The organism is Bradyrhizobium sp. USDA 372 (assembly GCF_053629095.1).
In genome coordinates this window covers 1-111,898 of the sequence record NZ_JBRJHR010000001.1, presented here as the reverse complement: position 1 = coordinate 111,898, position 111,898 = coordinate 1, and the positions used below count along the sequence as shown (strand labels likewise).

The window sequence follows — 111,898 nt, the reverse complement described above, 5'->3', positions numbered from 1 at the left end:
GATGTTGACGGTCGCGGTGCGCCCGGTCACACGCGCCTTCAGATCCGCATCGCGCACCACCGGCATGCCATCCACGGGCCGGACCGCAACGCCGCTCGCCACGATATTGACCGACAGGCCGTCGTCCGGAATGGGTGGGCCCTTGCGCGGCAGGTTCCTGGTCGGCGAGTTGACGCCGATCTCGATGCGCTGAAGCGTTCCGCGCTCGATCCTCTCGATCACCCATTCACGCAATTCGGGGACGATCAGCGTCGGCCACATCCGCTTCAGGGCGGAGGCCGACATCGGCGTGCCCGCAAAACCGAGGGTCAGCCGCGGCTCGCCCGAATAATCGAGCGCGCCGGTGCCGGCGACGCCGATCTCGCCGTTGGAGACGTCGGCCTGCGTCAGCAGGATGCGCTTGTGGTCGGTGTCGAAGCGGAAGCCGATCGCAATGCGGTTGAAGACGAGTGGCGGCTCGTTGTCGATGCCGCCGAGCAGGATCGAACCGCCGCTGAAGCCGAGCTGCCAGTCATTGGTGGTGCCGTTGGGCGGCTCCAGGTGCGCCAGCAGCGTCAGGCGGTTCGCGCCGGAGAGAATCTTGAACGGCGCGACCAGCACCCGCCGGTTCGCATCCCACTCGACATTGATCTCGGCCGAGTCGATCGCCATCGGGTAGTCGGGCGTGTCGGTGTCGATGATGTTGCCGGCGCCGACCGCGATCTTGCCGCGGAAGAAGGTCGGCACGCCGTCGCGGCCGAGCTCGCCCTTGAGCTCGCCCGTCAGCGGCAGGTCGGCGGTATAGGTGAGATCCTTCACCCGCAGCGCCAGCAGGATGTTGGAGGTCGAGACCTTGTCGGCCTTGATGTCGACCGAGCGCACGCCGTTCTCGGCCGGGCCGATCGTGGCGCGCAGCATCCACGGGCGCGCGCCCTCCTCGCCGAGGCTGAGCGCGACGCCGCCGCGGCTCGGCCGGCGCAGGCTGAGCGTGATGTTCTCGAACGACCATTTGCTGCCGCGCTGCTGATCGTCGACGATCAGATTGCCGTTCTTCAGGCCGATCTCGTTGAGGTTCTGGCCGTCGAGGCCCGTCATGCTCAGGCTGTCGAGCCAGTCGAGGCCCTGAAGGATGCCGCTCTGCGCGGTCGCCTGCGGTGCGGCCTGCGAGGCGTCCGGGTTCGCAGGCGCGGTCGCGAATGGCGGCGGGGGGACGCCGCTGCGCGGGAATGTCGGCGGCAGGCCCGCGTCCTTCTTGGACGCGACACCGGTCGCCAGCGGCTTTGCGGTGTCGCCGGCGGACACGGTGACGGTGCCGTCTGGCGCAATGCGGATGGCGAGCTCGGCATCGACCAGGTTGAGGCTCTCGGCCCGCAGGTGCCCCATCAGGAGAGCCGCACCCGACAGCTTCACCTCGGCCTTCGGCGCGCTGGCGACGACGGCATGATCGCGGTCGCGAACGATGATGTCTCGGATGCGCACGGCGATGCGGACCCGCCCGGCACGCTCGATCTGCGTGCCGCCGACCTCGACCGTGTTGCCGTGGCCGATATTGTCCTCGATCGCGGCTGCGAGCCAGGGCGTTGCGATGTCCAGGTTGATGGGACCGGCGCCGAGCCGCCACCACAGCGCACCGAAACAGCCGACGAAAATGACGATGATGGTGGCGATGACCACGGCCGTGCGCTTCAGCCAGCGCCCCCCACCCGCCCGGCGGCGCAACGCGCCAAATCCGTCACCGATGCGGAGGAAGCTCGAACCGGAACGCGCCAGCAGCCGGCGTGCGCGATGGCGCGCCGCCGCTTCCTGATCCGGATCCCAGTCGGCGTCGTCCCATTCCTGCGGCTCAACTTGGCCGCCGCGCCGATCAAGATCCCGGTTGTAGTCCTGGGGCGACGTATTCCTTGCCATTGCTTCTCGATACAGGCGCCCGTCATAGGATTGAGCGCCGCCGGGACCGCAGCCGTTCGCGGGAAGTGACGCTCCCTGCGCCGGCACTGCCGCCATACCTCGAATATTCCTGCTGTTCGTCATTTCGCCCCGGGAGCGCGTTCAACGAGCAGTGGGGTGGTGCGTGGAATTCCTTGTAACCATACTCCGGCGTCGTCAGACTTGCCCAGCCAAGGGCGCGATTCCGGCTCGCCAGACAAGAGCTGCAATACCGCTTCGGTTGACCTGCCGAAAGCGTCGAAAGGAAGGCGTATGTCCAAGAAATCCCGAAAGAAATCGTCCAAAACGCCCTCCGGCAGTCCCACCGCCAAAAAGAAGACCGCAAAAACGCGGGCATCTCTTCAAACAAGGTCCGCGAATACGCAGCGGACACCGGCACGCAAATCAGCCGCGACCATAGCAAAAGCAGGATCACATAAGGCCGCATCGAAACAGTTAAAATCCTCCAAATCGGCCTCCTCTCCGGCTGCGGCCAAGTCTGGCTTGAAGTCCGGCTTGAAGTCCGGCTTGGCCGAGGGCCAAAAGGCCCCCGCCTTCCGCCTGCCGCGCGATGGCGGCGACGTGGTCACGCTGGCGGATTATGCCGGCCAGAAGCTGGTCCTGTTCTTCTACCCGCGGGCCGACACGCCCGGCTGCACCAGAGAGGCGATCGACTTCACCCGCCTGGCCGACGCCTTCGCCGCCGCCGGCACCGCGGTGCTCGGCATCTCCGCCGATCCGTTAAAGGCCCAGGAGAAGTTCCGCGACAAGCACAAGCTCGGCGTGCCCCTCATCTCGGACGAGACGCACGAGATGCTGGAGGCCTATGGCGCCTGGGGCGAAAAGTCCATGTATGGCAAGAGCTTCCTTGGGATTCTTCGCACCACGATCCTGCTCGGGACCGACGGCAAGGTCGCGCGGATCTGGCGCAACGTCCGGGTCGACGGCCATGCCGACCAGGTGCTGGAGGCGGCAAGGAGCCTTTAACCAATCCTTTAAATTCGCGCGTTCCCATTTGCGGAAAATTAACCATGACCGGCCCAGATTGCTGCGGCAATTGAGCCGCAAGGAACCCATCCGACCGGCGCGGGAGTGCCGATGTCGAAAAGTTCTGCCCAATACTCGCAGTACCCCCAACATCATCCCCACGACCACGGACGGGCCTTCCAGCGTCGCCTGGGTGTCCCGGCGCCGGCAACCGCGATTCCCCTGCCCGCTCCCGACGATGCCTACACCATCGTTCATGCCGGCAAGCAGGTCCGCTTCGGGCCTGTGGTGTTCTGGATCGTGGTCGGCACCGTGGTGCTGCTCGGGCTGTGGTCGGCTGCCACCGCCACCTATTTCGCGTTCCGTGACGACGTCCTGACCCGGCTGATCGCCCGCCAGGCCGAGATGCAATACGCCTATGAGGACCGCATCGCCGAGCTGCGCGCCAAGGTCGACCGCACCACCAGCCGCCAGTTGCTCGACCAGGAACAGTTCGACCAGAAGCTCGACCAGATCATGAAGCGCCAGACGGCGCTGGAGTCCCGGGCCACGGCGCTCGGCGCCATGCCCGACGTGACCGGCTCTATACCCCGCGCCGCCCCGCAGCGGAGCGATGCAAGCCCGACCACGCCAAAACCGTCGCCGATCAGCGACACCGTCATCTTCGTGGCGCCGCCGGATCGCGAAGCCCGCCTCGAATCGCGCGCGCCGAGCGTCGTGGCAGCGCCAACCAGCCAATTCGCCAAGAACCAGGGTTTCGACAACGTGCTGGTCCGGCTCACGACCTCGCTTGATCAGGTCGAGCGTCGCCAGATGGCGGCGCTCAGTGCCGTCGAGGAAAGCATGGATTCGCGCATGCGCCGGATGCGCAGCGTGGTCAGCGATCTCGGCCTGAACCTTTCCCATCTCGAAGCCGCCGTGCCGCGCAGTGCGATGGGCGGGCCGTTCGTCCCCGTCAAATTGACGGCGAATGCCGGACCGTTCGAGAAGCAGCTCTATCGCATCCACACCACGCGCGCCGAGATGGACCGTCTCAACCGCACGCTGGCGCTGGTGCCCTACCGCAAGCCCGTCATCGGCGAGGTCGAGTTCACGTCCGGCTTCGGCGTGCGCAGCGATCCCTTCCTGGGTCGGCCCGCGATGCACACCGGCCTCGATTTCCGCGCCGCCAGCGGCGACCCCGTCCGCGTCACCGCCTACGGCAAGGTGGTTTCCGCCGGCTGGTCCGGCGGCTATGGCCGCATGGTGGAGGTCGATCACGGCAACGGGCTTTCGACCCGCTACGGCCATCTCTCCGAGATCAACGTCAAGGTCGGCGAGGTCGTGAAGATCGGCCAGGTCATCGGCCTAGTCGGCTCGACCGGCCGCTCCACCGGCCCGCACCTGCACTACGAGACCCGCATCGAAGGTGAAGCGGTGGATCCGCAGAAATTCTTGCGCGCCGGCGTGCGGCTCAGCGCGGGTTAGGCCGGCGCCGCCGGTTATTTACTGGCTGCGCTCGTGGCCGACCTCGCCGGTGATGACGTTTGAGATCCCTGATAGCCGACATATCCTCGGCTGCGGCACGTGGGAGCGATGGGCCAATAGGCGACATTGCGGCCTGTCGTGATAACCTTCGACGAAATTTCGATAGTTCGGAGGACCAGTGATTCAGGATTTGATGTCGATAGCTGATGCCGTTTCTGACGAGCAGGGTTTCATTCGACTTCTGCGAAAAATGGCATTCGATCGGGGGGATGAGCAGCAGAAGGAATTGGCGGGCCCAAGCTCGCCATACGGACCCGGAGCTAACGGCTGGGAAAATGGTTCGATAGAAGCTTTTTTGGAAGCTGCGGCGGCCTGGGCCGAAGCGACGCAGGACACGTCCGGTCTTGAGGCAAAGGCGCCTGATATCTGGCGTCGTGCAGCGAAGATCATTGTCGCGGGAGCATTCTATGAATGATCTCACCGAAAGCGCAATGTCCTGATATGAAGGTTAGGCTGCTGACGAGGCGAACCTACCGGAGATAAGAGTGGCTGAACTTCATCCTGTAATGAACGATACAAAGTGGAGAGAATTGCGGGATGCCATGTACGCTATTGGATCGGCAACAATCTATCGAATTATGAGGGTCAACGGATATTACTCAAATCCGGACGCCGAATGGTTCTATACTTCCAAGAAGGCGGATACGACGACATTCGGTATGTCGATATTTTCGCAACCGACCAGCCTCACCGCCAACAGGTTGGAAGCGCCCTCAAAAAGATCCATCTGCCCGCAGTGGAAACCGGTGATGGCTTCCGCGTGTACGGGTACGTCTTGCCGGGACAAGCCGTCGATTATCTAGATTGAGGGCCGCCTCGGGTCAGAAGCCGAAATGCTCTGGCCCTTAGAACATGTCCACTCGGCCCCCAGCAGCCGACATCGGCTGTCTAAAGCCCGCGGTATCCCGCGGGCTTGAGCTTCAAGAGTTCGATACGCGGGTCAATCGCCGAATATTGCGCTGATCCTCGGCCTCCGGTGAGACCGGCTTGGTTGGCGAGGCGTCCACCAGCGCCGCACTCTCAGGCTTGTAAGCAAGTGCGTCGGCGATCCATCGCGGCCATTCGGGTTTCGGCCCTGGCTCAACCCGCGTTTGAAGCAACTGTTGAAGTATATCGCTCATGCCTGCTCCTGCGACTCCAGCCAAAGCTCTTCATAATCGGCATCCTCATCGCGCACCCCGCCGAGGCTGCCAAGCACACTGATCGGTGCTCGCACGCTCTCCTCGATATGTGCCTCCATCGTCACGTCGTCGCCGGGATGCACGATCACCCGTTCAATGCGGTGCACGAACCTGATGGGGTTCTCGTCTTCGCTCGCGATCGGCTGCAACGGCTTGCCCCATCCCCGATCGAGAATGGCGTTGGCGGCCATCACACGGGCATGGGCGGGAGCGTCCTTGTTGCGCACGATCTGCACGAGGGTCTTGATGGCGACATTCGTGTGAGTTCGCGCCAGGGATTTGATCTCGGTTAGCGTGCGCTGCTTTAGAGCGCGGCGGGCCGCCGCCCTCGCGAGAGCATTCTGGGAAAGAAGGTTGTAGTTCACCACTTCAGTCATTTGGAAAATCCGTCTGAAATTGACTCCGATCATCTTGGATCGAGACGCAAAAAACCCGCGGCGGGAGAACCGGCGCGGGTGCAAACAAACTCGTCTCGATGATGCTATTCTGCCAGTGTTTTGCCCGACGGGTCAATGCCAATCGGCTCCTGCAAGCGACTTCTTGCTCTACCATCGAGTGGATTGGACGGGCTTAGGCTAGCCGGCAACCGAATGTCCATAAAGGCACCGTCCGACAGTTGGTGAGCATCTGACAGCCTTGTTGTCCACAGCCACGAGAAGCAGTAGCTCGCCGGCACCCTCGCCTACCAGGAATCGATAATTTGCCAAGCCTTGTCGGCTCATGCCTTTGATGACCGGATGTCCACGAAGTCGCGCCAATATCTCTTCGGCACTCAGATCAAGATGGCAGCCGAGCGCGCCAAGGAGGCGCGCAAGGAAGCTGACAAGCTCGCCTGCGTAGCGTGGAACAGCCGGATGCTCGGTTACAAGGGACCCGCGCAGCCCTCGCCCACCATCGGCGATGCGATCAACGGAGGATATCCATACCTCGAGGTCCGCTGTCATGGCTGCGACACCAACCAGACCATCGCGCTCGAGATTATTCGGCGGCCAAAAACGACTCCGATCCACGAGCTCGAACGCTACATGCGCTGCAAGGATTGTTCGCAGGTGCGAGGCCGTCCCTACAAGCGCAGCGAGCTTGTGGCACTGCGGCCAACAAAGATTTCAGCCAGCCAACCGCCTACGACCTGGTGGCCGGGCGAGCGATAAGAGACAAAATCACTCATGTGCAATCTATATTCGATCACCACCAATCAGGCGGCCATCGCCGACCTCTTCCGCATCGTCCGTCGCTACGAAGGCAACTTGCCGCCGATGCCCGGCGTCTTTCCGGATTACCCCGCCCCTGTCATTCGCGATGCCGGCGGCGAGCGCGAGCTGGTGATGATGCGCTGGGGCATGCCGCCGCCGCCCAGCAAGGGCGGGCCGCCGGTCACGAACATCCGCAATACCTCGTCGCCGCATTGGCGCGCCTGGCTCAAGCCCGAGCACCGCTGCCTCGTACCGGCCAATAGCTTTGCCGAGTATGCGCCCGAGCCGAACCCGGAGACGAAAAAGAAGGATGTTGTTTGGTTCGCGCTCGCGGAGGCGCGGCCGCTGTACGCATTCGCCGGCATCTGGACCACGTTCAACGGCGACCGCGGCACGAAGTCCAAACCCGTTCCGGGGCCGCATCAGGTCTATGGGTTTCTCACGACGAGCCCGAACGCGGTCGTTGAACCGATCCATCCCAAGGCCATGCCCGTGATCCTGACGAGCGCGGAGGAATGGGACGTGTGGCTGCGGGCCCCTTGGGATGAAGCCAAGGCGTTGCAGCGGCCGCTTGGAGACAACATATTGAAAATCGTGGCGCGAGGGGCTGAAAAGGAAGACGTGATCGCCTAGCGCCAGATGATACCATTCTGCCGGTGTTTTGCCCGACGTGTCAAACGAGGGTTAGCGAATCTACTTACAAGATCCGCTACGTCCGCTTACCTCCCGATAGCGGCGCGAAAGCAGACAATGCGTGAGGTCCGAGAAGGGCCATGAACTGACATGGATGGCGACGCTAAACCGTAGTAGGCTTCGTGCTCGCAAATTCCGCACGGGACGGAATTTGTTCGAGAGATCGGAATGTCGCATGAAGCGCCGCGTCGTCATCGCCATGATCGGGGGAGTTATGTCTGCGCTCTGCCTGCCGCGGGCGAGAGCCGCCGGCAAGGTCTATCGGATCGTCTTCGTCGTTCCGACCGGCCAATATCTCGACGCTAAAGAGGGGGATGCCTGGAAAGGTCTTGTCACTGCCTTTCTGCAAGGCCTGCGCGAGCTTGGCTACCTGGACGGCAAGAACATGACGTTCGCCTTTTACTCGGCCGAGGGGAAATTTGGACAAATCGATGAAATCGCGGCCCGGGTCCTCGAGACGTCGCCCGACGTTATCTTGGCTGGCGGTGGCGGCGCCAACGAGGTCGCGCACGCGTTCCAGCGGTTGACGCGAACTGTGCCCATCGTCATGGCCAACAGCTCCGATCCGGCGGCGCAGGGGCTCGTGGCCAGTCTCGCTCATCCCGGCGCCAACATCACAGGCTTCTCAGGCAACACGGGACCGGAGTTTGAAGCAAAGAGATTGCAGTTGCTGCGCGAGGTCGCACCAAATGCGATCCGCGTGGCCTATCTGGGGCTGAAGCTCGATTGGGAAAGTCCGGCCGCAATTGGCGTGCGCGGTGCAGCAGAGAGACTCGGTATCACGTTGCTTCATGCCGAGCATACGCCGTCGAACTACGAAGATGCATTCGGGCTGATAACCCGCGAACAGTTGCAGGGAATGTTCGTGGCGCGCAATCCCTGGAATTTCTCCAACCGGCGCGGCATCACAGGATTTGCAAGGGATCGACGAATGCCGGCGGTGTACCCAACGCGGGAGTTTGCCGAGGTCGCCGGTTTGATCTGCTACGGGCCGAGCCTCTCCGACCTTTACCGACGCGCCGCAAGCCACGTTGACAGGATATTGAAAGGCGCCAAACCCGCAGAGCTGCCGGTCGAACAGCCTACCAAGTTCGAATTGGTAATCAATTCCAGGACAGCAGGCGAGCTGGGTCTGAACATTCCGGCTGCATTGCTCGCACTGGCCGACGAGGTGATCGACTGAGCGAAAGCTGTCGGTGATCCGACTTCGGCTTTGGGTCTTGGCTGTGTGCAAACGGATGGTCGGCACGCGGCCGTGGGTCGCCAATCACTGCAGGCGGCTGAGGTTCTCGCGTCGGATCGCCCAATGACGGCCAAAGCGGGTATCGCGAGGCGGTATTGCGCTTTTGGACGTACTTTCCGGGCTTCAGGCGGCGCGGATGGCTGCAATCAGGCGCGGTTTGCCGACGATGTTCATCACCCGTGTGAGGTTATAGGCGAGAACGTGCAGCGCCATTTCGGCGGCGACGTTCCGTAGGCGCTTCATCAGGAAGTGGGTCGCCCCCATACGGGCCTTGATCGTGCCGAAGGGATGCTCGACCGTCTCGCGCCGCCTCCGCATGGCGTCGGGGTCGGAATCGAGCCGTCTCTGGACCTCCTCGACCACATGCTCATGCTCCCAGCGTGTGATGCGGCGCTCCTTGGACGGCGTACATTGGCTCTTGATTGCGCAGCCTTGGCACGCTGCTGTCGACCAGTAACGGCGCAGCGTCATTCCATGCTCGATGTTGGTATAGCGATAGGGCAGCACCTGGCCGGACGGGCAACGGTAGACGTCCTCGTCAGGTAGATAGGCGAAGTCCTGTTTGCCGAACCGACCCTCCGCCTTGGCGTTCGACGTCATGGGCTTGGGCAGCGTGACTGCAACGCCAGCCTCTTTGCAGGCCAATATCTCCTCTCCGTCGAAGTAGCCACGGTCGGCGACCGCCTCCAGTTTGTCCACTTCGAGCACTTCTTTGGCTTGCTTCGACATCCGAGCAAGCTGCCCACGGTCGTTGCCGACGTTGATGACCTCATGCGTAACAATCAGGTGGTGTTCGGTGTCCACCGCGACCTGGACATTGTAGCCGACGACACCTGATCCGCGTCCACTGGTGGCCATCGAACGGGCATCCGGATCGGTGAGCGATATCTGTTGATCCGGCGTGTTGCGCATCTGCGCATCGAGCACTTCCAGGCGGCCCATCTCCTGCTTCAGCCGAGCGATCTTTTCCTTAATCCTCGTCGTCTTGATGCTGATCGCTTCCGATGGCTCCTGCCGATCGGCGCTATCGAGTTGACGCAGATATCGACCGACGCTTTCCTCGATCTGCGCCATCCGCCTCGCCATCTTGGCATGCGTGAAGTTGCGGTCGCGGTTGTTCACCGCCTTGAACTTGCTGCCGTCGATTGCGACGCTTGAGGTCTGCAACAGGCCCATTTGCCGGCATAGTGCAATGAACTTCGCACAAACCTTCCGAAGCGCCGCACCATTGTCCTTCCGGAAATCGGCGATCGTCTTGTGATCGGGAGCCAGGCGGCCGATCAGCCACATCACCTCGATATTGCGGCACGCCTCACGTTCCAGGCGGCGACTGGATTGCACCCGATTGAGATAACCGTAGATGTAAAGCTTCAGAAGCACTGCCGGATGATAGGAAGGCCGGCCCGTCTCCTTGGCGATCACACGCTCAAACCCCAGTCCATGCAGGTCGAGCGCTTCGACGAACGCATCGATCACATGGACCGTGTTGTCCTCACTTACCCAATCCTCCAGGCATTCCGGCAAGAGCGTCAGCTGGGATCTGTCCGCGCCTTCAACGAAGCGTCCCATCCGTATCCTCCATCAGAAAACGGAGGAATCGTAACCGACTCGTGGCTTTTCACACAGCCAGGGTCAGAAGCCAAACAGCTTTCATGGTCGGAGACTTCCGCTTTGCATCGCTAAGCAGAAGTTTGTGAGTACACGTCCTACCGCTGCTTCGGCCGCGACACCAGCTCGATCATCCTGCCTTCGTCGTCATCAGGCATCACCGCCTTCGCCTGCGCGTAGGCCTCGACCGCCGCGCGCGCGACCAGCGGCTTGGCCGCGAGCAGGCTTTCGGCGAGCTTCACGGCGTAGGCGGCGTCCTTGTGCCGCAGCGCTGCGGTGAAGGTCGCGCCGCTGAAATCGCGGGCGACCATGCGCTTGGAGTGACGCTGTACCTGCGGGCTTGCGGCGACGCCTGCCTGGATCGATTCCAGCACCAGGTTCATGTCGAGCCCGGCCTGCTCGGCGATGGCAAGGCCCTCGGCGAGGCCGGCGATCTGGATCGCGCCCATGAGATTGTTGATGAGCTTGTAGACCGTGCCGGAGCCGACCGCGCCGAAATGGCGGATGGTCGAGCCGATCGGTTCGAGATAGGGCCGCGCGCGCTCGAGATCGGCGCTATCTGCGCCGACCAGAAGCGTCAGCTTCCCGGCCGCCGCCGCGTCCGGCAATCCGGTCACGGGGCAATCGATGTAAATCAGCCCGCGCGCGTTGAGCTCGCGGCCCATCTCACGGGAATGGTCATAGGAGACGGTGGAGCATTCGATCGCGATGGTGCCGGCCTTGGCCGTCTTGGCCGCTCCTTGCGGCCCGAGCCAGACCGCGCGCGAAGCCTCGTCGTCGGCGACCATGGTCACGACCGCGTCGGTATCGATCGCGGCATCTTCCGGCGAGGTCGCCCAAGTCGCGCCGCGCGCGATCAGGTCCTCGGCCTTTGCCTTGCTGCGATTCCAGACCGTCACCGTGAAGCCGGCATCGAGATAGCGGCCGGCCATGCCGTGGCCCATCCGCCCAAGCCCGATGAAGGCGACGCGGGGCATGGCTAGTCCACGTCCTCGATGTCGCCGCTCGTGGTGCCGAAGGCGCGCTGCGCCAGCGTCGCGGCCATGAACTCGTCGAGCTCGCCGTTGAGCACGCCCGAAGTGTCGGAGGTCTGCACACCCGTGCGCAAATCCTTCACCATCTGATAGGGCTGCAGCACGTAGGAGCGGATCTGGTGGCCCCAGCCGATATCGGTCTTGGCGGCCTGGTCGGCGGCAGCCTTCTCCTCGCGCTTCTTCAGCTCGATCTCGTAGAGACGCGCGCGCAGCATGTCCCAGGCCTGCGCCCGGTTCTTGTGCTGGGAGCGGCCGGCCTGGCAGACCACGGCGACGCCGGTCGGGATATGCGTCAGGCGCACCGCGGATTCGGTCTTGTTGACGTGCTGGCCGCCGGCACCGCCCGAGCGCATGGTGTCGACGCGGACGTCGGATTCCTTGATGTCGATCTTGATGCTGTCGTCGATGACGGGGAACACCTGCACACTCGAGAACGAGGTGTGCCGCCGTGCGTTGGAATCGAACGGCGAGATGCGCACGAGGCGATGCACGCCGGCTTCGGTCTTCAGCCAGCCATAGGCGTTGTGTCCGGAAACCTGGATGGTCGCCGACTTGATGCCGGCCTCTTCGCCCTCGGACTCTTCGAGGTACTCGACCTTGAAGCCATGCGTTTCGGCCCAGCGCGTGTACATGCGCAGGAGCATCTGCGCCCAGTCCTGGCTCTCGGTGCCGCCGGCGCCGGCATGGACTTCGAGATAGGAATCGAAGCGGTCGGCTTCGCCCGACAGCAGCGCCTCGAGCTCGCGCCGCGCCACTTCCTTCTTGAGGTTCTTCAGCGCAGCTTCAGCTTCGGCAACGACACCGTCATCGCCCTCGGCCTCGCCGAGCTCGATCATGCCGATGTCGTCTTCGAGCTCCTGCTCGACCTTGCCGATGCCCGACAGAGCATCCTCCAGCGAGGTGCGCTCCTGCATCAGCTTCTGGGCTTTCTGCGGGTCGTTCCAGAGATTGGGATCTTCTGCGAGCTTGTTCAGCTCGGCGAGGCGCGCCGTCGATTTCTCGACGTCAAAGATGCCTCCTCAGCAGCCCGACTGACTGCTTGATCTCTTCTACCAACCGTTCGATTTCGGCGCGCATGTTGTTCTCTGGTCTAGCGCATGATCCGGGAAAGTGTGCAGCGCTTTCCCGAAAGCATCATGCGCAAACAAAAAATCTGACGCGATGCAGTTCATCTCACCGCGCTGGGGATGTAACGGCGGCGGCGCGAAAGCGCAACCGCCCCCCTCGTCCGTATCAGACGTTATCCGCTACCACAGCCCGCCGGTGCCCGGCCGCATGAGGAAACCGGAATCCGGCTGCTGTTGCGAGGCCGGCATGCCGCCGCGCCCGTCGGCATCGGCAACGCCGATGACGGAGTAATTATCCGGCGGCGCCGTGCCCGGCTTGAAGGCTTCGAGAATGATTCCGCCGGTCTCGCCGGGGCCGGCACGCATGCCGGTCTTGGCGACGACGCGGACGAGCTTGATGCCGGCCGGCACCTTGAACGGAACGGCGGGCTTGTCGGCGAGCGCGAGCTTGAGGAAATCGCGCGCGATCGGAGCGGCCAGATGGCCACCGGTTGCGGCGTTGCCTTTGCCGAGCGGACGCGGCTTGTCGTAGCCCATGTAGATGGCGACCGCGACGTCGGGCGAGAACCCGACGAACCAGGCGTCCTTGGCCTCGTTGGTGGTACCGGTCTTGCCGGCGACCGGCTTGCCGACTTCCTTGATCACGGTCGCGGTGCCGGCCTGGACCACGCCTTCCATCAGCTCGGTGATCTGATAGGCGGTCATGGAATCCAGCACCTGCTCGCGGCGGTCGATCAGCTGCGGCTCGGACTGGTTCTTCCAGCCGCCGGGCGCGTCGCAGCCGCGGCATTCGCGCTGGTCGTGCTTGAAGATGGTGCGGCCGTAGCGGTCCTGGATACGGTCGATCAGCGTCGGCTTCACGCGACGGCCGCCATTGGCGAGCATCGAGTACGCCGTGACCATGCGCATCGCCGTCGTCTCGCCGGCGCCGAGCGCGTAGGAGAGATAGTTCGGCAACTCGTCATAGACGCCGAAGCGGCGGGCATATTCGCCGATCAGCGGCATGCCGATGTCCTGCGCGAGGCGCACCGTCACCGTGTTGAGCGACTGCCGCAGCGCATTGCGCAGCGTCACCGGTCCCTGGAATTTGCCGGAGGAGAAGTTTTCAGGCCGCCACACGCCGGCACCCTGGCCCTGGTCGATTTCGATGGGCGCGTCGAGCACGACGGTCGAGGGCGTATAGCCGTTGTCGAGCGCGGCCGAATAGACGATCGGCTTGAACGACGAACCCGGCTGCCGATAGGCCTGCGTGGCGCGATTGAACTGGCTCTGGTCGAACGAGAAACCGCCGACCATCGCGAGCACGCGGCCGGTCCAGGGATCCATCACCACCATCGCGCCCGAGACTTCCGGGATCTGGCGAAGACGGTACTGGCCCTCGACCGGCTGCCCCTCCTTGGAATAGAGCGGATCGGCATAGATCACGTCGCCGGGCGCGAGCACCTGGGCCACCGAGGTCGGCGTCTTGCCCTTGGCGTTGCCTTGCGCGGCCCTCGCCCAACGCACGCCGTCGAGCGTGACGATGCCGGTCTCGCGCTGCTTGCTGACGGCGCCGCCAAGCTCCCGGCTCGGCTGGAAGCCGATGCGCGCCGACTGGTCGCTGGTCTCCAGCACCACCGCCATGCGCCACGGTGAGATGTCGGACAGCGACTTGATCTCGGCGAGCTTCACGCCCCAGTCGCCCGAAATATCGAGCTTGCTGATGGCGCCGCGATAGCCCTGCTGCTCGTCATAGTTGACGAGACCGGTGACCATGGCCTTGCGCGCCATGACCTGGATCTTCGGATTGAGCGTGGTGCGAACCGACAGGCCGCCCTCGTAGAGCTTCTTCTCGCCGTAGCGCTCGAAAATGTCGCGGCGGACTTCCTCGGCGAAATATTCGCCGGCGAAGGTGTGGGCGCCGTTGGAGCGGCTGGTGACGGCGAGCGGCTCCTTGCGCGCCTTGTCGGCGTCGGCCTGCTTGATCCAGCCGTTCTCCACCAGACGGTCGATCACGTAATTTCGGCGCTCGATGGCGCGGTCGCGGTTGCGGACCGGATGCAGCGTCGCCGGCATCTTCGGCAGCGCCGCCAGATAAGACGCTTCCGCCACCGTCAGCTCGTTCACCGACTTGTCGAAATAGACCAGCGAGGCCGCCGCGATGCCGTAGGCGCCGAGGCCGAGATAAATCTCGTTGAGATACAATTCGAGGATCTTGTCCTTCGAATAGGTCTTCTCGATGCGCATCGCCAGCAAGGCTTCCTTGATCTTGCGGGCGAAGGAGACCTCGTTGGTGAGCAGGAAGTTCTTGGCGACCTGCTGGGTGATCGTGGACGCACCCTGCGGACGCCGGTTGGAGCCGTAATTCTGGAGATAGAGCAGGCCTGCGCGCGCCATGCCGGTGTAGTCGATGCCGCCATGCTCGTAGAAATTCTTGTCCTCGGCCGCGAGGAACGCGTTGATGACGAGCTTTGGCACTGCCTGGATCGGTAGATACAGCCGTCGCTCCTTGGCGTATTCGCCGACCAGCGAACCGTCGACCGCGTGCACGCGCGTCATCACCGGCGGCTCGTAATCCTGAAGCTGAGAGTAGTCCGGCAAGTCCTTGGAGAAATGCCAGATCAGGCCTGCCACGGCCCCGACACCGACAAGGAACACCACTGTTCCCGCGGCGAACAGGAAGCCCATGAACCGCACCAGCAAGCGCATTATCTGTTTATCCGTTCAAACTCTGGATCAGCCCAGTATTCAGCCCATGGGACCTAAAAACTGGCACCCCAAAACTGGCGCCAACCTCACATCGCGAATTCACCGGCTTACGCAATCACATCAAGGCCGGACTTAAGACGCTTGCCGAACAGGATTCTCGCCGATTCCGGAACCCTCTACGGGTTTTCTATAAAGCGTCCGCTGTGGCCAAACTAGGGCCTTTGGCTCAGGAGGAACAAGCCGGCTCAGTTCGACGTCCCCCCGGTCGTCAATTTGACGATCCGGCCGTGGCCATCCGCTTGGTCAAAAATCCGTCGATCGCCTGGGCCATCGAGCCCACGGCACGAGACCGCCAGCCCTCGGAGACAAGGTGCCCGAGATCCGCCTTGTTGGAGACGTAGCCGATCTCGACCAGCACCGAGGGCACGTCGGGCGCCTTCAGGACCCGGAAGCCGGCAGACTTCAGGGGATGCTTGTGCATCCGCACCGTCTGCTTCATTTCGCTCATCAAAAGGCGGGCAAAACGGTTTGAAAAGGTGCGGGTTTCGCGCTGCGTGAGGTCGATCAGGATGTCGGCGACATCGGTCGGCTCCTCCGCGAGGTTGAAGCCGGCGATCGCATCGGCGCGGTTCTCCGCATCGGCCAGCCGTTGGGCCTCGGCATCGGACGCCTTGTCGGAGAGCGTATAGATGGTCGCGCCCTGCGCATCGCCCTCGGCCCTCGGCAGCGCATCGGCGTGGATCGAAACGAACAAGGCCGCCTTGAGATTGCGGGCGATCTTGGTGCGGTCACTGAGCGGAATGAAGGTGTCGTCGTCCCGCGTCATCACCACGCGGTACTTGCCGGCCTTCTCCAGCTTGTCGCGGAGCGCTAGGCCGAACGCCAGCACGAGGTTCTTTTCGCTCTCGCCGCTCGATTGCGTCCCGTTGTCGATGCCGCCATGGCCGGGATCGATCACCACCACCGGGCGACCGTCGGGCTTCTGCTGCGTGCCATCCGGGGCCGGCGCGCTCGGAACCGTCACAGGCGGCGCTTCGGCGATCGCGGGCCGCAACTCGGGACGGTTTTCGACCGGCAGCGACGACACGAAGGCGGTGCGGTCGACCTCCTCCAGCTCGAGCACGAGCCGAGCCGGTTGGCCGTTGGCCGCCTCCAGCACGTAGGAATTGGCGATCTTCGCCGGCCCGGTCAGGTCGAATACGATTCGCGAGCCGCCGGGCATGACGAGCCCGTAGCGGAAGGCCTTCACCAGCCCCCGCCCCCCGCTTCCGATCCCGGCGGGCAGCTGAAAATTCATCTGCGGCACGTCCACCACCACGCGATAGGGGTCGGCCAGCGTGACGGCGCGGAAGGTGACGGTCTGGTCGAGGTCGAGGATGAAGCGGGTCTGCTTGCCGTCGCCGGCCAGCCGGGCGGCCGAGGCGACCGGAAAATTCGCTGCGACGGCAGCGGGTTGCGGCCGGCTTTCGGCGGCGATCAGGCGCGAGGAATCGGCACACGGCAATGCCGCGATGCACAGCAACACGCCCCCCAGCAGAATCCGTCGATTTGTGCGGCTCGCCACCAATTCCGTGCCTCCGAGCAGCTCTCTTAACGCAATAAAACCACAGGGTTAATCGATCCTTAATGACGGAAACGCGAAACTCTCCGACTGTGACCGCCGTGCGACGCTCCCTTGCACCGATGGCTCATTCCTCGTATGTACGGAATGCTGACGGCCGATATTTCCGGTTGTGTCGCATTCAGCCTCCCGGTGCAGCGCCGGAACTCTCAAGGTTTGGGAATTCCAGCGTTTTCCGTTTCCCTCTAAGACCAGCGCGGTGCGCGGCAGCGAGGTGGAGCGGGTCAAGCCCCGGCGGCGGACGGTCTCGGGTTACCACTCATGTTACCGGGACGGTTCTGACAGCGGCGTAACCCATTACCCGGTCCCTTGATCCCAAGGGGGCGGTTCGTGATCCCCAAGGCGAGCGCGCTCGCGCCGTGCCTGGCCAGCAGCAACTGATTGAAGGGCGGCCTCGCCGCCCAGTGTTTCATACGGGCCGACGCTTGATGCGCCAGACTGTGCCGACGAAATCTGAAGGAGCATTCGCGACGCTGCGGAGTGACAATCCCGCGCGTCGCAATGGTCCTGAAGCTTCCGGTTCGGCAAGGCGCGAGAGACGGCGTTTCGGCCTTCCCCTCACCCCCGAATCAGGTGGACCGTCGCGTCACCCGGCGGCGCGATACGCGCCCACGGCTTATCGCGCCCGCCGCCGCCAAGAGTTAAGACATGCCCAACAAGATGTTGATCGATGCCACCCACCCGGAAGAGACCCGGGTCGTCGTGGTCCGCGGCAATCGCGTCGAAGAGTTTGATTTCGAGACCGCGCAACGCAAGCAACTGCGCGGGAATATCTACCTCGCCAAGGTCACAAGGGTCGAACCCTCGCTCCAGGCCGCCTTCGTCGAATATGGCGGCAATCGCCACGGCTTCCTCGCCTTCAGCGAAATCCATCCCGATTACTACCAGATCCCGGTCGCCGACCGGCAGGCGCTGATCGAGGCCGAGGAACAGGCCCATCGCGAGGCCGAGGAAGAGAGCGAGAATCGCTCGCACGGGCGCCGCCGCTCGCGCCACCGCAACGCCCGCCGACGCGGTCATGGCGAGCGCGTGCGCAGCGACATCGTCGAGGGTCTCGAGGCCGGCGCCGATCCCGCCGCCCAGCCGGTCGAAGGTGCCGCACTGCCGGAGCATGCCGAGGGCGAGCATCTGCACGCCGCTACGGAGCATCACGGCGAGCACGAGGGCCACGATCACAGCGACCATGACCATGATCATGACGATCATCATCATGATCACGAGCACCATCACGCTCACGATGACGCCCACGGCCATGAGGACGAGCGCGATCATCATGACCATGATCGCGCCGGCGAGACGCCCGCGCCTGTCGCGGCGGTCGGCGCCGAGCCCGCGGTCGAGACCGCTGCCGAGCCGCAGCCGGCCCCAACCTTCGACGTTCCCGCTTCCGAAGCTCATGGCGCCGAAGCGCAGGCAGAGCCTCTGGCCGAAGCCGTGACGTCGGCCGCCGAGCCGGCCGATGCCGTTTACGCCGCCGGCGAAAGCACTGAAGCGCCGCATGCCGAGGCCGCCCAAGCCGGTGAAGAACAAGCCGGTGAGGACGACGACGAGGATGAGGAAGATGGCGAGGATGCCGAAGAGGAAGTCGTCGAATCCGTCGGCGGCGACGACGTGCTGGAGGAAGTGCCGGAGCGCACCTTCCGTCCGCGCCGCCAGTACAAGATCCAGGAAGTCATCAAGCGCCGCCAGGTGATGCTGGTGCAGGTGGTCAAGGAAGAGCGCGGCAACAAGGGCGCGGCGCTGACGACCTACCTCTCGCTCGCCGGCCGCTATGCCGTGCTGATGCCGAACACCGCACGCGGCGGCGGCATCAGCCGCAAGATCACCAGCGCGCAGGACCGTTCCCGTTTGAAGGAAGTGGTGCAGGATCTCGACGTGCCCGAGGGCATGGGCATCATCCTGCGCACCGCAGGCGCCTCCCGCACCAAACCCGAGATCAAGCGCGACTTCGAATATCTGATCCGGATGTGGGAGACGGTGCGTGACCTGACGCTGAAGTCGCAGGCCCCGACCCTCGTCTACGAGGAAGGCTCGCTGATCAAGCGCTCGCTGCGCGACCTCTACAACAAGGAGATCGACGAGATCCAGGTCGCCGGCGAAGCCGGCTACCGCGAAGCCCGCGACTTCATGAAGATGCTGATGCCCGCCAATGTCAGCGCGGTGAAGCAGTATCGCGACGGCCAGCCGCTGTTCTCGCGCATGGGCGTCGAGAGCCAGCTGGATGCGATGTTCTCGCCGACCGTGCAGCTGCGCTCCGGCGGCTACATCGTCATCAATCAGACCGAGGCGCTGGTCTCGATCGACGTCAACTCCGGCCGCTCGACCCGAGAGCACCATATCGAGGACACTGCGCTCAAGACCAATCTGGAGGCGGCCGAAGAGGTCGCCCGCCAGCTTCGCCTGCGCGACCTCGCCGGCCTGATCGTCATCGATTTCATCGACATGGACGAGAAGCGCAACAACCGCGCGGTCGAGCGTAAGCTGTCCGACTGCCTCAGGCAGGATCGCGCGCGCATCCAGGTCGGCCGCATCTCGCATTTCGGCCTGCTCGAGATGTCGCGCCAGCGCATCCGCGCCAGCGTGCTCGAGAGCTCGACCGATCCGTGCCCGCATTGCGGCGGTACCGGCCATGTCCGCTCGGTGTCCTCGGTGGCGCTGCAGCTCTTGCGCGGCCTCGAAGAGATCCTGATGAAGGGCGCGACCCACAATCTCGTGGTCCGCACCCGCACCGACGTCGCGCTCTATGTGCTGAACCACAAGCGCGGCCATCTGCGCGACCTCGAGAACGGCTTCAAGGTCACGCTGTCGGTGATCGCCGACGCTAGCGTCAGCGGCCCGCAGGCCTATGTGATCGACCGCGGCGAGCAGGTGCATACGCTCGAAGCCGCCAAGGCGCTGCTTGCAGCCCAAGCCGCGGCGAGTCCGCCGCCGCTGGCCGAAGAAGTCTACGACGACGAGGACGGCTTCGACCTGGAGACTGAATCCGAGGTCGAGACCGACGAGACCGAAGGTCTTGCTGACGAGCAAGCCGGCGGCGAGGCAGCCTCCGAGCAGGACGGCCAGCGCCGCAAGCGCCGTCGCCGTCGGCGTGGTCGCGGTGGCCCGCGCGAAGGTGAGTTGCGCGAGGATACGGCGCCGACCCTGCCCGAGCCCGCGATGGTCGCCGCCGAAGGCGAGGACGAGACCGAGTCCGAGCAGGACGGTGAGGAAGGCGAGGAACAGGCGGCCCGCGGCGAACAGCAGGGCAGCAGTGATCGCCGGCGCCGGCGTGGTCGCCGCGGCGGACGCCGCCGTCGCGGTGGCGGCGAGGAAGGTCTTGCCGGCTCCATCAGCGACGAGCTCGGCACCAGCCAGCCGCCGGAAGCTGTCGACGCCGTCGCCGATTTCGACGGTTTCGGCGGCCAGGCTTCGCCCTCGATCGCGCAAGCCGAGCCCAGCACCGAGCCGCAAGTTGCGCAGCCCGAGCCGCGCGCGGAGATGCAGACCGAGGCGCCGGCCCAGCAGCCGGAGCCGGCTCCCGCCACGACGGCCGCAACGCCGGACGAAGAGCCTGCCGGCGACAGGGCCGCGCGGCGCCGCTCCACCGTGCGCGAAAAGGTCAGCTTCCTGCTGAACAGCCAGCCGGAGCCCGCAACGCCGGCAGCGGAGGCGACCGAGCCGGTCGCCGCACCCGCGCCGGCAGCTGAGCCCGCACCGGAGGCGGTAAGCGAAAGCCCGACCGCCCCGCGCCGGGCTGGCTGGTGGTCACGCCGTTTCGGCGGCGGCGAGTAAAGGGACAAAAGAGTTGAAACCGCCCGGCCAAACCGGGCGGTTTTGATTTTGATGAGGTCAGCAGCAATGCAAAGCGCGATCATTCTCGGCGGCGGCATGGTGGGCGTGGGCGCCGCGCTGCATCTGCAGCAGCGCGGCTGGTCGGTGACGCTGGTCGATCGCCGGGAGCCGGGCCGCGAGACCAGCTACGGCAATGCCGGGATGATCCAGGCCGAAGCGGTGCGCCCCTATCCGATGCCGCGCGACCTCGCCTCGCTCCTGAAGATCGCGACCGGCCGCACCAACGACGTGCGCTACAGCCTCTCCTCGCTTCATCTGCACATCGAGCCCCTGCTCCGCTATTGGTGGCATTCGGCGCCGAAGCGGCATCGCGAGGCGATCGAGGCGTGGGCACGGCTGATCGCCTACGCAACTTCCGAGCACGACATCCTGATCCGCGAGGCGCATGCCGACAATCTCATCCGCCGCGCCGGCTACCGGGCGCTGTTTCGCGATCGCGCTTCGTTGGATCTATCGATCAAGGCCGCCGAGGAAGATCAGCGCGAATTCGGCGTGAACTATCGCGTGCTGTCGGGCAGCGAGCTTGCCAGGGCCGAGCCGATCCTGCGCGACGATCTTCCGGGCGCGATCCACTGGCTCGACACCTGGACCGTGTCCGACCCCGGCGCGCTGGTCACGGCCTATGCCGAGATGTTCGCGCGCCTCGGCGGCAGGATCGTGCTCGGTGATGCGCAGAGCTTGCGGCAGACCGCGACCGGCTGGTCGGTCGACACCGACGAGGGGCGCATCGACGCGGCCCACGCCGTCGTGACGCTCGGGCCGTGGTCGCCCGATTTGTTGTACAAGTTCGGCTATCGCATCCCGCTGGTGCGCAAGCGCGGCTACCACATGCATTACAGCGGCGGCGCTTCGCTCGACCTGCCCCTCATCGACAAAAGCGGCGGCTACGCCATGGGGCCGATGGCCAAGGGCATCCGCATCACCACCGGCGCGGAATTGACGGGCGCGGACGCATTGGCAACGCCGGTGCAGCTGGCCAGCGCCGAAGCCTCCGCGCGCGAGCTGATCGACCTCGGCAAGCGGGCCGAGCCGGATCCGTGGTTCGGCACGCGGCCTTGCACGCCCGACATGCTGCCGGTGCTCGGCCCCGCCCCGCGCCACCCCGGCCTCTGGATGAATTTCGGCCACGGCCATCAGGGCTTCACGCTGGGACCGGCGACCGGACGCCTGCTCGCGGAGATGATGAGCGGCGAAACTCCGGCGGTCGATCCTACGCCGTATCGGCCGGAGCGGTTCTAGCCTCAAGGAAAAAGGGCTGATCGAGGATCTCGACCAGCCTATTACTTCGACTCTGACAGCGCAGCTCGCGCTGCAAGGATCAGTCCGTCGTGATCGCCGTCTCCATGTCGGTCGGATCGATCTCCTTGGCGAGGTTTGCTTTGAGCTTGTCGCGGTCGAGCTCGCCTTCCCACCAGGCGACGATCACGCAGGCGACGCCGTTGCCGCACAGATTGGTCAGCGCGCGGCACTCGCTCATGAACTTGTCGATGCCGAGCACGATTGCCATGCCCGGCACGAGCCGCGGATCGACCACGGCGAGCGTCGCCGCCAGCGTGATGAAACCCGCTCCGGTGATGCCGGAGGCGCCCTTCGAGGTCAGCATCGCCACGACGAGGATGGTGATCTGCTGGCCGAAGGAGAGCTCGACGCCGAGCGCCTGCGCGATGAACAGCGTCGCCAGCGTCATATAGATGTTGGTGCCGTCGAGGTTGAACGAGTAACCCGTGGGCACGACGAGGCCGACCACCGACTTGGAGCAGCCGAGCCGCTCCAGCTTCTCCATCAAGGACGGCAGCGCGCTTTCCGAGGACGAGGTGCCGAGCACGATCAGCAGCTCGTCCTTGATGTAGCCGAGGAACCTGAAGATCGAGAACCCCGCCATGCGCGCGATGAGGCCGAGCACGACGAACACGAACAGCGCAGCCGTGACGTAGAACGTCGCGATCAAGCCGACCAGATTCAGGATCGCGCCGGTGCCGAACTTGCCGATCGTATAGGCCATCGCACCGAACGCGCCGATCGGCGCCGCGCGCATCACGATCGAGATGACGCCGAACACCGCGTGCGCGGCATCGTCGATGAAGCTGCGGATGGTGTGGCCGCGCTCGCCGAGGCTCATCAAGGCGAAGCCGAACAACACTGCGAACAGCAGCACCTGGAGAATCTCGCCTTGCGCGAAGGCGCCGACCACGGTGTCCGGAATGATGTGCAGCACGAAGTCGACGGACTTCTGGCCGGCCGCCTGCTTGGCGTAGTTGGCAACGGCTGCCTCGTTTGCCGCCGCATTGCCGAAGCCGGAGCCCGGCTTGACGAGATTGCCGACAACGAGACCGATCACCAGCGCGAAGGTCGAGACGACCTCGAAATAGACCAGCGCCTTGACGCCGATACGACCGACCTTCTTGGCGTCCTGGATGTGGGCGATGCCGGAGACCACGGTGCAGAAGATGATCGGGGCGATCACCATCTTGATCAGCTTGATGAAGCCGTCGCCGAGCGCCTTGATCCATTCGTTGGTGGCGACGGTCGGCCACAGCCATCCGACGATGGCGCCGAGCACGATGGCGATCAGCACCTGGACGTAGAGGACTTTGTACCACGGCTTGGCAACGGGCGGCGCGACCGGCGCCCCCGCCATCGTTGTCGTCGTCATCAGTTTCACTCCCCTCACAACATTGGGCCAGCCAAGATCAACTTGGCCGGCCCTGTCAATTGGAACTGCTCGTGTTGGCGCGTTTTACCCGCGGCGCTCGACGAGCCGGCGCGCCGCCGGCATCAGGGTCGCGCCGAGCGCATTCTTGACCAGTGAGGCCGCGATGAACGGCACGATGCCGACCTGCCAGGCCTTGGCGGCGCCGAGACCAAGGCCGAATGCCAGCCAGCCGAACCCGGTCGCGAGAATGACGATGTGGCCCGCAGCCATCGCCGCAAACAGCAGCGTCACGCTGCGATCCCAGCCGCGCTCGGCGAGCCAGCCGGTCACGAACGCAGCCAATACGAAGCCGAACAGATAGCCCGCGGTCGGGCCGACGAGCGGTGCGATGCCACCCACGGGACCGGCGAACACCGGCAGCCCGATCGCGCCCTCGGCGAGGTAAGCGATCATGGTTGCGCTGCCAAGGCGCCAGCCATAGGCGGCGCCGATCATCAGCACCACCAGCGTCTGCAGCGTCATCGGCACGTAGGGCAACGGCAGATTCACCTTGGCTGACAGCGCCATCAACGCGGTGCCGAGCGCAATCAGCACGACGGCACGCAGCGTGCCGACGGCTTCGCCCGGTCGGGTCGGCCACATCAATGCGGCGAGAGAAGAATGTGGCGTAGCGGCGGAACGGTCAGGCACGTCGAACTCCGGAAGGCTGTCTAAAACTGGCGCTATTTAAGCCAGTGAGCGATCCGGTCAACTGCCTCCCGCATCTCATCGAGCGAGCGGGCATAGGAAAAGCGGATGAATGAACGGCCATGGATGGGATCGAAATCGAGGCCCGGCGTTGCCGCCACGCCCGCCTGCTCCAGCATCTGCTTGGCGAACTCGAAACTGTCCGAGGTGAAGTCCGAGACATCGGCATAGAGATAGAAGGCGCCGTCAGCCGGCAGGAATCTCGTCAATCCGGCCTTGGGCAAACCATCGATCAGGACACGCCGGTTTTCCTGATAGCCGTGCTTGATCGCCTCCATCTCGGCCGCGCCGTCGAATGCAGCCTCCGCCGCGATCTGCGACAGCGAGGGCACCGAGATCGAGAGGTTCTGCTGCAGCCGCTCGATCGGCCGCACCAGGATCTCGGGCACCACCATCCAGCCGACGCGCCAGCCCGTCATGCAAAAATACTTCGAGAACGAGTTGATCACGAGCGCATGCTCGGACAGCGCCGCCGCCGTCACGGCTGGAAACGCGTAATCGAGACCGTGATAGATCTCATCCGAGATGAAGCGGATGCCGGCGTCTTCCGCCGCCGCGATCAGGCCGGTGAGCGCGTCGCGGGACATCATCGTGCCCGTGGGATTGGCGGGGCTGCCGACCAGGACGCCCTTCAGCGGCGCCTTGCGATGGGCCGCGAGCAGCGCCTCGCCGGTCAGCGCGTGCCGCGTCTCGTTCGTGGTCTCGATCAGCACAGGCTCGCAGCCGAGTGCGGTCAGGATGTGTCGATACGGCGGATAGCCCGGCACCGTCACGGCGACGCGATCACCGGGCTCGAACATCGACAGGAACGCCAGGATGAAGCCGCCCGACGAGCCCGTCGTCACGACGATCCGATCGGGGCTCACGTCGCTGCCATAGGTGTCGCGATAATGGCGCGCAATGCGCGCGCGCAAGGAGGGGATGCCGAGCGCCGAGGTATAGTCGATCCGTCCAGCCTCGAGCGCCGCATGGGCGGCCGCGATCGCGGTCCTGGGCGCGCCGGCCGCGGGCTGGCCGACCTCCATGTGGATGACATGACCACCGGCGGCCTCGATTCGGGCCGCCGCGGCCATGACGTCCATCACCATGAACGGGGGAACATCGCTGCGGCGGGAGGGCTCGAGCCACTGCCCCAACCGGTTCCTCAATGTCGCATCGTACATCGATTTCTGCTATTGGCTGGCGAACCGGTCCGTCCGGTCCGAAAACGAGGCGCTTGCGCCCCAGACTGGCCGCATTGTGCGGCTCAATAAGGGCAACGCTCACAAGGGCATATCGCGTATCCGGTCCGCCGCCAATCACCAAAACCAATCACGAAACTGCTTGACCAAGAACACTTGACCGAGCCCGTTTGACCAAGACCGCTTGATGTCGCTCCAGATCGCATTGCGCAAGAAGGCCTCCGCCCTCACCGCCCTCGTCACGGCCACGGCGATCGCGCTGACGCCGTTCTCGGCCGCGCACGCGCAGGCCAAGGGGCCGCCGGTCCTGCGCGACACCGAGACCGAGCAACTGCTGCGCGAATACACGCGCCCGATCCTGCGCGTTGCCGGTCTGGAGAAGCAGAACATCCAGATGGTGATCATCAACGACGGCTCGTTCAACGCCTTCGTCGCGGACGGCCGCCGCATCTTCGTCAATTGGGGCGCGATCCTGCAATCGGAGACGCCGAACCAGATCATCGGCGTGCTCGCGCACGAGACCGGACATCTGGCGGGCGGCCATCTGTCCAAGCTGCGCGAGCAGCTCGCCGCCGCCCAGACCCAGATGATCATCGCGATGCTGCTCGGCGCCGGCGCGATTGCGGCCGGCAGCACCCAGCGCAGCAGCGCAGGCAACAACGGGCTCGCCAATGCCGGCGCGGCCGCGATCGCCGCTCCGCAGGAGGTGATCCGCCGGTCGCTGCTGTCCTATCAGCGCCAGCAGGAGGAGAACGCCGACCGTGCCGGCGTGAAATTCCTGGCGGCGACCCAGCAATCGCCCAAGGGCATGTACGAGACGTTCAAGCGCTTCACCAGCGAGAGCCTGTTCGCCGCGCGCGGTGCCGATCCCTACCTGCAGTCGCATCCGATGCCGGCCGAGCGCGTCGCCGCGCTGCAGGAGTTCGCAGGCTCCAGCCCGTACTGGAACAAGAAAGACGATCCCGCGCTCCAGCTCCGGCACGACATGGTCCGTGCCAAGATTTCCGCCTTCATGGAGCGGCCGGAGACGGTGTACCGCCGCTATCCCCAGACCAACGACAGCCTGCCGGCGCGCTATGCCCGCGCCATCAGCACCTACCTGCACGGCGATCTGCGCAGCGCGCTCGCCCAGATCGACGCGCTGATCCAGGTGCAGCCGAACAACCCGTATTTCTACGAGGTGCGCGGCCAGGCGCTCCTGGAAAGCGGCAAGGCGGCCGAAGCGATCGCTCCCTTGCGCAAGGCCGTCGCCCTCTCGAACAACGCCCCCCTCATCGAGATGTTACTTGGGCAGGCTCTGGTCGGAACCGATAATAAGGCCTACACCGACGAGGCCGTTCGGATTCTCCGCGCCGCGGTGGCCCGGGAGCCCGAGGCGGCGCTCGGCTACACCCAGCTCGCGATGGCCTATGGCCGGAAGGGAGATTATGCGGAGGCAGATCTCGCCTCGGCCCAGGCCGCCTATTTGCGCGGCGACAACAAGACCGCCCGCGAGCTTGCGACGCGCGCGAAAACCCGTTTCGCTGTCGGCACGCCCGGATGGGTCAAGGCCGACGACATCGTTGCGGCGAAGCCGCCGCGCAATTGACGCAACTCGAACGACGGCCGACCACGACGTCACGACACCGGGCTTGAATCCGCCGGGACGTTTCTCGAAACCTGCTTTGGATAAGAGGATTTGACTATGCCTTCGCTGCGCCTGCTCGCTCCCGCATTGTTCGCGCTCGCCATGTTCGGCGCGGCCGTGCCCGCCTCCGCCGACAGTTTCTCCGACAGCCAGCGCACCGACATCGAGAAGATCATCAAGAACTATCTCGTCAGCCATCCCGAGGTGCTCGAGGAGGCCATGGCCGAGCTCAGCAAGCGGCAGGCCGCGGCCGAAACGCAGAAGCACGAAGCCAGCATCGCGCAGAACGCCGAGGCGATCTTCAACTCGCCGCGCCAGGTCGTGCTCGGCAACCGGGACGGCGACGTCACCTTCGTCGAGTTCTTCGACTACAATTGCGGCTATTGCAAACGCGCGATGGACGACATGCTGACCATCATGAAGGGCGATCCGAAGCTGAAGGTCGTGCTGAAGGAGTTTCCGGTGCTGAGCCAGGGCTCGGTCGAAGCGGCGCAGGTCGCGGTCGCCGTGCGCATGCAGGATCCCTCCGGCAAGAAATATCTCGACTTCCACCAGAAGCTGCTCGGCGGTCGCGGCGCCGCCGACAAGGCCCGCGCGATGCAGGCCGCCAAGGAAGCGGGTCTCGACACGGCTCGCATCGAGAAGGACATCGCCAGCCCCGAGGTGCGCGCCACCATCGAGGAGAATTTCAAGCTCGCCGAAGCGATGGGCATGAACGGCACGCCGAGCTATGTGATCGGCAAGCAGATCGTGATCGGCGCCGTCGGCGTCGAAAGCCTGAAGGAAAAGATCGGCATTGCCCGTTGCGGCAAGGCGACTTGCTGATCACACGTTGACGCTAGCGAGAACAGCAAAGGCCGGCGGATCTGCCGGCCTTTTTTGTTGCGCGGAACGTTGGCGCCTTCGTGCCAAGTCATTCATCTGGCATTCAACAAACAAATGCCGTGGAACAGTCGAAGTTCCGGAACAACTCAAATCTCCTTTCGTTGTCGGCGCGGGCAATGACGCGAATGAACACGTGAGGAGAATTTCGATGTTGAACCGCTTTATGATTTCGGTTGCCGCAGTCGCACTCGTCGCGGGCACCGGTCTGGCGAACGCACAAGACAAGGGCCGCGACACTGGCGCTGGCTCGCAGCAGATGCAGCATTCCCAGCCCTCCGGCGGCGGCGCCGAGCGCGGCGGCGCGATGGGTCGCGATTCCATGAGCCACGATAAGGGCACTGTCGGCCAGGCCGGCGGCTCCAGCGCGACCAAGTCCGAAGACAAGTCCGGCGCGATGAAGGACGACCGCTCGGGCGGCGCGATGCACAAGAACGCGGCCGAAGACAAGGCCGGCGCTACCAAGGGCCAGCGCACCGACGAGCGCGCGCAGGGTCAGATGGACAAGTCCCAGCAGGACAAGTCCAAGAGCATGAGCCAGGACACCAGCAAGTCCGGCAGCAAGGACCAGAAGGACATGAAGGCTGAGGGCAGCAAGAGCGGCACCTCGACCAACAACGCCGAGACCCAGAAGGGCACCGGCACCAGCACCAACCAGAATGCTCAGGGCCAGACTGGCACCACGAACCAGAACGCGCAGGGTCAGACCGGCACCACTTCGACCCAGAACGTGCAGGGCCAGAGCTCGACCACGGTTGGCCAGGCCGGCGCCGCTGCCAAGCTTTCGACCGAGCAGCGGACGCAGATCACGTCCGTGATCCGCGAGGAGCGCGTCGCCCCCGTGACGAACGTGAACTTCTCGATCTCGGTCGGCACCCGCATCCCGCGCGAGGGCATTACCCTGCACGCTCTGCCGTCCCGGGTCGTGACCATCTATCCGGAGTGGCGGACCTACAAGTACGTCCTGGTCCGCGATGAGATCGTCATCATCAATCCGGACACCTACGAGATCGTGGCCGTCCTGAACGTCTGACGCAGAACACGGCAATCGGGGGCGGGCAGCGATGCCCGCCCCTTTGCATGCGCCCGGCAGCCATGCTTCGGCCTGGTTAACAAGCAATTTCCGTAGTTTCCGCACAGGTTTTTGCGCACTGGATGAGGTGCTTGAAGCTGCCCTCGAGGCCCTTCAAGGCTTCCCCTCCAGCGCTTTGTTACCTATAACCCCCGCCACGCCGAAACACCTCTCCCGGGATTGGAATGGCCGAACCTGCAACCGACACGATCCTCGTCCTGAACGGGCCGAACCTCAACATGCTGGGGACCCGCGAGCCCGACAAATATGGCCATGCGACGCTGGCCGACGTCGAGGCGCTGTGCCGGGAGACGGCCGCGACGTTCGGCCTGAAGGCGGACTGCCGGCAGTCCAACCGCGAAGGCGAGCTGATCGACTTCATCCACGAGGCGCATCGGCGCAAGATGAAGGGCATCATCATCAATGCCGGCGGCTATTCCCACACCTCGATCGCACTGCACGATGCGCTGCTCGCCGTGCAGATTCCGACGGTCGAGGTGCATGTGACCAACATCCACGCCCGCGAGAGTTTTCGTCACCATTCCTACACCGCACGCGCGGCTTTCGCCTCGCTCTGCGGTTTCGGCATCGAGGGCTACCGCCTCGCCATCCAGGGCCTTGCCGCCAAGCTCGGCATCAAGCCCAACGCCTGACGCTCCCTTCCATCAGAACATTCGGATCAAACAACATGGCGCGCCAGCCAGACGACAAAGCAGCCGCAAAGTTTTCCAGCGAGGATTCCGCGCTCGTTCGCGAGCTGGCACTTCTGCTCGATGAGACCAGCCTCACCGAGATCGAGATCGAGCGGGCGGGCCTGCGCCTGCGCGTCGCCCGCAACATCAGCGTTGCCGCGACCATGCCGATGCAGGTGACGGCTCCTCCCGCCGCCCTGCCGGTGGCGGCAAGCCCCGCAACCCCTGCCGCGCCCGATCTGTCGAAGCATCCCGGCGCCGTGACCTCGCCGATGGTCGGCACGGCCTATTGGGCGCCGGAGCCGGGCGCAAAGCCGTTCATCGACGTCGGCACCAAGGTCTCGGTCGGCCAGACGCTGCTGATCATCGAAGCCATGAAGACGATGAACCAGATCCCCTCGCCGCGCGCCGGCACGGTGACGCAGATCCTGGTCGAGGACGGCCAGCCGGTCGAGTACGGCGAGCCGCTGGTAATCATTGAGTGACGCGAATGGGGAAATAGCGATTAGCGAATGGCGTCAGCCTTCCCTACTCGCCATTCGCCACTTCGCCATTCGCTGCAGGACAACATGTTCGACAAGATCCTCATAGCCAATCGCGGCGAGATCGCTCTTCGCATCCTCAGGGCCTGCAAGGAGCTCGGGATCGCGACCGTCGCCGTGCACTCCACCGCGGACGCCGATGCCATGCATGTGCGGCTGTCGGACGAGAGCGTCTGCATCGGGCCGCCGGCGTCCAAGGACAGCTATCTCAACGTGCCCGCCCTGCTCGCGGCCTGCGAGATCACCGGCGCTGATGCCGTGCATCCCGGTTACGGCTTCCTCTCCGAGAACGCGCGCTTTGCGGAAATCCTCGCCGAGCACAATCTGCACTTCATCGGTCCGAAGGCCGAGCACATCCGCCTGATGGGCGACAAGATCGAGGCCAAGAAGACCGCCAAGCGGCTCGGCATCCCCGTGGTGCCCGGCTCGGACGGCGCCGTCGGTCCTGACGACGATGCATTGGCGATCGCCAGGAAGATCGGCTTCCCGGTGCTGGTCAAGGCGGCGGCCGGCGGCGGCGGCCGCGGCATGAAGGTCGCGCACAGCGAGGCGGACCTGCAGGTGGCGCTGTCGACGGCGGCGAACGAGGCCAAATCCGCCTTTGGCGATGCCTCCGTCTATCTGGAAAAATACCTGCAGAAGCCGCGCCACATCGAGATCCAGATCCTCGGCGACGGCCGCGGCGGCGCGATCCATCTCGGCGAGCGCGACTGCTCGCTGCAGCGCCGCCACCAGAAGGTCTGGGAGGAAGGCCCCTCGCCCGTCCTCGCCGCCGCCGCACGGGCCAAGATCGGCGAGACCTGCGCCAAAGCGATGCGCGAGATGAAATATCTCGGCGTCGGCACCATCGAATTCCTGTTCGAGGACGGCGAGTTCTACTTCATCGAGATGAACACCCGCATCCAGGTGGAGCATCCCGTCACCGAAAGCATCACCGACATCGACCTCGTGCTGGAGCAGATCCGCATCGCCGCCGGCGGCGACCTGCCGGCCAGGCAGGACGAGGTCCAGGTCATCGGCCACGCGATCGAGTGCCGCATCAACGCCGAGAATCCGCAGACCTTCCGCCCCTCGCCGGGCCGGATCCTGCAATATCATCCGCCCGGCGGCCTTGGGGTGCGGATCGATTCCGCCGTCTACCAAGGCTATACGATCCCGCCCTATTACGACTCCCTCGTCGGCAAGCTGATCGTGCACGGCAAGACCCGGGCCGAATGCCTGATGCGGCTGCGGCGGGCGCTGGACGAGATGGTGGTCGAAGGCATCGAGACCACGCTGCCGCTGTTCCGTGCGCTGGTGCGCGAGGCCGACATCATCAATGGCGACTACCACATCCACTGGCTGGAGCAGTACCTGGCCGGCAAGGCGGAACCCGCCCCGCGATAACCTCGTCCCCTTGTGGAACCCTCTGGCCCCGATCGCGTTCTGGAGGGTTGGGGCCAATTCCAAGGGGGCGTTTTGAACTCCATCGCACGCAAACAGGTGAACCGTCGTGACGGCTGAAGGCCAGCGACGGCGGGCATTCTGGCAGGTCCTGCTGTTCGCGGCGGGCATTTTGGTGCTGACCGTGATCAGCGCCGGCTCCGTCTACCTCGTCAACAAGGCGCGCGAGGACAGCAAATGGGTGCTTCACACCATCGAGGTGGAGAACCAGATCAATGCCCTGCTGCTGGAGATCCGGCGCGCCGAGAGCGGCGCCCGAGGCTTTCTGCTGACCCAGGGGGACAACTTCAGGGTCGACCATGAAAAGGCCGTTTCGGCGATCATTCCGGCCCTCGACAAGCTCACGCGCTTCAGCGCCGACAATCCGCAGCAACGCGCGAATGTCGAGAAGCTGAGCGCGGCGATCGAAATCCGTCTCGGTCAGTTTGCGCAGGAAATGATCTTTATGCAGCAGGGCCAGCCGGACAGGGCCACCGCGTTGGTTCGCGAGGCCGCGGCGCAGGACACCACGACCAGGATCACCAGCGTCGCGAACGCGATGATCCAGGAGGAGGAGCGCCTGTTCCGCCTCCGCACGACCAACTCCGACCACAGCCAGACCCTGGCCGCCTCGATGACTGGTATCGGCTCCGGCCTCGTGGTGGTGCTGGCGCTGATCTCGATCTGGCTGGTGCGGCGCTCGGCGCGCGTGCGCGACGAGGCCGAAGCGCGCCTGCGCGATGCCAACCTCAATCTGGAGGCCGTCGTCGACGAGCGCACGGCGGATCTGCGCGAAGCCAACGACGAGATCCAGCGCTTTGCCTATATCGTCAGCCACGATCTGCGCTCGCCGCTCGTCAACATCATGGGCTTCACGAGCGAGCTCGAAGAGCTCGGCGGCGACATCTTCCGCCGCATCGGCAGCCTCGCGCATGTCCCCGCGGGGGCAGCTCCGCTCGCGCCTGCCGCGCCGGGCGAGATCGCGCTCGAAGGCGCCGACAAGCAGCTCTCGGAGGATTTCTCCGAAGCACTCGGCTTCATCAAATCGTCGATCGCCAAGATGGACCGGCTGATCTCGGCCATCCTCAACCTCACCCGCGAGGGCCGGCGTGAATTCCAGCCGGTGAAGGTTGACACGCGCGAGCTGATCGAGGCCATCGCGACGACGCTGGCGCACCAGGCGGCCGAGGCGCAGGCCGAGATCCATCTCGAGCCCCTGCCGGACCTCGTGAGCGACCGCCTCGCCCTCGAGCAGATCTTCTCCAACCTGATCGACAACGCGATCAAATATCTCAAGCCCGGCGTGCCCGGCGAGATCAGAATCCGCGGGCGGACCAAGCTCGGCTACGCTATCTTCGAGGTCAGCGACAACGGCCGCGGCATCGATCCGAAGGACCACCAGCGGATATTCGACCTGTTCCGCCGCGCGGGAACCCAGGATAAGCCTGGCCAGGGTATCGGCCTTGCGCATGTGCGTGCACTTGTGCGTCGCCTCGGCGGCACCATGTCGGTATCATCGGAACTTAATGCGGGCAGCACCTTCACGATCACGCTGCCGATCGCCTGGAACGTGAGCAACCGGAACCGAGATCGATGACCCAGCCTGTCACCATCATCATGATCGAGGACGACGAGGGCCATGCCCGCCTGATCGAGCGCAACATCCGCCGCTCGGGCGTCAACAACGAGATCGTCTCCTTCGCCACCGGCACCGAGGCCATGCGGCACCTGTTCGGCGCCGACGGCTCCGGGCTCGTGCAGAAGGGCAACGCGCTCCTGATCCTGCTCGACCTCAACCTGCCCGACATGACCGGGATCGACATCCTGAGGCAGATCAAGGAGAACAAGTATCTTAAGGCCTCGCCCGTGGTGGTGCTGACCACCACCGACGATTCCCAGGAGATCAAGCGCTGCTACGAGCTCGGCTGCAACGTCTACATCACCAAGCCCGTCAACTACGAGAATTTCGCCAACGCCATCCGGCAGCTCGGACTGTTCTTCTCGGTCATCCAGGTCCCGCCCGCCGCCACATGAACCAGCGCACGCCGACACTGCTCTACATCGACGACGACGAGGCGCTGGCGCGCCTGGTCGATCGCGGCCTGACGCGGCGCGGCTTCCGGGTCGTCCATGCCGCAAGCGGCGAGGAAGGCCTCGAGCGCATCCGCCGCGCCGCCCAGAACAGCACCGAAGGCGGCATCGATGTCGTCGCGCTCGATCAGTACATGCCGGGCCTCGATGGGCTCGAGACGCTCGAGCAGATCATGGCGATCCCGGACGCGCCGCCGGTCGTGTTCGTCACCGCCTCGCAGGATTCCAGCATCGCGGTGACCGCGCTCAAGGCGGGAGCGGCCGACTATCTGGTCAAGGACGTCCAGGGCGACTTCATCCCGCTCCTCCACGTCGCCGCCGAGGGCGCGCTGCGCCAGGCCGAGCTGCAGCGGGCGCGCGAGGAAGCCGAGGCCGAGATCCACGCTTCGCGCGACCGCTACGCGGCGCTCGCCGCCGAACGCGAGCTCCTGCTGCGCGAGGTCAACCACCGCGTCGGCAACTCGCTCCAGATCATCGCCTCGCTGCTGCACCTGCAGGCGAGCTCCGCAGCGCAGGACGAGGTCAAGGCGGCGCTGACCAATGCGATGGGCCGCGTCGCCGCGGTGGCGCAGGTGCACCGCCGCCTCTACACCTCGCAGGACCTCAAGAGCGTGGTCCTCAATCAGTATCTGGACTCGCTGCTCGAGGATCTCAGGCGGTCGGCCGAAGGCAACCGGATGTCGCGCCTGACGCTGAAGGCCGAGCCGATCGAGATCGATCCGGACCGTGCGGTCGCCGTCGGCATCATCGTCAACGAGCTGGTGATGAACGCGGTGAAATACGCCTATCCGGACGGCGCCGGTCCGATCCATGTCGAGCTGATCTCGCAAGGCGACGATCTCCTGCTCTCGATCACCGACGACGGCGTCGGCGACAACGTCAAGGCCGATCCGCGCTCCACCGGCATGGGCCAGCGCATCGTCGCGGCCATGGCCACCAAGCTCGACGCCACGGTGGAGCGTGATCCCACCCATTCCGGAACCCGGGTCGTGCTGAAGTTCGGCCGCGTGCCCCCAAGCGTCGGCAAGACCAGCACCGCTGCGGCGAGCTGAGCGGTCCGGCGGCCACCCATCGCAACTGCATTGCGATCCTGCTATGATGCCAAGCCATGACTTCGCGCGACTCCGCCCCGTCTGAAATCACGCCGGCCGTGTTGCTGCGCGCCTATGCCTGCGGCATCTTTCCGATGGCGGAAAGCGCCGACGATCCGACCTTGTTCTGGGTCGAGCCGGAGCTGCGCGGCGTCATCCCGCTCGACGGCTTCCGCGTCGCCTCGCGCCTCGCGCGCACGGTGCGCTCGGATCAGTTTCGCGTCACCGTCAACACCGCGTTCAAGGCGACGATCGCCGGCTGCGCTGCGCCGCAAGCGGGACGCGAGGACACCTGGATCAACAAGCGCATCCGCGACCTCTATGGCGGGCTCTTCGAGCTCGGCCATTGCCACAGCGTCGAAGCCTGGCAGGGCGACGAGCTCGTCGGCGGTCTCTACGGCGTCAGCCTGGGGCGGGCCTTCTTCGGCGAGAGCATGTTCCACAATGTGCGCGATGCCTCGAAGGTCGCGCTGGTGCATCTGGTCGCGCGGCTCATTCACGGCGGCTTCGAGCTGCTCGACACCCAATATGTCACCGAGCACCTGAAGAGCTTCGGCGCAGTCGAGATCTCGCGGCGACGCTACACCGCGCTGCTCGACAAGGCGCTGGCGGGCGATGCCGGCGATTTCCTGAGGCTCTCCGCCGGCGAAGCGATCCCGGGCGCACGCGCCCTGGAGATCATCGCTTCGCGGCAATAACGAACAGCTCGTTAGCGGCCGAATCCGGGAATGCCGAACAGGCCTGGGCGCTGCTCCGGTGGGGGCGGCGGTGGCGGTGCCGGCTGCTGCTGCTGGATCGGCGGCAGCGGCTGCGGCGGGCGCTGCTGCACCTGCTTGGGGGCGGCCTTTTTCTGTGCAGGCGGCGGTGGCGGCGGCTTTGCCGCGGCCGGATCCGGTGCCGCCGTGGCGACGGTCTGCTGCGGCTCTTTGCAGTCGGTCAGCCAGATATCGTAGATCGGATGCTCGACGCCGTGCAGGCCAGGGCTTGCCGCGTACATCCAGCCCGAGAAGATCCGCTTCACCTCACCCTGCAAGGTGATCTCGTCGACCTCGACGAAGGCGTCGGTGTTGGCCGCTTCAGTCGCCGGACGCGTGTAGCAGGCGTTGGTTTTGACGCGGAGCGCACCGAACTGGACGGTCTCGCCGATCTCCTCGTCGAAATTGATGATGCGCCCGGTGATCTTGTCGAGGCCGGAGAAGGTCGCCTTCTTGTTCACGATCTTCTGGGCCGGCGGCTCGGTCACGACCTCGTCGCCCGGCTGCAGGCTGGCCGGGGTCTGTGGCACGGCGCCGCCCGGCCCGCCCTTCTGCTGGGGCTGGCGCTGACCGGGCGCACCCGGCGCGCCTTGCGGCCCCGGCGGAGCGATCGCGGCGGAGGGCGGCTGGTTTGGCGGCGCGAGGGTCGAGCCCGGCGGCGGCGCCAGAGGCTGGGTCTCGACCGGCCCCGGCATCACGTTGCCCTGCCGGCCCGGCGGCGGCATCGGGCGCGACGGCAGCACACGGCCCTGCGGCGGCAGCTCCGGCACCTCTTCGTCGTCCTCGGGCATCGGCTGCGGCTGGGGCTGGCCGCGCGGAATGTTGCCGGGCGGCCGCAGCGGCGGCGGATCGGAGAAGATCGTGCCGATCTGCGCACTTGCCGGCGTCGCAGCCGTCAGTGCGGTGGCGGCCAAAAGCGCCGCAAGACCGGTCAGGGAAAAGATTTTGAACATTTCGCGCGGCTTCAACAGCGAATCGGGCTCGTTGGACATTCTACAGGGGATACCGCCGCTCGCAGGCCCTCCGGTTAACACGCCGAATACGGCGGGGGAAGGGCGGCAACCCAGCCCTTCCCGGCGCGGTCTGGCCAGGCCAGCTCCCGGATGGGATAGTCGTGAGCCCCTCCCCGGGGCCGAAAGCGGGAATGCCCCCGAACCGACAATCCCGACAGAGATGCCCTCCCTCCTCGAAGCCGCCCTCGCCCTTCCCCTGCGCGCCCTGACCTGGCTCGGCGGCCAGGGCACGCGCGCGGTGGCAGCGATCGCCTTCATCGCGGTCGCAGTGCCGCCGCTCGGCGCGCTGCTCCGTCCCCATCCACGCGAGCGGCAAGTGCCGTCCACTTGAGGGGCTAATCGGCTGAAATGGAGATTCAGTTCAAGTGAGCCTGCTTCAGTAGAGCGCAAAATCTTGGCTTCCAGAGCTCTTTTTGCGAGCCTGACCGCCCACGAATTCAATCCCTTTGTCGAGGTCAATGCCGTCAATGTCGGCCCGAACAAGGGCTCGTTTGAGCAAGTGCCTACCAAGCCAATTCAGGAAGTTCGTGGTTCCAAGCACATGGTGTCCCCGAATATGCGCGATCAAATGGTACAGGCCGAAAGCGCCTGCGATGCCCATCACTATTTTCCACGCAAGATACTGCTTAAGGCTTCCGCCTGTAACGAAGTCATATGCCCCGGTCGCCCCCATGAAGAGGAGAATCACAAGAGTTGTACGGTCGATGAGCTTAAGCAGTAGATTTGTCCGAGCGATGGCGCGAGCAAGACGGCCTTGTTCTTTAGCGGCCGCCTGAGCCAACGCAGATGTCGCCGCATCAGCACGCGCCTCAGCTTCTTTGAGAGCGATTTGGTCAGCCTTGTGGCGCTTGTTTGCTCGCTGCCGGGCTGCAGATTTCTCTGCTTCCATGGCAGCTCTCTCCTCCTCGATAGTGGCTTGCCGCATCGCTTCAAGCAGTTGGTTGGCGTTCTCAGCCGTCACCACGCGCTCATCATTGAGCGTTTCGTCGGCGAGGCGCTGAATGCTGCGATGATCTTGGATGAGTAACTCAAACTGCGGCATCTTTTCGGGCGTTACCTCTTGCAGCTTCGCCGCAACAGCGTCCTGCACCTCTGTCCGTGCGCGGAGCACGCGGTCGCACGTCGCGAGCAGGTGCGCCTTCGGGATCTCCTGACCGGCAGGACCAAGCCCCGTACGGAGCCAAGCAAGCGTTGCGAGTTCGCGTAGGTGAACGACCGGTCCTGTTTGCACCTGATTGAGGATCTGGCTCTGTAGACAATATCGGCGTGAAGTGCGCTCAAACGTGGCGTTGCGCGTCACGAACACATACCGACATCGGAAGAGGTCGCTGCTATGCCTACCCTCGCGTAGACGCATAGTCAGCGTCAGGGCCGTTGCGTCATGTTCCTTCGCGGCGACATCGTTGCCCCACACAACCTGGCTCAGAAAGTCGTCATGGCGTTCTTGATCAAACCATTTCTGCTGGTTTGGGAATTGCTCCAGGTCGATCGCCTTCACCGGAATCTTCACATTATCCAGCGCCAACTCCGGATCTTTCGCCACAGCCTGCACGTAGCTTTCCATTACCTCGCCAGAGCGCATAGCTGCGTGTGTGGCGCCAAACCTCTTGTTATGCGGCCTGCTCAGCATTGTTGTGAGGTTGTTTTGAATCTCTCCGATGGTCATAGGATAGACCACGATCGTACAGCCGATGCCGCGCAAGGAGTCGATGATTGATCGCACATCATCCTCCATCTGTTTTCCGGAACAGCCGAGGTAATCCAGCGCTACTGGGCCATCCAGAACAACCGTGAGATTCACGTTGGTCGCGGGCTGTGTTGGCTTTATGAAGTCTTCTACAACTTCCGTAAGCAGTGCAATCGAGGCTAGGCGCGCAAAGTGCGGGACGTACTCCGGCTTGTTGGTGCACATCTGCCTTACGAATCGCGCACTCATGTAGCGATCATCGTTCGGCAGTGGCTTACCGCCCTCCTCGAGCTGATCAAGTACCTGCCGCTCTTCTTCGGAAACCATCCGATCGACCTGCGCAGCGAACGCGGCTTCACCATACGCATCAAGCGAAAGCAGGAAACGGATGAGGATTTCCGTCAACTCTTCGCGGCTGCGGTGATAGTTGAGTAGATCGGTAACCCGAGGCGGAAACTTCTCGAACTCATCGATAATCTTCTCCAAGATGTTAGAGATGTCATCGACTTTGGCATCAGCAGGCTGCTGGTAATCGACAACATAAACACCATTGGCCTTGCGCTGAACGTATCCCTTCTTCGTCAAGCGCGGGATGAAGGCTTCGGCGATGTCGCGGTTAATGCGCCAGTGGTAAAGCTTTTGCGCCCCCTTGGCCAAGAGTTCGGGGTCAAAGACCTTGCCGTGCATTACCGCTAAGATGGGTTCGAAGAATGGGACGAGGGCGTCCAGAACGTCCCCACTATCCCGTTTCAATTCAGACAGCGCCATGTACACGCGCAGCGCTCGTCGCGTTACGTTGCTCATACTCGCTTCCTCGACTCATCCGACCCGGGACAACCGGAAGGAGTGTACCGGAACTCAGTCTGTCCGCAGACTCTCGCAGTCCGCGTTCAGCCTTTGTTTCCACTACAACTGGTGCTTTCCACCGACATCCGGCGAATCCGGCGGGGGAAGGGCGGCATCCCTGCCCTTCCCGGCCCGATCTGGCCAGCCCGGCATCCGGATGGGATAGTCGCGAGCCCCTCCTCGGGGCGGGAATGCCCCCGAACCGACAATCCCGACAGAGATGCCCTCCCTCCTCGAAGCCGCCCTCGCCCTTCCCCTGCGTGCCCTGACCTGGCTCGGCGGCCAGGGCACGCGCGCGGTGGCGGCGATCGCCTTCATCGCGGTCGCGGTGCCGCCGCTCGGCGCGCTGCTGCGCCCCTATGTCACCGAAGCGATCTTCCTTCTGCTCTGCATCTCCTTCATGCGCGTCGATCTCGTCGCGCTGTACGGACATCTGCGCCGGCCGGCGCTGGTCGGGGCCGCCACGGCCTGGACCACGATCGGTGTGCCGCTGATCGTCGGCCTCATCGCCCATGGAAGCGGGCTCGACAGAAGCTCACCCGGTCTCTTCCTTGCGCTGATGCTCCAGGGCATGGCTTCGCCGATGATGGCAGCACCCGCGCTCGCCGCGCTGATCGGCCTCGACGCCACCCTGCCGCTGGTCACGCTGGTCACCGCGACTGCGCTCGTGCCCTTGACCGCCTCGCTGTTCGCGAGCCTCTTTCTCGGCGGCATGCTCAGCATCTCGCCGCTCGCGCTCGGCCTGAAGCTGCTCGGCATCCTCGCCGCATCGCTGCTGGCCGCGACCGTCATCCGCCGACTGTTCGGCACCGACGCGATCCAGCGCCACAGGCGGCCGATCGACGGCTTCAACATCCTCATCCTGCTGGTGTTCGCATCCGCCGTCATGGGCGACGTGGTGCACGATTTCCTCGCCGATCCGCTGTTTGCGACCGGCGTCGCACTGCTTGCCTTCGCGGTCTATTTCACCCTGCTCGCCGTCACGACATTCATCTTTCGCCGCGCCGGCAACGAGCGCGCCTTTGCGATCGGCCTGATGGTGTCACAGCGCAATCTGGGCCTGATGCTGGCGGCCACCGCCGGCGCATTGCCGCCCACCACCTGGCTCTATTTCGCGCTGACGCAGTTTCCGATTCACCTCGCGCCGTACATGCTGATGCCGATCGCGCGGCGGCTGAGAGTGCGCGCAGATACGTCCGGCGGGGCGGCCACGGGCCACATCACCTAGTCGGCCCTCACCGCGCCGCGATGCCTTTGAGCAAGGCCATCTCGATGCGCCATGCTCATTCAACTTTCATCTTCTTGCATTCAGCCAATATCCACTGCCGGAATGCCTGCATCGCGTGCGTGTGCCGCTTTGATTTCAGGGACGTGAGCCAGTACGATCCAAGATGGACGCGGGTGTCGTAAGGACAGGCCAGGCGTTTCCGGGCTACATCCTCCGAGAACAAGACGACCGGCAAAAGTGCGACCCCGCCTCCTTGAGCTGCAGCGTGCGCCAAGGAGACCGATGAATCAAACGTCGGGCCCGTCATGCGAGGCTGCCGGCATTTCGCCGCCTCGAACCACTGTGTCCACTCGCCGGATCGGTAGGAACGCAGCAGCACCTGTTGATGGAGATCTATCGGGTCTTTGAGGCGCTTCGCTATCGTTGGCGTGGACATCGGGGTGAAGAAAGCATCGACCAAACGCTCTGCGTTGGTACCGTGCCAGGCGCCGTCGCCAAATCGAATGGCGTAGTCCAAGCCCTCGGCGCCGAGGTCGACACGATTGTTGTTGGCAAAAATCTTGATATCGACCTGCGGGTGGATCGAGGTGAAACTCTTGAGGCGAGGAACGAGCCAGCCTGCCGCGAACGTTCCGACGACGCCGATCATCAGCGTCTCCCGCATGCGGCCGTTTTCGAAACGGTCCAGCACCTGGTTGATCCGACCGAAAGCATCCGAAATCGCAGGCAACAGCGCCTCGCCTTCCTCTGTCAGGGCAAGCCCGCGCGTGAGCCGCCTGAACAAATCCGCACGCAGGCTTCGCTCCAGAGTTCGCACCTGCTGGCTCACGGCGGCCTGCGACACCCGGAGTTCCAGGCCGGCCTTGGTGAAGCTGAGGTGACGCGCTGCCGCCTCGAACGCGCGGAGCGCGTTCAGCGGAAGACTGGAAACGTTGGGAGGTCGGCGGGCCACGTCTGATCCAAGTTTTACTTATGGATGGCCTTACGAAGCATCGTTTGTCAATCGCGGCAGCACGCAGCAAAAAAGCACACGTTCAATCGGAGTTCACGATGCTAACGCGACGTCAGTTCGGATCATCTACACTTGTTCTTTCAGCACAGCTCTTCCTCTCGAAAGTCTCGGGTGCTTCGACACTTGAAACAACACGGCTGTTGGAGGCCATCAGGCAGCTTGAAAGCAAAAGCGGCGGTCGGCTCGGCGTCACCGTGCTCGACACGCAAACCGGAGCGTCGATTCACCATAGGGGAGACGAACGATTTCCGATGTGCAGCACCTTCAAGGTGCTCGCGTCCGCAGCAATATTGAAACAGGTAGGAGAGAAGCTGGACGGCCTCGATCGACGCGTTCGCATCGATCAATCCGACATCGTCGAATATTCGCCGGTCACCCGTGAGCATGTGGGACCGGACGGCATGTCGCTGCGGGAACTCTGCGAGGCCGCCGTTACGAGGAGCGACAACGCGGCCGGCAACCTGCTTCTCAGGGAAATAGGAGGCCCCGCCGGCCTGACCGCCTTCGCCCGCAGCCTCGGTGATGACGTGACCCGATTGGACCGCATCGAGACCGAGTTGAACGAAGCTGCGCCAGGCGATCCTCGCGACACGACAAGCCCGAACGCGATGGCTGAGAATTACAGGCGTCTGGTGCTGGGCAACGTGCTTCCGCCGGCAGGTCGGGAGCAGCTGTCCAAATGGATGATCGCAAACAAGACAGGCGACAGCCGATTGCGCGCCGGTCTGCCGCAGGGCTGGCGCGTGGGCGACAAGACTGGAGCGGGCGGCCGCGGCACCAACAACGACGTTGCGATCGTATGGCCACCTCAGCGCTCGGCGCTCGTCGTTGCCGTTTACCTCACGGGCGCCTCTGTCGACATGAGCGCGCAAAACGAGGTGATTGCCTCCGTCGGACGAGAGGTCGGCAAGGAATTCGGCTGACCGCGCGAGCTGACGTTCGCACCGAAGCCCGGCAGAGCCCCTTCAAGTGGAGGCTTGTGCCGGGCGCCCTACCCCGCCCGCGCCGCGCGCCGCAGCGCCTGCGGCGGCTGGCCATACGCGCGGATGAAGGCGCGCCGCATGCGCTCGGGATCGCGGAAGCCAGTCGTTTCCGCCACGCGCTCGATCGCCTCCCGCGAGGACTGCACGCGCTCGCGCGCGACTTCGAGCCTGAGCCGCTCGATCGCCTTGGAGGGCGTCGTGCCGGTCTCCGCGGCGAACGCGCGGGCAAAATGCCGGGCGCTCATGCCGGCGCGGTCGGCGAGATCCTCCACCGTCAGCGGCGCGTCGAGATTTTCGCGTGCCCAGGATAACAGTGCGCCGAAGCGCCCGTTCGGCGCCTTCAGCTCCAACAGCGACGAGAATTGCGACTGCCCGCCGCTGCGGCGGTGATAGAGCACGAGCTGGCGCGCGGTCGCCTGCGCGATCTCCTCGCCATGGTCCTCGGTGACCATCGCGAGCGCGAGGTCGATGCCGGCGGAGATTCCGGCCGAAGTCCAGACATTGCCGTCGCGGGTGAAGATCTGGTCCGGCTCGAACTTGACCTTGGGAAAGCATGCGACGAACTCGCGCGTCCGCCCCCAATGCGTGGTGGCCCGGCGGCCGTCGAGAAGTCCCGCCTCGGCGAGCACGAAGGCGCCCGAGCAGACGCTCGCGACCCGCACGCCGCGCCTTGCCAGCCGCTGCACGAAGGCCCGCGTGATCTCGCAGCGCGCGGCCTCCGCGACGCCGCTGCCGCCGGCCACGAGCAGGGTCGTGATCGCGTTCGCCGTCTTGAAGTCACGCGCCATCATCTCGACGCCCGACGAGCTGCGCACCAGCCCCGGCTTGGCCGCCAGCACGCGGATGGCCGGCGCCTTGCCGATGCAGCGCGCTGCGATCTCGAATGCCGAGATCGGGCCTGCCGCATCGAGCAGCTGGAAGTCCGGGAAGATCAGGATGCCGATCATGGGCCAGGCCGCAGGTATGTCCGAAAGCGAGGGAATTATGCCATTTCTGACAGCAGGGCACCATGCCATTCTGCCGCCGTCAAGCGCATTGTCGGAGGCTCCATGTCGTCACCGCTCCAGATCGGAATCCTGGTGTTTCCACGCGTCACCCAGCTCGATTTCACCGGCCCCTTGCAGGTATTCGCCATGGTCCCGGACGCAAAACTGCACCTGATCTGGAAGCGGATCGAGCCGGTGCCGAGCGATTCCGTGCTGACGCTGACGCCGACCACGACGTTCGCGGATTGCCCCCAGCTCGATGTCATCTGCGTGCCCGGCGGCCAGGGCACCAACGACCTTCTCAACGACGAGGACGTGCTGGAATTCCTGCGCAAGCAGGCGGCAGGCGCCAAATACGTCACCTCGGTGTGCACGGGATCGCTGGCCCTCGGCGCCGCCGGCCTCCTGAAGGGCTACCGCGCGGCCACCCATTGGAGCGCAATGGAGATGCTCGCACAGTTCGGCGCGACACCGACGAAGACACGCGTCTGCGTCGATCGCAACCGCATCACCGGCGGCGGTGTCACCGCCGGGATCGATTTCGCGCTGACGCTGGTCTCGATCATGGTCAATCGCACCACGGCCGAAGCGATCCAGCTCCAGATGGAATACAATCCAGCCCCGCCGTTCAATGCGGGCTCGCCCGACACCGCGCCCGCCGAGGTGCTGGCGCTGCTGAGGGAGCGCGGCGCGCAGAACCAGGCGCGCCGTCTCGAAGCGGTGCAGCGCGCGGCTGAGCGGGTGAACTAGACTCCGCTCACGTGTCCCGGACGCGCTGCAGCGCGCAGCGATGCGGCGCAGAGCCGGGACCCAGGGAGCCACACAGCACGCAGCAGAATGGGCCCCGGCTCAGCTGCGCACCACTTCGCGCTGCGCAGCGTCCGGGGCACGAGACTCACGAGGGCCCCAACAGAAAAAGGCCGCTCGGTTTCCCGAGCGGCCTTTCCTGTCTCACGGTGGCTGCACATTCACATCGGGCGATGACGGAGCTTCCAGACCGGGGGCCTATCTCCCGATCGAGTCCTTCCTCGGCGGCCGCTGCATCTCGGGACAGTCGCGAACTGTTGCCCGAACCGAACGCGATGGTCTCCCATCTCCGTAAGATGGGATCATTGAGCCGCATCGCCCGCCTCGAGGCAACGCCTGCGCAAGCAGCGTCCCCGCTGTTCCCGTTGTCCACAGCGGCGCGGCGCGGATGCAGGTGCATCCGCTTTGGACGATGGTGGTTCGTGGGTGCGCCGAAAAGGCTAGCCGGGCGTCCAGGGCTGATAGTCGCCGGTCGCCTTGGGACGCCTGCCGCTGGCGAGCGTCGAGCCGGAGGGACGATAGGCCTTGGCCGTGCCGGTGAGATTCGGCTGGTGCGGCTTTTCCCACTCGCGCGGCTGGTAGTTGACCTCGGTCGGCGGCTTGTCGACGACGTGGTGGATCCAGCCGTGCCATTCCGGCGGAATCCGGCTCGCTTCGGCGTAGCCATTATAGATCACCCAGCGCCGCTCGAAGCCGAGCGTCGGATCGATCGCCCCGCCCCGCGTGCGGTAGTAACGGTTGCCCTGCTCGTCCTCCCCGACCAGCTCGCCATACCGCTTGGTCCAGAGCTGGGTGCCAAACGTCTGGCCACTCCACCAGGTGAAGAACTTGAGGAAGAATTGTTTCATGCGGCAAGGGCCCTGCTTCGTCGGGTCCTGATGCCATCCGGGGGGCGAAATGTCCAGTTCGGCAGGCGCGCCGGCGCCCCCGCAAATCCGCCTACCGCGCACGCCCCTGCCGCAAAGCGGACGCGATTCATTCATGCCCCGTACAGCAGCAGGGCCTGAGGCTCCATTCGCGCGCAAACCGGCGTGATCCCAGGAACCCCAATGCATTCATAGGGTTTGCTTTCCGGGAAAGGAGTTTGACCATGAACAGTCTGAAATTGTTGAGTGCTGCCGCAGCAGCGGCGTTGGTTCTTCCCTTGGCGAGCCCGAGCTTTGCACAGAGTCGTGCCGCCGCGGTCGGAGCGGGCGGTGGCGCCCATGTCGGCGGCGGTGGCGGCGGTGCTCACATCGGCGGCGGCGGCTTCGGTGGCGGCGCGCGCATGGGCGGCGGCGGCGCGGCCTTCCATGGCGGCGGCGGCGGCAATTTCGCGGCGGGCGGCGGCGCTATGCGCCCAAGCGGCGGCAGTTTCGGAGGCGGCGCCGCGATGCGTCCGAGCGGAGGCAGTTTCGCGGCCGCCCCTGCGGTCCGTCCGAGCGGCGGCAGCTTTGTAGGCGGCGTGGCGGCCCGCCCCGGCATCTCGCCCACGTTCAGCGGCACGCGCAGCGTCGCGACCGCCTCGCCGGGCACGTGGAGCGGCAGCGGCGGCACCTGGAGCGGCGGCTGGCGCCACCATCACCATCGTCGCGGCGGCGGTTTCTGGCCGGGCTTTGCGGCCGGCGCCGCAATCGGTGGCCTCGGCTCCTACGCCTATTACGGCGGCGGGTACGGCTACTATGACGATCCCTACTACTACGACAGCTATTATGACGAGCCGACGGTTGCGGTGGTGCCCGATAGCGGCGGCGACTCCGCTGCCTATTGCGCGCAGCGCTACAAATCGTACGACCCGGCCTCGGGCACTTATCTCGGTTACGACGGCCTGCGGCATCCCTGCCCGTAATCGGATCGCCTAAGCGTGAGGCAGAAGGCGTCGCAGCGATGCGGCGCCTTTTTCGCAATCGGCGTCTTCCTCACCGGCTCGCACGTGCAAGGATAAATACAAATCGATGCAAATGGACCTTTATGCACCGAACCGTGCATATCCTTCGCGATCCAATCCCAAATTGACCCGACCCACGATTCGCGGATATCACAAACCACAGTGGGGACTTCGATCTACTGGGAAGTGTCATGCCGCGTATTCTCGTGGTTGATGACGATCCGATGGTCGGCGCGACCATCGAGGTCCTCCTCCAACGTCAGGGCTTCGACGTCACGCTCACCGACGGCGGCGAAACAGGACTGGCTGCGCTGGAATCGCACGCCTTCGACGTGATGCTGGTCGACATCTTCATGCCGCATATGCGCGGCTTCGAATCCATCCGCATCTTTCACGAGCGCGCCCCGGCCACGCCGCTGATCGCGATGTCGGGCTACGCCTTCGCCTCGTCTGCCTCGCCCTCTCCCGATTTTCTCCGCATGGCGCTGGAACTCGGCGCAACGCGCTGCCTGCGCAAGCCGTTCACGCCCGAAGCGCTGCTGACCACGATCCGGGAATGCCTCGCCGGCGCGAGCGCGCCGCCGAAGGACCAGAAAGAAGCCCCTTGATTCCAACGCAACGCGTCATTCTCGGTGTTGGACTCGCCATCCTCCTGATCATCACCGCGGCTTCGATCGCCCTCGACGTCAAGTCGCGGTCCGACGCGGCGCGGCTAAACCACACCGTCCAGGTGCAAAAGAAGATCTCCGATCTGCGCGTGCTGCTGCGCCGGGCCGAGAGCGCCGCGCGCGGCTACGAGCTCTATCGCAGCCAGGGCTTCAGCGACGAATTCCAGGCGGTGCACGCCAAGATCGCGCCGGCCCTCGCCGAGCTCAAGCGCGACGTGCACGACAGTCCCGATCAGGTCGCGCTGCTGGAGGGCACCGAACCGCTGGCGCTGCGCCGGATCGAGATCGCCGCCACCGCGATGCGCCTGCGCGCCGCCAACGACCAGGCCGGCATTGCCGCGCTCAACAGCAAGGCCGAGGGCCGAGGGCTGATGGACACGGTCATGGGCAATCTCGACCGTCTGAGCGCGGAGGAAGAACGCCTGCTCGCCGCCCGCTCCCAGGATTCGCGCCGCACCGGAATCGTGCTGCTCGGCATCGACGTCGCCGGCGCCGTGCTGATCCTGCTCCTGGTCGCGTTGGTGATGCGCGAAAGTCGCCGCACGACGGGTGAGCTCCAGAGCTCGCTCGAGCAGACCCAGGCCGCCAAGACCGCTCTCGAGGCGGCGGTGGCCGAGCGCACCGAGCACCTCGTCGCCGCCCATGACGAGCTGCGCCTGTCGGTCAACGTGCTCCAGAGCACGTTCCGCAGCATGGCGGAGGCGGTGCTGGTCATCGACGCCGAGGGCATGGTGCTGCTGTCCAATCCGGCCGCCGAGCGCATGCTGCTGCATCGTACCGGCATGAACGTCGGCAATCTGCGCGCGCTGTCGGACGTGTTTCACGGCGACGGCGTCACGCCGCTTCTGGCCGACGAGCTGCCGTCGACGCGCGTGCTGCGCGGCGAGCAGTTCGAAGAGCTGGAGATGATCGTCCGCCCGCACAGCGGCAACCCGCCACGCCAACTCATGGTCAGCGGCCGGCCGATGCGGGACGGGCAAGGCAACGTCTCCGGGGCGGTGCTGGTCTATCACGATGCGACGACCTCGCGCGAAACCGAGCGGCAGCTGCACCAGTCGCAGAAGCTGGATGCGATCGGCAAGCTGACCGGCGGCGTCGCGCACGACTTCAACAACATGCTCACCGTCATCTCCGGCAACACCGAGACGCTGGTCGAGAGCCTGAAGGACCAGCCCGAGCTGCAGCGCACGGCGCGGCTGATCGACGATGCCGCCGAGCGCTGCGCCGAGCTGATCCAGCATCTGCTGGCGTTCGCGCGCCGGCAGCCGCTCGAGCCGCGCAACGTCGACATCAACGCCGCGATCTCCGACATCGCAAAGCTTCTGCGCCCCACCCTCGGCGAGCAGATCCAGATCGAGACCGTGCTGGAACAGGGGCCGATGACGACGCATATCGATCCGTCGAGGCTCACCAACGCCGTGCTCAACATGGCGATCAACGCCCGCGACGCCATGCCGAACGGCGGCAAGCTGCTGCTGGAGACCCACCGCGTCGCGCTCGACGAGGCCTACGCGCAGGCCAATGCCGACGTGACACCCGGACCCTATGTCATGCTCGCGGTCAGCGACACCGGCACCGGCATGTCCGTGGAGATCCAGCAGAAGGCGTTCGAGCCCTTCTTCACCACCAAGGAGGTCGGCAAGGGATCCGGCCTCGGCCTCTCCATGGTCTACGGCTTCGTCAAGCAGTCGGGCGGCCACATCAAGATCTACAGCGAGGAAGGCCACGGCACCACGATCAAGCTCTATCTGCCGCCGGGCGAAGGCGGCGCGGACGTCGCAGCTGGCGTCACGCCGCAGGCCGAAGGCGGCGCCGAGACCATTTTCGTGGTCGAGGACGATCCGCTGGTGCGCAACTTCGTCACCGCGCAGCTGCAGAGCCTCGGCTACAAGACGGTGGCCGCGTCCGACGGCAAGGCTGCGCTCGACTTGATCGAGGCCGGCCAGAGCTTCGACCTGCTGTTCACCGACGTCGTCATCCCCGGCGGCATGAGCGGCCGCGAGCTCGCCGAGGAGGTGGCGAGGCGTCGGCCGGGCGTGAAGGTGCTCTACACCTCCGGCTACACCGACAACGCCATCGTCCATCACGGCAAGCTGGATGACGGCGTGCTGCTGCTGACCAAGCCCTACCGCCGCAACCAGCTCGCCGAGATGATCCGCAAGGCACTGAACGGCAGCGGGATGGCGGCGAGCTAGCGCGTGAACTGCCGAAGGCGCGCTGCAGTCACACCATATATGAGGCCGAGGGCACTGCCTCAGGATGTGAGTTCCAATTGTCCTCTTGAGACGCCGTAGCTCGCCCGGATCCGCGCGCCGGAGGTATTTCGACACCGCGCTATGCACCGCGTAAGGCCGTTTTGATCGTCATCGGGTCGGTCTCAAGCAAAAATCAAGCGCACCTCAAGGACAAATCGTCTCGCCAGACCAGTCTCTGAGCATGCTCTCGGCGACAAATGTAGGAGCCGGTGTCGCGACAGTCCGCTTGCGGAGCGCAGTACCGAGCGCAGTCATCAGATGCACAGCTAGGATCTTGGTCTGCGGCCGGAATTGACGGCGCAGCTTCGACAGGTGCTCGCATGAAAAGACGAGAGTTCATCTTGTTGATTGGCGGGGGGCTGGCCTGGCCTGCGATCGCACGGGCGCAGGGCGGAGCCAAGCTGCATCGTATCTTCTGGGTCTCGACTCAGTCCGGACCGGATCCCTTCCTGGACGGCTTTCGCGAGGGAATGCGCGCGCTGGGATACGTCGAGGGCAGGACCGTAACAATCGAGACGCATTATGCCCCTGAAAACCCGCAGGCACTGCGCAAGATCGTCTCCGAGTTGCAACGAGGGGATGTCGACCTTGTGGTCTCGAGCGGTCCGGCGACGCGCGTCATGACTGCGGTGACCGAAGTCCCCGTGCTGTTTGCATTGAGCGGTGACCCCGTCGCTTTGGGTGTGGTGAAGAGCCTTGCTCACCCCGGCACCAATTTCACCGGCAGCACATTCCTGTCGCTCGAGCTGGCAGGAAAGCGCGTTGAGCTGCTCAAGGACATTTATCCAAGGCTGCGAAAACTGGCGGTGTTCTCGAACACGGATCACCCGGGAGAGCCACTGGAATGGCGTGCGACTTTGGAGTCGTGCCGAAATCTTGGCATTGAGGCAGCCTACGTTCCGTTCTCCGGCGCTCGCGAAATCGAGAATGGGTTGATGGCTGCCGGCAAGGTGGACGCGGATGCTCTCCTCGTGTTTCCCGACGCGGTGACGCTGGTGCATCGTGCGAAGATTGCGGAACTTGCAATCGCGCACCGGCTGCCTTCGATGTTTGGCTGGTCTGAATATTGTGACGCTGGAGGTCTCCTAAGTTACGGCGCAAACCAGCGCACGACCTATTTTCGGCTTGCCACTTATGCCGATCGCATCCTGCGCGGTGAAGATCCGTCAGATCTTCCGGTCATGCGTCCCGACAAGTTTGAACTTGCAGTCAATCTGAAGACAGCCAGGCTTCTGGGTATCGAGCTGGATGTGTCGTCGATCCTGTTTCGCGCCAGCAAGGTGATCTCCTGAGAGTGGTCATGACGGACGGTGCTGCGCAGTCCTCTTCGTGCACGATGCCTCCGCGTCGCTCGCTGTTCTGCAAGTACTTCGCGACGTTGTTTGTCGCTGCGGTCGTGCCTCTGATACTCGGCGCGGCCGTCGAGGCTTCTTTCGGGTACCGGGACCAGCGCCGCCAGATCAGCGCGGTGCTGCAGGCCGATGCTCGCGCTGCGTCCGACAGGATCGAGGCGTTCACCGATGGCATCCGAGATCAGCTGGGTTGGGTGGTGCAGCTTCCCTGGTCTGCCGGAGGCGATGCGCAACATAAGATCGATGCCTTGCGCCTCCTGCAGCAGGTCCCTGCAATCGTCTCGGTTTCGCTTCTTGATGAGACCGGCACCGAACGGGTCTTTGTTTCCAGGCTGCTTCTGAACAGGACCGGGCGCGGCATTGATATGTCGACGGATCCCGCTGTTCTGGGCGCACGCGCCAACGAAGTCTGGTACGGACCGGTTCAGTACCGGCGAGATTCAGAGCCCTATATGAGGATCGCGGTTGCCGGGAGCCTGCCGGCCGCGGGGGTTGCGATCGCCGAGGTCAATCTGAAGCTGATCTGGGATGTCATCGCAGCCATTAGAATTGGCGAGACCGGCTACGCCATAGTTGTCGATGATTCCGGTCATCTGATCGCACATCCCGATATCAGTCGGGTTCTGCGCGGCCGCGCCAGCTCCGGCAGTTTTGGCCCGATCAAGCATCTCGTTGGCGCGACGAGCGGAGCGGCGGTGATAACCGGGGAGCGAGGCAACCCGGTGGTGGCGCTATCCGTTCAGGCCGCCGATGTGGGATGGACGGTGATCGCGATGCAGCCGACCTCGGAAGCCTTTGCATCAATTCGCGCGGCGTTGTGGCGCTCGTCAATTCTCATTGCCTTTGGTGTTCTTATCGCGCTGGCGCTCGCCTATTGGCGCGCGCACAGAATGTCCGGTCCGATCAAGCAACTGGAGGAGGGCGTGGAGCGGATCAGAACCGGACAATTCGAGCATCGCATCAAAATCTTCAGCGGTGACGAGTTGCAGCAACTGGCGTTGCGCTTCAACGAAATGGCTTCTGAACTGGCGATCTCACAGCAGAAATCTGCGCGGATCGAACGGCTGAAGCAGTTCCTGCCGTCACAGGTCGCCGAATTGGTCGAGCATTCTCATGAACTGCTCGAAGGGCAGCGACGTGAAGTCGCTGTCATTTTTGGCGACTTGCGCGGCTTCACGGCGTTCTCCACGCGCAATGAACCCGATGTCATCATGGCCGTCATGCGAGAGTACTACGAGGCCGTCGGCGCCGTGACGACTCGTCACGAGGCAACGCTCATCGGCTTTGATGGCGACGGAGTCATGCTCCTGGTCAATGCCCCGATCGCATGCGAACAGCCGGCAACGCAAGCGGTCCGGCTCGCGATCGACCTGCAAATGACGGTGCAGTCCCTTGCCGGCAAATGGTGTGACGCCGGCCACGCGATCGGCTTTGGTGTGGGCGTTGCCATGGGTCCGGCAACGGTAGGAACGGTTGGCTATAACGGTCGGCTGGATTACACGGCGATGGGAGCCGTGGTGAATCTGGCGTCGCGGCTCTGCAATCTCGCGAAGGACGCGCAGATCCTGGCCGATCCCACGATCGCTGGAAGGGTAAGGGACAGCGTTCCGTTGGCCTCGCTCGGACAGCGGAGCATCAAAGGCTACGACCAGGCTCTCGAAGTCTTTGCTGTCGCACCTGCTGACCTGCCGTTGAAACCGCCGGGCTCGGCACAACGCCGGCGAGAGAAAGAGCTTCAGGAGCACTGATACCCCAGCGTCCGGAAGGCTAACGCGTCGCCATCACCACGGCGGCCAGCGTGAGCAGCAGCGCGGCGATCTGCCCTGCCCCGAGCGGCTCGCCAAGCGCCACCGCCGACGTCACGACGCCGATCACCGGCACCGCCATGGTGCCAATCGCGGCGACCGAGGCCGGCAGGCGCGCGAGCGCAGCGAACCAGCTGACATAGGCGATGCAGAACTGCCCGACGACCGAATAGACCAGGAGCCACCAGCCGAGCGGCGTCACCTGCGACAGATGCGTGGTCTCGACCAGGAGGCCGACGATCGAGACCGGCAGGCAGCCGATCCCGATCTGCCAGGCTGCAGCCGTGAGCGGCGGCAGGCGGATCGGGTACTTCTTCGAGAACACCGTGCCGACGGCAAAGCCGAATGCGCCGACGAGCGCCATGACGATGCCCGGCAGCTTCTCGACGCTGGCGGCAAAGCCGTTGCCGCCCATGATCGTGGCAAGGCCGGCGAAGGCCAGCAGCAGCCCCAGCGTGCGCAGGAGCGTCGGCTGCTCGCCGAGCACCGGCCAGGCGATGACCGAAGCCCAGACCGGCATGGTGTAGGCGATCAGCGCCGCCTCGCTCGCCGGCAGCCAGAGCAGCGCCAGCCCCATCAGCACCATCCAGCCGGTGACGTTGAGCACGGCCGACGTGAGAAGGCGCGGCCAGATCGCGCCCTCCACCTGCAGGCTTTGCCGGCGGATCACCGCAAGCAGTGCCAGCAGCAGCGCGCCGAGCACGCCGGTGACCCCGCGCAGCGTCAAAGGCGGCAGCTCGGCGAGCAGGAATTTCGTCACCGGCCAGTTGAAGCCCCAGCCGACCGAGGTGATCGCAAGGAACATCAGGCCGGCCGGAGCGATGCGCGGCCGCACGCCCGGCGTCGTCGAATCAAGCATGTCAGGTAGTCCGGCAAAATCGACGGTCAGCTTGGCCCGGATTCGCAGGTCCCACCACCACTTCGGCGGGCATGCCTGCCCTCACCTTCCGTAGGGCTACGTGAGTCCTGCTGACGCAATCCCATTGCTCAAAAATATAGCTGCCCTGTGAACAGCGGGATGAAGCTTCCGCATCATCACGGGATGCAAATTTTTTCGGTTGGGAATCCCTGAGGACTCACTGATACTTGGGTCCACAACAGGCGCGGCGAAGACCCCTGTTATCCCCCACAATCCACCATATTTAGTATTTGATTCAGGAACTCGCACTAGTTCTTGACGGGCGCAACGGAGAGTCCTAGCTTTCGGTCCGTTCGGCGCGAGTGAGTTTGCGTCCCGCCGGCACTCCCCCAAAGGGTCTCGCAAATCTCCGCTCCGCCAGCCGGCCAAAGGCTGCGGATGAGGGCTTGTCTGCCCTCGGAATGCAGGCTCTTCGGGCGCCAGAACGGGCCGGCAACAGGCTCGGATGGCATCGAAGACGAAGTGACGTTGTGGGGCGTTGAACGCATGTCGCGCACATCCCCTTGGGGGCGGATGGGTGTGGACATGCCGGCGGGATGATCGATGCGACGCATCGGGGTCGTGCCGGGAAAAAACAGGGCCGGATCCACCGGCTGAACTGCGGTGCCCCAAGGCCGAACGGCTGAAGGCGCCCGCGAGATGCAATGACGACCCGGCACGCCCACAACGAGGGGCGGGACCGGTCAAAGAAAAGGACGGGGCAAGACAATGCGGATTGAGCGGCGCCACACCACCCAAGGACAGTCACCTTATGCGGGAATCGACTTCCGCCTGACCACGTCGGAGATTCGCAATCCCGACGGCTCGGTCGTATTCAAGCTCGACAATGTCGAGGTGCCGAGCGAGTGGTCGCAGGTCGCCTCCGACGTGCTGGCCCAGAAATATTTCCGCAAAGCCGGCGTTGCCGCGCGCCTGAAGAAGGTCGAGGAGGAATCCGTCCCCTCCTTCCTGTGGCGCTCCGTGCCCGATACCGATGCGCTCAATGCGCTGCCCGAGAAGGAGCGCTATGTCAGCGAGCTCTCGGCCAAGCAGGTGTTCGACCGCCTCGCCGGCTGCTGGACCTATTGGGGCTGGAAGGGCAAGTACTTCTCGACCGACGAGGACGCCCAGGCCTTCTACGACGAGCTCCGCTACATGCTCGCCATGCAGATGGTCGCGCCGAACTCGCCGCAATGGTTCAACACCGGCCTGCACTGGGCCTATGGCATCGACGGCCCCGGCCAGGGCCATTATTACGTCGACCCCTTCACCGGCAAGCTGACCAAGTCCAAGTCGGCCTATGAGCATCCGCAGCCGCATGCCTGCTTCATCCAGGGCGTCGGTGACGACCTCGTCAACGAGGGCGGCATCATGGACCTCTGGGTCCGCGAGGCGCGCCTGTTCAAATACGGCTCCGGCACCGGCTCCAACTTCTCGCGCCTGCGCGGCGAAGGCGAAAAGCTCTCCGGCGGCGGCCGCTCGTCGGGCCTGATGAGCTTCCTCAAGATCGGCGACCGCGCTGCGGGCGCGATCAAGAGCGGCGGCACCACGCGCCGCGCCGCCAAGATGGTCGTGGTCGACGTCGATCACCCCGACATCGAGACTTATATCGACTGGAAGGTGAAGGAGGAGCAGAAGGTCGCCGCCCTCGTCACGGGCTCCAAGATCAACCAGAAGCACCTCAAGGCGGTGCTGAAGGCCTGCGTCAACTGCGAAGGCTCGGGCGACGATTGCTTCGACCCCGAGAAGAACCCTGCCCTGCGCCGGGAAATCAAGCTCGCGCGCCGCAGCCTCGTGCCCGACAATTACATCAAGCGCGTCATCCAGTTTGCCAAGCAAGGCTACAAGGACATCCAGTTCGACACCTACGACACCGACTGGGACTCTGAAGCCTATCTCACGGTTTCGGGGCAGAACTCCAACAACTCGGTCTCGCTGAGGGACGACTTCCTGCGCGCCGTCGAGACCGACGGCGACTGGAATCTCAACGCCCGCACTTCCAGGAAGGTGACCAAGACGCTGAAGGCGCGCGACCTCTGGGAGAAGATCGGCTACGCCGCCTGGGCCTCGGCCGACCCGGGCCTGCACTTCAACACCACGATGAACGACTGGCACACCTGCAAGGCGTCCGGCGACATCCGCGCGTCCAATCCGTGCTCGGAATACATGTTCCTGGACGACACGGCGTGCAACCTCGCTTCGGCCAACCTGCTGACGTTCTACAACACCGAAACCAAGCACTTCGACGTCGAGGGCTATGAGCACCTCTGCCGGCTCTGGACCATCGTGCTGGAAATCTCCGTCATGATGGCGCAGTTCCCGTCGAAGGCGATCGCCGAGCTCTCCTACGAGTTCCGCACGCTCGGCCTCGGCTACGCCAACATCGGCGGCCTCCTGATGACCATGGGCCTGCCCTACGACAGCAAGGAAGGCCGCGCGCTCTGCGGCGCGCTGACCGCCGTCATGACCGGCATCACCTACAAGACCTCCGCGGAAATAGCTGCTGAACTGGGCACCTTCCCCGGCTACAAGAAGAACGCCGCGCACATGCTGCGCGTGATCCGCAACCACCGCCGCGCCGCGCACGGCGAGGCCTCGGGCTATGAGGCGCTCAGCGTCAACCCGGTGCCGCTCGACCTCGTCTCCTGCCCGCAAGGAGACCTCGTCGGCCATGCCCAGGCGGCCTGGGATGCGGCGCTCGAGCTCGGCGAGAAGCACGGCTATCGCAACGCCCAGACCACGGTGATCGCGCCGACCGGCACGATCGGCCTCGTCATGGATTGCGACACCACCGGCATCGAGCCCGACTTCGCCCTGGTCAAGTTCAAGAAGCTCGCCGGCGGCGGCTACTTCAAGATCATCAACCGCGCCGTGCCGGCCGCGCTGCGCGCGCTCGGCTATCGCGAGAGCGAGATCGCGGAGATCGAAGCCTATGCCGTCGGCCACGGCTCGCTCTCCAACGCCCCCGGCATCAACGCCTCGACCCTCAAGGCAAAGGGCTTCACCGATGAAGCCATCGCCAAGGTCGAGAAGGCCCTGCCGACCGCCTTCGACATCAAGTTCGCCTTCAACAAGTGGACCTTTGGCGAAGACTTCATCCGCGACCAGCTCGGTATCGGCGCTGAAGCCATTGCGGCTCCGGGCTTCGACCTGCTCCAGGCCGTCGGCTTCACCAAGCGTGAGATCGAGGCGGCCAACGTCCACATCTGCGGCGCGATGACGGTGGAAGGTGCCCCGCACCTCAAGGCCGAGCACTACCCGGTGTTCGACTGCGCCAATCCCTGCGGCAAGATCGGCAAGCGCTATCTGTCGGTCGAGAGCCACATCCGCATGATGGCGGCGGCGCAGCCCTTCATCTCGGGTGCGATTTCCAAGACCATCAACATGCCGAACGACGCCACGGTGGAGGACTGCAAGTCCGCCTACATGCTGTCGTGGAAGCTGGCGTTGAAGGCCAACGCGCTCTATCGCGACGGCTCCAAGCTCTCCCAGCCGCTCAACTCGCAGCTCATCTCTGACGATGAGGACGAGGACGATGCGGTCGAGCTGCTGCACGAGAAGCCGATGGCGGCGCGCGCCGCGCATGTGGCCGAAAAGGTCGTCGAGAAGCTGGTCGAGCGCATCGTCGTGATGCGCGAGCGCGAGAAGATGCCGGATCGCCGCAAGGGCTACACCCAGAAGGCGGTGGTCGGCGGCCACAAGGTCTATTTGCGCACCGGCGAATACGATGACGGCCGTCTCGGCGAGATCTTCATCGACATGCACAAGGAAGGCGCGGCGCTGCGCTCCTTCATCAACAACTTCGCCATCGCGGTGTCGCTCGGCCTGCAATACGGCGTGCCGCTTGACGAATATGTCGACGCCTTCACCTTCACCCGCTTCGAGCCGGCGGGTCCCGTGCAGGGCAACGACAGCATCAAGTACGCGACCTCGATCCTCGACTACGTCTTCCGCGAGCTCGCGGTGAGCTATCTCTCGCGCTTCGACCTCGCCCACGTCGATCCCAACGAGACGGGCTTTGACGCGCTCGGCAAGGGCGTCGAGGAAGGCAAGGAGCCGGACGAGGACGGCGGCCACCACGCGACCAAGCTGGTCTCGCGCGGCCTCACCCGCTCGCGCACGGACAACCTCGTCGTGATGCGCGGCGGCTCGGCCGCGGTCAGCCAAGGCAACGACAGCGCGCCGTCAGGCGGCAGCCGGGTCACGGCGCTGGCCGCCCACGGCACCTCGTCCCGCCTCAGTGACACCATCGAAGGCGCCGTTGCGCTGAAGCAGGAAGCCCAGCACGACCTGTCTCCGACGGAGAAGCTCGAGCAGCTGCAGTGGAGCAAGGCCGGCACCGCCGCGGTTGCCGCGCCCAGCAAGGCCGAGCGCCGCGCGGAAGCCAAGGCCAAGGGCTACGAGGGCGAGATGTGCTCGGAGTGTGGCAACTTCACGCTGGTGCGGAATGGCACGTGCATGAAGTGCGATACTTGCGGCAGCACGACGGGGTGTTCGTGAGGATGCGCGGACGTCATAGCTAAATAACCAGCAGAAGGCCGCTCATTTGGGCGGCCTTCTTAGTCAGCACCATGACCGAAAAAAGACGAACGATGAATGAAGCTGACGTTCGTGAGGATGTGGCTATGCCACTTCTTACGAAATTGGGTTATGCTGCCGGAACTGCAAACGACATCGTCCGAGAAAAGACACTCGAATATCCTTACAACTTTCTCGGGAGACGAAAGAAATCCGACCCACCTCTTCGCGGTCGAGCGGACTATACACTGACCGTGCTCGGAGCTGGCTCTTGGACTCTTGAGATCAAGGCCGAAGAGGTGGAAATTGATCATGAGGCGATCGAACAAGCGATTACGTATGCTCGCCATCCACAAGTCGCAGGAAGTTACGCTGCAATTCTGAACGGATCGCGTTTCGTTGTGTTTCACAACGTTCAAAGGTCCGACGAACCGCCCCTGATTGACCTCCCTGTGGCGAGTGTTACCGAACTTGCGGCAGCTTTAGAAGCAACGCTGTCACCTGCAGCCATTCGACGAGACCTCACCCCACCAAAGGTCGACTTAAAAATGCCTCTGGCGAAGGGGCTTCGATCCACCGCACGAGTTTCCGAAGCTTCCATACTCTACAATGAATTCAAGTGGCGAAGCAGCACCGCCATCCCGGAAGAAAGTGCAGCCAACTTGAACGAAACCTGTCGCCGCCTTTCGGGGCTTCGGGTCAGCGCCGTCGGCGGACAAATATGGCGAGATGATCATTCACGAATTGTCGCTCGATTAGACTGGAACTTTCCAAACGATAGCCTGAAGCAATTTGCTGAGACCAAACAATTCCTGAACATGGAGTACGTTTGCCTTACCTCAACACTTTCTGAAAATCCATTAGAGCCATCCATCTTTCATGTAATTGGAGACCTTGAGGTTGCCGAGGGGGATCACCTGTTCGATCTCGCCACTTGGAGCACTCAAGTTGCAGGTCTTGATGCGGTTATTGCTTACTCGGGGCAAGCTACAGGCTATCTAGCATCGGGGGTCTTTGAGGGTATCGTCGAAGCGAAGTACGAGACTACATTCCCTGCAATGCCCGCCGTCCGTATCATCACATTCGGCTCGGGTCGTCTCCGCATGTCGATCCTACCTTAGCAACGTAGGTCGGTCCGGAATCTGGGAGCTGAGCGACACACAATGCGAAAGAATCGAGGTAAACGAGCAAGCTCAAGTCGCTCGGCGTACAGCAGGCACTCCATCAACAAGGAAACCCCAAAGCTGCCGGAGCGAACGCGTGACGACAATTTCTCACTCTTTCACTACACGACTGCTTCAGGCCTTATCGGTATAATCGAGACAAAATCTCTCTGGGCCACACATGCTAGCTTTCTCAACGATGCATCTGAATGCCAACTGCTCAGTCGCCTTTTGACACCGCAAATCGAGGCTGATTTTAGAGAACTTGTTCCTAAACTGATGGAATGCGGTGCCTTTCAGCCAGAGATTCAATACGCCTTGCGCGGCGACGCATTGACTACTGAGGCGGAGAAGGCAACGTCGATTATCCTCAAGGCTATTGACCGCACTTCTCCAATTCACATTACGTCATTCTGCCGGCACGCTGCGGGCTCACCTGAGTGTAATCACGGGCTACTAAGTCAGTGGCGCGGCTACGCCAAGGGCGGTTTTGCAATCGAATTTGATGAAGGCCAATTGGACGACTTAATTTTGGAGGAAACCAATGCTCATTCGTATCAGGGTCTCATAACGAGGCAGGTCGAGTATCACGATCATCAGAAGGCTGCCAAGATCGACCGTTTCGAAGGCTTGGCTGCAGCCACTCTAAGGGTTGGCTTTCGAGAGAACACTCCTAATCTGGCTGCGCGGCCGGATGTCAGTCAGCTCCTTGGTAATCGTGATCTCGAGTCTTACATTCGAGCCTTCGTCGAAACGGTGCCGTTTCTAAAGAGTCCTCGCTTCGCCGAAGAGAACGAATATCGCATTGTCGCGCTTCCAACCCGGTCGGCGAAGCTGGTTGACAGCATTAATGACAAGCGCCCATGGAAAGAAATATCTTTTCGTGAGGGATGGGGCGGCACAATGGTCCCGTTCATACGACTATTCCAAGACCTCAAAAATCCTTTACCCATCAAAAAGATTATTGTTGGGCCCCATCGCGATCAAGAAAATCAGGTGCTTGCCGCTAAGATTTTGCTCGAGAAACATGGGTTCGATGTGCACGTCGTTAAATCCGATACGGCTCTCAGGTTCTAGCGGGGCGATGGCAGGAGAGCAGCTGAACTTGCGGTGACTGTGCAGTCCACCACTGCCCTCGATGATCTCATCTTGGTTCCGGCTTCACTGCTCATCAACACCCCGCCGTCGAAATTGCCTTTGCGGCCGAGCCCTTCCCTCCTAAACTCCCACCCTCACCGTCATCGGTTCCGACGGGCCCGGTAGACGCGGAGTAGAAGTCATGCCCAAACCGGAAAGCTTCCCGATCGAGAAGATCTTCGTTACTACGAAGCAGAGGAAAGCTATCAAGCCCGAGACCGTCGGAGAGATTGCGGAAAGTATTCTGGAGATCGGACAACAGGCCCCGATCTCCGTTCGGCTCGACGGAGATCGCCTGGTCCTGGTCGAGGGACTGCATCGGTTAGAGGCCTGCAAGGCGCTCGGCGAGACGACCATTCTCGGTGTGCTGGTTCCGGCCGAGCTTGCTCAACACAAGCCGCAGCTAGCCGAACGCCCCGAAGTCGAGGCAGAGCGCATCAAGATGGCGCGATTGAAGCAGCTGCGGCTGGAGAAGGAAGCCGCAGAGGCATCGGCGGCTGCCTTGAAGGGCGCTGGCGCAACGCAAGCGCCGCGCACCCGTCCGGCGAAAGGCGTCCGCGACAATCCGAAGGCATCAGCGGGCCGGACGGCGAAATCGACACCGAAATCATTGTCGGACTGGATCACGCAGCAGAAGAGCAGCGGCGGGCGTTATTGATTGTCGTCGCCAGAATCTCTGGTGATAGCTCGTAGCTTGTAGGGTGGGTTAGCGCAGCGTAACCCACCTCTGTTCGTATCCGCAGAGACAGAAGCGGTGGGTTACGCCGCGCGAACTGCGCTTCGCGCAGTCGCGGGGCTAACCCACCCTACGCACCATCTTACGCGCTCGCGCCCGCAGTTCCAGCCTCACGATCAAACTCTCTCCCGAATTCCTACAAATCTCTGCCATCGACCAAAGGTAGAATGCTGCCGGTGAAGCGTGGTCAACAACGCGACTTGCAAGAAAATCTGCACGCGGGCCCGCTTCCGACAATGGAACTGGGAGTTACGCCATGCAGCATCTGCCGAACGACACCTTCGACGTCACCCTCGACCAGTTTGGTCAAATCGCGACCGTGTACGGAGACCCCGGCTTTCCTTCAAGCACGGACGTCGTCGGCGGCAACGACACCGTGACGGCCACCGTCACCGAGCGCAATACGCAACTCACTGTTTTCGGCGACGACCACACGACGCTGCTTGGTCACTCGCAAGGCGGAAACGACACGCTCATTGCCGACATCGGCGGCGGCTGGAACACCGCGCTCGTGGTGGGCGACACCCAATCGATGATCGACGACGCCAGAGGCGGCCACGACACCATCGTCGCGGATGCCTATGGCACCGTCTACACCACCGTTTCGGCCTTCGGCGACGTCGCGGACGACATGTCGGGCAACGCGCGGGGCGGCAATGACGACATCACCGGCTCGATCGGGTGGCGTGGCGGCGCCAATTTGTTCGCGGGCGATGCCGGCGGTTCCATGATCGACACCTCGCACGGCGGCAATGACACGATCGATGTCAGCGTTCTCACCATCGATGGCGGAGCAACCGTCAGCGGCGACGCGATCGGCGCCATGCGCGGCCTTGCGCAAGGCGGCAACGACAATCTGAGCGCCACCCTGGACGGCGACAGCCCGATATCCGGCGCCAGCCTGTCGGGGGATTCGTCGACGTCCCTGATGGATCTGACCCAGGGCGGCGACGATATCTTGACCGTCAAGATGGCCGGCCAGTACGCTGACGCGAGCTCGTCGCTGTTCGGCGACGCGCCGGTCATGGCGGGTCATGCTCGTGGCGGCAACGATGTCCTCAACGGCAGCGCCGGCCGGGACTTCATGTATGGCGATGCGCGGATCTACACGCCTGCATCACCAGGCTCGATCACCGGCGGCAACGATACGCTGAACGGCGGCGCCGGCGACGACCAGCTTTGGGGCGGAGGAAACGGCGACATCTTCGTCTTCAACAAAGGTTCCGGCAACGACATGCTCAACGACTTCGACCAAGGCAACAAGGCGATGGGCAGCACCGCGACCGAGCACGATTTGATCGACGTGCACGATTACGGCTTTGCTGACTGGACGGCGCTATCGAGCCAGATCAAGGACAATGCCGCCGGCGATGCCGTGGTTCACCTCTCGGCGAACGACACCATCACCCTCGACGGCGTCCACGCTGCGAGCCTGCACGCGACCGACTTCCTCATCTGAGCGCGCAGGTTGGATTTCGTCATGCAGACGCGCGAAGCGCGTCTGCTCGGCGTAGCCCGCCTCCGCAGAAGCAAGAATGATGGATTACGCGTTCGGCAAAAGAGCTCGTGGGATGTGGCAACAAAGGCGGCCATCCGCAGGTATCGCGATCGGCGACTCTTTGCCGGATGCATCGAAGATGCAGCGGCAAAATCTCACCACATGGCCGCCACGCAAGCGACAGCCCACAATCGCGATTTCAGCGCAAACGCGACGGAGGCTCGCGGCTTCATCGATATTCGGGAGCCATTTGCAATGTTGAGTGCGGTGGACAACAAGCCAAAAGGAAAATCCGGCCGGCGCGGCAAGAAGAAGGCCGGACAACGGACCGGGGCCAGCGAGCAACGCGCCAGTGCAGAGCATCAATTGCCGGATGCCTCGGCGGAGAACAGGCAAGAGACCGAGCAAAAGATCGAGCAAGAGACCGAGCAAGAGCCGAGCCGACCGATCAGTGCGGAGATACCTTCGGCTGCAGCCTTGCCGGACGAGGCTCCCGGGATGCAGATCGCTGCAAGCCCGCCCGTCGCACCGGTCGAACCCTTGGAGGCCAGCACGCAGGCGATTGCCGACGCCTATAGCGACTACATCAGGACGTCACTCGAGCAAGCCTGGAGCTTCCTGGGAAAGCTCGCGACGGCGCGCTCACCCGTCGAGGCGTTTGAGATTCAGATGGCGTACGCGAAACAGGCGTGCGACTCGTTTGTCGCCGAATCCCAGAAGATCACCGAGTTGCATGAACAATTGACCAGACAAAGGGTCATGCATCTTGAGGGGTTCGTGGCCAAGCTCACCCAGACGACGCTCGAAATCCGCGCGCTACGCCACTAACGGTAGCTGCGTATTGCGGCGCCGGCGTAACCCTCCGGCTCTCCGCGCGCCGAGATGAATGAGGTGGGTTACGCTACGCGACTGCCCTTTGCGCCGTCGCGGAGCTAACCCACCCTACCCGCTTGAGGACGGCCTGGAGTTCAGTACCCTGACTTCGTGCCGGTGGTCGGCCTCGTGCTCGCGCCGGTGGTTTGACCTGTGGTTTGTCCGGTCGTTTTTCCTGGCGCGTAGCTCGACGCGCCGGGGTTGGTGCTCTTCGAGGCCTTCGCCTGATGCTTCTTCTTATGCCCAGGAGCGTAGCTGGAAGCGCCCGGCTCGCCCTTCTGGGAACCCATTTGCTGCATCTCCTGACCTGGCGTCTTGCTCGATACACCCTGAGCAAACACTGCTGGGGCTGTAGCCATGACAACGGCAGCCGAAAGCGCGATGATCATTGCTTTCATGTTGTCCTCCTCGAACAGGCCCCTCAAAGGAAACGGAATGGACCAGTGCCCGTTCCTCTCAGCGAACGTTCATGGTGCCGTGAGGGCGTAAGCCCCTCGGGTGGCAATTCGTTGATGCTCCGCTCGACCATCCTGCGAACTGCGCTTTGCACAGTCGCGGCGCCCCCCTGCGCGCTCACTCCGCCCGCTCCCTCGCCCGCCATAATTTCTCCTTTGCACACGCGTTGTGTCGGACAGCGGCGAGACCTATCCTTGATCGGACTGCCTCCCATTGACGCCCGACCGGATGGAGAGCGCATCGATGCCTGACACGAACGACCCCAAACCCGAGACCGGCAAGGCCGATGACGCCAAGTCCGATGCCGCCAAGCCTGATACCCCCAAGCCGGACGAGACACGTGCCGACAGCGGGCTGACTCGGGCCTACGACCGGATCAAGAGCGCAGAAGAAGACCTTGCGCGGCTGGACCGGCTGGTTTCCGGAATGGAACGCAGCAGCGAAGCCCCGCGGACCTCGCACGCAAGCGCCGCCGCCCCCGCAGCCGCCACTTCCGCAAACAAGGCGGCGGCGCCTGATGCCAAGCCGCCAAACACCAAGCCTCTCAACACCAAGCCTCTAAGCACCAAGCCTCGCGATCAGGGCCTGAGGGGAGACAAGGCCATGATGCGCGCTTTGGTCATTCTCGTGCTGGCGATCGGCCTGCTCGGTGCCGCCCTCGCCTCGCAATATAGCGACGAGGCGACATCGATCGGCAAGTCGATCATGGCGCGATGGGCTCCGCCGGCGGCGAGCACACCCCCACAGGCGTCCGCGGCGGACAATCCGGCGCAGCCGGCGACGGTGCTGCTGGCGGCCGCGGATGAGTCGAGCCCCGTGCCCGCGCCGCCGGGGCCCAAGGACCCGGAAAGCGCTTCCAGGCCTGCCGCCACGGCGGCCGAGCCATCATCGTCCGAGCTCGCGCAATCGCTCAAGGCCATCACGAGCGAGCTTGCGAACATCAGCGGCAAGCTCGAGCAGCTGAAGAGCCACAGCGAGCAGACCCTGCGCGACCAAGCCGCCACCATCGAGCAGCTCAGGGGCGCGCAGGAGAAGGATGCGGCGGACAATGCGCGCCTCGCCGCCCAGGTCCAGGCGCTGCAAACGCAACTGAGCGCAACATCGGCCTCATCCGCCTCTGCGGCCGCCAAGCCCGTCGTGCGCAGCGTCGTGAACAACGATGCGCGTGCCCGGGCGCACGTACCGGACGCCGCGCCTCGGCGCGCCAGGCCACCGCGAGGCCCCTGGATGCCGCCGCCCTATATGGCCGGCCCCTATTACGGCGATCCGGATTGGTGAGCCCGTTTCGCGAAGGGCGCGATTGGATTTGAAGTGCCGTAGGGTGGGTTGGCCTGCGGCGGCGCGAAGCGCAGTCCGCTGGCGTAACCCGCGATTTCCGCGGAGGCAGATATGGTGGGTTACGCCGAGTGATTGCGCTTCGCGCAATCACAGGGCTAACCCACCCTACCGACCTACGCTCCCCTCACCGGACTTCGCTCATCGTCACCTTGGCCGCGATCCCCGTCAGCTCGGGCTCTTGCGGCGCCAGCTCCTCATCGGAAGATGGGCCGAACGAGACGTCAGTCATTCTGCGTTTGACCTGTTCGCAGGTCTTGCGAACGTCTTCGGTGAACAGCGCGCATTCTTCGATACGCTTGAAAATCTTCCGTCCTTCTTCCCGATAGCCTGCCGCCGTTTCCCGCATGAAGGCGATCGCATCATGAACCTGGGCCGTCAGCGCCTCGCACTTTTGCGCGGCGTCGATCAACTCGGTGCCCATGGCCTCGATCTCTTTCGCAGCGGACTCATAGTCGCGAATGACCGCTTCGGCACTGAGCGCACCGACGCGCGACACGCCCGCGGTGTGCTCGACGTAATCAGGCAGATTAATTGAAGTAATGGAGCTTCCCGACCGGATCGAACTGATATCGGCTTCGAGTTGGACCAAGTTCACTCCGTCCCGTCTGTGCAATTGTTCGACACTTGCCATGACTGTTCTCCCAATACGCGCCCAGAACCCCAAGCAGCATTGGGTTTATTACGGGGATAAGTGCCGTTCTACCTCTATGTATTCTTGACAGTCTCCACTTTGCCATTTTTGCCCAATCGCAAACTCTGCACGCAGAGATGGGCAGGCATCAAACTTCAATTTTCCCGTGTAGCGGATGTCGTCAGTGCCGTAGCGGATGTCGTCAGTGCCGTAGGACCTCCTACCCTTGGTCAAGGGGAACGTCCTTATAGGGCAATATGGTAGCGCCGTGCTCGATGCAGTCCAGGACGCTGCGCGCCGGCTTTGCCGGTGCCTTCGGCATCCTGGACAGCATCTGCGGGCGGCGCTCTGGCGCTCGGCAGGTCGGGACGAAGGAATGGTCGCCCGGCCGAACAAAGGAATGGGGCTCACCCGTTCGCGGAGTTCTTTGTGCCGTTATGGTCCGCATCGTATGGGGTCTGTCGCTTGAGCGTCGTGCACAGGGCAAAAAGCAAGCGATCTCCCACGCTGCGCAGAGCCCGCGCGTGACCGTGTCCTTTTCTGCGCAAGGCATCATACCGTCGCCTGCTGGCAGCGTCGTGTTGGATGGCGACACGCGACCAGTGATGGACGGCGCTCTGTAGCCGCCTGTTGCAGGCGAGGCGGCGGATCACGAAGCGTTGTTTGCCGCTTTGCCGCGTCACCGGCGCAGCCCCTGCCAAGGCGCGCAGAGCATGGTAATCTCGTCTGCGCAGGGGCTCTGCGGCCTCGGCGAGCAGTGTGGCGAGATTGATCCTGCCGATTCCTGGCCAGGAGCGTAGGATCGTCACGTCGCACTGCTCCGAGCTCTGCCCCGACGGCTTCTCCTCTCCTTCGAACTCGGCACATAGCCGGTCCAGGTTCTGATGAGCCTCTTTGATCTGCCGATTGACCAGGTGCAGACGTGCCGCCAGGCTGCGGATGTGAGCGCAGGCTGCCTCCGTCGTGCCGGGGGCTACGAACAGCGGTGCCTCGCGCAAAGTCCCGAGCACCGTCGCCGCATTGAGACGGCGGATACGATAGTCCCTGAGAACACCTGCGATGGCCTTCTCGCTGGCCTTGACCGCACTGGCGGGGGTCGGCACCTTCTGCCAAAGCGCCAGGAACCATTCGTCGGCGACATCGTCGGTCAACTTGGTGGCCTGGGGATAATATCGCCACAACTGCTGACGCAAGCGGTTGGCAAGCCGCGTGCGTTCCTGCTGCAGTTCGTCCGCCAGGCGCGACCACTCCCGTAGCTCAATCATCGCCGCATCGTCTGCCACAAGCCGACGGAAAGCAGCACGGTCAGTGCGCAGCGAGGCGCCGAGCACATGAGCATCGCGGCGGTCGTCCTTGGCACCGGCCACCGTGAAGCGATCGCGGAAGCGATCCAGTTGCTTGGGATTGATGGCAAACACCGCAAACCCGTGCTCGAGCAGCATCTCCACCACCGGGCCGTGCGGCATCTCGATCGCCACGGCGATCTGTCCCGGTGCGGCCTTGGTCTTCTCCAGCAGCCAGTCACGCAACTCCGTCAGCCCGGCGCCGCCATGGTCGAACTCGTGCTGCGCAACCTGTCTTCCCGCGGCATCCAGCAGGCAAACGCTATGGCTCCGCGTTGCCCAGTCGATCCCGACGAACCAGCGTACATCTTCGATCATTGTTGAGACCTCCTTGCTCGCAAGGCGGGCCACCACGATCCTGATCAGTCCCTGTACCGGCGCTCTTGGCGCGACCTCCTACCGGATCTCGATCGCGGTCGCTCCGCCGGGGCGCGGTTCCTACGTCGGTGCTCGAGGCACAGGTGGACAAGGCTGCTCCCGGCGGATCGGCCCGGACGGCCAGTCTACATCCGAAGGCCGCCACGAACCCCACAAGGGTACAGGGTGGGCAAAGGCGCCCTTGCGCCGTGCCCACGATCTTTCCGATCCGGCCACAGAGGCGTGGGCACGCTTCCGCCTTCGCTCTTCGAGCTACGGCGGACAAGTCGCTTTGCCCACCCTGCGAATGTCGCCTACCACCAATACGGCCAGCGCCATCCCTCATAGCGCACGTATGACGGCACGAAGGGCGGGCCGTAGGGATCGACCTTGTCGTCCTCGGGGCGATAGCGATAGCGCGGGACGATGTTGTAATCCCACGGCGTCGGCCTCAGCACGGGCGCCGTGACGATGAGCCGCTCTTGTGGGGCGCGAACGACGACGGCTTTCCGCGCCCTCGCTTCCGCACCTGATGTTGCAAGGCTGCTCAGCACGAGCGCCGCTCCGAGCGCAAAGGCGGCGGTCATCTTTGTCATGCGTTGGTCTCCTTCGCTCAAAGAGTGCAAAAGGATGCCACGCAAGGCAAGCAAATTTCGCGCGAGCTAGGGGAGATGATGCCGGCTTTTGCGCTCCGACCTCTCCCCGTCATTGCGAGGAGCTCTTGCGACGAAGCAATCCAGAAATATTTCCGCGGAGACAGTCTGGATTGCTTCGCTTCGCTCGCAATGACGGGGATAGAGCGGCGAGCGTAGTGCAGACGGCGACCGATGCCGCTACGAAACCCTACGCCGCATCCATCTCCTCCGCCGCCCCCGCCACCAGCCGGTCGAGGCCGACCATCAAGAGATCGGCGATGTGCATCAGCTGATACAGCGGAATGTCCGCCTCGCCCTGCTCGGCCGACGCCACGAAGGCCGGCGTGACACTGAGGTGTTCGGCGAGCTGGGCCGTGGTGTAGCCGCGGGCCTCGCGCGTAGCCTTGACGCGCGCGCCGATGCCGCGGCGGTGCCGGGCCTGCTCGTCCGTCGTCATCATCACCGCCTGCTCGTCCGCGCTCGCATAGCCGTCCGCGAACGCGCTGCCGATCAGCCGGCCCTTGCGCCAGGCGACGCGGCAGCCCTTGCGCAGGCCGCTCCTGAAGATCAGCGTGAACTGCTCGGCGACCCACAGCGACGAATTGAGCTCCAGCCGCGCGCCGGCGGCGGAGACGTCGCGGATCGTGCAGGGCACGCTGACGGTGCCGCCGCTGCCATTGTCGAATTCGACGATGCCGGTCCTCAGCGTGTGATGCCTGACTGCGGCGCGATGATCACCCATGACGGCTCCCGAAGCGCAATTCCTATCGGGGCGAAGATAGCGCGGAATTTTGGCTCAACTCCTAAACGTCGGGCGAAACGGCGGGGACCGGACGGCATGGTAAAGAATTCCTCCCCACCTCGCGAAAGTCACTCGCGCGCGCGGCGCAGGGCCTGCTCGAGCTTCTTCCTCTGCCTGTCCCAGCGCTCCTGCTCGGCCTCGGCGCGCGCATCGAGCGCGGCGCGCTCGGCTTCGATCGCCTCGGCCTTGGCGTCGTGCTCGCGCCTTGCCTTGTCGAGCGCCGCTTCCGCAGCAGTAACCGCCTTGTCGCGCCGCGCGCGCTCCCTGGCGCGGGCGGCCTCTTCCTTGACACGCGCTGCCTCGCGCCGTCGCTCCTCCTTCTCGAACGCCGCGGCGGCCTTGCGAGCAGCCGCGTCATCGATCTCGCGCGATGCTGTCCGGGCCGTCTTGGCCGGACGCTTCTGCGATCCGGATTTGCTTTTCGATCTTCGCCTGGGCCTCGTCTCGCCCTCGCCGAGATCGGTCGGCAGCTCCGCGCTTTCGTTGAACGGGCCATCCGAGCCGACCGGGCGCCTGAGCACGACACCCGGCTTTGCCATGGTCGCGGTGACGATGTCGGGGTCGTCCGTCTCCTTGGCAACGCCTTGATGGAACAGATTGGAGCTGGCGCCCCACGCGGCAAGCGCCGCCTTCATCGAGGGCGCGGCGATCGCCTGATCGTAGAAGCCGAGCGAGGTCTGGTAGGTCTTCAGTTTTCTTTTCAGCTGTTTTGCCATCTCGCCCCGATCGTAGCTCGCCGCTCGCCAGCGATGTAGCCCGCACTACGAGCTTCCAAGCAGCGCATCATAGCCTTGCGCGCTGAACGCCAGCAGACAGAAGCCGTGCCCGAACGGATCGGCCAGCATCGCGATCCGGCCATAGGGCGCATCGCACGCGCCCACCTCGAGGATCGCGCCCGCAGCGAGCGCACGCGCGACAGCTGCGTCGACATCGTCGACGACGACGTCGATATGCACCGGCGTCCAGTGCCGCTCATAGCGGCGACGATCGCCGCCGGCGCCGACCGTGCCGGGCTGCTTGGTCAGGAGATACACCGGCGCCGGCCAGCCGTTGAGCTCGACGAAGTCGGCGCCGAAGCGGCGGCCGACCGTGAGGCCAAAGGCTTCGGTGTAGAACGTCGTGGCTTTCGCCACGTCCGGAACATCGATGTTGAGAAGGAAGCTCATGAGGGGCTCGTCGCAGATTGCGAAGCGAGCCTAGCCCGGATGGAGCGCAAGCGTAATCCGGGATGGTGCCGCACCCGACGGCCCTGATGAATCCCCCCGCAACGGACGAACCCACCATGCCATCATGCCATTGTTTTGCCCGACGGGTCAAATGTTCGTTCGGGATTACCGAATATAAACAAAGCCCCAGGATTCCAAAGGCATGCTTACTGTGCATGGGGTTGTTTTTCGAAAAACTTTGCTTGGCCGCGCCCTCACTCGCCACGTTCGTCGCGCGTTTCTCGGTGATATCGCACCGGCAGGTAACGCTCGGCCCGCGCCGTTCGCAGCTTTTCCTTGCTTTCCCGGTTCCCGCCTCTACGGTCGCGCCGCGAACGAACCCGCGAGACAAGACCCGTCAGGACCGACACGATGAAATGCCCGACCTGCAATTCCGAGCACGCCTATCAGGACCGCGATCTCTGGGTCTGCCCGGAATGCGGCCATGAATGGAGCGGCGCAGCGGAAGCGGCCGCAGACACGGCGCAGGATGCGGGCGTGCGCGATGCCAACGGCAATGTGCTCGCCGACGGCGACAGTGTCATCGTGATCAAGGATCTCAAGATCAAGGGCTCGTCCTCGGTGGTCAAGGGCGGCACCAAGGTGCGCAACATCCGCCTGCAGGACGCCAGCGACGGCCACAACATCGCCTGCAAGATCGACGGCATCGGCGCGATGAATCTGAAGTCGGAGTTCGTGAGGAAGGCCTAGCGCGCGCTTCAGGGCGGTGCTCAGCCGCCGAGCACGTTGCCCCAGCCATCGAACAGGTAGGTCTTCCAGGCCACGGTCCCATCCGCGCCGGGCCGGCTGGCGCGCCGGTAGTCCTCGGCCTGATCGGCGGTCCAGGTAATGATCGTGTCCGAAACACGATCGTGCAGGATGGCGGGCTCGGTGGGGTCGAAGGCGTCCATGGGACGAAGCGAGGGATGCGTCATGGCGCCTCCAACGCACCAGCAGCAACAAAGTTGCGGCAATGCCGCATGGAACCGGGCGTTGCACCTCGGCAACACCTGCCTCGAAAAGCCCGCAACCGCCGATTTGCGCCATTGCGCCGCCACAACGTGGCCCGAACAATGGGCGTGCTGCGTGCCTTTCCGTGCAAGACTGTTTGGTCAGACTGTTTGCATCACCACTGTTCGAGCCAGATGCTTCGAACAGACCGTTTGGAGGCAGGGATCATGAACGATCGGCGGTCTCTTCTGGTGGCGGTGTCGTGTCCCTCGGCCGTTCTCGCCGGCTGGCTCGCATTGTCTCTCTCGGCCTATGCGCCTGCGCTGATCGAGAACAGCGGTGCCAATGCAGCCGCCATCTCGCGCGCCAAGGATCACGCCAAGGATCTCGGCCGCATCGACATCGCCGACGTGCCGCGCGCTGCGACCATCGAGGATGGCCTCGCCTTGACCGCCGACATCGCTGCCGCCGTCGCTGCCACCCCTGCCACGCCAGCAGAGGCAACGCCCGAGCAGCCCACCTCCACCGTCAAGCTTGCCTCGGCCGACCCGGTGCTGATCCTGCCGGCGGAACCTGCTCCCGCGCCGCAGATATCCCCCGAACCGGAGCCGATCGTCAGCGAGATTGCCCCCGCCCCTCTGCCCGACCCCGTCAAGCTCGCATCCGCCGATCCCACCGAGATCGTGACGACGGACGCATTGTCGCCCGCGGCGATCGCGAGCGGTCCTGTCGCGCCTGCGAGCAAGGCGTCTCCGCCCGCCGACACCGTCGCCGTGCTCGACGAATGCTTCGTCATGGATACCTGCATCGACCGCTATCTCTGGGCGCTCTATCAGCGCACCGCCAAGGAAGACACGATCAAGGTTCAGGAGCGGCGCGCGGTCACCATCAAGCGCAAGGGCAAGACCGTCACGGTGATGCGCAGCTTCACCAAGCTGGTCGATCAGGACTTCACCTGGAAGGATCCGAACGCGGCCGAGCGCGCCGGCATGTCGATGATGGACTACGTCATCGGCGGCATGGACAAGAGCTTCAAGCAGAAGCTGTTCCGCATGATGCTCGCGGCCGAAGCTGCCGGCCTGTCGCCGGGCATCACCAGCGCGTTCCGCGACGATTATCGCCAGTCGATCGCAAGCGGCCTGAAGGCCGCGTCCAACCGCTCCTATCATGGCGGCAGCACACGCGGCGGGTATGGCCACGGCATGGCCGCGGACATCGTCAGCACGCAAGGCAATAATCGGGCGCAGCGCTGGGTCTCGACCGAGATCCTGTGGAAGTGGGTCGATGCCAACGGCAAGGCGTTCGGCATCGGCAGGCCCTATCTCGGCCGCGATCCGCCGCATGTCGGCCCGATCGACGGCAAGGAATATATCTCGAAGCGCGGCACCTCCGATCGCAAGGACGTTGCCAGCGCCAAGCCGAAGAAGCCGCGCGCGATCGCCAGCGCCAAGCCGCCGAAGGCCCACGCCGCGCGCGAGCAGAAGAGCCCGGCCAAGCCGCAGAAATCGGCGCAATCGGCCGTCAAGCGCGCGACCTGACGGTTTACGGCTTGCACTCCGCCGTTGGCAGCGGCACCAGCCGCATCTCGGCCGAGCCGGCGTCCTGCGTGCGCACCAGCACCGCAAAGACCGTGTCGACCGCGCGCCGCACGGCCGAGCCCATCGCTTCGCCCTTGGCCAGATGCGCCGCGATCAGCCCGGTGAGGAGATCGCCGGTGCCGTAGGGGCGGATCGGCAGGCGCGGCGTCGCAAAGCGGGACAATCGTCCGTCGCTGCACAGGATCGTCTCCACCTGCCCGGTCGCCGTGTCAGCGAGGGTGCAGCCGGTGGCGACGACGTCGGTGCGGCCCGTCCCTGCCAGCATCGCACACGCCGCACTCAGGCCCTCGGCATCTGCAATCGTCGCTCCCGAGAGCAGCTCGAGCTCGAACTGGTTCGGCGTCGTCAGGTTCGCCGCCGGCAGCAGCCGGTGCCGGACCACGTCCAAAATGCCGTCCGCGACATAGACGCGGCCGTCGTCACCGATCACGGGGTCGCAGAGATAGACCAGCTTCGCATTCCGCGAACGCGCCCGCTCGACGAAATCGGCGATCACGGCGGCATTGCCGGGCGAGCCGAGATAGCCGGTGACGAGCACCGCAGCCTCGTCGATCAAGCCGCGCTCCTCGACACCCTTCAGGAGATCGGCGACGAGCTCGGTCTCCAGCACCCGTCCGCGCAGGCTCGGATAGCGCGGATGGTTGGACAGCAGCGTCGTCGGCACCGCCGCAACGTTCACGCCCTCCGCCTGCATGGCATACGCGGCCGCGCTGTTGCCGACATGGCCGTGGACCACCTGGCTCTGGATCGAGATGACGAGCATGAAGGAGGTCCGTACGGACAAACGCGGGGCGATGCAAGTGTCGCCCGGATCTCGCGCTTCAGCGTCGGGCCAATTCCCCGAGATAGGCGCAGAACATGTCGGCTAGCCCGGCGGCATGACGCGCAATCTCGGCCTCGCTGCGCCGGGTCTCCGAAAATCGCTTGCCGGCCTCGCTGAGCGTGGTCGTGATCAGCTCGCCGGCGAGGCCGCGCGTCGCATTGGAAGCTTTGGGCAGCGCCTCTCGCATGAAGACATCGACGATGCCCCTGCTGGCCGCCCGGGCCTCGCGCGCTTCGGGCGCGTCACGATAGAGCGGCGCGGCGTCGTTGAGGGCCGTGCGCATCGCAGCCTCCTCGCACTCGGAGCGGATGAAGGCATGGACCAGCGCGCGCAACCGCGCCTGTGGCGGCTTGGCGCGATCCGCGAGGATACCGCGCAGCAGCTCGCTCGTATGCCGCCACTCGTCGCTCTGGAGACGAAACAGGATCGCGGCCTTGTTTGGAAAATATTGATAGAGCGACCCGACGCTCACCCCGGCCCGCTCCGCCACGCGCGCCGTGGTGAAACGCTGCGCGCCCTCCTTCGCTAGAACCTGAACAGCCGCATCCAGAATGGCCGCCACCAGCTCCGTCGAGCGAGCTTGCTGCGGCTGTTTTCGTGAAGAAATTGAACGGCTTCGACGGTCGGCCATGGCTCGCTCGGGCAATGCGAATAGGAAACGCGACGAATTAGTCGTATTTCAATCGGCGCGCAAGCACGCGCTTCTTTCGCCAACTCTGGAGACTTCGATGACCATCCCGACCATCGCTTCGCTTGCGCCGCTGCTGGATCGCCTGTTCGGCGAAGCCGAGGCAGCAAGCGAGGCAACGGAAGCCGCAATCGCAGACCTGTCCGACGCAGAGCGGGAGCGGATGATGCGGAGCAAAACCGAATATCGCAATCTCTATGGACGCCTGAAGGACGCACCGCTTCCGGTCTCGCGCGAGACCGGAGCGCTGCTCTACATCCTGACACGCAGCTCCCGCGCCCGGTCCATCGTCGAGTTCGGCACCTCGTTCGGCATCTCGACACTGCACCTTGCCGCAGGCCTGCGCGACAATGGCGGCGGCCGCCTCGTCACCAGCGAGTTCGAGCCGTCCAAGGTTGCCCGGGCGCGAGACAACCTCTCGGCCGGCGGCTTGATCGATCTCGTCGACATCCGCGAAGGCGACGCGCTGAAGACGCTCAGCACCGGCCTGCCCGAAACGATCGATCTCGTACTGCTCGACGGTGCCAAGGCGCTCTACCCCGAGATCCTGGATCTGGTCGAAGGCCGTCTGCGGCCGGGGGCGATCATCGTCGCCGACAATGCCGACGACAGCCCTGACTATCTGGCACGGGTGCGCGCGCCCGGCAGCGGCTATATGTCCACTCCCTTTGCCGAAGACGTCGAGCTCTCGCTGCGGATCAGTTAGGGCCGGGTCGAATAATCGGGCCATCTCGAGCCGCCGCACGATCGTCGCGCGGCGGCCTCCCGTCGGCCCGTCGTGTCGCAGGTTCGTCATTCGCACGTGATATTCGCGACAGCCGCGCGGTATCTTCCTCACGCCGAGAGGCTCATGACCTCCGCCTTCAACGCTTATACGGCTCTCGCCCTCGCCATCGTGTTCGAGGTCACCGCGTCGGCGTTCCTGCAGCAATCCGCCCAGTTCACCCGTCCCTGGCCCACGCTGGCGATGGTGCTGTTCTACGTCGCCTCGTTCTACGCGCTCTCGGTGGCGATCCGGGTGATCCCGTTGAGCATCGCCTATGCGATCTGGGGCGGGGTCGGCATCATCCTGACCGCCACCGTTTCCTTCGTGCTGTTCCGTCAGATCCTGGACGCCGCAGCCTTCGTCGGCATTGCGCTGATCGTCTCAGGAGTCGTGATCATCAACCTGTTCTCGGAGACCACGTTGCGTTGACGCGCGCGGTTACCGGCTCTGAGCGGGCGTGGGCGGACGCGGGGCGGACCGGGGCGCCTTGGCACCGGGCTTGGCCGCCCCCCGGGGCGGCGGCTCATCAACCGATACCAGGTAAGCGGCGAGCGCTTTCGCCGAATCGGAGCTGGTCACGTAATGATCCCTCAGAAACCAGGACAGCGTCAGGCTGAAGCGTCCCTTGGCCAAGCCGCGCGGGCTGCGGTGGCAGGTCGCGCAGCCTTCGGCGAACAGCTTCGCGGGCGACTTGCCGGCATCCAGATTTTGCGCGACGGCGGCCGTCGCCGGCAGCATGGCGGCCGTTAGAATGAGCAGAGGCGCAGTCAGGCCCCGCCTCACCATCACGCTGCGGACAGCTGATCGAATTCGGGCGGCGCGTAGGCCTTGCCATCCTGGTCGGTGATGACCACCCGCCATCCTTCGCTCGCCCACACTTTCGCCTTCGCCACGATGAGCAATCGGCTTTCGCGAGCGAAACTGTACTTCTCGTTGTCGCGTTCTGCGACCATCTTGTAGGCCAATTCGCATCCCCTTGCGTCGCCCTGCACCCGGCCTTCTCGTGGCAGCGGGCTTTGGCGGCAATTCGCCGGGAGCGTGGCAATTTGGTGCCGTCCACGAGGCCTGTGGCCGGCCCCGTGCCGTCGCAACAGAGCCGATCTCGTGACCTCGGATCGGCGCTAGTGCACGCGGATAATATGAGGGCGGCCGAGATTGATCAGGCCCTGCACCGCCGAGAGGCGGTCATTGAGGGCTGCGATGGTGAGCAGCAGATTGTTGCGCCGCTCATCGAGTAGTCCCATTTCTGCGCCCGAGAGCTTGGCACCCGCCCGCTCCTTGTGGATCTCCTCGAGGGATTCGCGCAGTCCGGCAATCAAGCCGGCCAGCTGCTTGGCCTCCTTGGTCATCGACCGCTTCGCGACATTTTGCTGACGGCGCGTCTCCGCTTGGTTCTGTCTCATCGTCATCCTCCGGTGCCCCCGCTGCCCCGAGTGGATGCTTACAGCTTTGGATAGACATCTTACGATCGATGAAATCTGCCCGCGAAGAACTTTCTTAAATTGTACGCGCACGGAACCGGAGGGCGCGCAAGCGGAAAGCCCGGCACGAGGGCCGGGCTTTCGTTGGAGCTAGTGCTTCTGGTGCCCGCCGGGCCCGCCCGCCGGTGCACCGCCGCCATGCGGCGCGGCATTGACGCGCGGAGCACCGCCACCGCCGTGCGGCATGGCAGGCGCAGCGGCACGCGGCGCCGGCGTCTGCGCATGCGCGTTCATCGGCGAACCATGGCTGACGCTCGGCTGCGCCGCATGCGGCATCGAGGGCCGCGCGGCCGGCGCGGCCGACACGCGCGGTGCTTCATGCGCGCGCGGCATCGGCTGGGTGCGGACGGCAGCACGGCCTGCAGCCTGCTCGTGCATCATGCGCGCCTGTGCATCGCGCGGATTGCGGCTCTGCGCATTGACCCGCTCGTGCGCGATGCGCTCGCTGCTGCCGGCGCGCGTCCGGTCGGTTGCTACTCCAGCGTCGCGCTTGGCGATCGCAGCGTCGCGTTTTGCGATCGCAGCGTCCGGCCGCGCGGTGACGGCGTCACGTCCGGAGATGGCGGCCTCGCCCTTGCCGCGCACGCCGCTGCGCTCGAGTGCGGCCGCCGCATCGCGCGTCGCCGCGCGACCGATGCGGGCTGCGCGCGGATCGAGCGTCAGCCGCCTCGCAAAGCGCTCGTGCGAGCTCCAGTAATTATTCCAATAAGCGTGGCGGCGGTACCAGGGCCGTCCCGCATAGTAGCTCGACCAGTACGAGGTCAGCACGAACGGCACGACGGGCACGTCGATCTCGTCGACATAGTCGGGGAGATAGACGTAGCGATTGCGGTAGAGATATTCGAGATATTGCGACGACACCCAGCCGCGATCGTCGGAGAAGCTGACGTCGCACCAGGCCTTGCCGCGCAGGCAGCCATGGATGTTGACGCGGGCGCCTCCGGGGATGCGATCGACCAGGGGAAAGCCCGTGCCCGGCCCGGCCCGCAAGCCGGTCGAGACGGTCACTATGCCCGGCGCGGCCAGCGCGGCTGTCGGGACGAGTAGCAATGCGGCAACCAGAACGCTTCTGAATTTCATGGCGTGTTCCTCCTCTTTCGACGGAACGCGCAGGCGGAACGAGCGTTCCGCCCGTCATCATCGCATCAGCAGAAAGATTGAGAACGCGCGCACGCGCGAAGTTCAATATTCATCCATCGTTCATCGGCACGGCGCTTTCGGCGTCACTCCACCGGCAGCATGAAGGCGTCGAAGAAGGAAGCGAGCCCGGCAAAATCGTCGAGCCGCAGCACGGTTGCTACATACTGGTCGGGCCGCACCACGACCATGCAGCCGGCCGTCCGATCGATGCCGCGCATCGTGAAAACGTCGTGGCCGCTCTTGAGGTCAGGGCAGAACATCTTCTCGTAATCGTGCAAGCCGTAACGGCCTTTGCTCGGGAGCAACATCGCCGGCATCGCCTCGATGGCAAGCTCGCGATGGTCCTGCTGAAACACCGCGCGCAGATCGATCACGCTGTCGATGTCGGCTCCAACAGGAGTATACCGACGGATCGGTGATTTCCGGGACTCCGAGAGGAAATTGCACAAGGCGCGAATGGCCGAGCCCGACGCAACCGGGTTCTCAGCGGGCGAGAATGCGTAGATGCGGAAGCGTCCGTCGGCCTGCGCCGCGTGGCCGAGATGCACCGGCTTGGCGTCCGCCAGCCGGATCACCGGCGCGGAATGGAAGCGCTTGCCGACGATAAAGCCCTGCGCGAGATGCTGATGCGTGGCCGCGCCTGTCAGCACCGAGGGCCTGTAATGCGTTGCCGTACCCGCCGTGTAGCGTCCGTGCCGGACGAAATAGTCCTGCGTCTTGGCGGCATCGGCGCCGCCGGCCTTGGCGGCGGAGGCGAGGATACCTGCCCACTCGCGATCGAAATCGATCAGCTCCTTCGCGACCGCCTGGCGCTCGGCCGAGTAGGAATGCAAGAGGCTCGGCGCACACTGTCTCCGCAGTACGGCCGCGAGCTTCCAGCCGAGATTGAAGGCATCCTGCATCGAGACGTTCATGCCCTGCCCCGCCTTCGGGCTGTGGGTGTGGCAGGCATCGCCGGCGATGAAGATGCGCGGCAGGCGCGCAGCGACCTCGCCTTCTGGTACGTCGTCGAACTTGTCGGTGAGGCGCTGGCCGATCTCGTAGACCGACCACCAGGCGATTTCCTTCACCTCGAGCCGATGCGGCTTCAGGATCCGCTGCGCTTTCGCGATCACGTCGTCGGCCGTGATGTTGCGATTGGCAACGCGTTCGCCGGCATCGAGCTTGGCGAGCTCGACATAGATGCGGACCATGTAGCCGCCTTCGCGCGGAATGATCAGCAGGCTGCCGTCCTTCGCCGACTGGATCAGCGACTTGAAGCGGATGTCCGGAAAATCGGTCACGGCCAGCACGTCCATCACGCCCCAGGCGTGGTTGGCGGAATCCCCGTGCAGCTCGCGACCGATCGATTTGCGCACCGTGCTGCGGGCGCCGTCGCAGCCGACGACGTAGCGGGCCTTGATCGTCTCGACATTGCCCTCGTTTGCGGCATCGACGCGTTCGAGGCGCACGGTCACGGCATGATCGTCGGCAGCGGCGGCCGGATCGACATTCAGATCAAGCACACGTCGGCTGTAATACGGCGCGAGCTTCGCCGGCGATTTGCGCATGACGTCGAGAAAGCAGTCATGGACGCGCGCCTGGTTCAGGATGAGGTGCGGGAATTCCGACAGCCCGTCCTCGACGTCCTGCACCCGACCGCTGCGGACGATGTTCTCCGGCGTCCCTTCATCGGGCTTCCAGAACGTCGTCTCGTTGACCCAATAGGCCTCCTTCAGCACGCGCTCGCCGAAGCCATAGGCGTGGAACATCTCCATGGTGCGACAGGCGATGCCGTCGGCCTGGCCGACCAGCAGGCGGTCCGGCTTCTGCTCGACGATGCAGGTCTTGACGTCAGCGAATTGCGCGAGCTGGGCGGCGAGCGTCAGGCCCGCCGGCCCGCAGCCGACGATGAGGACATCGACCTCGCCAGGCACGGCGCCCGCCGCCCCCGATGCCTGAACGCGCGCGGCAGGATCGGCGATTTCAGGGTCGCCCGGCTGAAATCCATTGAGATGGAATTGCATGAGCACCTCTCCCCGCCAGTTTCTGCTTGAATATTGCTCAGTATGCTGACTATCAGTATGCTTGTCAACGACCCGCGGCGCCCCTGCCCGCAGAGGAGATTTCGGTGAAAGACAACAACGACATGCCCGGCCATCTGGCGCGCCGCTTTCAGCAGATCGCGGTCGCGGTGTTCCTGGCCGAGGTCGAGGACGCCGGCTTCGATCTCACGCCGGTGCAGTACGCCGCGCTTGCGACCATCAAGGCCAACCCGGGGCTCGACCAGGTGACGCTCGCCGGATTGATCGCCTACGATCGCACCACCATCACCGGCGTGATCGATCGCCTCGTCCAGAAGGGCCTTGTGGAGCGTCGTCCGTCCAGCCGCGACCGCCGCGCGCGCGAGCTCGAGATCACCGACGAGGGCCGGCGCACGCTGCGCAAGATCACCCCGGCCGTTGAATCTGCGCAGCGTATCATGCTGCGCGGCCTCAGCGCGAAAGAGGGCGAGGAGCTGCTGCGGCTGCTGCGCAAGGCCATCGCCGCCGGCAACGAGCTCAGCCGCGCGCCGCTGCGCGATGCGCAAGTCTGATCTCCGGCCATGTCCGTAATTGTCGCAGCGCACGAAACCAGGAACTAACCTTCGGCTGCTAACGTCGGCGCGCATTGGGCGCTTAACGCGCGATTAACTTTGCGGGGCGGAGTTTCGGATGTTCAGGTTCCTCGTTGTAGCCGCGGCCATCGCGCTCTCCGGTCACGCGCTCGCCAACGGCCATGGCGGCGGCGATGCCGCGCCGCCGAAGCCCGAGGCGACGACTGCGCCGGCGAAGGTGGTCCTGACCAAGCAAGGTCCCAAGCTCGTCGATCTCAAGGGTATGACGCTCTACTATTACGAGCGCGACACCACCGGAAAGACGTCGAACTGCAACGGCAAGTGCACCGAGAGCTGGGTCCCGTTGCCAGCGACCGCAGACGCCAAGGCCGTCGGCGATTTCACCGTGATCAGCCGCAACGACGGCAGCAAGATGTGGGCGTACCGGTATCGCCCGCTCTATACCTCGCCCGCCGACAAGGCGCCGGGCGACGCCAACGGCAACGCCACGACGCTGCAATGGCGGGTCGCCCGGCCTGAGTAGCCGCACACAAACAATCCACGAGAACGCGATCCGGCCGGTCGGGCGGCCTTACCCCCGCCAGCGTCCACCCGCCTCGGCCTGCGCGCTCTGCCCCGGCGGCAGCACCACGACCATCGAATTGAGCTTCACCCGGTCGTAGAGATCGATGACGTCCTCGTTACGCATCCGGATGCAGCCGGACGAGATCGCCTGCCCGATATATTCGGGCTGGTTGGTGCCGTGGATTCGATAGAGCGTGTCCTTGTTGCCGACAAAGAGATAGATGCCCCGCGCGCCCAGCGGATTGGCGGGACCGCCGGGAACGCGCGCCGGATACGGGCCGAGTCGCGCCTGGATATCCGCGGTCGGAACCCAGTCCGGCCATTCCGCCAGGCGACCGACCCGCGCGACGCCGGAGAACGCCATGGCTTCCTCGCCGACGGCAACGCCGTAGCGGATCGCCTTGCCCTCGGGCAGCACGTAATAGAGATAGCGCGCGTCGGTATCGACCAGGATCGTGCCCGGCTGCTCCTTGCGGTGGTAATCGACGATGTGACGCAGATATTGCTCGGGCACGTTCGCCTTCGCGTAAGGCGCATGCGCGAGCAACTGACGGTCGCGCGGCGTCATGCTCGCATCCGTCGATGGCGAAAGTGTCGTCTGCATGCAGCCGCCCAGCGGCAGCAGGGCTGCGACGAACAAAACGAGTAGAGATCTTGGCACCGCCGGCCCCCCCAATAGCGGAACAACAGCGCCCCCAGCAGCGCCAGATATTGCCAAAATCATGCTGAAAACAAGGCGGTGCGGGAACACATGCGCGTGTTCGGCAAATTGGGTTCCATCACCACAAACGGCGGAAGACTGTCGCATCATCTCCATCCCCTCGCCTTGCTTTGGTCAAACCCGGCTGGACTCGTGCGTCATGGGGACCGGCATGGGCTCACCTCGGATCAGCCCCGCGCCAATGCGGATGACTTAAACCTCGAACACTGCGCTTCAAAGGAGCTGCGATGCTCGCGACGCTGAACGCCAAGCAAATCGTCGATGAGATCGTGAAGGACACGGTCAAGGACAACGATCCGCACGACGCGGTCCAGATCTCGCCCGAGATCGTGCTCGCCTCACGCCCCACCAGCGCATCGCCTGCGCTGGCGCCGGAGATCGCGCGGCGTCCGGAGCCCAAGTTTGCCCCGGAGCCCAAGCTCATGCCGAAATTCACGCTGGAGCCCGCGCGCGCGCCCGAGCCCACCATCAACGTCGTCTACGGAAAATCCGCCGCGGCCCCGTCGATCGATACAGCTGTCCGCGTCACCTCCAGCGATGGTCCCGTGATGAAGAAGCGATCCACGGTCCGCAAATGGCTGCGCGGCGCGTTCGTCACGTTCCTGCTTGCCGGCGCCAGTGTGGCCGCCAGCGTGGCCTGGGAGAAGCACGGCGACACGGCAAAGCAGTTGCTGGCCGAATGGACGCCGGCGCTGACTTCGCTGCTCCCGACGACCTCGTTGCTGTCTGCGACACCGCAGCAAAGCGCGCCGGTCGCCGCCGCCGAGGCCGCGCCGCCGGCAGCCGAAGCCACACCCAACCAAACGGCGGACCAAGCTGCGACCCCGCCCGCGGCTCAGCTTGCTGCGGCCGCGCCTGCAGCGACACAGCCTGTCGATGCAGCGCAGGTGCAATCGATGACACGCGATCTCGCCGCGATGGCGCAGCAGATCGATCAGCTCAAGGCCAACATCGCCGAGTTGAAGGCCGGACAGGAGCAGATGGCGCGTGAGATGGCCAGGCCTCCTGCACCGAAGCCGGTCACCGAAGCGCGGCCGCCGGTCGATCCGCGCGCACGCGCCGCCGCGCTCCCGCCGCAGCCTGTCGCGCCGCAGCCTGTCGCGCCGCCGGTTCGCAAGCCCAAGCCGCCTGTGACGCGGACCTACATGCCGGCCTCTTCGCCCTCGCCGCTCGCACCTCCGCCGCCGCCATCGCAGGCCGCTGCCGCGCCGCCGTCAGCTGCGCCGACGACGCAAGCCGTTGCCGATGACGACGGACCGATCGTGCGCCCGCCGATGCCGCTGCGTTAGAGCATGATCCGGACCCGAAGGGCCGCGTTAGCGCAAAGCGCGTGGCGGTTTTCCGAAGAGATCATGCTCAAACACTAACCTGAGGCGCGATGACGATTCATCGCATCGCGCTTTAGAGCAACGCCGCGGCCTCGCTGTCGTGCGTTCGCGTACGCTGTCCGAGTCGATGCGATGCGTTAACTCCGGGGAATTACGGGAAGCGATCTCACGCTCAAGAGAAAAGGCCGTCGGGATCTATGCCGGCGGCCTTCTCTTGCAGCTCCCGGTTCCCGGAGCCCGGTTCTGCTGCAATTCCATGCCTTAATGATTGCGCAGGCATATTTAATAAATTCCTAACGACCCCGCACACTGCACATCATTTCTGCGCCATAAGCTCAGAGATTGCGCGCTCTGTTCGTTCGATAGATATCGACTCAGTGGTATCATCCGACATGCGTTGAGACTTGCACTGAAGCTCAGATCGTCACACCGGGGAATTCGGATGCCCTACTACTATTTCGATCTCGTGGTTGGTGAAGAGTTCAAGAACCAGGGTGGAATCATCCTCGAAGACATCGAGGTTGCCTCCGATCGCGCCGATCAATTGGCTTGCGAGCTGTCGCAGGTGAAGCCGGAGCTGCAGCAGAAGGGCTGCGCGGTGCGCGTCACCGATCGCGATCACAACGAGCTGTATCGCACGCCGCTCGATCCGGTGCCGGCCTGGCAGCGCTAGGCTAATCCAGCGCCGGCGCCTCGAACCAGTTCGTCAGCGACAATCCACCGTCGACGACGAAGGCTGCGCCGGTGACGTAAGCGGACAGCTTGTTCGACAGCACCGTGAGCGCCATCGGTGCGAGGTCATTGGCCTCGCCGAGCCGCCCGAGCGGAATGTGCCGCGCCAGCGCGGGATCGGCGACGAACCCGCCGGCTGCGATCGCGCCGGGCACCAATGCATTGACGCGGATGTCGTAACGTCCGAGCGTCTTGGCCAGCTCCTTCACCAGCATCGCCATGGCGGCCTTTGCCGTCGAATAATGCGGCAGGTTGCGCGGCGTGCCCGCATGCAGCGACGTCAGAAACAGGAACGAACCCGGCCGCTTCGCCGCGATCAGCCGCTTTGCCAGCGCGCGAGCGAGGTGAAAGCCGGCATCGAGATTGACGGCATGCATCTCCTGCCAGGTCTTGCGATCGACCGCGAGCGCATGATCGGCCTCGCGTCGCGGCGGCGAGGCGCTGTGGACGAAATGCGTGACCTCGCCGAGCGCCGCGTGTGCGGCCGTCAGCAGCTCATCGCAGGCCCCGAGGCTGGCGAGATCGCCGACCCAGGGCACGGCGAGACCAGGCCTCTCGCTCGCGCCGATCGCGGCGCGCACCCGCTCCGCGCTCACATCCGCGAACACGGTGCGGACGCCCTCGCCGACCAGGCCGAGCGCGATCGCGCGGCCGATGCCATTGCCCGCGCCGGTGACGAGCGCGGTGTCGCGTGCGGGATCGAACGGCGTGCTGAACAGGCTCATGTCGCGCTCCGATGCTGGGAAGCAGCAGGTTAGCCCACCGCCCCGACGGACGACAATCGCACTGCGCACCATTGCGGAGCGGCGCGCCGGACGCTAGCCTCTCGGGAAAACGGAGGAGGTCCCAAGGATGCGCACCGGTTTTCTGATGACGGCCCTGTTGCTGTTGGCCACGCCGGCCCTCGCGGGCGAGGCGCCACCGCGGGCGACCTATGTGACGATGGTGTTGCAGGCCTTCGCCGCCAAGGTCGAGTGCCCCAACACCGATCTCGTCTATCAGGACCTCGTGCAGAGGGCGCAGCAGATGCAGCTGCCCGACGGCACCACCGAGAAGGTGCGCAAGGCGATCGCCTGGATGCACACCGGCGGCAAGATGGGCGAGAAGCAGGACGACGATCTGATGGCGGAAGTCGCGGTTGCGACCCAGGCGACCGATATGGACCAGCGCCGCCTCGGCATGTCCGGCTGGTGCGAAGCCCAGAAGACCAATCTCGCCGGCCTGATCCGGAGCAAGGGCGGCTAGCGCCCCGGCATTGCCGCGTTAAGCACGCCGCGACGGAACCTCTGCCGCGGCCCAAAATCGTCACAATCCTCGAAAGCATGCGGCCTCTTTCCGAATTCGAACAGGAGGTCCTCATGCGGAATATCCATTTCGTTTTCGCCGGCGCGATTGCAGCCGCCGCGGTGCTGACTGCGCCCGCCCTGGCGAGGAATTCCGACGCCCAGAGGGCCGCGGAAAAGTCCACCTCGCCGTCCTGCAGTGCCTATCAGCAGGCGCCGGACGGCACATGGGAACCGCTGCCCTGCAGGGAATCGGGCGAGCGCGCGCAGCCACAGACACAAAATCGCACGTCGCAGCAGGGCGCCGATCGCGAGGAGCGTTGAAGACGTTCGCGCGTTCGAATGTCAGCTCTGATGCGGGCCGCGCATGATCTTCATGGCGTCCACGATGTGACGCCATTCCCTCGCCTCGTCGGCCTCGCCGCGGCCCTCGCAGGCCTGGGCCTGCTCCGCGGCCTTCGCGATCGCAGCAAAGCCGTGCTTTTCGAGCATCTGCCTGGCAACGGTATGAACCTGGACCTCGGACATCATGGGCGCTCTCCCGTCTGACCGGCCGCGGTGCAACGCTGCCGCGGGTTGTTACAACGGTCGAGGCGCGGGGCGCGTTCCGTCCCATCGATGCGAGCGGCAAGACAAAGGCGGCCCGCCATGCCCGGCGGACCGCCTTCTCACCCACCCCAAGACGGGAGGCTACGGCCGCGTCCCTACGCGACCGCCACCTTTTTCCGCTCGATGTCGTTGGGCACCTCGATATCGACCTCGAGGGTCGAGACCTCGTCGCCGCGCTCGAGCCGGACGATGACCTTGGTCGGGTCCAGCGTCACATGCTTGGACACGACGGCGAGAATTTCCTCACGCAGCACACCGAGCAGATCGGGCTGGCCGCGCATTCCGCGTTCATGGGCAAGCAGGATCTGCAGCCGTTCGCGCGCGACGGGTGCCGAGGCCTTCTTGCCACGGAGAAGTCGAAGCAGACCCATGCTCATGCAGCCCTCCGTCGCAGCAGGCGGTCCATAAATCCTCTGCGCTCGGCAGGAACGTGCATCGTCACGTTCTCGCCGCAGAGGCGCTTGGCCGCGTCCATATAGGCTCGTGCCGGCGCTCCATCGGCATTCGACAGAGTCACGGGCGTGCCGACGTTGGAGGCCTTCAACACGTCCTGGCTCTCGGGGATGATGCCGAGCAAGGGCGTGGCAAGGATCTCCAGGATGTCATCGATGGTCAGCATCTCGCCGCGCGCGGCGCGCGAGGGATCGTAGCGGGTGATCAGGATGTGCTTCTCGACGCGCTCGCCCTTCTCGGCCCGCACCGTCTTGGAATCGAGCATGCCGATGATGCGGTCGGAATCGCGCACCGAGGAGACTTCCGGATTGGTGACGATCACGGCCTCGTCGGCAAAGCGCATCGCCATGGAGGCGCCGCGCTCGATGCCGGCCGGGCTGTCGCAGATCACCCAGTCGAACCGGCTGCGCAACTCGGCGATGACCTTGCCGACGCCCTCTTCCGTCAGCGCGTCCTTATCGCGGGTTTGGGAAGCCGGCAGCAGCCATAAATTCTCCAGCCGCTTGTCCTTGATCAGCGCCTGCGGGAGCTTGGCGACGCCCTGCACGACGTTGATGAGATCGAACACGACGCGGCGTTCGGCCCCCATCACGAGGTCGAGGTTGCGCAGGCCGACGTCGAAATCGACGACGACGACCTTGTCGCCGCGCTGCGCCAAGGCAGCTCCCAGCGCGGCGGTCGTCGTGGTCTTGCCGACCCCGCCCTTGCCTGATGTCACGACCAGTACCTTACTCATCTGAAATGTCTCCTTTGCTGGTCAGTTCAGTGCTGTAATTCGCATGGTATTCCCCTGCAGCCAGGCCTGCGCCGGCTTGCCGCGCAAGGCGGCGTCGATGTCGTCCGCAGTCTGGTAAAACCCGTCGATTGCGAGCAGTTCGGCCTCGATCTTCTGGCAGTAGATGCGCGCGCTGGTGTGTCCGTTGACGCCCGCCATGGCGCGGCCGCGCAGCGCGCCGTAGACGTGGATGGAGCCGCCGGCGACGACCTCGGCGCCGGAGCCGACCGAGCCGAGGATGGTGACGTCGCCGTCCGGGAAGATCACGGTCTGGCCCGAGCGCACGGGGCTATCGAGCAGCAGGGAGGTCGGCTTGCTCTCCGCCTTCGTCTCGGCCTTCTTGGGCGCGTTCGGCTCGACCACGCAGCTGCGCCCGCCCGACAGCAGCGGCGGCATCGTCGGGGTCAGCCTCGCCTCCTCTACGCCCTCGATGCCGAGCACGCGGATGTTGCGGTCCTGCAGACTGGTGAGCAGATGGCCGATACCGACCTGGCTGAGATCGACCGAGGACAGGTCGATCACCACGGGCCGGCCGGCGAAGAAGCCCGGCGAGCGCGCAATCGTGGCATCGATCTCGTGCAGCCAGTCCTGGACCGGAACCGTCGGCGTGAACACGAAAGCCACATAGGAGCGCCCCCGCAGGCGCACCATTTGACGTTGGACCTTTGCTGCAGCCTCCATGGCGGCCGACTCGTTCCCTGTTATTGAATGGTTAACGATGCGGCGGATATGGTTAACAGCGGGTTAATTCTCCGCGGGGTTACGTGGACGGGGGTGAGCCGGAAATCGGTTGGCGCCGGTCTCGTGTCCCGGACGCGCTGCAGCGTGCAACGCTGCTGCGCAGAGCCGGGACCCAAACCAGCCGGGTCATGTTCTCGGCGAAATGGGCCCCGGCTCTGCAGCGCACCGTCTAAGGGACGCTGCGTTGCGTCCGGGGCACCGAGAGGTGGGCGAGGCACACTCTCTCCGCAGAGTCATTGCGGGCGCAGCGAAGCAATCCAGACTGCCTTCGCGGAAAGACTCTGGATTGCTTCGCTGCGCTCGCAATGACGGAGTATGGGGTGACTACTGCCCCCTACTTCTTCACCTTGCTCGCGTCCATCTTGATGCTCTGGTCCAGCATCCTGGTCGTGAACGCCGTCGTCACGTCGAACGGCTTCTCCATGCCGAGATAGGTCTGGACCAGCTCATAGTCCTTCTTCATCCGCTCGCCGTCGATCCAGCCGAGCCCCTTGCTCGTGGTGAACTCGTCGGTCATCAGGAACTTGATGCGCTCCCACTGGCGCTCCTGATTCTCCTTGTCGAGACCGGAGACCTGATCGAGCAGCGCCTTCAGGCATGGCGCGACGTCGGCGACACAGGCTGCAAAGGCCTTCTGCGTGACGCGCACGAAGTCTTCGACGACCTTCGGGTTCTTCTGCAAGTAAGCGCCGTTGACGATCAGCGAATTACCATAAGGGTTGAGCCCGATGTCCTTCCAGTTGACGTAGCCGAGGTCCTGGCCGAACTCGATGACCTTGAGGTCGTGCTCATTGTAGAAGTCGCTGATGATGTCCACGGTGTGGCTCTTCAGCGCTGCGATCTTCGCGGTCGGTCCGACATTGACGAAGCCGACGGAATCGGGCGCAAGCCCTGCGGCCTTGGCGAAGGCCGGCCACATCACGCGCGAGGCATCGCCCGGCGGATTGCCGATCTTGTGCCCGGCAAAATCCTTCACGCCGTTCACGCCGTAGCTCTTCAGCCAATAGAAGGTCTGGCCGGTATTGGCATAGACGCTCATCACCGCAACGGCGTCGGCGCCCTTGCTCTTGGCCACCAGCATGGTGGCGAGATCGGCGACGCCGAACGGCGAGCCGCCCGAGCCGACCTTGGCGGCGGAGACGCCGGAGCCCTTGCCGGTCTCGATGGTGAGGTCGATGCCGGCCTTCTCGTACCAGCCCTGCGCCTTGGCAAAATAATAGGGCGAATGGTCGGCCGTCGGCGTCCAGTTCAGGATCAGATTGACGGCTTCTCCCGCATGCGCGGGCGCCGCCGACACACCGAGCCCCAAGGCCAACATCAGGGCAGAGCCCGCCGCCTGCAAACGCTTCATCGCATCTCTCCTCGTTGCCGCGACCCGGCTTGTCGCTCTCCCCTTGTGAGGATACCAATGCAACAAGCCCGCCCTTCACTTGTCAACTGTTTGGTTGGAAATGCCCGCAAAACGATCTGGCGACACCGTGCCGCAGCGCCGCGACCCCGTCGCCACCCGCAGGAAGCTGCTGACCGCGGCGCGCCAGGAATTCGCCCGGCACGGATTTGCGGGCGCCCGCGTCGACGAGATCGCCGAGCGCGCCGGCGTCAACAAGCAGCTCGTCTATCATTATTTCGGCGACAAGGACGCGCTGTACCTCTCGGTGCTCGAATGGGTCTATGAGGACATCCGCGCGCAGGAGCGCAGACTCAATCTCGAGGGTCTGCCGCCGGAGAAGGCGATCCGCAAGCTGATCGAAGCTTCGTTCGATCACCTGGCGGCGAACCCTGATTTCATCGTGCTTTTGAACGACGAGAACCGCGGCGGCGCCCGCCACGTCCGCGGCTCGACCCGGCTGGAGGCGATGCATTCACCGCTCGTGAAGAGTGTTTCGCACATTCTCAACGAGGGGGTTCGCTCGGGCGTGTTCCGCAAGGGGATCGATCCTGTCCAGCTCTATATCTCGATAGCGGGCCTCAGCTATTTCTTCTTCTCCAACACCCCGACGCTGTCGGCGATCTTCGGCAAGGACCTGGCGAGCCGCAGCGCACGGCGCGCCCGGCGACGGCATGTCGCCGACCTCGTGCTGCAGTCGCTCCGGCCATAATCAACCAATTGGTTGAAACTTCCCCGGAGGACGGCTAGGCTTGCGGCCGGCGGCAGGGTGACTGCCGACAACAGGAGCAATCGGTGGCAGGAGACAGCGCACGCGCCTCGCGCAGCTTTGCGATCATCCTGATCGTGCATCTCGCCGTGCTCGTGCTGTGGCAGGTGGCGGTCGACGCCTTCCACGTGCCGAAATTCATCCTGCCCTCCCCGCTCGCGACGGTGCAAACGCTGGGAACGGCGAGCTATGCCTGGGGCGCCAACACGCTGGTGACGGCGGTCGAGATCCTCGGCGGCTTTGCGCTCGGTGCATTCGTCGGCGTGGCGCTCGCGGTGATCTTCAGTTGGGCACCGCTGCTCAGCCTCGTGCTGCTGCCGCTGTTCGTGACGCTGAACATGATCCCGAAGGTCGCGCTCGGCCCGCTCTTCATCGTCTGGTTCTCCTACGGCATCGTGCCGAACATCTTGATCGCCTTCAGCATCTGCTTCTTCCCGATCCTGCTCACCACCGCGCGCGGCCTGCGCGAGGTCGAGCCCGATCTGCTCGACCTCGTCAAATCGCTGCGCGGCTCGCGATGGACGCTGTTCCGCAAGATCCAGCTGCCGGGATCGCTGCCTTACATCTTCTCCGGAATGAAGGTCGGCGCAATCCTGGCGGTGGCCGGCGCCATCGTCGGCGAGTTCATCGCCTCCGAGCGCGGGCTCGGCTACCTCATGATCCAGGTGCAGTCCTCGCTCGACACGCCCGCGATGGTGATGGCGGTCGTGCTGCTGACCCTGCTCGGCGTTGCTCTCTACGGCCTCGTGCTCGCCCTCGAACGCATGTTCGTCGTGGGCGATGCAAGACAAACCTAAGGACGGCAGACTTGAAGGATAGAACCATGCTCCTCACCCGCCAGACGCTGCCGAAAACCATCCCCGATGTCGCAGCCCTCGACGATCTCCTGTGCCGGCCGAGCCAGGCGCTGATCGACGACCTCGCCAAGGTCGAGGGCGACATCATGATCCTCGGCGTCGCCGGCAAGATGGGCCCGACGCTGGCGGGGCTCGCGAAAGCCGCCGTGCCGGATCGCCGCATCATCGGCGTTGCGCGTTTCAGCGACGCGGGCGTGAAGAACTGGCTACACGAACGCGGCGTGGAGACCATCAATTGCGACCTGATGGACGAGAAGGCGATTGCAGCGCTGCCGAAGGCGCCGAACATCATCTTCATGGCCGGTCGCAAGTTCGGCGCCGAGGGTGATCTGTCGCTGACCTGGGCGATGAACGCGCATGTCCCGGCGCTGGTCGCGCAGGCGTTCCCGTCCTCGCGCATCGTCGCGTTCTCGACCGGCTGCATCTATCCGTTCGTTCCCGTCGACGGCCAGGGCTCGACCGAGGACATGGCACCGAACCCGCCCGGCGAATACGCCCAGTCCTGCGTCGGCCGCGAGCGCATGTTCGAACATTTCTCCCGCAAGTTCGGCACGCCGGGCCGCCTGTTCCGCCTCAATTACGCGATCGACATGCGCTACGGCGTGCTGCACGATATCGCCACAAGAGTGCTGACCGGCACGCCGATCGATGTCAGCCTGGGCCACGTCAACTTCATCTGGCAGGGCGATGCGTCCTCACAGGCGCTGCGCTGTCTCGCTTATTGCACGACGCCGACCTCGCCGATCAATGTCAGCGGTCACGAGATCCTGGCGGTACGCGATCTCGCCGAGAAATTCGGCGCAAGGTTCGGCCGCGCGCCGGTGCTGACGGGCAAGGAGGAGCCGACGGCGTGGCTGACCGACACATCAAAGGCGGTCGAGCTGTTCGGCCTGCCCGTCGTCGACACCGAGCAGTTGATCGGCTGGACCGCGGATTGGGTCTCTCGTGCCATGCCGAGCCTCGGCAAGCCCACCAAATACGAGGTGCGCGATGGACGCTACTGACGCTCCACCCATCCTCAAGCTCGGCGTCCAGGATGCGATCGCCGCCCTGGCGCTCTCGACGGAAGCGCAGTGGAACCAGACCGAAGAGGACTGGCGCATCTTCCTGCGTGATGGTGTCGTGTTCGGCATCCGCGACGGCGCGCGATTGGTCGCCACCGCAGCACTGCTGCCCTATTCCGGCAACAACGCCTGGGTCAGCATGGTGCTGGTATCAGGCACGCACCGCCGCCGCGGCCTTGCAACGCGCCTGGTCGATGCCTGCCTGGAAACCGCGCGCAAGAACGGCCTGACGAGCTGGCTCGATGCCACGCCCGACGGCGCCGCCGTCTATGGACCGCTCGGGTTTACGCCGACGCTGCAATTGCGCCGCCTGAAGCTGGCGAGGCCCGGACGTGCCGAAGCGGCGCCATCGTCATCCGCAACACTCGATGCGCTTTGTGCGCGCGACCGGCGGGCCACCGGCTTCGACCGAACCGCCCTGCTCTCTGCCTTCGCCCAGCGTCCGGGCTCGCGCATCCTCGCCGCGAATGGCGCCATTGCGCTGGTCCGCGACGGCCGCACCGCCCGCCATATCGGCCCGCTATTGGCCGACGATGCCGCAGCAGCTCTGGCTCTGGTCGACGCGATCATGCGCTCCGAGACCGGCCCGCTGCTGCTCGATGCCGTCGCCTCGCAAACCGCGTTGCTGGACGGCTTGACCGCCTCCGGCTGGACCATCGAGCGCCCGTTCCAGCGTATGCGGTTCGGCCCCGCCACCATCGCTGCGTACGAAACGCCGTTCGCCGTCGCCGGCCCCGAATTCGGATAGGACATCATGCACCACAGCCAGATCAATGGCGAAATCCGCAAGCTGATCGCCGAAGGCACCGTGCTGCCGGCACATCCCCTCGCGCTGACCGCCGAGCGCCAGCTCGACAAGACGCATCAGCGCGCGCTGACGCGCTATTACATCGACGCCGGCTCCGGTGGCCTTGCGGTCGGCGTGCACACCACGCAATTTGCGATCCGCGATGTCGGCCTCTACCGTCCCGTGCTCGAGCTCGCCGCCGAGACCGCCGCGAACTGGACCACGCGGCCGCTGGCGATGGTCGCCGGCCTCGCGGGTCCGACAAAGCAGGCGGTCAGCGAGGCCCGCACCGCGCGCGATATCGGTTACCACGCCGGCCTGCTCAGCCTCGCCGCGATGAAGAGCGCCTCCGAGGACGAGATCATCGCGCATTGCACGTCCGTTGCCGCAGAAATCCCGCTGGTCGGCTTCTACCTCCAGCCGGCGGTGGGCGGCGTCATCCTGTCGAGCCGGTTCTGGCAACGCTTTGCTTCGATCGACAATGTCATTGCCATCAAGATCGCGCCGTTCAACCGCTACCGCACGCTCGATGTCCTGCGCGGCGTCGCTGCGGCGAGCGCGCTCGACCGCGTCGCACTCTACACAGGCAATGACGATCACATCCTGCTCGACCTGGTGCTGCCATTCGATCTTCGCGACAACGGCGTGACCACCCGCACCTATTTCAAGGGCGGCCTGCTCGGCCATTGGTCGGTATGGACGGCCGAAGCGATCAAGCAGTTCGAGCGCTGCAAGGCGGCGCGGCACAAGGACAGCGTACCCGCCGACCTGCTCGCGCTCGATGCCCGCGTCACCGATTGCAACAGCGCCTTCTTCGATGTGGCCAACAATTTTCACGGCTGCATCGCCGGCTGCCACGAAGTCTTGCGGCGCCAGGGCCTGATGCGGGGCCTGTGGTGCCTCGATCCGGACGAGAGCCTCAGCCCAGGCCAGAAGGAGGAGATCGACCGCGTCACGCGCGAGCACGCCGACCTCAGCGATGATCAGTTCGTCGCCGCCAACTTGAACAAATGGCTGGCATGAGCTCAGACCCGTTCATCAGCCTGCAAGGCGTCCGCAAGGTCTATCGGAGCGGCGGCGCCGAATTTCTCGCCGTATCCGACGTCACCATGGACGTGGCTGAGGGTGAGCTCGTCTCGTTGGTCGGCCCGTCCGGCTGCGGCAAGACCACGGTGATGAAGATCCTGGCCGGCCTGCATGGCGCCGACGGCGGCAGCGTCAGGATAGGCAATGCCAACAGCCCGTTCGATCCGACGCGTGACATCGGCATGGTGTTCCAACAGGCGCTGCTGCTGAAGTGGCGGACGATCCTGGACAACGTGCTGCTGCCGGCCGAGATCGTCGGCCTGCCGATGAAGGCCGCGCGCGAGCGGGCGCACGATCTGCTCAACCTCGTCGGGCTCGCCGGCTCCGAGCAGAAATATCCGCAGCAGCTGTCCGGCGGCATGCAGCAGCGCACCGCGATCGCGCGTGCCTTCATTCACGATCCAAGACTGATCCTGATGGACGAGCCGTTCGGCGCCCTGGACGCGCTGACGCGCGAGCAGATGAATCTGGAGATGCTGCGGATCTGGCGCGAGAGCGGCAAGACCATCATCTTCGTCACGCATTCGATCCAGGAGGCGGTGTTCCTGTCGTCGCATTGCGCCGTGCTGACCGCGGGCCCGGCGAAGATGGCCGACTATTTCGCGATCGACCTGCCCTTCCCGCGCGACCTTCCGCTGAAGACCACGGACGCGTTCGGCGCCTATGCACGGCGGATCTATGCGAAGCTGGGACTGGGGGCGGCGTAGGCCGCTCGCTCAGATCTCGTAGTCCCGTAGGGTGGGCAAAGCGAAGCGTGCCCACCACCTCTATCCGATTCCCGGAAAGATGGTGGGCACGGCGCAAGTGCGCCTTTGCCCACCCTACGAGAGCTGTACGCTCAGCTCTTGTTGCGCATCTTGCTCAGCAGATAATTGTCGTAAAAATTCTCCGCGATCTGCGTGTAGAACAACAACTCCTTCATATACGCGTCGTGACTGTCCTTGGTGCGCTTGAACAGGTCGCTCTTGGCGGCGAGCTCGTTCAGATGGTCCTGCGTCGCGTTGTAGCAGGCCTCCAGCACGGGTTGCGGGAACGCCTTCAGCTCCGCGCCGCCTGCGAGCAGGCGCTTGAGCGCCGCCGGATTCACACTGTCGTATTTTTCGAGCATCCAGGCCCCGGCCGCCGCGCCCGCCTGGTTGACGATCGCCTGATAGTGCTTGGGCAGCGAGGCCCATTTCTCGTCGTTGACGACCATGTGCAGCATGGCACCGCCTTCCCACCAGCCGGGAAAGTAATAGTACTTGGCGACCTTGTGGAAACCGAGCTTCTCGTCGTCATAGGGACCGACGAATTCGGCGGCATCGATCGTGCCCTTCTCGAGGGCCGAATACACGTCGCCACCGGCGATCTGCTGCGGCACGACGCCGAGCCTTGCCAGCACGTGGCCGCCCAAGCCTGCGATGCGGAATTTGAGACCCTTGAGGTCGTCGACGGTCTTGATCTCCTTGCGGAACCAGCCGCCCATCTGGGTGCCGGAATTGCCGCAGAGGATGGCGTGCGCCTTGAACGGCTTGAGCGCCTCGTTGGTGAGATCGGCGCCGCCGCCGAAATGCCACCAAGATTCCTGATGGCGATGGTTCATGCCGAACGGCGCACCGGTGGCATAGGCCAGCGCGGGCTCCTTGCCGATGTAGAAATAGAGCGGCGTCTGCGCCATCTCCACCGAGGCGGTGCTGACCGCATCCAGCGCCTGCAGGCCGGGGACGATCTCGCCGGCGGCAAAAGTCTGGATCTGGAATTTGTTGTCGGTGGCCTCGGCAATATATTTCGCAAAGGTCTGCGCCGTGCCGTAGATGGTGTCGAGCGACTTCGGAAAGCTCGAGGTCAGGCGCCATTTGATCTCGGGCGCGCTCTGCGCGATCGCAGGTGCAGCAACCAGCGTCGTCGCGCCGGCCACCGCGCCGCCTTGCAGGAATGTACGGCGTTTCATGATGAGGACTCTCCCTTGAAGTAAATTTCAAACATGCGGCTGCGCGGCAACGGTCTTCGCAGACCGTTTGCCCGTTCCCAAAGCGGAGTTCAAGATGCGACAGAACGGCCTGTAGCCCGCTTCAAAGCAGCTTGGCGCTGACGAACAGCGCGCGCACGGCGTTGGTTGCCTGCACCGCCAGCATGGCGTTACCGGCAGCGCCTTCCAGGGCCGCGACGGCATCCTCGTGCAGCGAGCGAAATTCCATCCACTCGACCGACTTGAAGTTGGTAAGGAATTGATAGGCTTGGCCGACGGTCGCGATCGCCAACGTGTCGCCGTTCAGCTTGATCTTGAACGTCGTACGCAGCGGGGTTTCGGAACTGGATGGATCACTCATGGGCTGCTTCTGGACGAGGACGGCTTAACGAAGGGGAAACGGCAGCCCCGCCGTCGCAGGCGAATTTCAGGAATCGGTGCTCGCGCGCTGCGAGGCGGTCGCCGCTCCGCGCAGGTTTGGCACCACGACCAGGCGGTTGAACTCGCCATTGTCGTAGGCCTTGATGAACCGATCATAGTCTTTGATCGAGACGCAGCCGTTGGAATCGCCGCGCGGCCCGAGCAAGTAGTTGTGGGTGAGCAGCCCGACGCGGCCGAGCGCGCTGGTGCCTTCGACCGGAGTCATGCGCAGCGCACGGACCCCGTGGAATGGCTTTTCGCGCGGCTTGAGGTCGTAGGTCGCCGGCGGCGTCGCGCCGACCATCCGGCGGTCGACATGTTCAGGGTCGTCCATCAGCGCGCCCAGGCCGGAATGGGCCTCCAACGCCACGCCGCTCGGCAGGTAAACCGCCTTGGCCGAGATGTCATAGACCGCCGTGCGCGAATCGTAGCCGAGAGCGGCGAGATCCGGCGCCTTGTTGAACAGGCCGTCGCCGGGCGTCAGCGAGGCCAGCCTGATCTTGTCGGTGAATTTTTCGAAGAAATTGCGGTTGTCGACCCTGAGGTTGGTGTCCGCATAGGCTTGGCTGGAGGCGATCTGGGCGGAGAAGTCCGCCTGGACCGGACGCGCGCGCGGCATCGGGATGGCGTCGGCGCGCTGCGAGGACCTCGCCTCCTCGGCCGCGGACCGGTCGTCCTCGGTCAGGATCGAGCGCCAGTCGTCGCCCTGGAGCTTCTGGGCGAGCATCGCCTTGGCGTCCCGCAGCTTGAGCTGGACCGCATTCACCGCCGAGCGCTCCAACACCCGCAGGCCGAGCTCGCGCGGCGACGGGCCGGCGGAGGCCGAAGCGAAACGGTCCTCGAATGAGGGGGCACTGGCCGGCGGCAACGCGGCGGAGACAAGCGGGGTCGAATCGCTGATGTCGGCGACCCACGCGGCGGCGCCAAGCGCCAGCGCGATCCCTGCCAGAGACAGTAGAATCCTTTCAGCCCGCCCGACACGGCGGCGCGACAACAGCCTTTCGGCGTGTGCTGCGTCGGAAACCATCAGATCCCCAAATCGACCCCGGGGGCTTACCCACCCCACCCGGAGACTCTATACCAGCTACCACATTGGGAGCCACCTTTATGATGAAATTGTGGACCGGTAAAGAAAAGCGAGAAACCCTTATAAAATAACGGTTTTTCGCAGACACTCCGGTCCCCTGTTTCACCACTTAGCACGGCGTTTCCGGTCATCCGGTCAGCCGCGGCTACCACTTCAAGGGGGCACCAATGCCGTTCATCACCGACGACTACCTCAAGGCTTCCGCGACCCGCCAGAACATCAGCGACTGCCCCGCGAGAGGCCAGAAGGGGTTTGTCCTGCGCACCACGCCGAACGGCGCCTTCACGTTCTACTACCAGTACCTGAACAAGAAACGCCTGCACCCTACCACCGGCAAACCGATTCGTGAGTGGCACCTGATCGGCCAATACCCGGCGTGGACGATTGCGCGCGCCCGCGCCGAGGCCGCGACCCTCGCCGGGCTCGTCGCCAGCGGCAAGAGCATCACCGCCGAGCGCCAACAGACGCTGGTCCTGGCGCGCGCCACCGGCCGCACCTTCCAGCAGATGCACGACGCCTATCTGACCTATTGCGAGGAGCCGGTGCTGCGACGCTGGGGAACGGTGCCGCGCAAGGAGAGCCATGACAACATACGCTCGATGCTGAGCCGTCCACTGGCATGGTGGAGCAACCGTGTCGCCAGCGAGATCACCAGTCAGGAGATCATGGAGCTGTACCGCAGCTACCTCAAGCAACAGCACCCGGCCCAAGCCAACGGTGTCCTGCAATGCCTGCGCACCATGTTCATCTGGGGCATGCATCCCGACCGTGCCTTCGTGACCGTCAATCCGGTCCCGACGCTGAAGGGCGACGACCGGGCGACCGAGGTCTCCGAGATCGAGGACGGCCTCGTTCTCACTGCCGACCAGTTACGCCGGTTCTGGTTCGGTCTCGATGACCCGAAGTGCCCCGGCCAGCCGCTCACCAAGCTGGCGTTGAAGCTGTCGCTGGTGACCCTGCTCCGCACCGGGGAATGCTGCGCGATCCAGCGTGTCGGGATCGGGCCGGACACGGTGACGATCCCGCTCTCCGTCACCAAGGGGCGCCGCTCGCCCAAGGCGCGTGATCTCGTGCAGCCGCTGAACAGTCTGGCCCGCGAAATTCTCGCTCAGGTCTTTTCGATTGGCGACCCGACGCGGGACTACGCTTTCCCGAAGGCGCGCGGCGGCCGGAAATCGAAGAAGGTCGCCGTAGCCAACAAGGGCTACATGCCGCAAAGCTCGCTCAACATCATGACGCGCCGCGCAGACGACACGCGCACCCAGATGGGGATCAATCAGTATCTCGGGCTGCCCGCAGAATTGACGCCGCACGATCTGCGCCGCACCTCTGCCTGCATCCTTGAGCAGTTGGGCTACAGCGACGCCGAAATCGGCCGGGTGATGACGCACAAGACGAAGGACAAGGACGCCGCCCCCGTCACCCGCAAGCATTACCTCGTGCCGGTCAAGATCATCGAGCGCGAGATTGCCGATCCGCGCGTGAAAGCGCTGGATGATCTCGATGCCGCGCTCCGGGAAATTCTCGCACTGCCGACAACTGGCCCGAAGGAGCTGCCGCCGCCGCCAAAGCAGCTCGCCGCCGCGTGACCAGATTGTAGGGATCGCATCCATACAATGGCAGAGGGTCGCCACGTTGCGGCCCTCTCGCATTTTTGCAGCACCTCCATGCAATTTTGGACGGCGTTCATCAAAACGGACGCGGCGTGCCACAAGCAGAACACCCGGCTTTTGTCCATTGCCTCATCGCGCAGGTGGACGGGCCGATTTGGGAAAATTAGCCACGCCCGCAAACCAAAGCGCGCATCGCAGGTTTTGCCGTGACTTCCGCGATTTCACCAACTTGGTGAAATTGCGGTTTGTACGCGATGTTGAACGACTATAACTTTTCTACGACGAATTGCCCCATTTTAGTCGCACTGAATACGCCATGTTGACTCCGGCGGGATTCGACTGTTGATTATGTCAAACGCGCCCCGGTTGAAAATTGCGAAAACGGCGTGTGTGTCGTTGTTAGGACGACACGGCAGGAAGGACGGGGACTGTGGCGAAGAAGAAACGGCCCGTGAAGGGGCCCACCAAGATTGTCGTCGATGAGGAGCGCGAATACGGCACCCGCCTGCGGCTGGCGCGCATCGCGAAGCACATGAGCCAGGAGCAACTGGGTCAGATGTTCAACCTCTCATTCCAGCAGATACAGAAATACGAGAAGGGCACCAACCGCATGTCCGGCTCGCGCATCGTCCAGTTCAGCAAGGCGCTCGACACCACGCCGCACCAGCTGCTGGCGTGGCACGAGACCGAGAGCGCGGCGATCATCGACGCCGAGGTCTACAAGATGGCGCAGGTGTTCATGCAAATCCCGGCGCAGCTGCGCCCGCAGACGCTCAAGCTGCTCAACGGTATCGTGGAGCTGGTGAAGTGAGCAACGTGGTCCGCATCAAGCCCGACGAAGGGCCGATTAACGAGCTGTTCGTTTTTATTTCGAACGACGGCAAGGGCAACGACGGCATCGTCGTCGGCGGCCCGAACAACATGCCGTTGATGACCGCAAAGCGCCACATCGCCGATATGATGGTCGAGCACGCACGCGAGATCGCCCGCGAGAACGGGGTCAACATCCGCATGCTGCGGTTCGGCTCGCCCGACGAGGTGCTGTTCATCGCAGGGACGCACTGATGAGCGAGACGGTGACGCTCTGGTACATCGTTCTGATGCTGTTCGTCGGCTTCGTGCTCACGGCGAACATCGTGGTGATGGGGCGTCACATCATGATCATGCGGATGATGACGCTGGCGCTGCACGGCTTCGTCGAGCAGCAGCGGATGTTCAACGCGTGGATTGCCGCGGAGGAGCGTCGAGGCCTCGCGCCGCACCGAAATGCTGCAGCACCTTCCCCATTCGTAAATCAGGAATAACAACCATGGCCCATCAGAACGAACTCACCGAGGTCGCGCTCAACGAGTTGAAGGCGCACGGCATCCGAGGTCACTTGCGCGATCTCAGCGGCGGCCACATCGAGATCAGCTGGCAGGTTGTTCCCGAGAAGGAGGTGCGCCGGGTCATCTGTGCGAAGTCAACCAGCGACTGGCGATCACGCATGAACACGCGTGCCGAAGTGCGCCGCTATCTGCGCGCCGACAACGTCTCGCTGAAGATGTCAACGGAGAAGCCGAAGAAGGTCGAGACGCTGCAGGTCGAGAAGGCAATGTCGCTGCCGATCGAGGTGATGCCGATCCCCGATCAGGTCGCAGCGATGCGCGGCGAGATGGCCGACCTCACTGAGCTGGTGATGCGCCTCGTCAAGATGGTCAGTGGCGTGCGCGACAACATCGCCGCCTATGTGCCGAAACCTGCAGAAGTCAAACCGGCACCAGTCTCCTCGCGCAGCGTCAAGCTGGTCGAGTACCTCGCGCATGATCGCTGGACCACCATCGACACGCTGCCGCGCGACACGGGCCTCACCGCCGAGCAGATCAAGCTGAAGCTGCAATATCTGAAGAACCGCGACGAGGTCGAGATTTTCCGGGGACAGGTCAAGCTGAAGCCGCCGAAGCCCGGCGAGGCGAAGCCGAAGAAGCTGCACTGGAAAACCGCGCGGAAGATGGAGCGCGAAGCCGCCGAGCTGGCCGCCAAGGAAGCCGCAGCCTCCGCAGCAAAGAAGCCCGCGAGGAAGAGCGGCAGGAAGCAGGTCGCCAACAGGAAGGCGAAGACCAACGGCAGCGGGCACATGGCTGCGTCCACACTGATCACGACCGCCGGGCAGCAGCCGTGAACCTAGGGGCTGGGGAGCTGGGAGGCTTCCTATGTTCTGGCTGCGTCTTGCTCTGGGTTGCACGCTTGGCGCGACGGTGGGCGTCGGCGTCTTCGCCATCCGCTGATGGGAAGGCATAATTGAAAGCAAAAGGCCCCTGTGCCCGAAGGCAAAGGGGCATTTCATGGAGGATCGGCACAGGATCGCGCGGCCTGGGTGACCCTTGGGTCAGCATTACCAGCTTTTCCCGCGCAGATTGTTGTGTTGTAATGCCAGCGCATCAACAGCGGGGACGTGCAATGAGGCATGACCTGATCGTGACAGCCGCCATCATCGTGGTTGGCGCCCTCAACACCGTGCTCGCGGCCATCGCCCTTCTATCGTTCTGAGTGGCTATCGGGCCTTGAGCAAGTCTTGCGCGAGCAGGCGGACATAGGTGCCGCTCTCGTGCAGTTCGAGCCAGCCCTGCTCGGCCGCGTACGTGATGCCCGCGCCGAAGTCCGCACCGTTGCCCTTGAGCGCATAGAGGAACGGCGCGTTGATCTTCTCGATGTGAATGCGGCCATCCTGAACCGGCTCGATGCTGGAGGCCAGCTCGACCAGCTTGCGAGCGGCGGCCTCCGCGCTCTCGAAAGTGCGATTCTCAACGTGCTTCACTAGCCCCGCACCTAGTCAAGAATTTTGATCTCGCGGCTCCAAAGGATTGATGTCGGCTTTTTCCGGCCGCCGAGACTTCCAAAATGCGAGCCGAGCGGACTAAAACCTACCGACCAAATACCTGCAATGCTTCTACTATCAATCCGTGAACCGGACGGAGTGGTCATTCTAAACTCAAGACAGAGCAACAGCGGATAGTTGCCAGCAAACTCCTTGTACGATCGTCCGTTAGTCTGGTGGCTATCTACCACCGGAATTTTCCGCGCTTCTGTCGCCGCAATCTTCAGCTTAGCGACGACTACATCATTAGGTTTGATGACCACCGGATCAAACCTGGTTTCGATGGGCTCCTTACGGGACTCTCCGTTTACGTAGTCTGGCTCGTAACAATGGAAGTACTCAAATTCATCTATGGCCGGCATGGACAGCCAATTATCCGGTAGTTCCGGTTTCTCAGGCTGCAAGGCGAAAAGCTCAACCGACTCGACTGCCGCCGGACGGTTTCCGGAATTTAAGAACAGCAAAGGAACTTCGGCGGTATCGATCAAAAATGCCTGCTCATCGTCTAGGTATCGCAATTCGGGCGGTTGGGCGGCGACGACCCTTAGATCGTCGACTTGCCTCACGGAGGATTTGTAGAACGCGACTCCAGAAGAAATAAAAGCAATGACGGAGAGCGTGGAGCTGATCGACTCTTTCCACGGCCACTTCTTTTTTGGCTTGTTATTGCGTTCGCGTTTGCGGGCTTCGTAAGCTTCTCGCAAATTCAAGTGCCATTCCCCCGTCGGACAGACTATCTGAGTCGGAACGCGTCGCTATTTGAAAAGATCGAGCTGCGCCGTATCCGGCGGGCGCTTTGACGGGCGTGATGGAGGCGTCAACGTTCTCGTCGTCTCTCGAATCAGCCTTACGAACACCTCCGTGTCGAGGAAATAGTTCGGGTAGGCTTTCCGCACTGCGTCCAGGGAGTCAACTGAGACGAGCACAGCCTCCGCGCCTGGAACGTTCTTGAGTTTGCGCTCGACTTCTAGATATTTCTGGTTGGCTAAGGTGGATTCGCCAAACTTGAACGTCGTTACTTGAACCGACATCAGCGCTGGGTTCATTTCGAGGAGAAAGTAATGGTTATCGCCCCTATTGTGCTGTGGACTGGACAGTAACTTCATGGCGTGGCCGTAAGCCTGCAAGCGTTTCGCCAAATCAAGCCGACGCACGTATTCGCGCATTTCGCGGACAAGCTCACGATAGGCCGTCGGCGTTCCCGGGACGGCGGGCGTGCCTTCGCGCAACGCAAATGCGCTGCTCGCCAACGCAAAGAACCGCAGCCAGTCTCTTTCGCCTTGGCTAGATTTGAGGGCCTGCTGCTGGAGCGTGCCGACAGTTTCAACGGCCGTAGCCCAAGCATGTTGCAACTGCGATCGAATCTGAATCTCGATCTTGAGAGAATTATAGTCCGTCTTGCGATCCGAGTAGTATTTGTAGACGAGATGGACGCCACGATAGCCCGAAGGTTTGGGCGAGGTTACATAATCATCGTTGACTGCAAGCGTATGCTTTAAATCGCTGGTTGCATATGCTTCGCATAGCTGCCTCACTGCCTTGCTCGATCTCATGATAGCGCGACATCCCCCGATGTCCTGCATCTGGGACAGTGTCATTGTTGGGAAACGTTCAAGCTTGTGCTCTATCGAGGATAGTCGCTTGATGCGTTGGGCTGTTATTATTCCGTTGTCTATCTGCCTCCCTCGCTTTTTCAGGCCGACGTGAAAGGTGTTCAGCGGAAAGTTGTGAGCGGAGCGCCAGTTATTAACGACATCCAGGGCTTCGAGATATTTCGGAAACCCGATTTGTGAATCCAGATCCCAGGTTGATACGAGAGAGCCCGCATCATTTACGCGGCGCTTCGAATATTCGGGGCGTGCCCACGGCATTGATTAACCAACCGTTGTTCGACACGTTAGTTTATCACTTGCGCGTGCTGGTAGAACACTCCCCCGACATAATCCCCAGTTTACCTGTGCTGATCGGGGATCGCGGGCAGTCTCATGCGCCAATACCCCGGTGAACCGTGTGGATGTGCTCCTCACAGGCAATCGGGATCGGCTCGCCGCAGAAGCACTTCGACCAGCCGTTCTCGTTCTGCGTCGGCATGCGGTACCTCTCGTCCCACATCCGCTGTTTCCAGGCATGGAAGTCGCGGCTGCGCCGCCACTCCTCGAACTGCGCCTGCGTAAGTGTCGGCTGAACGTCCTTCCACGCCCGCTCGAATGCGGCGCGCGCCTCCTCAAACGTCGCGGCGTTGCCGCCTTTGCGATAATCCATACCGGGATAAAAGCCGAGGCCCCAGCTCCACTGGTCGGCCTGAATCGGCACGCCCGCGCGTGCAGCGATGGTGCCGACGTGGATGTCGCCGTAATAGACGTGCCACACTTCCTGGTGCTGGTTGTCGCTGCGTCGTCTGGTCAGTTCAGGCATCGTCTCTACAGCAGCGAGAGCTGGATCGCAGCGCCCTGCCCGTGGGTGTCGAGGAACTGCTCCAGTGCCGGAGGCACCTCCTCACGGTCGGCGCAGCGCTGGCGCAGCTCGATGGCGATCTCCTCTGAGGCGTCCTGTGCCCAGCCCGCGCCGGGGTTGAAGCAGACGATCCGCACCGGGTTGTGATACTGCCCTTCCATCAGATGGCGCAGCAGGGTCTCGCGTTCGGTGTGGTCCTCGTCCATCTCCGGCCACGCCCGGCCGAGCGGCTGGCCGTAATCGTCGAGCACCATGTAGATGTCCCGCTCGACGGCAGGCGCAATCGACGGCGAGGAACGCATGGACCAATCTCCCGCGAGGCTGAGGCCCTATTCCAGCGGCCCGGCGCGCGGCCGTCAAGACTCGACAATCCCCCTGCCCGTTCCTATCTGGGCGGAATATGTCAAAGCATTATGAGCCCGCGCTGCCGGTGTCGGGAACCAAGGTTCCGACCGGGCCAGACTGGATACATGAGGTCAAGTACGACGGCTACCGCATGATCGTGGTGCGGGAGAACGACCGCGTGCGCCTGCTCACCAAGGGCGGCCACGACTGGTCCAAACGCTACCCGCTGATTGTCGAGGCGGCGCTGAGGAACCGGCAGAAGCACTTTGTGATCGACGGCGAGGCCGTGATCCTCACCATGACCGGCATCCCCGATTTCGACGCGCTGCATTCCCGCAAGCACGACGACGAGGTCCAGCTCTACGCCTTCGACATCCTCGCGGCCGACGGCGACGATTATCGCGGCCTGCCGCTGAAACTGCGCAAGCCTCACCTCGCCCGGCTGCTGGCGCGCCGTCCCGAGGGCATCTTCGCCGCCCCGTTCGAGCAGGGCGAGATCGGCGCAGACCTGTTCAGGCACGCCTGCATGATGGGGCTGGAGGGCATGGTCTCCAAGCATGCCGACCGCGTCTATCGCGCCGGTCGCTGTGACCACTGGGTCAAGAACAAGAACCGCAAGCACCCGGCCTACGGCCGCGTCATGGATCAGTTCACATGAGGTGCTTGAAACGATTGCGGATCGCCGGGAGCGGCAGCGGCGGCAACCCTTCCAGCGCGCGAATGCGGTTCTCGTGATCGACGAGGACGGGAAATAGCGGGTCATCGACGCCGACATTGAGACGCGCCGCCTGATAGCCGTCCAGCACATTGGGAGGCGTCGGCCGCAGATTGTAGGGCGCGAGCGCGACGCCCATGTTGAACTCGGTGTCCATCGGGCTTGCGACATGCGGCAGTCCGGTCGTTCCGTCGATCTCAAGCAGCCACGCCTGATAATCGGGACTGGTCGCCAGCACGTAGTTGCCGGTCTTCGACGAATAAGGCGCAGTGGGGTCTGATGCGTCAGCCACCAGCCAGTACCAGTCGTTCGGCGTGTACATCACCTGTCACCCTTGATTGCGCATTTCTCGGCGAGGCTCATCATCACCTGATCACGCCGCTGCGCCGACGCACTGATCTCGCGCAGCGTCAGTGTGAACGCCGCCAGGAACAGCGCATTGAGGATCACCAGCGCGAGCGCGAGCGGCTGCGCCTGCAGGCTGTCGATGATGACGCGCGCTGTCCGCAGCATCACAAGTACTGCCCGCCCGTCGCCGTGGTGCCCGCGATGCTGCCGGGGAAATAGGTGGCATTGCCGCCCGTGCCATTGATCAGGCCGAGGCTGTTCGCATCATATCGCTTCCCGGTCGCTCCGCCGCTGAAAGTCACGCTATCAGCGCGAAGCTGTCCGAGATTGTTAGCGGTCGCAAAGGCCGCGAAGGCGGGCGTGCCAACCAGCGTAATCGTATTATAGGGCAACTGGATGAAGCCGCCGTACGCAGCGTTGGCATGGACCGCAGCACCACCGGTGATCGTATAGTTGAAGATCGCGAAGCCCGCCTGAATAGCCCCATAGCTTTCCGCGTAAAGCTGCGAAAAGCTCGCGTTGAACGAACCGAACTCCATCTTTTCAAAGATCAGGACCGCGCCGGTCGTGCAGCGCAGACCGTGCCCAGACGTTGCCGTGATCTTGAAGCCGCCGACGCGCCAATATGAGGTAGGGCCGGTGCAGGCGACGACATCATTGTTGTGCGAGATCACGACATTCGCGGGCGTCGTGGTATCGCCAACGAGTGACGGCGGCTTTGAACCCACGCACCCGGTGAGAACGATACCACCGGCATAGGTGCCCGGCCCCACTTGGATCGTCGCCTGATAGATCGACAAATCCAGCGACGCTACGACATCGACGGCCTTCTGGATCGTCAGGAACGCGCCGCCCGCCGTGTTCGTCAGCCCGTTGTTAGCATTGTTGCCGTCCGTGCGGACGTAGTAGGTGCGATCCGCCGTCAAGACTTCGCGCGACCGCACCCACGCCGCGCTTCTGCGCACATAGCTGACGCCGTCGCTCGGCGCGTCCGTGAGCGCGTCGGTGATGCCGTAGCCCGCCACCGTGGTCGGCTTGCTGCCGATTTGAGCGAACGTGTAGTCGCTGTTGGCCGCGACCACCGCGCCCGTGCGGCCGAACACCGACGTGACCCCGCCCGCGCCGATGATCGTCCACCCCGCGTCCTTGCGGCCATAGGTATTGCCGTCAACCGGCGCCTCGCCGACGCTGCCGAGCAGCGCAATCGGCAGCTGCGAATATTTCCCGGTGGCGGGATTGTAGATCAACGCGTAGGTCGTGCCCGCCGGGACCGCGCCGATCACCGGGAAATCGGTGTAGTCGAGGTCGAAGATGTAGTCGCCGCCCTCCTTGGTCACGTCGATGCCGTTGCGGCCGATCACTCCCGCAGGAAACTTCGGTGAGACCTTCAGCCTGATCGCGCGCGGCTTGAGGGAGAGGAACGGGACGGCCATCCGATGACTGCCTCCAAGGCGTCAGTAATACGCGCCGGTCGCGCTATCCCCGGCCACGTTGCCGGGCAGATAGTTCACGCCGCCGCCATTGGTGTTGATCGCGCCGCCGTGGCTCGCCGTGTAGCGCTTGCCGGTTGCGGTGCCGGTGAAGGTGTTGCTGAAAATGTCAACGAAGCCGTAGGCGTCGGCGGCGACGAAGGCGTTGCTGAACGCTGGCGTACCAACCAGCGTGATCGGCACGCCTGCCAGAAACGCGAAGCCGCCGTAATCGGCGCGAACGAACGTCCCGGCACTGCCGACAATCGTCGGCGAATTGACCGTCACCCGCGCGCCGGTCGATGCGTAGATTTGGCCGTAGGTGACTGCGCCATATCGCATGGCAGCGCCAAGGGTCATAGTCCAGCCCTGCGCGGCCTTGAGGCCGTAACCGCTCGTCGCGCGCACCTCCATGCCGTCGATGGTGATCGCGCCAGGGCCGTTGAAGATCAGGGCGTTGTCGTTGCTGCACGTCACAATAACGTTGGCAGGCGTGGAGGTGTTGCCGATCAGCCGGATCGTGCCAGCACCAACCTGCGCACCGTTGATGACGATGGCCGCCGCCTGCGTATACGACCCGTCCGCAAGCTGGATGGTGACGGTCTGGCCGCCAAGATCGAGCGTGCCATACACGACGTTCAACGCCTTCTGGATGGTCAGGAACGGCGTCGCTGCAGTGAGCCCGTCGTTGCTGTCGCTGCCGGTCGTGGCGACGTAATAGGTGCGGTTGGCAGTCAGAAGCGTGCGCAGCTTTGCCCACGCGGCATTCAGGCGGCCATAGGGAGAGCCGTCGCTTGGTGCGTCGCTGATGCCGCTTGTAACGACCGACCACGCCGAGTTCTTGCGGCCATACGTCTGGCCATCAGCTGGCGCTTCAGGTGTCACAGCGCTCCATGCGGCATTCCTGCGGCCATAGCTGCTGCCGTCCGACGGTGCGTCGGGGAAGCCGCCGATCATCGAAATCGGCAACTGCGCGTATTGTCCTGTCGCAGGGTTGAAGATCAGCGCGTAGGTCGTCCCGGCCGGGACCGTGCCGATGACGGGGAAATCCGTGAAGTCGAGGTCGAACGTGTAGTCGCCGTTCGCGACGGTCACGTCGACGCCAGCGCCACCAATCACCTTGGCCGGAAACTTCGGAAGCACCTTGAGCTTGATGGCGTCGCTCATTGCCGGTCGATGCCTTCCATCACGTTGACGTTGCCGATCACGAGCTGCACGGTGCGGTCGTCGCGGGAGATGCGGACACCGACGCTGTAGGCGCCGGGACAGAGGCCGCTCATCGCGGTCTCGTCGAAGTCCCACTGGAAGGTGCCGACATCCGGCAGCGTGATCGAGCCATCGTCGGTCGAAGCCTTGAGCCGCACGCAGCCGCTCTCGTCGGCAACGCTGAGCGTCACGCGGCAATCGGCGATGTCGATCACATCGCCGCTCTCGGCGTCGGTAAGCACGACGATCTCGGACCAGTCGGCGCGATTGGAGGCCGTCGCGAAATAGCCGGTGTACATCGCGACCTCACAGTTTGATGTAGAGGGTGACCAGCTTGCGCGGGCCGAGAGCAGCCGTCGCCACCGATGCTGTTGCCAGCCCCTGCGCAGCCGTGAGGTTGTCCGGCGTGCCGCCGCTGACCGAGCTGATCACTACGTCGGCAACGTTGGTGGTCAGGTTCGGGCCGTTGGTGTTGAGCGGGGTGTAACCGTCCGGCCCACCAGTGGTGTAGAAGTTGATGCCAGCGCTGCCCGCCTGCCGATACGCGACATTGTTGATGACGTGCGTGTGGCCGCGATCCCGCACATAGACGCTGTGCTGGTGCGACGGCATTGCGCACTGCGCCGATGTCAGGACGCGGCTCTCCTGCCCGCCAAGCGCACCGAGCACGCCGGGGTTGGTGCCGAAATAGGTCGCGGTCAGTCGCCCGGCGTCGGTGTTGCCCATATCACCGAGGCCGCTGATCGCACAGCCGCGAAAGTCCGGCGTGACAATGGTCTTGTTCGCGGCCCAGTCGGCCGCCGACGACGCGCCGCGCGACGGAGCCACGGCGAGGTTCGGGTCCATGTTCCAGAGAAAGTTGAACAGCGCCTGACAGTCGGCGTTGGCGCGCTCCGATGCGCCGGACGTTGCCGAGCCAATGGTGCGACCGTTGAGGCGCACGAAGCCCGCGAGCACGCCCGTGCCGTAGAACGGCATGATCGCGCCGGTCTGGATCAGCGTGGTGGGATCGACGCTGCCGCCACCGCCGCCGCCCGCGCTGGGGCCGATCACGAGGATGCCGTCGCGCCCGAGCTGTGTGACGCCGAACTTGTCGTCGAGCCGCACCTTGATGTAGCCGTCCGCCAGAAAGAACTGCGGGATGCGCCCGGCAGCGTCGAGCTGGATCGGGTTCGGCATCGTGATCGAAAGCGCCGCGTCCTGATACGGCTGCTGCGGCGTCGAGACGGTGCCAGCCTGAATGATGTACAGCAGCGCACCGGACAGCGGTTTGCCGAACTCGTCGAACTGCTGCGTCAACGAAAGCGGGATGGTGCCTGCCATCTGTGCCTCAACAAAAAACCCGCCGGAGCGGGTCACTGGTCTCGATTGGGTGAAACGTAGATGCGTGGGATGCGCCCGACCTGCCGCGACGCCTCCAGCGCCGGATAGCCGAACTGATCCATGTAGCGCTGCGCGACGCCGAGCGCGTGCGACCCCTCGCCGACGAGGCGCGGCGAGCCTGCGGCGAGCGTCGCAGGTATCAGCGCGAGCGAGCCGAGGTTGCCGCCCGCAAGGTCGCTGAGCGCGTGGAACAGCTCGACGCCGCTCGCCGCCTTCGCCAGCCCGCGCGGCTCCCACGTGTTGAGCGACGCGCCCGCGATCTTGTCGGTGAGTTGCGGTGCGCCTGCGGCCTCCAGCTGCCGCACCATGGCGGCGCGCTTGCCGAAATTGGTGTTGACGTTGTTGCGCATGATCGAGGTGAGCTTGCGCAGCGCCGTATCGACCGGCGCATTCGGCTTGCCGATCAGCGTCCGCTCGATCTCGCGCAGGGAGTTCGAGTAGCGCTCGTAATTGGCCATCGTCTTGGCGTAGGTCGGGTCTTGTTTGACGATGCTGCCCTTGACCGCGTCGTAGAGGTCGCCTGCGATCTTGCGCGCGGCCTTGTCCTCGAACGGAAGTTTGCCGAGCACGTCTTCGTAGATCACCTTCTTCAGCTCGTCGAAGCCTTCGGGCGTGTGGAAGAAGGCGGGATCGCGGCCCTTCCACTCGTTCACCAGATCGACCAGCTTGTCGCGCACGGGCAGCAATTCCTGGCGCGGCCTGCCGTGAAAATTGACGATGTTGTCGATGCGGTTCACCGCAGCGTCGATCTCGTTGAAGCTGAGCTGCGTCGGGTTCGCGCGCGTCGCAGCCATGTCGCGGCGATACGCTGCCTGTGCGTCGCGCTTCATCTGGTCGGCAGCAGCACGCGAGTCGGTAACGATCTCGTCGATAGGAGCCTTGCCGCGCATCTGCGAGGTGAACGCTTCGGACGCTGCGCCGCCCTCGTACCCGGTTCGCCGGGCTGCAGCGAGCGACTGCGCGCCCGCTCCGGTCGTGGTGCCGAGCGTGAGGTCCGCGATCTTCGCCCCGGCCGCGAGCGGCTTTGTGACGACGTTGAGCGGGTCGATGAGGCGGCCAGCCGTACCCGCCGCCTTCGCGGCCTTGCCTGCGAGCCCCGGCAGGCGCGCCAGCGCCGTCTCGCCGCCGGTCAGCACGGTCGAGATGTCGCCGAACACACCGGCTGGGTCTTCGGCCAGTGCGCGCTTGAAGCCTTCCGTCGAGCCGTAGCGGTTCGCGAAATACTGGTTCACCGCGTCGGCATATTGTGTGCTGTCGTCGCCCGAGATCAGCCCGGCCTTCTGCAGATAGCCCTGCCCGACGTTCTTGATGGCGGTCGCGGTGTCGATGGGATGCAGCACCGGCTGCACGATGTCGGAGACGAAGTTGCCGAGGCTCGACGGCGCGTTCCGCACCGCGCGGCCCGGCACGTCGGACCACGAGATCGGGTCCAGCTCCGCGAGGATCGCCGGGTCGGTGACGGGCGTCCCGGTCGTTGCTGGCGTTCCGTTCAGCTCAGCGAGCAGTGCGGCGTCGGTGACGGGCGTCGGCATCAGAGTGCATCCCAGCCGCCGTCAGGCCTGCGGCCATAGGTCTTCCCCTTGATCGTCTTGGTCTCGGTGTAGTTGCCCGCTGCAGGCGCGGTAGGAGCAGCGACGGCCGGTGCGGCGTCGCTGCCGGGGATCGGCCGCCGCAGCAGATTGCCGCCGCCGCGCGAGCGGCCGAGGTCTTCGCCGATGCTGTCGAGGTGGCGCGTCAGCGCGTCGATCTTGGAGTTGATCGTCCACTTCGTGTCCTGCGCGGTGATGCTGTACTGCCGCGCCTGACGCTTCGCCTCGTCGATGTTCATGCCCGCGCCGGTCAGCATGCGCGTGAGGGCCTCGACGCCTGCATCGAGCATGCGCTTGGTCTCGCCGGGCGCGCCGACATTCGCCATCGCCTGCGCGTGGTTCTGCCAGTTGTCGATGCCGACATCGCCGCGCGCGACGCGGGCCTTGAGATCGGGCAGCGTGCCGATGAAGGAGCGTGCGAGACCGACCCGCGCGACGATCTCGTCGCCGATCTTGGCCGCTTCACTGCCGGGGATCGGCTCGACGCCCTTGCTCTTGTCGTTGGGATCGATCCAGCGGTGGTTCGGCGGCAGCTTGCCGGTGTTCGACTGCGAGGTGCCGCCTCCGGTGTCGATGGGCCCCTCAGCCCCCTGCTTCTTGACGCGCACCAGTCGCTCGCTGCCGTCGTCGTCCTTGACGGTCTTGACCTCGTAGTCGTTCTTCACATCCCGCATCATGATCTCGGAGCGACCCGTGCGGCTGTTGGTCCGCACCAGATTGTCGCCGACCACCTTGAAGTCGTAGGTGCCGGGATCGAGCTGCTTCTGCAGCAGGCCAATGGCGAGCGGCCGGGTGACTGGGTTGCGGTACAGCGCCGCCATCTGCGCCGCGCCGATCTGCGGTTGCGGCTGGTCGCTGGTGACGCTGTTCACGGCGCTGTCGCGCACCGCGTCGAAGGCGAGCGACTGCTGCGACGGCTGGCGCGCGGTCGGCTCCGACGCCCCCGTGGTGATCTCGGGCGGCAGGCCGAGGTTGCGGTTGAAGCGATCCGCATAGGCCGAGACGGTGGTGTAGCCGTCGCTGGCGCGCGGATTGTTCATGCCGCGCTCGCCCGTGAACCACGCCTTCGCCGCGCCGGTCGGGCCGTACTTGTCCACCAGCCGCCCGAACTCGCCCTTGTAGACCGCGTCCTGCGCTTCGGGGTTGAGCAGGAATTCGCGCGGCGTCAGCCGCTGGCCGAAGTAGCGCTCCGTCCAGTCGGGGATGTTCGCACCCATCACCTGATAGCGGCCGAAGGCGCGGTCGCCGCTCCGCGTCGGCGGGCCCACCAGCCGGTAGTTGCCCTGCGGACTGCCGCTTTCGATGGCGGATGTTGCGCGCGCGTAGCGCGTCATGGGATCGGTGGCCAGCGCCATCACGTCGGCGGGTGCGCGGGCCTGCTGCACCGGCTGCTCCGCTGGCCACGGTGCGACCTGCGCGGTCGGCACGGGCGCGGTGCCGCTCTTGAACGGATACTGGCCCCATGCCTGCGCGCCCGCCTGGTCGAACCACGGCGGCGGCGCGGGAGCGTTGGGCGGCAGGGTTGGGCCCGGAAGGCCGGACGCCTCCGCAGGCCGCGCGCGGGGCAGCGGGATGGGGCCGGTGATCGCGGGAGCGGCCAAGGCAGTGGCGACCGGCGGACTCACCACGGGCGACGGCTGGGCCGCCTGAGGGCCAATCGGAGCCGGTGCCTGACCGCCGTACAGGCGCGCGATCAAGTCCGCCGCCTCTGCCTCCTCGCGGTTTCTCTGGAGCTGCTCGCCGATCCGCTGCAGCGGCGACCAGTCGATGGTGCCGATGAAGGAGCCGGGCGTCTCGAAGCGCGACGGGTTGATTGCCATGGTCGCCTCACGC

Annotated in this window: 109 protein-coding genes and 3 pseudogenes (1 of these 112 cut by a window edge); 57 read left to right on the top strand and 55 right to left on the bottom strand. The window is 64.3% G+C overall.

All coding sequences use genetic code 11. The features are described 5' to 3' along the window. Nucleotides 1-1,983: the 5' portion of a YhdP family protein gene (locus AB7M16_RS00560; protein ID WP_453942841.1), read on the bottom strand. Its footprint begins 1,824 nt before the window's first position; only the first 1,983 of its 3,807 coding nucleotides appear in the window; it begins with the start codon at nt 1,981-1,983; its stop codon lies beyond the left edge, outside the window. 195 nt (nt 1,984-2,178) lie between these two features. Between AB7M16_RS00560 and AB7M16_RS00555 the strand changes: the two genes are divergently transcribed. From AB7M16_RS00555 to AB7M16_RS00540, 4 genes are all read left to right on the top strand, one after another. Further along, complete coding sequence (locus AB7M16_RS00555) at nt 2,179-2,892, top strand: peroxiredoxin (protein ID WP_453947107.1); 714 nt, start codon at nt 2,179-2,181, stop codon at nt 2,890-2,892. A gap of 111 nt (nt 2,893-3,003) precedes the next feature. Beyond that, entirely contained in the window at nt 3,004-4,359 is a 1,356-nt protein-coding gene (locus AB7M16_RS00550; protein WP_453942840.1) for a peptidoglycan DD-metalloendopeptidase family protein, read from the top strand. A gap of 178 nt (nt 4,360-4,537) precedes the next feature. Further along, nucleotides 4,538-4,834 (top strand): DUF7660 family protein, encoded by a 297-nt coding sequence (locus AB7M16_RS00545; RefSeq protein ID WP_453942839.1) that lies wholly within the window; start codon nt 4,538-4,540, stop codon nt 4,832-4,834. Between the two features lie 70 nt (nt 4,835-4,904). Then, nucleotides 4,905-5,222, top strand: coding sequence for a DUF6678 family protein (locus tag AB7M16_RS00540; protein ID WP_453942838.1), 318 nt, complete (start codon nt 4,905-4,907; stop codon nt 5,220-5,222). Between the two features lie 117 nt (nt 5,223-5,339). On the opposite strand, the gene AB7M16_RS00535 is transcribed toward AB7M16_RS00540, so the two are convergent. Beyond that, entirely contained in the window at nt 5,340-5,540 is a 201-nt protein-coding gene (locus AB7M16_RS00535) for a hypothetical protein (RefSeq protein WP_453942837.1), read from the bottom strand. Continuing rightward, nucleotides 5,537-5,977 carry a hypothetical protein gene (locus AB7M16_RS00530; protein WP_175421760.1) on the bottom strand — a complete coding sequence of 147 codons (441 nt, stop codon included), beginning with the start codon at nt 5,975-5,977 and terminating at the stop codon, nt 5,537-5,539. The genes AB7M16_RS00535 and AB7M16_RS00530 overlap by 4 nt, the downstream gene beginning before the upstream one ends. A 360-nt stretch (nt 5,978-6,337) precedes the next feature. Here AB7M16_RS00530 and AB7M16_RS00525 point away from each other — a divergent pair, with 360 nt between their 5' ends. From AB7M16_RS00525 to AB7M16_RS00515, 3 genes are all read left to right on the top strand, one after another. Continuing rightward, nucleotides 6,338-6,751: a hypothetical protein gene (locus AB7M16_RS00525; protein ID WP_453942836.1), complete on the top strand. Its 414-nt coding sequence runs from the start codon at nt 6,338-6,340 to the stop codon at nt 6,749-6,751. A gap of 15 nt (nt 6,752-6,766) precedes the next feature. Next, the gene (locus AB7M16_RS00520; RefSeq protein ID WP_453942835.1) at nt 6,767-7,426 is read left to right on the top strand and encodes an SOS response-associated peptidase; all 660 of its coding nucleotides are present in this window, start codon (nt 6,767-6,769) and stop codon (nt 7,424-7,426) included. A gap of 235 nt (nt 7,427-7,661) precedes the next feature. Beyond that, nucleotides 7,662-8,669, top strand: a complete 1,008-nt coding sequence (locus tag AB7M16_RS00515) for an ABC transporter substrate-binding protein (protein ID WP_453942834.1) — start codon at nt 7,662-7,664, stop codon at nt 8,667-8,669. A gap of 183 nt (nt 8,670-8,852) precedes the next feature. Here the strand turns inward: AB7M16_RS00515 and AB7M16_RS00510 are convergent, their stop codons facing one another. The 5 genes and pseudogenes from AB7M16_RS00510 to AB7M16_RS00490 all read right to left on the bottom strand — a co-directional run bounded on the left by AB7M16_RS00510 (nt 8,853) and on the right by AB7M16_RS00490 (nt 16,690). After that, nucleotides 8,853-10,298: an IS1182 family transposase gene (locus AB7M16_RS00510; protein ID WP_453942833.1), complete on the bottom strand. Its 1,446-nt coding sequence runs from the start codon at nt 10,296-10,298 to the stop codon at nt 8,853-8,855. A gap of 137 nt (nt 10,299-10,435) precedes the next feature. Continuing rightward, a pseudogene (locus tag AB7M16_RS00505) lies at nt 10,436-11,326 on the bottom strand (NAD(P)-dependent oxidoreductase); the annotation flags it as partial. Further along, nucleotides 11,317-12,448 (bottom strand): peptide chain release factor 2 gene (gene prfB, locus AB7M16_RS00500; protein ID WP_260383522.1). Its coding sequence is split into 2 segments (ribosomal slippage): nt 11,317-12,378 and nt 12,380-12,448, totalling 1,131 coding nucleotides; the frame shifts between segments, so codons are not numbered across the junction. The pseudogene AB7M16_RS00505 and the gene prfB, both read right to left, overlap by 10 nt. Nucleotides 12,449-12,618: 170 nt before the next feature. Continuing rightward, on the bottom strand, nt 12,619-15,126 hold the full coding sequence (locus AB7M16_RS00495; RefSeq protein WP_172788668.1) for a penicillin-binding protein 1A: 2,508 nt from the start codon (nt 15,124-15,126) through the stop codon (nt 12,619-12,621). 268 nt (nt 15,127-15,394) lie between these two features. Beyond that, nucleotides 15,395-16,690 (bottom strand): N-acetylmuramoyl-L-alanine amidase, encoded by a 1,296-nt coding sequence (locus tag AB7M16_RS00490; RefSeq protein WP_453942832.1) that lies wholly within the window; start codon nt 16,688-16,690, stop codon nt 15,395-15,397. 705 nt (nt 16,691-17,395) lie between these two features. On the opposite strand from AB7M16_RS00490, the gene AB7M16_RS00485 reads away from it, so the two are divergent. Together AB7M16_RS00485 and AB7M16_RS00480 are read left to right on the top strand one after the other, a co-directional pair. Beyond that, a complete protein-coding gene (locus tag AB7M16_RS00485) occupies nt 17,396-20,518 on the top strand; it encodes an Rne/Rng family ribonuclease (RefSeq protein ID WP_453942831.1) in 3,123 nt (1,040 codons plus the stop codon). 66 nt (nt 20,519-20,584) lie between these two features. Beyond that, nucleotides 20,585-21,817, top strand: coding sequence for an NAD(P)/FAD-dependent oxidoreductase (locus tag AB7M16_RS00480; protein WP_172788665.1), 1,233 nt, complete (start codon nt 20,585-20,587; stop codon nt 21,815-21,817). A 79-nt stretch (nt 21,818-21,896) separates the two neighbouring features. Here the strand turns inward: AB7M16_RS00480 and AB7M16_RS00475 are convergent, their stop codons facing one another. The 3 genes from AB7M16_RS00475 to AB7M16_RS00465 all read right to left on the bottom strand — a co-directional run bounded on the left by AB7M16_RS00475 (nt 21,897) and on the right by AB7M16_RS00465 (nt 25,141). Then, complete coding sequence (locus tag AB7M16_RS00475) at nt 21,897-23,231, bottom strand: dicarboxylate/amino acid:cation symporter (RefSeq protein WP_172788664.1); 1,335 nt, start codon at nt 23,229-23,231, stop codon at nt 21,897-21,899. Nucleotides 23,232-23,315: 84 nt separating this feature from the next. Then, nucleotides 23,316-23,873, bottom strand: coding sequence for a biotin transporter BioY (locus AB7M16_RS00470; protein WP_172788700.1), 558 nt, complete (start codon nt 23,871-23,873; stop codon nt 23,316-23,318). A gap of 80 nt (nt 23,874-23,953) precedes the next feature. Beyond that, nucleotides 23,954-25,141 (bottom strand): pyridoxal phosphate-dependent aminotransferase, encoded by a 1,188-nt coding sequence (locus AB7M16_RS00465; RefSeq protein WP_453942830.1) that lies wholly within the window; start codon nt 25,139-25,141, stop codon nt 23,954-23,956. A 205-nt stretch (nt 25,142-25,346) separates the two neighbouring features. On the opposite strand from AB7M16_RS00465, the gene AB7M16_RS00460 reads away from it, so the two are divergent. The 10 genes from AB7M16_RS00460 (at nt 25,347) to aat (ending at nt 35,276) form a co-directional block, all read left to right on the top strand. Continuing rightward, on the top strand, nt 25,347-26,747 hold the full coding sequence (locus AB7M16_RS00460) for a M48 family metalloprotease (RefSeq protein WP_453942829.1): 1,401 nt from the start codon (nt 25,347-25,349) through the stop codon (nt 26,745-26,747). Between the two features lie 96 nt (nt 26,748-26,843). After that, the gene (locus tag AB7M16_RS00455) at nt 26,844-27,611 is read left to right on the top strand and encodes a DsbA family protein (protein WP_172788661.1); all 768 of its coding nucleotides are present in this window, start codon (nt 26,844-26,846) and stop codon (nt 27,609-27,611) included. A gap of 208 nt (nt 27,612-27,819) precedes the next feature. Further along, a complete protein-coding gene (locus tag AB7M16_RS00450; RefSeq protein ID WP_453942828.1) occupies nt 27,820-28,701 on the top strand; it encodes a DUF1236 domain-containing protein in 882 nt (293 codons plus the stop codon). 224 nt (nt 28,702-28,925) lie between these two features. Then, on the top strand, nt 28,926-29,393 hold the full coding sequence (gene aroQ / locus AB7M16_RS00445; RefSeq protein WP_025036005.1) for a type II 3-dehydroquinate dehydratase: 468 nt from the start codon (nt 28,926-28,928) through the stop codon (nt 29,391-29,393). Between the two features lie 35 nt (nt 29,394-29,428). Beyond that, nucleotides 29,429-29,917 carry an acetyl-CoA carboxylase biotin carboxyl carrier protein gene (gene accB / locus AB7M16_RS00440; protein ID WP_453942827.1) on the top strand — a complete coding sequence of 163 codons (489 nt, stop codon included), beginning with the start codon at nt 29,429-29,431 and terminating at the stop codon, nt 29,915-29,917. Between the two features lie 84 nt (nt 29,918-30,001). After that, nucleotides 30,002-31,360 (top strand): acetyl-CoA carboxylase biotin carboxylase subunit, encoded by a 1,359-nt coding sequence (gene accC, locus AB7M16_RS00435; RefSeq protein WP_172788658.1) that lies wholly within the window; start codon nt 30,002-30,004, stop codon nt 31,358-31,360. A gap of 106 nt (nt 31,361-31,466) precedes the next feature. After that, complete coding sequence (locus AB7M16_RS00430; RefSeq protein ID WP_172788657.1) at nt 31,467-32,993, top strand: sensor histidine kinase; 1,527 nt, start codon at nt 31,467-31,469, stop codon at nt 32,991-32,993. Continuing rightward, on the top strand, nt 32,990-33,430 hold the full coding sequence (locus tag AB7M16_RS00425) for a response regulator (protein ID WP_172788656.1): 441 nt from the start codon (nt 32,990-32,992) through the stop codon (nt 33,428-33,430). The genes AB7M16_RS00430 and AB7M16_RS00425 overlap by 4 nt, the downstream gene beginning before the upstream one ends. Then, the gene (locus AB7M16_RS00420; RefSeq protein WP_453942826.1) at nt 33,427-34,539 is read left to right on the top strand and encodes a sensor histidine kinase; all 1,113 of its coding nucleotides are present in this window, start codon (nt 33,427-33,429) and stop codon (nt 34,537-34,539) included. The genes AB7M16_RS00425 and AB7M16_RS00420 overlap by 4 nt, the downstream gene beginning before the upstream one ends. Before the next feature lie 56 nt (nt 34,540-34,595). Then, a complete protein-coding gene (gene aat, locus AB7M16_RS00415) occupies nt 34,596-35,276 on the top strand; it encodes a leucyl/phenylalanyl-tRNA--protein transferase (RefSeq protein WP_453942825.1) in 681 nt (226 codons plus the stop codon). An 11-nt stretch (nt 35,277-35,287) separates the two neighbouring features. On the opposite strand, the gene AB7M16_RS00410 is transcribed toward aat, so the two are convergent. Continuing rightward, complete coding sequence (locus tag AB7M16_RS00410; RefSeq protein WP_453942824.1) at nt 35,288-36,325, bottom strand: DUF2155 domain-containing protein; 1,038 nt, start codon at nt 36,323-36,325, stop codon at nt 35,288-35,290. A 181-nt stretch (nt 36,326-36,506) separates the two neighbouring features. Between AB7M16_RS00410 and AB7M16_RS00405 the strand changes: the two are divergent. Beyond that, nucleotides 36,507-36,656, top strand: a pseudogene (locus AB7M16_RS00405) (Na+-dependent transporter); the annotation flags it as partial. Between the two features lie 66 nt (nt 36,657-36,722). Here AB7M16_RS00405 and AB7M16_RS00400 read toward each other — a convergent pair. Next, nucleotides 36,723-38,837, bottom strand: a complete 2,115-nt coding sequence (locus AB7M16_RS00400) for a hypothetical protein (protein ID WP_453942823.1) — start codon at nt 38,835-38,837, stop codon at nt 36,723-36,725. Between the two features lie 262 nt (nt 38,838-39,099). On the opposite strand from AB7M16_RS00400, the gene AB7M16_RS00395 reads away from it, so the two are divergent. Next, nucleotides 39,100-40,107: a Na+-dependent transporter gene (locus AB7M16_RS00395; protein ID WP_453942822.1), complete on the top strand. Its 1,008-nt coding sequence runs from the start codon at nt 39,100-39,102 to the stop codon at nt 40,105-40,107. A 55-nt stretch (nt 40,108-40,162) separates the two neighbouring features. Here the strand turns inward: AB7M16_RS00395 and AB7M16_RS00390 are convergent, their stop codons facing one another. Continuing rightward, entirely contained in the window at nt 40,163-41,059 is an 897-nt protein-coding gene (locus tag AB7M16_RS00390) for a LysR family transcriptional regulator (protein ID WP_453942821.1), read from the bottom strand. Between the two features lie 98 nt (nt 41,060-41,157). On the opposite strand from AB7M16_RS00390, the gene bla reads away from it, so the two are divergent. Further along, nucleotides 41,158-42,042, top strand: a complete 885-nt coding sequence (gene bla / locus AB7M16_RS00385) for a class A beta-lactamase (protein WP_453947106.1) — start codon at nt 41,158-41,160, stop codon at nt 42,040-42,042. Nucleotides 42,043-42,110: 68 nt separating this feature from the next. Here bla and AB7M16_RS00380 read toward each other — a convergent pair whose 3' ends face one another. Next, a complete protein-coding gene (locus AB7M16_RS00380; protein WP_172788650.1) occupies nt 42,111-43,049 on the bottom strand; it encodes a GlxA family transcriptional regulator in 939 nt (312 codons plus the stop codon). A gap of 102 nt (nt 43,050-43,151) precedes the next feature. On the opposite strand from AB7M16_RS00380, the gene AB7M16_RS00375 reads away from it, so the two are divergent. After that, complete coding sequence (locus tag AB7M16_RS00375) at nt 43,152-43,838, top strand: DJ-1/PfpI family protein (protein WP_172788649.1); 687 nt, start codon at nt 43,152-43,154, stop codon at nt 43,836-43,838. Nucleotides 43,839-44,335: 497 nt separating this feature from the next. Here AB7M16_RS00375 and AB7M16_RS00370 read toward each other — a convergent pair whose 3' ends face one another. After that, on the bottom strand, nt 44,336-44,743 hold the full coding sequence (locus tag AB7M16_RS00370; protein WP_172788648.1) for an NADH:ubiquinone oxidoreductase subunit NDUFA12: 408 nt from the start codon (nt 44,741-44,743) through the stop codon (nt 44,336-44,338). 242 nt (nt 44,744-44,985) lie between these two features. Here AB7M16_RS00370 and AB7M16_RS00365 point away from each other — a divergent pair, with 242 nt between their 5' ends. The 5 genes from AB7M16_RS00365 to AB7M16_RS00345 all read left to right on the top strand — a co-directional run bounded on the left by AB7M16_RS00365 (nt 44,986) and on the right by AB7M16_RS00345 (nt 51,785). Beyond that, nucleotides 44,986-45,723: a BA14K family protein gene (locus AB7M16_RS00365; protein WP_453942820.1), complete on the top strand. Its 738-nt coding sequence runs from the start codon at nt 44,986-44,988 to the stop codon at nt 45,721-45,723. Between the two features lie 230 nt (nt 45,724-45,953). Further along, complete coding sequence (locus AB7M16_RS00360; protein WP_172788646.1) at nt 45,954-46,370, top strand: response regulator; 417 nt, start codon at nt 45,954-45,956, stop codon at nt 46,368-46,370. Continuing rightward, nucleotides 46,367-48,625, top strand: coding sequence for a CHASE3 domain-containing protein (locus AB7M16_RS00355; protein ID WP_453942819.1), 2,259 nt, complete (start codon nt 46,367-46,369; stop codon nt 48,623-48,625). The genes AB7M16_RS00360 and AB7M16_RS00355 overlap by 4 nt, the downstream gene beginning before the upstream one ends. A gap of 380 nt (nt 48,626-49,005) precedes the next feature. Continuing rightward, nucleotides 49,006-49,977, top strand: coding sequence for an ABC transporter substrate-binding protein (locus AB7M16_RS00350; RefSeq protein WP_172788644.1), 972 nt, complete (start codon nt 49,006-49,008; stop codon nt 49,975-49,977). A gap of 8 nt (nt 49,978-49,985) precedes the next feature. Beyond that, nucleotides 49,986-51,785 (top strand): adenylate/guanylate cyclase domain-containing protein, encoded by a 1,800-nt coding sequence (locus AB7M16_RS00345; protein ID WP_453942818.1) that lies wholly within the window; start codon nt 49,986-49,988, stop codon nt 51,783-51,785. A 19-nt stretch (nt 51,786-51,804) separates the two neighbouring features. On the opposite strand, the gene AB7M16_RS00340 is transcribed toward AB7M16_RS00345, so the two are convergent. Then, nucleotides 51,805-52,701, bottom strand: coding sequence for a DMT family transporter (locus AB7M16_RS00340; RefSeq protein ID WP_260383506.1), 897 nt, complete (start codon nt 52,699-52,701; stop codon nt 51,805-51,807). Nucleotides 52,702-53,469: 768 nt separating this feature from the next. Here AB7M16_RS00340 and AB7M16_RS00335 point away from each other — a divergent pair. The 6 genes from AB7M16_RS00335 (at nt 53,470) to AB7M16_RS00310 (ending at nt 62,620) form a co-directional block, all read left to right on the top strand. After that, complete coding sequence (locus AB7M16_RS00335) at nt 53,470-57,240, top strand: vitamin B12-dependent ribonucleotide reductase (RefSeq protein ID WP_453942817.1); 3,771 nt, start codon at nt 53,470-53,472, stop codon at nt 57,238-57,240. Between the two features lie 92 nt (nt 57,241-57,332). Continuing rightward, entirely contained in the window at nt 57,333-58,379 is a 1,047-nt protein-coding gene (locus AB7M16_RS00330; protein WP_453942816.1) for a hypothetical protein, read from the top strand. A gap of 42 nt (nt 58,380-58,421) precedes the next feature. After that, on the top strand, nt 58,422-59,498 hold the full coding sequence (locus AB7M16_RS00325; protein ID WP_453942815.1) for a DUF2971 domain-containing protein: 1,077 nt from the start codon (nt 58,422-58,424) through the stop codon (nt 59,496-59,498). 202 nt (nt 59,499-59,700) lie between these two features. After that, nucleotides 59,701-60,216, top strand: coding sequence for a chromosome partitioning protein ParB (locus AB7M16_RS00320; protein ID WP_453942814.1), 516 nt, complete (start codon nt 59,701-59,703; stop codon nt 60,214-60,216). 334 nt (nt 60,217-60,550) lie between these two features. Further along, the gene (locus tag AB7M16_RS00315; RefSeq protein WP_453942813.1) at nt 60,551-61,753 is read left to right on the top strand and encodes a calcium-binding protein; all 1,203 of its coding nucleotides are present in this window, start codon (nt 60,551-60,553) and stop codon (nt 61,751-61,753) included. Between the two features lie 21 nt (nt 61,754-61,774). Beyond that, entirely contained in the window at nt 61,775-62,620 is an 846-nt protein-coding gene (locus AB7M16_RS00310; protein ID WP_453942812.1) for a phasin family protein, read from the top strand. 140 nt (nt 62,621-62,760) lie between these two features. Here AB7M16_RS00310 and AB7M16_RS00305 read toward each other — a convergent pair whose 3' ends face one another. Next, on the bottom strand, nt 62,761-63,063 hold the full coding sequence (locus AB7M16_RS00305; protein ID WP_453942811.1) for a hypothetical protein: 303 nt from the start codon (nt 63,061-63,063) through the stop codon (nt 62,761-62,763). Between the two features lie 301 nt (nt 63,064-63,364). On the opposite strand from AB7M16_RS00305, the gene AB7M16_RS00300 reads away from it, so the two are divergent. After that, entirely contained in the window at nt 63,365-64,399 is a 1,035-nt protein-coding gene (locus AB7M16_RS00300; RefSeq protein ID WP_453942810.1) for a hypothetical protein, read from the top strand. A gap of 184 nt (nt 64,400-64,583) precedes the next feature. Here the strand turns inward: AB7M16_RS00300 and AB7M16_RS00295 are convergent, their stop codons facing one another. The 6 genes from AB7M16_RS00295 to AB7M16_RS00270 all read right to left on the bottom strand — a co-directional run bounded on the left by AB7M16_RS00295 (nt 64,584) and on the right by AB7M16_RS00270 (nt 69,393). Next, complete coding sequence (locus AB7M16_RS00295; protein WP_172788635.1) at nt 64,584-65,090, bottom strand: hypothetical protein; 507 nt, start codon at nt 65,088-65,090, stop codon at nt 64,584-64,586. Between the two features lie 407 nt (nt 65,091-65,497). After that, nucleotides 65,498-66,751 carry an IS110 family RNA-guided transposase gene (locus tag AB7M16_RS00290; RefSeq protein ID WP_172789764.1) on the bottom strand — a complete coding sequence of 418 codons (1,254 nt, stop codon included), beginning with the start codon at nt 66,749-66,751 and terminating at the stop codon, nt 65,498-65,500. 353 nt (nt 66,752-67,104) lie between these two features. Continuing rightward, a complete protein-coding gene (locus AB7M16_RS00285) occupies nt 67,105-67,386 on the bottom strand; it encodes a hypothetical protein (RefSeq protein ID WP_453942809.1) in 282 nt (93 codons plus the stop codon). Between the two features lie 247 nt (nt 67,387-67,633). After that, nucleotides 67,634-68,167 (bottom strand): helix-turn-helix domain-containing protein, encoded by a 534-nt coding sequence (locus AB7M16_RS00280; RefSeq protein ID WP_453942808.1) that lies wholly within the window; start codon nt 68,165-68,167, stop codon nt 67,634-67,636. 128 nt (nt 68,168-68,295) lie between these two features. After that, a complete protein-coding gene (locus tag AB7M16_RS00275) occupies nt 68,296-68,943 on the bottom strand; it encodes a cell envelope biogenesis protein TolA (RefSeq protein ID WP_453942807.1) in 648 nt (215 codons plus the stop codon). Between the two features lie 45 nt (nt 68,944-68,988). Further along, on the bottom strand, nt 68,989-69,393 hold the full coding sequence (locus tag AB7M16_RS00270) for a VOC family protein (protein WP_453942806.1): 405 nt from the start codon (nt 69,391-69,393) through the stop codon (nt 68,989-68,991). A 411-nt stretch (nt 69,394-69,804) separates the two neighbouring features. On the opposite strand from AB7M16_RS00270, the gene AB7M16_RS00265 reads away from it, so the two are divergent. After that, entirely contained in the window at nt 69,805-70,143 is a 339-nt protein-coding gene (locus AB7M16_RS00265) for a zinc ribbon domain-containing protein YjdM (RefSeq protein WP_453942805.1), read from the top strand. Nucleotides 70,144-70,163: 20 nt separating this feature from the next. Here the strand turns inward: AB7M16_RS00265 and AB7M16_RS00260 are convergent, their stop codons facing one another. Beyond that, complete coding sequence (locus tag AB7M16_RS00260; protein WP_260383494.1) at nt 70,164-70,367, bottom strand: hypothetical protein; 204 nt, start codon at nt 70,365-70,367, stop codon at nt 70,164-70,166. A gap of 243 nt (nt 70,368-70,610) precedes the next feature. Between AB7M16_RS00260 and AB7M16_RS00255 the strand changes: the two genes are divergently transcribed. After that, nucleotides 70,611-71,921, top strand: a complete 1,311-nt coding sequence (locus AB7M16_RS00255) for a hypothetical protein (protein ID WP_453942804.1) — start codon at nt 70,611-70,613, stop codon at nt 71,919-71,921. Nucleotides 71,922-71,925: 4 nt separating this feature from the next. Here the strand turns inward: AB7M16_RS00255 and pdxY are convergent, their stop codons facing one another. Both pdxY and AB7M16_RS00245 read right to left on the bottom strand, forming a co-directional pair. After that, the gene (gene pdxY, locus AB7M16_RS00250; RefSeq protein ID WP_453942803.1) at nt 71,926-72,744 is read right to left on the bottom strand and encodes a pyridoxal kinase; all 819 of its coding nucleotides are present in this window, start codon (nt 72,742-72,744) and stop codon (nt 71,926-71,928) included. A gap of 58 nt (nt 72,745-72,802) precedes the next feature. Then, nucleotides 72,803-73,435 (bottom strand): TetR family transcriptional regulator, encoded by a 633-nt coding sequence (locus AB7M16_RS00245; RefSeq protein ID WP_212258475.1) that lies wholly within the window; start codon nt 73,433-73,435, stop codon nt 72,803-72,805. Between the two features lie 97 nt (nt 73,436-73,532). On the opposite strand from AB7M16_RS00245, the gene AB7M16_RS00240 reads away from it, so the two are divergent. Both AB7M16_RS00240 and AB7M16_RS00235 read left to right on the top strand, forming a co-directional pair. Continuing rightward, nucleotides 73,533-74,198 carry an O-methyltransferase gene (locus tag AB7M16_RS00240; protein WP_453942802.1) on the top strand — a complete coding sequence of 222 codons (666 nt, stop codon included), beginning with the start codon at nt 73,533-73,535 and terminating at the stop codon, nt 74,196-74,198. Between the two features lie 144 nt (nt 74,199-74,342). After that, on the top strand, nt 74,343-74,687 hold the full coding sequence (locus AB7M16_RS00235) for a DMT family transporter (RefSeq protein WP_212258471.1): 345 nt from the start codon (nt 74,343-74,345) through the stop codon (nt 74,685-74,687). A gap of 9 nt (nt 74,688-74,696) precedes the next feature. Here the strand turns inward: AB7M16_RS00235 and AB7M16_RS00230 are convergent, their stop codons facing one another. From AB7M16_RS00230 to AB7M16_RS00210, 5 genes are all read right to left on the bottom strand, one after another. After that, nucleotides 74,697-74,996 carry a hypothetical protein gene (locus AB7M16_RS00230; RefSeq protein ID WP_453942801.1) on the bottom strand — a complete coding sequence of 100 codons (300 nt, stop codon included), beginning with the start codon at nt 74,994-74,996 and terminating at the stop codon, nt 74,697-74,699. Nucleotides 74,997-75,043: 47 nt separating this feature from the next. Further along, entirely contained in the window at nt 75,044-75,250 is a 207-nt protein-coding gene (locus AB7M16_RS00225) for a hypothetical protein (protein ID WP_018322958.1), read from the bottom strand. A 129-nt stretch (nt 75,251-75,379) separates the two neighbouring features. Further along, nucleotides 75,380-75,607, bottom strand: coding sequence for a hypothetical protein (locus AB7M16_RS00220; protein WP_246571636.1), 228 nt, complete (start codon nt 75,605-75,607; stop codon nt 75,380-75,382). Between the two features lie 222 nt (nt 75,608-75,829). Further along, nucleotides 75,830-76,819: an SH3 domain-containing protein gene (locus tag AB7M16_RS00215; protein ID WP_453942800.1), complete on the bottom strand. Its 990-nt coding sequence runs from the start codon at nt 76,817-76,819 to the stop codon at nt 75,830-75,832. A gap of 143 nt (nt 76,820-76,962) precedes the next feature. Then, nucleotides 76,963-78,885 (bottom strand): FAD-binding monooxygenase, encoded by a 1,923-nt coding sequence (locus tag AB7M16_RS00210; protein WP_453942799.1) that lies wholly within the window; start codon nt 78,883-78,885, stop codon nt 76,963-76,965. 104 nt (nt 78,886-78,989) lie between these two features. Between AB7M16_RS00210 and AB7M16_RS00205 the strand changes: the two genes are divergently transcribed. Together AB7M16_RS00205 and AB7M16_RS00200 are read left to right on the top strand one after the other, a co-directional pair. Then, on the top strand, nt 78,990-79,454 hold the full coding sequence (locus AB7M16_RS00205) for a MarR family winged helix-turn-helix transcriptional regulator (RefSeq protein WP_453942798.1): 465 nt from the start codon (nt 78,990-78,992) through the stop codon (nt 79,452-79,454). A gap of 118 nt (nt 79,455-79,572) precedes the next feature. Continuing rightward, nucleotides 79,573-79,998 (top strand): COG4315 family predicted lipoprotein, encoded by a 426-nt coding sequence (locus AB7M16_RS00200; protein WP_453942797.1) that lies wholly within the window; start codon nt 79,573-79,575, stop codon nt 79,996-79,998. Nucleotides 79,999-80,046: 48 nt separating this feature from the next. On the opposite strand, the gene AB7M16_RS00195 is transcribed toward AB7M16_RS00200, so the two are convergent. Further along, nucleotides 80,047-80,643 carry a L,D-transpeptidase gene (locus AB7M16_RS00195; protein WP_172788550.1) on the bottom strand — a complete coding sequence of 199 codons (597 nt, stop codon included), beginning with the start codon at nt 80,641-80,643 and terminating at the stop codon, nt 80,047-80,049. 344 nt (nt 80,644-80,987) lie between these two features. Here AB7M16_RS00195 and AB7M16_RS00190 point away from each other — a divergent pair, with 344 nt between their 5' ends. Further along, nucleotides 80,988-82,049: a hypothetical protein gene (locus AB7M16_RS00190; protein WP_453942796.1), complete on the top strand. Its 1,062-nt coding sequence runs from the start codon at nt 80,988-80,990 to the stop codon at nt 82,047-82,049. Between the two features lie 481 nt (nt 82,050-82,530). Then, the gene (locus AB7M16_RS00185) at nt 82,531-82,761 is read left to right on the top strand and encodes a DUF6894 family protein (RefSeq protein ID WP_025035960.1); all 231 of its coding nucleotides are present in this window, start codon (nt 82,531-82,533) and stop codon (nt 82,759-82,761) included. A gap of 1 nt (nt 82,762) precedes the next feature. Here the strand turns inward: AB7M16_RS00185 and AB7M16_RS00180 are convergent, their stop codons facing one another. Next, the gene (locus AB7M16_RS00180; RefSeq protein WP_453942795.1) at nt 82,763-83,545 is read right to left on the bottom strand and encodes an SDR family NAD(P)-dependent oxidoreductase; all 783 of its coding nucleotides are present in this window, start codon (nt 83,543-83,545) and stop codon (nt 82,763-82,765) included. 127 nt (nt 83,546-83,672) lie between these two features. Between AB7M16_RS00180 and AB7M16_RS00175 the strand changes: the two genes are divergently transcribed. Together AB7M16_RS00175 and AB7M16_RS00170 are read left to right on the top strand one after the other, a co-directional pair. Beyond that, nucleotides 83,673-84,065, top strand: a complete 393-nt coding sequence (locus tag AB7M16_RS00175) for a hypothetical protein (protein WP_172788547.1) — start codon at nt 83,673-83,675, stop codon at nt 84,063-84,065. A 113-nt stretch (nt 84,066-84,178) separates the two neighbouring features. After that, nucleotides 84,179-84,427 carry a hypothetical protein gene (locus AB7M16_RS00170; protein ID WP_212258781.1) on the top strand — a complete coding sequence of 83 codons (249 nt, stop codon included), beginning with the start codon at nt 84,179-84,181 and terminating at the stop codon, nt 84,425-84,427. Between the two features lie 21 nt (nt 84,428-84,448). Here AB7M16_RS00170 and AB7M16_RS00165 read toward each other — a convergent pair whose 3' ends face one another. The 5 genes from AB7M16_RS00165 to AB7M16_RS00145 all read right to left on the bottom strand — a co-directional run bounded on the left by AB7M16_RS00165 (nt 84,449) and on the right by AB7M16_RS00145 (nt 88,032). Next, nucleotides 84,449-84,634 carry a hypothetical protein gene (locus AB7M16_RS00165; RefSeq protein ID WP_172788546.1) on the bottom strand — a complete coding sequence of 62 codons (186 nt, stop codon included), beginning with the start codon at nt 84,632-84,634 and terminating at the stop codon, nt 84,449-84,451. A gap of 173 nt (nt 84,635-84,807) precedes the next feature. Beyond that, nucleotides 84,808-85,089, bottom strand: a complete 282-nt coding sequence (minE, locus tag AB7M16_RS00160; RefSeq protein WP_172788545.1) for a cell division topological specificity factor MinE — start codon at nt 85,087-85,089, stop codon at nt 84,808-84,810. Then, nucleotides 85,086-85,901 carry a septum site-determining protein MinD gene (gene minD, locus AB7M16_RS00155; RefSeq protein WP_036022837.1) on the bottom strand — a complete coding sequence of 272 codons (816 nt, stop codon included), beginning with the start codon at nt 85,899-85,901 and terminating at the stop codon, nt 85,086-85,088. Before minD ends, minE begins: the two co-directional genes overlap by 4 nt. Before the next feature lie 21 nt (nt 85,902-85,922). Further along, nucleotides 85,923-86,621, bottom strand: a complete 699-nt coding sequence (gene minC / locus AB7M16_RS00150) for a septum site-determining protein MinC (RefSeq protein WP_453942794.1) — start codon at nt 86,619-86,621, stop codon at nt 85,923-85,925. A 394-nt stretch (nt 86,622-87,015) separates the two neighbouring features. Beyond that, nucleotides 87,016-88,032 (bottom strand): ABC transporter substrate-binding protein, encoded by a 1,017-nt coding sequence (locus AB7M16_RS00145; RefSeq protein ID WP_453942793.1) that lies wholly within the window; start codon nt 88,030-88,032, stop codon nt 87,016-87,018. 100 nt (nt 88,033-88,132) lie between these two features. Here AB7M16_RS00145 and AB7M16_RS00140 point away from each other — a divergent pair, with 100 nt between their 5' ends. The 6 genes from AB7M16_RS00140 to AB7M16_RS00115 all read left to right on the top strand — a co-directional run bounded on the left by AB7M16_RS00140 (nt 88,133) and on the right by AB7M16_RS00115 (nt 93,338). Continuing rightward, nucleotides 88,133-88,780: a TetR family transcriptional regulator gene (locus AB7M16_RS00140; protein WP_453942792.1), complete on the top strand. Its 648-nt coding sequence runs from the start codon at nt 88,133-88,135 to the stop codon at nt 88,778-88,780. An 83-nt stretch (nt 88,781-88,863) separates the two neighbouring features. Next, complete coding sequence (locus AB7M16_RS00135) at nt 88,864-89,634, top strand: ABC transporter permease (protein WP_453942791.1); 771 nt, start codon at nt 88,864-88,866, stop codon at nt 89,632-89,634. Between the two features lie 26 nt (nt 89,635-89,660). Continuing rightward, complete coding sequence (locus tag AB7M16_RS00130; protein WP_453942790.1) at nt 89,661-90,698, top strand: NAD-dependent epimerase/dehydratase family protein; 1,038 nt, start codon at nt 89,661-89,663, stop codon at nt 90,696-90,698. Continuing rightward, nucleotides 90,685-91,506 (top strand): GNAT family N-acetyltransferase, encoded by an 822-nt coding sequence (locus AB7M16_RS00125; RefSeq protein ID WP_453942789.1) that lies wholly within the window; start codon nt 90,685-90,687, stop codon nt 91,504-91,506. The genes AB7M16_RS00130 and AB7M16_RS00125 overlap by 14 nt, the downstream gene beginning before the upstream one ends. Nucleotides 91,507-91,512: 6 nt before the next feature. After that, nucleotides 91,513-92,568, top strand: coding sequence for a dihydrodipicolinate synthase family protein (locus tag AB7M16_RS00120; RefSeq protein ID WP_453942788.1), 1,056 nt, complete (start codon nt 91,513-91,515; stop codon nt 92,566-92,568). Then, complete coding sequence (locus AB7M16_RS00115; RefSeq protein WP_453942787.1) at nt 92,556-93,338, top strand: ABC transporter ATP-binding protein; 783 nt, start codon at nt 92,556-92,558, stop codon at nt 93,336-93,338. Before AB7M16_RS00120 ends, AB7M16_RS00115 begins: the two co-directional genes overlap by 13 nt. Nucleotides 93,339-93,469: 131 nt before the next feature. Here the strand turns inward: AB7M16_RS00115 and AB7M16_RS00110 are convergent, their stop codons facing one another. The 3 genes from AB7M16_RS00110 to AB7M16_RS00100 form a co-directional block, all read right to left on the bottom strand. After that, nucleotides 93,470-94,561 carry a TRAP transporter substrate-binding protein gene (locus tag AB7M16_RS00110; protein WP_453942786.1) on the bottom strand — a complete coding sequence of 364 codons (1,092 nt, stop codon included), beginning with the start codon at nt 94,559-94,561 and terminating at the stop codon, nt 93,470-93,472. A gap of 121 nt (nt 94,562-94,682) precedes the next feature. Further along, entirely contained in the window at nt 94,683-94,940 is a 258-nt protein-coding gene (locus AB7M16_RS00105) for a hypothetical protein (RefSeq protein WP_024338019.1), read from the bottom strand. 66 nt (nt 94,941-95,006) lie between these two features. After that, a complete protein-coding gene (locus AB7M16_RS00100) occupies nt 95,007-96,026 on the bottom strand; it encodes a DUF2778 domain-containing protein (protein WP_453942785.1) in 1,020 nt (339 codons plus the stop codon). A gap of 227 nt (nt 96,027-96,253) precedes the next feature. On the opposite strand from AB7M16_RS00100, the gene AB7M16_RS00095 reads away from it, so the two are divergent. The 5 genes from AB7M16_RS00095 to AB7M16_RS00075 all read left to right on the top strand — a co-directional run bounded on the left by AB7M16_RS00095 (nt 96,254) and on the right by AB7M16_RS00075 (nt 99,860). Continuing rightward, the gene (locus AB7M16_RS00095) at nt 96,254-97,675 is read left to right on the top strand and encodes a tyrosine-type recombinase/integrase (protein WP_453942784.1); all 1,422 of its coding nucleotides are present in this window, start codon (nt 96,254-96,256) and stop codon (nt 97,673-97,675) included. A 454-nt stretch (nt 97,676-98,129) separates the two neighbouring features. Beyond that, entirely contained in the window at nt 98,130-98,510 is a 381-nt protein-coding gene (locus tag AB7M16_RS00090; protein ID WP_453942783.1) for a helix-turn-helix domain-containing protein, read from the top strand. Then, the gene (locus AB7M16_RS00085; RefSeq protein WP_453942782.1) at nt 98,507-98,764 is read left to right on the top strand and encodes a hypothetical protein; all 258 of its coding nucleotides are present in this window, start codon (nt 98,507-98,509) and stop codon (nt 98,762-98,764) included. The genes AB7M16_RS00090 and AB7M16_RS00085 overlap by 4 nt, the downstream gene beginning before the upstream one ends. Further along, a complete protein-coding gene (locus AB7M16_RS00080; RefSeq protein WP_453942781.1) occupies nt 98,764-99,003 on the top strand; it encodes a hypothetical protein in 240 nt (79 codons plus the stop codon). Before AB7M16_RS00085 ends, AB7M16_RS00080 begins: the two co-directional genes overlap by 1 nt. Before the next feature lie 5 nt (nt 99,004-99,008). Then, nucleotides 99,009-99,860, top strand: a complete 852-nt coding sequence (locus AB7M16_RS00075) for a hypothetical protein (RefSeq protein ID WP_453942780.1) — start codon at nt 99,009-99,011, stop codon at nt 99,858-99,860. A 372-nt stretch (nt 99,861-100,232) separates the two neighbouring features. On the opposite strand, the gene AB7M16_RS00070 is transcribed toward AB7M16_RS00075, so the two are convergent. The 5 genes from AB7M16_RS00070 to AB7M16_RS00050 all read right to left on the bottom strand — a co-directional run bounded on the left by AB7M16_RS00070 (nt 100,233) and on the right by AB7M16_RS00050 (nt 103,312). Then, nucleotides 100,233-100,496: a hypothetical protein gene (locus AB7M16_RS00070; protein WP_453942779.1), complete on the bottom strand. Its 264-nt coding sequence runs from the start codon at nt 100,494-100,496 to the stop codon at nt 100,233-100,235. Between the two features lie 11 nt (nt 100,497-100,507). Beyond that, the gene (locus AB7M16_RS00065; protein WP_453942778.1) at nt 100,508-101,266 is read right to left on the bottom strand and encodes a hypothetical protein; all 759 of its coding nucleotides are present in this window, start codon (nt 101,264-101,266) and stop codon (nt 100,508-100,510) included. A 45-nt stretch (nt 101,267-101,311) separates the two neighbouring features. After that, a complete protein-coding gene (locus tag AB7M16_RS00060) occupies nt 101,312-102,427 on the bottom strand; it encodes a RelA/SpoT domain-containing protein (RefSeq protein ID WP_453942777.1) in 1,116 nt (371 codons plus the stop codon). Between the two features lie 112 nt (nt 102,428-102,539). Next, on the bottom strand, nt 102,540-102,971 hold the full coding sequence (locus AB7M16_RS00055; RefSeq protein WP_453942776.1) for a hypothetical protein: 432 nt from the start codon (nt 102,969-102,971) through the stop codon (nt 102,540-102,542). 5 nt (nt 102,972-102,976) lie between these two features. Next, entirely contained in the window at nt 102,977-103,312 is a 336-nt protein-coding gene (locus tag AB7M16_RS00050) for a hypothetical protein (protein ID WP_453942775.1), read from the bottom strand. 98 nt (nt 103,313-103,410) lie between these two features. Between AB7M16_RS00050 and AB7M16_RS00045 the strand changes: the two genes are divergently transcribed. Next, nucleotides 103,411-104,013, top strand: a complete 603-nt coding sequence (locus tag AB7M16_RS00045; RefSeq protein ID WP_453942774.1) for an ATP-dependent DNA ligase — start codon at nt 103,411-103,413, stop codon at nt 104,011-104,013. On the opposite strand, the gene AB7M16_RS00040 is transcribed toward AB7M16_RS00045, so the two are convergent. The 8 genes and pseudogenes from AB7M16_RS00040 to AB7M16_RS00005 form a co-directional block, all read right to left on the bottom strand. Further along, entirely contained in the window at nt 104,006-104,392 is a 387-nt protein-coding gene (locus AB7M16_RS00040; protein ID WP_453942773.1) for a hypothetical protein, read from the bottom strand. The two genes, AB7M16_RS00045 and AB7M16_RS00040, sit on opposite strands and share 8 nt — an antisense overlap. Then, entirely contained in the window at nt 104,392-104,583 is a 192-nt protein-coding gene (locus AB7M16_RS00035) for a hypothetical protein (protein WP_453942772.1), read from the bottom strand. Before AB7M16_RS00035 ends, AB7M16_RS00040 begins: the two co-directional genes overlap by 1 nt. After that, on the bottom strand, nt 104,583-105,779 hold the full coding sequence (locus AB7M16_RS00030) for a hypothetical protein (RefSeq protein WP_453942771.1): 1,197 nt from the start codon (nt 105,777-105,779) through the stop codon (nt 104,583-104,585). The genes AB7M16_RS00035 and AB7M16_RS00030 overlap by 1 nt, the downstream gene beginning before the upstream one ends. A 93-nt stretch (nt 105,780-105,872) precedes the next feature. Further along, nucleotides 105,873-107,054 carry a hypothetical protein gene (locus AB7M16_RS00025; RefSeq protein WP_453942770.1) on the bottom strand — a complete coding sequence of 394 codons (1,182 nt, stop codon included), beginning with the start codon at nt 107,052-107,054 and terminating at the stop codon, nt 105,873-105,875. Next, nucleotides 107,051-107,392 carry a hypothetical protein gene (locus tag AB7M16_RS00020; protein ID WP_453942769.1) on the bottom strand — a complete coding sequence of 114 codons (342 nt, stop codon included), beginning with the start codon at nt 107,390-107,392 and terminating at the stop codon, nt 107,051-107,053. The genes AB7M16_RS00025 and AB7M16_RS00020 overlap by 4 nt, the downstream gene beginning before the upstream one ends. 7 nt (nt 107,393-107,399) lie before the next feature. Continuing rightward, a complete protein-coding gene (locus AB7M16_RS00015; protein ID WP_453942768.1) occupies nt 107,400-108,416 on the bottom strand; it encodes a hypothetical protein in 1,017 nt (338 codons plus the stop codon). 32 nt (nt 108,417-108,448) lie between these two features. Next, complete coding sequence (locus AB7M16_RS00010; protein WP_453942767.1) at nt 108,449-110,008, bottom strand: hypothetical protein; 1,560 nt, start codon at nt 110,006-110,008, stop codon at nt 108,449-108,451. Beyond that, a pseudogene (locus AB7M16_RS00005) lies at nt 110,008-111,898 on the bottom strand (hypothetical protein); the annotation flags it as partial. The gene AB7M16_RS00010 and the pseudogene AB7M16_RS00005, both read right to left, overlap by 1 nt.

Coding starts and splice junctions, on each gene's coding strand:
- AB7M16_RS00510 (WP_453942833.1), bottom strand. CDS start 10,298: ATGGGACGCTTCGTTGAAGGCGCGGACAGATCCCAGCTGACGCTCTTG.
- AB7M16_RS00485 (WP_453942831.1), top strand. CDS start 17,396: ATGCCCAACAAGATGTTGATCGATGCCACCCACCCGGAAGAGACCCGG.
- AB7M16_RS00080 (WP_453942781.1), top strand. CDS start 98,764: ATGAGCGAGACGGTGACGCTCTGGTACATCGTTCTGATGCTGTTCGTC.
- AB7M16_RS00255 (WP_453942804.1), top strand. CDS start 70,611: ATGAACGATCGGCGGTCTCTTCTGGTGGCGGTGTCGTGTCCCTCGGCC.
- AB7M16_RS00040 (WP_453942773.1), bottom strand. CDS start 104,392: ATGTACACGCCGAACGACTGGTACTGGCTGGTGGCTGACGCATCAGAC.
- AB7M16_RS00365 (WP_453942820.1), top strand. CDS start 44,986: ATGAACAGTCTGAAATTGTTGAGTGCTGCCGCAGCAGCGGCGTTGGTT.
- AB7M16_RS00075 (WP_453942780.1), top strand. CDS start 99,009: ATGGCCCATCAGAACGAACTCACCGAGGTCGCGCTCAACGAGTTGAAG.
- AB7M16_RS00095 (WP_453942784.1), top strand. CDS start 96,254: ATGCCGTTCATCACCGACGACTACCTCAAGGCTTCCGCGACCCGCCAG.
- AB7M16_RS00530 (WP_175421760.1), bottom strand. CDS start 5,977: ATGACTGAAGTGGTGAACTACAACCTTCTTTCCCAGAATGCTCTCGCG.
- AB7M16_RS00215 (WP_453942800.1), bottom strand. CDS start 76,819: ATGAAATTCAGAAGCGTTCTGGTTGCCGCATTGCTACTCGTCCCGACA.
- AB7M16_RS00115 (WP_453942787.1), top strand. CDS start 92,556: ATGGCTGGCATGAGCTCAGACCCGTTCATCAGCCTGCAAGGCGTCCGC.
- AB7M16_RS00350 (WP_172788644.1), top strand. CDS start 49,006: ATGAAAAGACGAGAGTTCATCTTGTTGATTGGCGGGGGGCTGGCCTGG.
- AB7M16_RS00300 (WP_453942810.1), top strand. CDS start 63,365: ATGCCTGACACGAACGACCCCAAACCCGAGACCGGCAAGGCCGATGAC.
- AB7M16_RS00055 (WP_453942776.1), bottom strand. CDS start 102,971: ATGCCTGAACTGACCAGACGACGCAGCGACAACCAGCACCAGGAAGTG.
- AB7M16_RS00270 (WP_453942806.1), bottom strand. CDS start 69,393: ATGAGCTTCCTTCTCAACATCGATGTTCCGGACGTGGCGAAAGCCACG.
- AB7M16_RS00060 (WP_453942777.1), bottom strand. CDS start 102,427: ATGCCGTGGGCACGCCCCGAATATTCGAAGCGCCGCGTAAATGATGCG.
- AB7M16_RS00145 (WP_453942793.1), bottom strand. CDS start 88,032: ATGAAGCGTTTGCAGGCGGCGGGCTCTGCCCTGATGTTGGCCTTGGGG.
- minE (WP_172788545.1), bottom strand. CDS start 85,089: ATGAGCATGGGTCTGCTTCGACTTCTCCGTGGCAAGAAGGCCTCGGCA.
- AB7M16_RS00475 (WP_172788664.1), bottom strand. CDS start 23,231: ATGACGACGACAACGATGGCGGGGGCGCCGGTCGCGCCGCCCGTTGCC.
- AB7M16_RS00020 (WP_453942769.1), bottom strand. CDS start 107,392: ATGTACACCGGCTATTTCGCGACGGCCTCCAATCGCGCCGACTGGTCC.
- AB7M16_RS00190 (WP_453942796.1), top strand. CDS start 80,988: ATGCTCGCGACGCTGAACGCCAAGCAAATCGTCGATGAGATCGTGAAG.
- AB7M16_RS00170 (WP_212258781.1), top strand. CDS start 84,179: ATGCGGAATATCCATTTCGTTTTCGCCGGCGCGATTGCAGCCGCCGCG.
- AB7M16_RS00280 (WP_453942808.1), bottom strand. CDS start 68,167: ATGGGTGATCATCGCGCCGCAGTCAGGCATCACACGCTGAGGACCGGC.
- AB7M16_RS00335 (WP_453942817.1), top strand. CDS start 53,470: ATGCGGATTGAGCGGCGCCACACCACCCAAGGACAGTCACCTTATGCG.
- AB7M16_RS00535 (WP_453942837.1), bottom strand. CDS start 5,540: ATGAGCGATATACTTCAACAGTTGCTTCAAACGCGGGTTGAGCCAGGG.
- AB7M16_RS00175 (WP_172788547.1), top strand. CDS start 83,673: ATGCGCACCGGTTTTCTGATGACGGCCCTGTTGCTGTTGGCCACGCCG.
- AB7M16_RS00305 (WP_453942811.1), bottom strand. CDS start 63,063: ATGAAAGCAATGATCATCGCGCTTTCGGCTGCCGTTGTCATGGCTACA.
- AB7M16_RS00395 (WP_453942822.1), top strand. CDS start 39,100: ATGCCCTCCCTCCTCGAAGCCGCCCTCGCCCTTCCCCTGCGTGCCCTG.
- minC (WP_453942794.1), bottom strand. CDS start 86,621: ATGGAGGCTGCAGCAAAGGTCCAACGTCAAATGGTGCGCCTGCGGGGG.
- aroQ (WP_025036005.1), top strand. CDS start 28,926: ATGGCCGAACCTGCAACCGACACGATCCTCGTCCTGAACGGGCCGAAC.
- AB7M16_RS00320 (WP_453942814.1), top strand. CDS start 59,701: ATGCCCAAACCGGAAAGCTTCCCGATCGAGAAGATCTTCGTTACTACG.
- AB7M16_RS00470 (WP_172788700.1), bottom strand. CDS start 23,873: ATGTGGCCGACCCGACCGGGCGAAGCCGTCGGCACGCTGCGTGCCGTC.
- AB7M16_RS00015 (WP_453942768.1), bottom strand. CDS start 108,416: ATGGCAGGCACCATCCCGCTTTCGTTGACGCAGCAGTTCGACGAGTTC.
- AB7M16_RS00185 (WP_025035960.1), top strand. CDS start 82,531: ATGCCCTACTACTATTTCGATCTCGTGGTTGGTGAAGAGTTCAAGAAC.
- AB7M16_RS00450 (WP_453942828.1), top strand. CDS start 27,820: ATGTTGAACCGCTTTATGATTTCGGTTGCCGCAGTCGCACTCGTCGCG.
- AB7M16_RS00380 (WP_172788650.1), bottom strand. CDS start 43,049: ATGATCGGCATCCTGATCTTCCCGGACTTCCAGCTGCTCGATGCGGCA.
- AB7M16_RS00480 (WP_172788665.1), top strand. CDS start 20,585: ATGCAAAGCGCGATCATTCTCGGCGGCGGCATGGTGGGCGTGGGCGCC.
- AB7M16_RS00050 (WP_453942775.1), bottom strand. CDS start 103,312: ATGCGTTCCTCGCCGTCGATTGCGCCTGCCGTCGAGCGGGACATCTAC.
- AB7M16_RS00290 (WP_172789764.1), bottom strand. CDS start 66,751: ATGATCGAAGATGTACGCTGGTTCGTCGGGATCGACTGGGCAACGCGG.
- AB7M16_RS00330 (WP_453942816.1), top strand. CDS start 57,333: ATGAATGAAGCTGACGTTCGTGAGGATGTGGCTATGCCACTTCTTACG.
- AB7M16_RS00010 (WP_453942767.1), bottom strand. CDS start 110,008: ATGCCGACGCCCGTCACCGACGCCGCACTGCTCGCTGAGCTGAACGGA.
- AB7M16_RS00120 (WP_453942788.1), top strand. CDS start 91,513: ATGCACCACAGCCAGATCAATGGCGAAATCCGCAAGCTGATCGCCGAA.
- AB7M16_RS00295 (WP_172788635.1), bottom strand. CDS start 65,090: ATGGCAAGTGTCGAACAATTGCACAGACGGGACGGAGTGAACTTGGTC.
- AB7M16_RS00275 (WP_453942807.1), bottom strand. CDS start 68,943: ATGGCAAAACAGCTGAAAAGAAAACTGAAGACCTACCAGACCTCGCTC.
- AB7M16_RS00105 (WP_024338019.1), bottom strand. CDS start 94,940: ATGAGTGATCCATCCAGTTCCGAAACCCCGCTGCGTACGACGTTCAAG.
- AB7M16_RS00410 (WP_453942824.1), bottom strand. CDS start 36,325: ATGTCCAACGAGCCCGATTCGCTGTTGAAGCCGCGCGAAATGTTCAAA.
- AB7M16_RS00240 (WP_453942802.1), top strand. CDS start 73,533: ATGACCATCCCGACCATCGCTTCGCTTGCGCCGCTGCTGGATCGCCTG.
- AB7M16_RS00375 (WP_172788649.1), top strand. CDS start 43,152: ATGTCGTCACCGCTCCAGATCGGAATCCTGGTGTTTCCACGCGTCACC.
- AB7M16_RS00165 (WP_172788546.1), bottom strand. CDS start 84,634: ATGATGTCCGAGGTCCAGGTTCATACCGTTGCCAGGCAGATGCTCGAA.
- AB7M16_RS00100 (WP_453942785.1), bottom strand. CDS start 96,026: ATGGTTTCCGACGCAGCACACGCCGAAAGGCTGTTGTCGCGCCGCCGT.
- AB7M16_RS00550 (WP_453942840.1), top strand. CDS start 3,004: ATGTCGAAAAGTTCTGCCCAATACTCGCAGTACCCCCAACATCATCCC.
- AB7M16_RS00400 (WP_453942823.1), bottom strand. CDS start 38,837: ATGAGCAACGTAACGCGACGAGCGCTGCGCGTGTACATGGCGCTGTCT.
- minD (WP_036022837.1), bottom strand. CDS start 85,901: ATGAGTAAGGTACTGGTCGTGACATCAGGCAAGGGCGGGGTCGGCAAG.
- AB7M16_RS00200 (WP_453942797.1), top strand. CDS start 79,573: ATGTTCAGGTTCCTCGTTGTAGCCGCGGCCATCGCGCTCTCCGGTCAC.
- accC (WP_172788658.1), top strand. CDS start 30,002: ATGTTCGACAAGATCCTCATAGCCAATCGCGGCGAGATCGCTCTTCGC.
- AB7M16_RS00465 (WP_453942830.1), bottom strand. CDS start 25,141: ATGTACGATGCGACATTGAGGAACCGGTTGGGGCAGTGGCTCGAGCCC.
- AB7M16_RS00045 (WP_453942774.1), top strand. CDS start 103,411: ATGTCAAAGCATTATGAGCCCGCGCTGCCGGTGTCGGGAACCAAGGTT.
- accB (WP_453942827.1), top strand. CDS start 29,429: ATGGCGCGCCAGCCAGACGACAAAGCAGCCGCAAAGTTTTCCAGCGAG.
- AB7M16_RS00220 (WP_246571636.1), bottom strand. CDS start 75,607: ATGACCAAGGAGGCCAAGCAGCTGGCCGGCTTGATTGCCGGACTGCGC.
- AB7M16_RS00425 (WP_172788656.1), top strand. CDS start 32,990: ATGACCCAGCCTGTCACCATCATCATGATCGAGGACGACGAGGGCCAT.
- AB7M16_RS00495 (WP_172788668.1), bottom strand. CDS start 15,126: ATGCGCTTGCTGGTGCGGTTCATGGGCTTCCTGTTCGCCGCGGGAACA.
- AB7M16_RS00235 (WP_212258471.1), top strand. CDS start 74,343: ATGACCTCCGCCTTCAACGCTTATACGGCTCTCGCCCTCGCCATCGTG.
- AB7M16_RS00315 (WP_453942813.1), top strand. CDS start 60,551: ATGCAGCATCTGCCGAACGACACCTTCGACGTCACCCTCGACCAGTTT.
- AB7M16_RS00310 (WP_453942812.1), top strand. CDS start 61,775: ATGCAGACGCGCGAAGCGCGTCTGCTCGGCGTAGCCCGCCTCCGCAGA.
- AB7M16_RS00325 (WP_453942815.1), top strand. CDS start 58,422: ATGCGAAAGAATCGAGGTAAACGAGCAAGCTCAAGTCGCTCGGCGTAC.
- AB7M16_RS00260 (WP_260383494.1), bottom strand. CDS start 70,367: ATGACGCATCCCTCGCTTCGTCCCATGGACGCCTTCGACCCCACCGAG.
- AB7M16_RS00345 (WP_453942818.1), top strand. CDS start 49,986: ATGACGGACGGTGCTGCGCAGTCCTCTTCGTGCACGATGCCTCCGCGT.
- AB7M16_RS00245 (WP_212258475.1), bottom strand. CDS start 73,435: ATGGCCGACCGTCGAAGCCGTTCAATTTCTTCACGAAAACAGCCGCAG.
- AB7M16_RS00110 (WP_453942786.1), bottom strand. CDS start 94,561: ATGAAACGCCGTACATTCCTGCAAGGCGGCGCGGTGGCCGGCGCGACG.
- AB7M16_RS00455 (WP_172788661.1), top strand. CDS start 26,844: ATGCCTTCGCTGCGCCTGCTCGCTCCCGCATTGTTCGCGCTCGCCATG.
- AB7M16_RS00520 (WP_453942835.1), top strand. CDS start 6,767: ATGTGCAATCTATATTCGATCACCACCAATCAGGCGGCCATCGCCGAC.
- AB7M16_RS00210 (WP_453942799.1), bottom strand. CDS start 78,885: ATGCAATTCCATCTCAATGGATTTCAGCCGGGCGACCCTGAAATCGCC.
- AB7M16_RS00265 (WP_453942805.1), top strand. CDS start 69,805: ATGAAATGCCCGACCTGCAATTCCGAGCACGCCTATCAGGACCGCGAT.
- AB7M16_RS00125 (WP_453942789.1), top strand. CDS start 90,685: ATGGACGCTACTGACGCTCCACCCATCCTCAAGCTCGGCGTCCAGGAT.
- bla (WP_453947106.1), top strand. CDS start 41,158: ATGCTAACGCGACGTCAGTTCGGATCATCTACACTTGTTCTTTCAGCA.
- AB7M16_RS00180 (WP_453942795.1), bottom strand. CDS start 83,545: ATGAGCCTGTTCAGCACGCCGTTCGATCCCGCACGCGACACCGCGCTC.
- AB7M16_RS00285 (WP_453942809.1), bottom strand. CDS start 67,386: ATGACAAAGATGACCGCCGCCTTTGCGCTCGGAGCGGCGCTCGTGCTG.
- AB7M16_RS00555 (WP_453947107.1), top strand. CDS start 2,179: ATGTCCAAGAAATCCCGAAAGAAATCGTCCAAAACGCCCTCCGGCAGT.
- AB7M16_RS00515 (WP_453942834.1), top strand. CDS start 7,662: ATGAAGCGCCGCGTCGTCATCGCCATGATCGGGGGAGTTATGTCTGCG.
- AB7M16_RS00420 (WP_453942826.1), top strand. CDS start 33,427: ATGAACCAGCGCACGCCGACACTGCTCTACATCGACGACGACGAGGCG.
- AB7M16_RS00130 (WP_453942790.1), top strand. CDS start 89,661: ATGCTCCTCACCCGCCAGACGCTGCCGAAAACCATCCCCGATGTCGCA.
- AB7M16_RS00360 (WP_172788646.1), top strand. CDS start 45,954: ATGCCGCGTATTCTCGTGGTTGATGACGATCCGATGGTCGGCGCGACC.
- AB7M16_RS00140 (WP_453942792.1), top strand. CDS start 88,133: ATGCCCGCAAAACGATCTGGCGACACCGTGCCGCAGCGCCGCGACCCC.
- AB7M16_RS00035 (WP_453942772.1), bottom strand. CDS start 104,583: ATGCTGCGGACAGCGCGCGTCATCATCGACAGCCTGCAGGCGCAGCCG.
- AB7M16_RS00195 (WP_172788550.1), bottom strand. CDS start 80,643: ATGCAGACGACACTTTCGCCATCGACGGATGCGAGCATGACGCCGCGC.
- AB7M16_RS00230 (WP_453942801.1), bottom strand. CDS start 74,996: ATGCTGCCGGCGACGGCCGCCGTCGCGCAAAATCTGGATGCCGGCAAG.
- AB7M16_RS00340 (WP_260383506.1), bottom strand. CDS start 52,701: ATGCTTGATTCGACGACGCCGGGCGTGCGGCCGCGCATCGCTCCGGCC.
- pdxY (WP_453942803.1), bottom strand. CDS start 72,744: ATGCTCGTCATCTCGATCCAGAGCCAGGTGGTCCACGGCCATGTCGGC.
- aat (WP_453942825.1), top strand. CDS start 34,596: ATGACTTCGCGCGACTCCGCCCCGTCTGAAATCACGCCGGCCGTGTTG.
- AB7M16_RS00370 (WP_172788648.1), bottom strand. CDS start 44,743: ATGAAACAATTCTTCCTCAAGTTCTTCACCTGGTGGAGTGGCCAGACG.
- AB7M16_RS00525 (WP_453942836.1), top strand. CDS start 6,338: ATGTCCACGAAGTCGCGCCAATATCTCTTCGGCACTCAGATCAAGATG.
- AB7M16_RS00460 (WP_453942829.1), top strand. CDS start 25,347: ATGTCGCTCCAGATCGCATTGCGCAAGAAGGCCTCCGCCCTCACCGCC.
- AB7M16_RS00025 (WP_453942770.1), bottom strand. CDS start 107,054: ATGAGCGACGCCATCAAGCTCAAGGTGCTTCCGAAGTTTCCGGCCAAG.